This is a genomic window from Streptomyces sp. RB17 (assembly GCF_009604455.1).
In the GTDB taxonomy this organism is placed as follows: domain Bacteria; phylum Actinomycetota; class Actinomycetes; order Streptomycetales; family Streptomycetaceae; genus Streptomyces.
This window is the reverse complement of record NZ_WEGL01000007.1, coordinates 512,273-621,533: the sequence shown is the minus strand read 5'-3', so window position 1 is coordinate 621,533 and position 109,261 is coordinate 512,273. Positions and strand designations below refer to the sequence as shown.

121 protein-coding genes and 2 pseudogenes (1 of these 123 only partly in view) are annotated in these 109,261 nt (G+C 70.5%); 59 read left to right on the top strand and 64 right to left on the bottom strand.

The window, feature by feature from the left end; genetic code table 11:
• From SRB17_RS31435 to SRB17_RS31400, 8 genes are all read right to left on the bottom strand, one after another.
• Positions 1-266: the 5' end (the start) of a type IV secretory system conjugative DNA transfer family protein gene (locus SRB17_RS31435; RefSeq protein WP_194294192.1), read on the bottom strand. The gene continues 1,249 nt to the left of window position 1, outside the view; only the first 266 of its 1,515 coding nucleotides appear in the window; its start codon is at positions 264-266; its stop codon lies off the left edge, out of view.
• Between the two features lie 37 nt (positions 267-303).
• On the bottom strand, positions 304-1,716 hold the full coding sequence (locus SRB17_RS31430; RefSeq protein ID WP_153543477.1) for an ATP-binding protein: 1,413 nt from the start codon (positions 1,714-1,716) through the stop codon (positions 304-306).
• A gap of 14 nt (positions 1,717-1,730) precedes the next feature.
• Positions 1,731-3,287, bottom strand: a complete 1,557-nt coding sequence (locus SRB17_RS31425) for an SCO6880 family protein (protein WP_153543476.1) — start codon at positions 3,285-3,287, stop codon at positions 1,731-1,733.
• On the bottom strand, positions 3,284-4,630 hold the full coding sequence (locus tag SRB17_RS31420) for a hypothetical protein (protein WP_153543475.1): 1,347 nt from the start codon (positions 4,628-4,630) through the stop codon (positions 3,284-3,286). The genes SRB17_RS31425 and SRB17_RS31420 overlap by 4 nt, the downstream gene beginning before the upstream one ends.
• On the bottom strand, positions 4,620-5,438 hold the full coding sequence (locus SRB17_RS31415; protein ID WP_153543474.1) for a hypothetical protein: 819 nt from the start codon (positions 5,436-5,438) through the stop codon (positions 4,620-4,622). The genes SRB17_RS31420 and SRB17_RS31415 overlap by 11 nt, the downstream gene beginning before the upstream one ends.
• A gap of 108 nt (positions 5,439-5,546) precedes the next feature.
• A complete protein-coding gene (locus SRB17_RS31410) occupies positions 5,547-5,855 on the bottom strand; it encodes a hypothetical protein (RefSeq protein WP_014673544.1) in 309 nt (102 codons plus the stop codon).
• 456 nt (positions 5,856-6,311) lie between these two features.
• Positions 6,312-7,673 (bottom strand): S53 family peptidase, encoded by a 1,362-nt coding sequence (locus SRB17_RS31405; protein WP_153543473.1) that lies wholly within the window; start codon positions 7,671-7,673, stop codon positions 6,312-6,314.
• A 318-nt stretch (positions 7,674-7,991) separates the two neighbouring features.
• Positions 7,992-8,630 carry a TetR/AcrR family transcriptional regulator gene (locus SRB17_RS31400; protein WP_153543472.1) on the bottom strand — a complete coding sequence of 213 codons (639 nt, stop codon included), beginning with the start codon at positions 8,628-8,630 and terminating at the stop codon, positions 7,992-7,994.
• A gap of 62 nt (positions 8,631-8,692) precedes the next feature.
• On the opposite strand from SRB17_RS31400, the gene SRB17_RS31395 reads away from it, so the two are divergent.
• The 3 genes from SRB17_RS31395 to SRB17_RS31385 all read left to right on the top strand — a co-directional run bounded on the left by SRB17_RS31395 (position 8,693) and on the right by SRB17_RS31385 (position 11,449).
• Positions 8,693-9,619, top strand: coding sequence for an oxidoreductase (locus tag SRB17_RS31395; protein ID WP_153543471.1), 927 nt, complete (start codon positions 8,693-8,695; stop codon positions 9,617-9,619).
• A gap of 130 nt (positions 9,620-9,749) precedes the next feature.
• The gene (locus SRB17_RS31390) at positions 9,750-10,502 is read left to right on the top strand and encodes an SDR family oxidoreductase (RefSeq protein ID WP_323376501.1); all 753 of its coding nucleotides are present in this window, start codon (positions 9,750-9,752) and stop codon (positions 10,500-10,502) included.
• Between the two features lie 173 nt (positions 10,503-10,675).
• Positions 10,676-11,449 carry a trypsin-like serine peptidase gene (locus SRB17_RS31385; RefSeq protein WP_153543469.1) on the top strand — a complete coding sequence of 258 codons (774 nt, stop codon included), beginning with the start codon at positions 10,676-10,678 and terminating at the stop codon, positions 11,447-11,449.
• 77 nt (positions 11,450-11,526) lie between these two features.
• Here the strand turns inward: SRB17_RS31385 and SRB17_RS31380 are convergent, their stop codons facing one another.
• The 3 genes from SRB17_RS31380 to SRB17_RS31365 all read right to left on the bottom strand — a co-directional run bounded on the left by SRB17_RS31380 (position 11,527) and on the right by SRB17_RS31365 (position 13,368).
• The gene (locus SRB17_RS31380) at positions 11,527-12,045 is read right to left on the bottom strand and encodes a hypothetical protein (RefSeq protein WP_228396362.1); all 519 of its coding nucleotides are present in this window, start codon (positions 12,043-12,045) and stop codon (positions 11,527-11,529) included.
• A gap of 96 nt (positions 12,046-12,141) precedes the next feature.
• Entirely contained in the window at positions 12,142-12,513 is a 372-nt protein-coding gene (locus SRB17_RS47690) for a DUF397 domain-containing protein (RefSeq protein ID WP_153543468.1), read from the bottom strand.
• Between the two features lie 9 nt (positions 12,514-12,522).
• Positions 12,523-13,368 carry a helix-turn-helix transcriptional regulator gene (locus tag SRB17_RS31365; RefSeq protein ID WP_323376500.1) on the bottom strand — a complete coding sequence of 282 codons (846 nt, stop codon included), beginning with the start codon at positions 13,366-13,368 and terminating at the stop codon, positions 12,523-12,525.
• Between the two features lie 196 nt (positions 13,369-13,564).
• Between SRB17_RS31365 and SRB17_RS31360 the strand changes: the two genes are divergently transcribed.
• The 5 genes from SRB17_RS31360 to SRB17_RS31340 all read left to right on the top strand — a co-directional run bounded on the left by SRB17_RS31360 (position 13,565) and on the right by SRB17_RS31340 (position 18,365).
• Complete coding sequence (locus tag SRB17_RS31360; protein WP_194294191.1) at positions 13,565-14,005, top strand: ATP-binding protein; 441 nt, start codon at positions 13,565-13,567, stop codon at positions 14,003-14,005.
• Positions 14,006-14,091: 86 nt separating this feature from the next.
• On the top strand, positions 14,092-14,616 hold the full coding sequence (locus SRB17_RS31355; RefSeq protein ID WP_323376498.1) for a Uma2 family endonuclease: 525 nt from the start codon (positions 14,092-14,094) through the stop codon (positions 14,614-14,616).
• A gap of 42 nt (positions 14,617-14,658) precedes the next feature.
• Entirely contained in the window at positions 14,659-16,356 is a 1,698-nt protein-coding gene (locus SRB17_RS31350; protein WP_323376497.1) for a serine/threonine-protein kinase, read from the top strand.
• Between the two features lie 101 nt (positions 16,357-16,457).
• Positions 16,458-17,414 carry an NlpC/P60 family protein gene (locus SRB17_RS31345; protein ID WP_153543593.1) on the top strand — a complete coding sequence of 319 codons (957 nt, stop codon included), beginning with the start codon at positions 16,458-16,460 and terminating at the stop codon, positions 17,412-17,414.
• Between the two features lie 246 nt (positions 17,415-17,660).
• Complete coding sequence (locus SRB17_RS31340; RefSeq protein WP_153543466.1) at positions 17,661-18,365, top strand: phosphatase PAP2 family protein; 705 nt, start codon at positions 17,661-17,663, stop codon at positions 18,363-18,365.
• Between the two features lie 36 nt (positions 18,366-18,401).
• On the opposite strand, the gene SRB17_RS31335 is transcribed toward SRB17_RS31340, so the two are convergent.
• A complete protein-coding gene (locus tag SRB17_RS31335; RefSeq protein WP_153543465.1) occupies positions 18,402-19,958 on the bottom strand; it encodes an FAD-binding oxidoreductase in 1,557 nt (518 codons plus the stop codon).
• Positions 19,959-20,333: 375 nt separating this feature from the next.
• Between SRB17_RS31335 and pstS the strand changes: the two genes are divergently transcribed.
• From pstS to pstB, 4 genes are all read left to right on the top strand, one after another.
• Positions 20,334-21,467: a phosphate ABC transporter substrate-binding protein PstS gene (gene pstS, locus SRB17_RS31330; RefSeq protein ID WP_323376496.1), complete on the top strand. Its 1,134-nt coding sequence runs from the start codon at positions 20,334-20,336 to the stop codon at positions 21,465-21,467.
• A 115-nt stretch (positions 21,468-21,582) separates the two neighbouring features.
• Positions 21,583-22,584, top strand: a complete 1,002-nt coding sequence (gene pstC, locus SRB17_RS31325; protein ID WP_153543463.1) for a phosphate ABC transporter permease subunit PstC — start codon at positions 21,583-21,585, stop codon at positions 22,582-22,584.
• On the top strand, positions 22,581-23,642 hold the full coding sequence (gene pstA / locus SRB17_RS31320) for a phosphate ABC transporter permease PstA (protein ID WP_153543462.1): 1,062 nt from the start codon (positions 22,581-22,583) through the stop codon (positions 23,640-23,642). Before pstC ends, pstA begins: the two co-directional genes overlap by 4 nt.
• Before the next feature lie 51 nt (positions 23,643-23,693).
• On the top strand, positions 23,694-24,470 hold the full coding sequence (pstB, locus tag SRB17_RS31315) for a phosphate ABC transporter ATP-binding protein PstB (protein WP_153543461.1): 777 nt from the start codon (positions 23,694-23,696) through the stop codon (positions 24,468-24,470).
• A gap of 541 nt (positions 24,471-25,011) precedes the next feature.
• On the opposite strand, the gene SRB17_RS31310 is transcribed toward pstB, so the two are convergent.
• Positions 25,012-26,010, bottom strand: coding sequence for an inorganic phosphate transporter (locus tag SRB17_RS31310; RefSeq protein WP_153543460.1), 999 nt, complete (start codon positions 26,008-26,010; stop codon positions 25,012-25,014).
• Between the two features lie 7 nt (positions 26,011-26,017).
• Complete coding sequence (locus SRB17_RS31305; protein WP_323376495.1) at positions 26,018-26,638, bottom strand: DUF47 domain-containing protein; 621 nt, start codon at positions 26,636-26,638, stop codon at positions 26,018-26,020.
• A 230-nt stretch (positions 26,639-26,868) separates the two neighbouring features.
• Between SRB17_RS31305 and SRB17_RS31300 the strand changes: the two genes are divergently transcribed.
• Complete coding sequence (locus tag SRB17_RS31300) at positions 26,869-27,234, top strand: metal-sensitive transcriptional regulator (RefSeq protein WP_153543459.1); 366 nt, start codon at positions 26,869-26,871, stop codon at positions 27,232-27,234.
• On the opposite strand, the gene SRB17_RS31295 is transcribed toward SRB17_RS31300, so the two are convergent.
• Together SRB17_RS31295 and SRB17_RS31290 are read right to left on the bottom strand one after the other, a co-directional pair.
• A complete protein-coding gene (locus tag SRB17_RS31295) occupies positions 27,231-27,443 on the bottom strand; it encodes a hypothetical protein (protein ID WP_323376494.1) in 213 nt (70 codons plus the stop codon). The genes SRB17_RS31300 and SRB17_RS31295 overlap by 4 nt on opposite strands.
• 92 nt (positions 27,444-27,535) lie before the next feature.
• A complete protein-coding gene (locus SRB17_RS31290; protein WP_153543458.1) occupies positions 27,536-28,384 on the bottom strand; it encodes a hypothetical protein in 849 nt (282 codons plus the stop codon).
• 143 nt (positions 28,385-28,527) lie between these two features.
• Here SRB17_RS31290 and SRB17_RS31285 point away from each other — a divergent pair, with 143 nt between their 5' ends.
• On the top strand, positions 28,528-28,701 hold the full coding sequence (locus SRB17_RS31285) for a hypothetical protein (RefSeq protein ID WP_153543457.1): 174 nt from the start codon (positions 28,528-28,530) through the stop codon (positions 28,699-28,701).
• Here SRB17_RS31285 and SRB17_RS31280 read toward each other — a convergent pair.
• The 4 genes from SRB17_RS31280 to mshD form a co-directional block, all read right to left on the bottom strand.
• Positions 28,683-29,090, bottom strand: coding sequence for an NUDIX hydrolase (locus tag SRB17_RS31280; RefSeq protein WP_323376493.1), 408 nt, complete (start codon positions 29,088-29,090; stop codon positions 28,683-28,685). The two genes, SRB17_RS31285 and SRB17_RS31280, sit on opposite strands and share 19 nt — an antisense overlap.
• Before the next feature lie 19 nt (positions 29,091-29,109).
• Positions 29,110-30,258: a CHAD domain-containing protein gene (locus SRB17_RS31275; RefSeq protein WP_323376492.1), complete on the bottom strand. Its 1,149-nt coding sequence runs from the start codon at positions 30,256-30,258 to the stop codon at positions 29,110-29,112.
• Complete coding sequence (locus SRB17_RS31270; RefSeq protein ID WP_194294190.1) at positions 30,239-32,593, bottom strand: RNA degradosome polyphosphate kinase; 2,355 nt, start codon at positions 32,591-32,593, stop codon at positions 30,239-30,241. Before SRB17_RS31270 ends, SRB17_RS31275 begins: the two co-directional genes overlap by 20 nt.
• A gap of 514 nt (positions 32,594-33,107) precedes the next feature.
• A complete protein-coding gene (mshD, locus tag SRB17_RS31265; protein ID WP_153543455.1) occupies positions 33,108-34,034 on the bottom strand; it encodes a mycothiol synthase in 927 nt (308 codons plus the stop codon).
• Between the two features lie 192 nt (positions 34,035-34,226).
• On the opposite strand from mshD, the gene SRB17_RS47685 reads away from it, so the two are divergent.
• Complete coding sequence (locus SRB17_RS47685) at positions 34,227-34,361, top strand: hypothetical protein (RefSeq protein WP_267133463.1); 135 nt, start codon at positions 34,227-34,229, stop codon at positions 34,359-34,361.
• Between the two features lie 37 nt (positions 34,362-34,398).
• Positions 34,399-36,122, top strand: a pseudogene (locus SRB17_RS31260) (ABC transporter ATP-binding protein).
• Positions 36,123-36,126: 4 nt separating this feature from the next.
• Here the strand turns inward: SRB17_RS31260 and SRB17_RS31255 are convergent.
• From SRB17_RS31255 to SRB17_RS31245, 3 genes are all read right to left on the bottom strand, one after another.
• Positions 36,127-36,678: a PH domain-containing protein gene (locus SRB17_RS31255; RefSeq protein WP_153543454.1), complete on the bottom strand. Its 552-nt coding sequence runs from the start codon at positions 36,676-36,678 to the stop codon at positions 36,127-36,129.
• A gap of 27 nt (positions 36,679-36,705) precedes the next feature.
• A complete protein-coding gene (locus tag SRB17_RS31250) occupies positions 36,706-36,843 on the bottom strand; it encodes a hypothetical protein (protein WP_153543453.1) in 138 nt (45 codons plus the stop codon).
• A 73-nt stretch (positions 36,844-36,916) separates the two neighbouring features.
• Positions 36,917-37,783: an NmrA/HSCARG family protein gene (locus tag SRB17_RS31245; RefSeq protein WP_153543452.1), complete on the bottom strand. Its 867-nt coding sequence runs from the start codon at positions 37,781-37,783 to the stop codon at positions 36,917-36,919.
• 121 nt (positions 37,784-37,904) lie between these two features.
• Between SRB17_RS31245 and SRB17_RS31240 the strand changes: the two genes are divergently transcribed.
• Positions 37,905-38,399: a MarR family winged helix-turn-helix transcriptional regulator gene (locus tag SRB17_RS31240; protein ID WP_153543451.1), complete on the top strand. Its 495-nt coding sequence runs from the start codon at positions 37,905-37,907 to the stop codon at positions 38,397-38,399.
• A 30-nt stretch (positions 38,400-38,429) separates the two neighbouring features.
• Here SRB17_RS31240 and SRB17_RS31235 read toward each other — a convergent pair whose 3' ends face one another.
• The 6 genes from SRB17_RS31235 to SRB17_RS31210 form a co-directional block, all read right to left on the bottom strand.
• A complete protein-coding gene (locus SRB17_RS31235) occupies positions 38,430-39,917 on the bottom strand; it encodes a HAMP domain-containing sensor histidine kinase (RefSeq protein ID WP_323376491.1) in 1,488 nt (495 codons plus the stop codon).
• Positions 39,914-40,648 carry a response regulator transcription factor gene (locus SRB17_RS31230; RefSeq protein WP_153543450.1) on the bottom strand — a complete coding sequence of 245 codons (735 nt, stop codon included), beginning with the start codon at positions 40,646-40,648 and terminating at the stop codon, positions 39,914-39,916. Before SRB17_RS31230 ends, SRB17_RS31235 begins: the two co-directional genes overlap by 4 nt.
• 1,024 nt (positions 40,649-41,672) lie before the next feature.
• Positions 41,673-41,912, bottom strand: coding sequence for a hypothetical protein (locus SRB17_RS31225; protein ID WP_153543449.1), 240 nt, complete (start codon positions 41,910-41,912; stop codon positions 41,673-41,675).
• Between the two features lie 36 nt (positions 41,913-41,948).
• Entirely contained in the window at positions 41,949-42,956 is a 1,008-nt protein-coding gene (locus SRB17_RS31220; protein ID WP_153543448.1) for a S1C family serine protease, read from the bottom strand.
• 135 nt (positions 42,957-43,091) lie between these two features.
• Positions 43,092-44,117, bottom strand: coding sequence for a LacI family DNA-binding transcriptional regulator (locus tag SRB17_RS31215; protein ID WP_323376490.1), 1,026 nt, complete (start codon positions 44,115-44,117; stop codon positions 43,092-43,094).
• Positions 44,118-44,213: 96 nt separating this feature from the next.
• On the bottom strand, positions 44,214-45,002 hold the full coding sequence (locus SRB17_RS31210; protein ID WP_153543447.1) for a response regulator transcription factor: 789 nt from the start codon (positions 45,000-45,002) through the stop codon (positions 44,214-44,216).
• Positions 45,003-45,181: 179 nt separating this feature from the next.
• Here SRB17_RS31210 and SRB17_RS31205 point away from each other — a divergent pair, with 179 nt between their 5' ends.
• From SRB17_RS31205 to SRB17_RS31195, 3 genes are read left to right on the top strand one after another with little or no spacing between them, the layout of a single operon-like run.
• Entirely contained in the window at positions 45,182-46,042 is an 861-nt protein-coding gene (locus SRB17_RS31205; protein ID WP_153543446.1) for an alpha/beta hydrolase, read from the top strand.
• A 46-nt stretch (positions 46,043-46,088) separates the two neighbouring features.
• Entirely contained in the window at positions 46,089-46,343 is a 255-nt protein-coding gene (locus tag SRB17_RS31200) for a MoaD/ThiS family protein (protein WP_153543445.1), read from the top strand.
• A gap of 4 nt (positions 46,344-46,347) precedes the next feature.
• On the top strand, positions 46,348-47,499 hold the full coding sequence (locus tag SRB17_RS31195) for a hypothetical protein (protein WP_153543444.1): 1,152 nt from the start codon (positions 46,348-46,350) through the stop codon (positions 47,497-47,499).
• A 133-nt stretch (positions 47,500-47,632) separates the two neighbouring features.
• On the opposite strand, the gene SRB17_RS31190 is transcribed toward SRB17_RS31195, so the two are convergent.
• From SRB17_RS31190 to SRB17_RS31175, 5 genes are all read right to left on the bottom strand, one after another.
• Complete coding sequence (locus SRB17_RS31190) at positions 47,633-48,319, bottom strand: hypothetical protein (protein WP_228396360.1); 687 nt, start codon at positions 48,317-48,319, stop codon at positions 47,633-47,635.
• Between the two features lie 378 nt (positions 48,320-48,697).
• Positions 48,698-48,988 (bottom strand): DUF1416 domain-containing protein, encoded by a 291-nt coding sequence (locus SRB17_RS31185; protein WP_043502058.1) that lies wholly within the window; start codon positions 48,986-48,988, stop codon positions 48,698-48,700.
• Between the two features lie 58 nt (positions 48,989-49,046).
• A complete protein-coding gene (locus tag SRB17_RS31180; protein WP_153543443.1) occupies positions 49,047-49,892 on the bottom strand; it encodes a sulfurtransferase in 846 nt (281 codons plus the stop codon).
• 129 nt (positions 49,893-50,021) lie between these two features.
• Positions 50,022-50,102, bottom strand: coding sequence for an Ms5788A family Cys-rich leader peptide (locus tag SRB17_RS48600; RefSeq protein ID WP_350751515.1), 81 nt, complete (start codon positions 50,100-50,102; stop codon positions 50,022-50,024).
• A gap of 210 nt (positions 50,103-50,312) precedes the next feature.
• Positions 50,313-51,056, bottom strand: a complete 744-nt coding sequence (locus SRB17_RS31175; protein WP_153543442.1) for a DUF2993 domain-containing protein — start codon at positions 51,054-51,056, stop codon at positions 50,313-50,315.
• A gap of 118 nt (positions 51,057-51,174) precedes the next feature.
• Between SRB17_RS31175 and SRB17_RS31170 the strand changes: the two genes are divergently transcribed.
• Entirely contained in the window at positions 51,175-51,438 is a 264-nt protein-coding gene (locus tag SRB17_RS31170) for a DUF3099 domain-containing protein (protein ID WP_153543441.1), read from the top strand.
• A gap of 4 nt (positions 51,439-51,442) precedes the next feature.
• Here the strand turns inward: SRB17_RS31170 and SRB17_RS31165 are convergent, their stop codons facing one another.
• Positions 51,443-51,805 (bottom strand): DsrE family protein, encoded by a 363-nt coding sequence (locus SRB17_RS31165; protein WP_153543440.1) that lies wholly within the window; start codon positions 51,803-51,805, stop codon positions 51,443-51,445.
• A 166-nt stretch (positions 51,806-51,971) separates the two neighbouring features.
• Here SRB17_RS31165 and SRB17_RS31160 point away from each other — a divergent pair, with 166 nt between their 5' ends.
• The 7 genes from SRB17_RS31160 (at position 51,972) to SRB17_RS31125 (ending at position 57,806) form a co-directional block, all read left to right on the top strand.
• Positions 51,972-52,688, top strand: a complete 717-nt coding sequence (locus SRB17_RS31160; RefSeq protein ID WP_228396359.1) for a hypothetical protein — start codon at positions 51,972-51,974, stop codon at positions 52,686-52,688.
• Entirely contained in the window at positions 52,685-53,542 is an 858-nt protein-coding gene (locus SRB17_RS31155) for a hypothetical protein (protein WP_194294189.1), read from the top strand. Before SRB17_RS31160 ends, SRB17_RS31155 begins: the two co-directional genes overlap by 4 nt.
• A complete protein-coding gene (locus SRB17_RS31150) occupies positions 53,539-54,381 on the top strand; it encodes a hypothetical protein (RefSeq protein ID WP_153543439.1) in 843 nt (280 codons plus the stop codon). Before SRB17_RS31155 ends, SRB17_RS31150 begins: the two co-directional genes overlap by 4 nt.
• Before the next feature lie 235 nt (positions 54,382-54,616).
• A complete protein-coding gene (locus SRB17_RS31140) occupies positions 54,617-55,192 on the top strand; it encodes an FABP family protein (protein ID WP_153543438.1) in 576 nt (191 codons plus the stop codon).
• A 55-nt stretch (positions 55,193-55,247) separates the two neighbouring features.
• Positions 55,248-55,904: an HAD family hydrolase gene (locus SRB17_RS31135; protein ID WP_153543437.1), complete on the top strand. Its 657-nt coding sequence runs from the start codon at positions 55,248-55,250 to the stop codon at positions 55,902-55,904.
• Positions 55,905-56,393: 489 nt separating this feature from the next.
• Positions 56,394-56,831, top strand: a complete 438-nt coding sequence (locus tag SRB17_RS31130) for a Fur family transcriptional regulator (RefSeq protein WP_323376489.1) — start codon at positions 56,394-56,396, stop codon at positions 56,829-56,831.
• A gap of 9 nt (positions 56,832-56,840) precedes the next feature.
• Positions 56,841-57,806, top strand: coding sequence for a YgfZ/GcvT domain-containing protein (locus SRB17_RS31125; RefSeq protein ID WP_153543435.1), 966 nt, complete (start codon positions 56,841-56,843; stop codon positions 57,804-57,806).
• An 89-nt stretch (positions 57,807-57,895) separates the two neighbouring features.
• Here the strand turns inward: SRB17_RS31125 and SRB17_RS31120 are convergent, their stop codons facing one another.
• Positions 57,896-58,666 (bottom strand): maleylpyruvate isomerase N-terminal domain-containing protein, encoded by a 771-nt coding sequence (locus SRB17_RS31120; RefSeq protein WP_323376488.1) that lies wholly within the window; start codon positions 58,664-58,666, stop codon positions 57,896-57,898.
• A gap of 55 nt (positions 58,667-58,721) precedes the next feature.
• A complete protein-coding gene (dtd, locus tag SRB17_RS31115) occupies positions 58,722-59,147 on the bottom strand; it encodes a D-aminoacyl-tRNA deacylase (protein ID WP_153543433.1) in 426 nt (141 codons plus the stop codon).
• 160 nt (positions 59,148-59,307) lie between these two features.
• On the opposite strand from dtd, the gene SRB17_RS31110 reads away from it, so the two are divergent.
• From SRB17_RS31110 to SRB17_RS31100, 3 genes are all read left to right on the top strand, one after another.
• Positions 59,308-59,967, top strand: a complete 660-nt coding sequence (locus SRB17_RS31110; protein WP_153543432.1) for an aerial mycelium formation protein — start codon at positions 59,308-59,310, stop codon at positions 59,965-59,967.
• A 115-nt stretch (positions 59,968-60,082) separates the two neighbouring features.
• Entirely contained in the window at positions 60,083-61,321 is a 1,239-nt protein-coding gene (locus SRB17_RS31105) for a GNAT family N-acetyltransferase (protein WP_153543431.1), read from the top strand.
• Between the two features lie 304 nt (positions 61,322-61,625).
• On the top strand, positions 61,626-62,540 hold the full coding sequence (locus SRB17_RS31100; RefSeq protein ID WP_153543430.1) for a winged helix-turn-helix domain-containing protein: 915 nt from the start codon (positions 61,626-61,628) through the stop codon (positions 62,538-62,540).
• Positions 62,541-62,552: 12 nt separating this feature from the next.
• On the opposite strand, the gene SRB17_RS31095 is transcribed toward SRB17_RS31100, so the two are convergent.
• Entirely contained in the window at positions 62,553-62,720 is a 168-nt protein-coding gene (locus tag SRB17_RS31095; protein WP_323376487.1) for a hypothetical protein, read from the bottom strand.
• Between the two features lie 143 nt (positions 62,721-62,863).
• Here SRB17_RS31095 and SRB17_RS31090 point away from each other — a divergent pair, with 143 nt between their 5' ends.
• The 6 genes from SRB17_RS31090 to SRB17_RS31065 all read left to right on the top strand — a co-directional run bounded on the left by SRB17_RS31090 (position 62,864) and on the right by SRB17_RS31065 (position 71,128).
• A complete protein-coding gene (locus tag SRB17_RS31090; RefSeq protein WP_153543428.1) occupies positions 62,864-63,745 on the top strand; it encodes a winged helix-turn-helix domain-containing protein in 882 nt (293 codons plus the stop codon).
• Positions 63,745-64,494, top strand: a complete 750-nt coding sequence (locus SRB17_RS31085) for an HAD family hydrolase (protein ID WP_323376486.1) — start codon at positions 63,745-63,747, stop codon at positions 64,492-64,494. The genes SRB17_RS31090 and SRB17_RS31085 overlap by 1 nt, the downstream gene beginning before the upstream one ends.
• 339 nt (positions 64,495-64,833) lie before the next feature.
• Positions 64,834-65,721 carry a winged helix-turn-helix domain-containing protein gene (locus SRB17_RS31080; protein ID WP_323376485.1) on the top strand — a complete coding sequence of 296 codons (888 nt, stop codon included), beginning with the start codon at positions 64,834-64,836 and terminating at the stop codon, positions 65,719-65,721.
• A gap of 324 nt (positions 65,722-66,045) precedes the next feature.
• Positions 66,046-68,178: a phosphotransferase gene (locus SRB17_RS31075; RefSeq protein WP_416237101.1), complete on the top strand. Its 2,133-nt coding sequence runs from the start codon at positions 66,046-66,048 to the stop codon at positions 68,176-68,178.
• A 251-nt stretch (positions 68,179-68,429) separates the two neighbouring features.
• Positions 68,430-69,047 (top strand): TetR family transcriptional regulator, encoded by a 618-nt coding sequence (locus tag SRB17_RS31070; RefSeq protein WP_153543427.1) that lies wholly within the window; start codon positions 68,430-68,432, stop codon positions 69,045-69,047.
• A 50-nt stretch (positions 69,048-69,097) separates the two neighbouring features.
• A complete protein-coding gene (locus SRB17_RS31065; protein WP_153543426.1) occupies positions 69,098-71,128 on the top strand; it encodes a HelD family protein in 2,031 nt (676 codons plus the stop codon).
• Between the two features lie 40 nt (positions 71,129-71,168).
• On the opposite strand, the gene SRB17_RS31060 is transcribed toward SRB17_RS31065, so the two are convergent.
• Positions 71,169-73,538 (bottom strand): ATP-binding cassette domain-containing protein, encoded by a 2,370-nt coding sequence (locus SRB17_RS31060; RefSeq protein ID WP_153543425.1) that lies wholly within the window; start codon positions 73,536-73,538, stop codon positions 71,169-71,171.
• A 152-nt stretch (positions 73,539-73,690) separates the two neighbouring features.
• Between SRB17_RS31060 and SRB17_RS31055 the strand changes: the two genes are divergently transcribed.
• Together SRB17_RS31055 and SRB17_RS31050 are read left to right on the top strand one after the other, a co-directional pair.
• Entirely contained in the window at positions 73,691-74,257 is a 567-nt protein-coding gene (locus SRB17_RS31055) for a carboxymuconolactone decarboxylase family protein (RefSeq protein WP_153543424.1), read from the top strand.
• Entirely contained in the window at positions 74,254-75,120 is an 867-nt protein-coding gene (locus SRB17_RS31050) for an RNA polymerase sigma-70 factor (protein ID WP_153543423.1), read from the top strand. The genes SRB17_RS31055 and SRB17_RS31050 overlap by 4 nt, the downstream gene beginning before the upstream one ends.
• Before the next feature lie 36 nt (positions 75,121-75,156).
• On the opposite strand, the gene SRB17_RS31045 is transcribed toward SRB17_RS31050, so the two are convergent.
• The 4 genes from SRB17_RS31045 to SRB17_RS31030 form a co-directional block, all read right to left on the bottom strand.
• Entirely contained in the window at positions 75,157-76,038 is an 882-nt protein-coding gene (locus SRB17_RS31045; protein ID WP_153543422.1) for a GNAT family N-acetyltransferase, read from the bottom strand.
• A 116-nt stretch (positions 76,039-76,154) separates the two neighbouring features.
• Positions 76,155-76,589, bottom strand: a complete 435-nt coding sequence (locus tag SRB17_RS31040; protein WP_153543421.1) for a DUF2267 domain-containing protein — start codon at positions 76,587-76,589, stop codon at positions 76,155-76,157.
• A 63-nt stretch (positions 76,590-76,652) separates the two neighbouring features.
• Positions 76,653-77,048: a DUF2267 domain-containing protein gene (locus SRB17_RS31035; protein ID WP_323376483.1), complete on the bottom strand. Its 396-nt coding sequence runs from the start codon at positions 77,046-77,048 to the stop codon at positions 76,653-76,655.
• A gap of 100 nt (positions 77,049-77,148) precedes the next feature.
• Complete coding sequence (locus SRB17_RS31030) at positions 77,149-77,580, bottom strand: Hsp20/alpha crystallin family protein (RefSeq protein ID WP_153543420.1); 432 nt, start codon at positions 77,578-77,580, stop codon at positions 77,149-77,151.
• 126 nt (positions 77,581-77,706) lie between these two features.
• On the opposite strand from SRB17_RS31030, the gene SRB17_RS31025 reads away from it, so the two are divergent.
• The 5 genes and pseudogenes from SRB17_RS31025 (at position 77,707) to SRB17_RS31005 (ending at position 80,769) form a co-directional block, all read left to right on the top strand.
• On the top strand, positions 77,707-78,381 hold the full coding sequence (locus tag SRB17_RS31025; protein ID WP_153543419.1) for a type III effector protein: 675 nt from the start codon (positions 77,707-77,709) through the stop codon (positions 78,379-78,381).
• A 195-nt stretch (positions 78,382-78,576) separates the two neighbouring features.
• Positions 78,577-78,840, top strand: a pseudogene (locus tag SRB17_RS31020) (FAD-dependent monooxygenase); the annotation flags it as partial.
• A gap of 317 nt (positions 78,841-79,157) precedes the next feature.
• Positions 79,158-79,628, top strand: coding sequence for a helix-turn-helix domain-containing protein (locus SRB17_RS31015; RefSeq protein WP_153543418.1), 471 nt, complete (start codon positions 79,158-79,160; stop codon positions 79,626-79,628).
• A 76-nt stretch (positions 79,629-79,704) separates the two neighbouring features.
• Positions 79,705-80,304 carry a hypothetical protein gene (locus SRB17_RS31010; protein WP_153543417.1) on the top strand — a complete coding sequence of 200 codons (600 nt, stop codon included), beginning with the start codon at positions 79,705-79,707 and terminating at the stop codon, positions 80,302-80,304.
• A gap of 120 nt (positions 80,305-80,424) precedes the next feature.
• A complete protein-coding gene (locus SRB17_RS31005) occupies positions 80,425-80,769 on the top strand; it encodes a DUF2516 family protein (protein ID WP_153543581.1) in 345 nt (114 codons plus the stop codon).
• Between the two features lie 114 nt (positions 80,770-80,883).
• On the opposite strand, the gene SRB17_RS31000 is transcribed toward SRB17_RS31005, so the two are convergent.
• The 4 genes from SRB17_RS31000 to SRB17_RS30985 form a co-directional block, all read right to left on the bottom strand.
• Positions 80,884-82,185, bottom strand: a complete 1,302-nt coding sequence (locus SRB17_RS31000; protein ID WP_153543416.1) for a PP2C family protein-serine/threonine phosphatase — start codon at positions 82,183-82,185, stop codon at positions 80,884-80,886.
• Positions 82,186-82,494: 309 nt separating this feature from the next.
• The gene (locus tag SRB17_RS30995; protein WP_153543580.1) at positions 82,495-83,586 is read right to left on the bottom strand and encodes a C40 family peptidase; all 1,092 of its coding nucleotides are present in this window, start codon (positions 83,584-83,586) and stop codon (positions 82,495-82,497) included.
• Between the two features lie 188 nt (positions 83,587-83,774).
• The gene (locus tag SRB17_RS30990) at positions 83,775-84,560 is read right to left on the bottom strand and encodes a class I SAM-dependent methyltransferase (RefSeq protein WP_323376482.1); all 786 of its coding nucleotides are present in this window, start codon (positions 84,558-84,560) and stop codon (positions 83,775-83,777) included.
• A 135-nt stretch (positions 84,561-84,695) separates the two neighbouring features.
• Complete coding sequence (locus SRB17_RS30985) at positions 84,696-85,406, bottom strand: LAETG motif-containing sortase-dependent surface protein (protein WP_194294188.1); 711 nt, start codon at positions 85,404-85,406, stop codon at positions 84,696-84,698.
• Between the two features lie 348 nt (positions 85,407-85,754).
• On the opposite strand from SRB17_RS30985, the gene mshA reads away from it, so the two are divergent.
• From mshA to SRB17_RS30965, 4 genes are all read left to right on the top strand, one after another.
• A complete protein-coding gene (gene mshA / locus SRB17_RS30980; RefSeq protein WP_323376481.1) occupies positions 85,755-87,092 on the top strand; it encodes a D-inositol-3-phosphate glycosyltransferase in 1,338 nt (445 codons plus the stop codon).
• A complete protein-coding gene (locus SRB17_RS30975; RefSeq protein ID WP_153543415.1) occupies positions 87,085-87,585 on the top strand; it encodes a YbjN domain-containing protein in 501 nt (166 codons plus the stop codon). The genes mshA and SRB17_RS30975 overlap by 8 nt, the downstream gene beginning before the upstream one ends.
• A gap of 104 nt (positions 87,586-87,689) precedes the next feature.
• Positions 87,690-89,351 (top strand): glycosyl hydrolase family 28-related protein, encoded by a 1,662-nt coding sequence (locus tag SRB17_RS30970; protein ID WP_194294187.1) that lies wholly within the window; start codon positions 87,690-87,692, stop codon positions 89,349-89,351.
• A gap of 113 nt (positions 89,352-89,464) precedes the next feature.
• A complete protein-coding gene (locus SRB17_RS30965) occupies positions 89,465-90,268 on the top strand; it encodes a hypothetical protein (protein ID WP_153543413.1) in 804 nt (267 codons plus the stop codon).
• Here the strand turns inward: SRB17_RS30965 and SRB17_RS30960 are convergent, their stop codons facing one another.
• The gene (locus SRB17_RS30960) at positions 90,269-91,069 is read right to left on the bottom strand and encodes a helix-turn-helix transcriptional regulator (RefSeq protein WP_153543412.1); all 801 of its coding nucleotides are present in this window, start codon (positions 91,067-91,069) and stop codon (positions 90,269-90,271) included.
• A 49-nt stretch (positions 91,070-91,118) separates the two neighbouring features.
• Here SRB17_RS30960 and SRB17_RS30955 point away from each other — a divergent pair, with 49 nt between their 5' ends.
• Entirely contained in the window at positions 91,119-91,556 is a 438-nt protein-coding gene (locus SRB17_RS30955) for a DUF2000 domain-containing protein (protein ID WP_228396358.1), read from the top strand.
• Positions 91,557-91,572: 16 nt separating this feature from the next.
• Here SRB17_RS30955 and SRB17_RS30950 read toward each other — a convergent pair whose 3' ends face one another.
• Positions 91,573-92,043 carry a carboxymuconolactone decarboxylase family protein gene (locus tag SRB17_RS30950; RefSeq protein WP_153543410.1) on the bottom strand — a complete coding sequence of 157 codons (471 nt, stop codon included), beginning with the start codon at positions 92,041-92,043 and terminating at the stop codon, positions 91,573-91,575.
• A gap of 479 nt (positions 92,044-92,522) precedes the next feature.
• Here SRB17_RS30950 and SRB17_RS30945 point away from each other — a divergent pair, with 479 nt between their 5' ends.
• Both SRB17_RS30945 and SRB17_RS30940 read left to right on the top strand, forming a co-directional pair.
• Entirely contained in the window at positions 92,523-92,765 is a 243-nt protein-coding gene (locus tag SRB17_RS30945; protein ID WP_153543409.1) for a hypothetical protein, read from the top strand.
• Positions 92,766-92,947: 182 nt separating this feature from the next.
• Complete coding sequence (locus tag SRB17_RS30940) at positions 92,948-93,199, top strand: hypothetical protein (protein WP_153543408.1); 252 nt, start codon at positions 92,948-92,950, stop codon at positions 93,197-93,199.
• Positions 93,200-93,435: 236 nt separating this feature from the next.
• On the opposite strand, the gene SRB17_RS30935 is transcribed toward SRB17_RS30940, so the two are convergent.
• Positions 93,436-94,689: an MDR family MFS transporter gene (locus SRB17_RS30935; RefSeq protein WP_153543407.1), complete on the bottom strand. Its 1,254-nt coding sequence runs from the start codon at positions 94,687-94,689 to the stop codon at positions 93,436-93,438.
• 177 nt (positions 94,690-94,866) lie between these two features.
• Between SRB17_RS30935 and SRB17_RS30930 the strand changes: the two genes are divergently transcribed.
• Positions 94,867-95,628: a phosphoglyceromutase gene (locus tag SRB17_RS30930; protein WP_153543406.1), complete on the top strand. Its 762-nt coding sequence runs from the start codon at positions 94,867-94,869 to the stop codon at positions 95,626-95,628.
• Between the two features lie 100 nt (positions 95,629-95,728).
• On the opposite strand, the gene SRB17_RS30925 is transcribed toward SRB17_RS30930, so the two are convergent.
• The 10 genes from SRB17_RS30925 to SRB17_RS30880 form a co-directional block, all read right to left on the bottom strand.
• Positions 95,729-96,010, bottom strand: coding sequence for a ribosomal protein L7/L12 (locus SRB17_RS30925; protein WP_153543405.1), 282 nt, complete (start codon positions 96,008-96,010; stop codon positions 95,729-95,731).
• 49 nt (positions 96,011-96,059) lie between these two features.
• Positions 96,060-97,295 (bottom strand): tyrosine-type recombinase/integrase, encoded by a 1,236-nt coding sequence (locus tag SRB17_RS30920; RefSeq protein ID WP_153543404.1) that lies wholly within the window; start codon positions 97,293-97,295, stop codon positions 96,060-96,062.
• Positions 97,295-97,534 (bottom strand): helix-turn-helix transcriptional regulator, encoded by a 240-nt coding sequence (locus SRB17_RS30915; RefSeq protein ID WP_153543403.1) that lies wholly within the window; start codon positions 97,532-97,534, stop codon positions 97,295-97,297. Before SRB17_RS30915 ends, SRB17_RS30920 begins: the two co-directional genes overlap by 1 nt.
• Positions 97,527-98,846: a replication initiator gene (locus tag SRB17_RS30910; RefSeq protein WP_323376513.1), complete on the bottom strand. Its 1,320-nt coding sequence runs from the start codon at positions 98,844-98,846 to the stop codon at positions 97,527-97,529. Before SRB17_RS30910 ends, SRB17_RS30915 begins: the two co-directional genes overlap by 8 nt.
• Positions 98,847-98,974: 128 nt before the next feature.
• Positions 98,975-99,220 carry a SpdD protein gene (locus tag SRB17_RS30905; RefSeq protein WP_323376480.1) on the bottom strand — a complete coding sequence of 82 codons (246 nt, stop codon included), beginning with the start codon at positions 99,218-99,220 and terminating at the stop codon, positions 98,975-98,977.
• Between the two features lie 24 nt (positions 99,221-99,244).
• On the bottom strand, positions 99,245-99,439 hold the full coding sequence (locus SRB17_RS30900) for a hypothetical protein (RefSeq protein WP_323376479.1): 195 nt from the start codon (positions 99,437-99,439) through the stop codon (positions 99,245-99,247).
• Between the two features lie 16 nt (positions 99,440-99,455).
• Complete coding sequence (locus SRB17_RS30895) at positions 99,456-99,647, bottom strand: mobile element transfer protein (protein WP_323376478.1); 192 nt, start codon at positions 99,645-99,647, stop codon at positions 99,456-99,458.
• Positions 99,648-99,913: 266 nt separating this feature from the next.
• Entirely contained in the window at positions 99,914-100,540 is a 627-nt protein-coding gene (locus SRB17_RS30890) for a DUF2637 domain-containing protein (RefSeq protein WP_153543400.1), read from the bottom strand.
• 83 nt (positions 100,541-100,623) lie between these two features.
• Positions 100,624-102,000 (bottom strand): FtsK/SpoIIIE domain-containing protein, encoded by a 1,377-nt coding sequence (locus SRB17_RS30885; protein ID WP_153543399.1) that lies wholly within the window; start codon positions 101,998-102,000, stop codon positions 100,624-100,626.
• Positions 102,000-102,356 (bottom strand): hypothetical protein, encoded by a 357-nt coding sequence (locus tag SRB17_RS30880; RefSeq protein WP_153543398.1) that lies wholly within the window; start codon positions 102,354-102,356, stop codon positions 102,000-102,002. The genes SRB17_RS30885 and SRB17_RS30880 overlap by 1 nt, the downstream gene beginning before the upstream one ends.
• 179 nt (positions 102,357-102,535) lie before the next feature.
• Between SRB17_RS30880 and SRB17_RS30875 the strand changes: the two genes are divergently transcribed.
• The gene (locus SRB17_RS30875) at positions 102,536-102,901 is read left to right on the top strand and encodes a hypothetical protein (protein ID WP_228396357.1); all 366 of its coding nucleotides are present in this window, start codon (positions 102,536-102,538) and stop codon (positions 102,899-102,901) included.
• 17 nt (positions 102,902-102,918) lie between these two features.
• On the opposite strand, the gene SRB17_RS30870 is transcribed toward SRB17_RS30875, so the two are convergent.
• A complete protein-coding gene (locus SRB17_RS30870) occupies positions 102,919-103,638 on the bottom strand; it encodes a GntR family transcriptional regulator (RefSeq protein ID WP_323376512.1) in 720 nt (239 codons plus the stop codon).
• Between SRB17_RS30870 and SRB17_RS45575 the strand changes: the two genes are divergently transcribed.
• The 6 genes from SRB17_RS45575 (at position 103,552) to SRB17_RS30845 (ending at position 107,513) form a co-directional block, all read left to right on the top strand.
• Positions 103,552-103,797 carry a hypothetical protein gene (locus SRB17_RS45575; protein WP_194294204.1) on the top strand — a complete coding sequence of 82 codons (246 nt, stop codon included), beginning with the start codon at positions 103,552-103,554 and terminating at the stop codon, positions 103,795-103,797. The two genes, SRB17_RS30870 and SRB17_RS45575, sit on opposite strands and share 87 nt — an antisense overlap.
• Positions 103,798-103,817: 20 nt before the next feature.
• Entirely contained in the window at positions 103,818-104,225 is a 408-nt protein-coding gene (locus SRB17_RS30865; RefSeq protein ID WP_323376511.1) for an NUDIX hydrolase, read from the top strand.
• 46 nt (positions 104,226-104,271) lie between these two features.
• Complete coding sequence (locus tag SRB17_RS30860) at positions 104,272-104,700, top strand: ATP-binding protein (protein ID WP_153543397.1); 429 nt, start codon at positions 104,272-104,274, stop codon at positions 104,698-104,700.
• Positions 104,694-105,074 carry a hypothetical protein gene (locus SRB17_RS30855; protein ID WP_153543396.1) on the top strand — a complete coding sequence of 127 codons (381 nt, stop codon included), beginning with the start codon at positions 104,694-104,696 and terminating at the stop codon, positions 105,072-105,074. The genes SRB17_RS30860 and SRB17_RS30855 overlap by 7 nt, the downstream gene beginning before the upstream one ends.
• Before the next feature lie 1,160 nt (positions 105,075-106,234).
• The gene (locus SRB17_RS30850) at positions 106,235-106,867 is read left to right on the top strand and encodes a hypothetical protein (protein WP_153543395.1); all 633 of its coding nucleotides are present in this window, start codon (positions 106,235-106,237) and stop codon (positions 106,865-106,867) included.
• Positions 106,868-107,210: 343 nt separating this feature from the next.
• Entirely contained in the window at positions 107,211-107,513 is a 303-nt protein-coding gene (locus SRB17_RS30845; RefSeq protein ID WP_153543394.1) for an immunity 53 family protein, read from the top strand.
• A gap of 342 nt (positions 107,514-107,855) precedes the next feature.
• On the opposite strand, the gene SRB17_RS30840 is transcribed toward SRB17_RS30845, so the two are convergent.
• The 3 genes from SRB17_RS30840 to SRB17_RS30830 form a co-directional block, all read right to left on the bottom strand.
• A complete protein-coding gene (locus SRB17_RS30840; protein ID WP_153543393.1) occupies positions 107,856-108,083 on the bottom strand; it encodes a hypothetical protein in 228 nt (75 codons plus the stop codon).
• Positions 108,084-108,261: 178 nt separating this feature from the next.
• Positions 108,262-108,504, bottom strand: a complete 243-nt coding sequence (locus tag SRB17_RS30835; protein WP_153543392.1) for a hypothetical protein — start codon at positions 108,502-108,504, stop codon at positions 108,262-108,264.
• A gap of 430 nt (positions 108,505-108,934) precedes the next feature.
• Entirely contained in the window at positions 108,935-109,213 is a 279-nt protein-coding gene (locus SRB17_RS30830; RefSeq protein WP_153543391.1) for a hypothetical protein, read from the bottom strand.
• Positions 109,214-109,261 lie beyond the last annotated feature (48 nt).

Genomic DNA, 109,261 nt, shown 5'->3' with positions numbered 1-109,261 from the left:
GAGAGCTGGGAGGCGGGGGTGTCGGGCCAGGCGCCGGTGATGTCGTGGGGTTCGCCGATGAGGTGGCGCATGGCGAGGGGGGTGCGGGTGAAGGTGACGCCGTGCGGCCAGGCGCCCTTGGCGAAGAGGGCCGCCAGGCCGGTGGCCGTCCACACCAGCACGGTCATGCCGAGGAGGAACGCGAGCATGCCGATCAGCAGACCGTCGGGGATGCCGCCCTGGCCCTCCCGGCGGTCCTCGCGGCGGTCGCGAGCGTCCGGTCTCACCCGTTCCTCCCCTGCCGTGCCTCTGTCCCTGCCTGCCCTAGGCCACCGTCGACTCGGAGTCGCCCAGGTGCTGTTCCACGAAGGCCGCCGCCCGCTGCTCGGCCTCCAGCTCGGCGGCGCGCAGGGCGTCGTCGGCCGCGAGGTCGCTGGAGGACTCGGTCATCGCGCGGTCGGTGAAGACCAGCGGGCGTTCCGTCTCCGTGACCAGGTGTTTGACCACCTGGACATTGCCGTTGACGTCCCATACGGCGATGCCGGGCGTCAGTGTCGGGATGATTTCCACCGCCCACCTCGGCAAACCCAGCACCCGGCCGGTGGCCCGGGCCTCGTCGGCCTTCTGGGCGTAGATCGTCCGGGTGGACGCCATCTTGAGGATCGCGGCAGCCTCCTTCGCCGCCGCGCCGTCGACCACGTCGGACAGATGGTGGACGACCGCGACGAACGAGAGACCCAGCCGGCGGCCGAACTTCAGCAGGCGCTGGAACAGCTGGGCCACGAACGGGCTGTTGATGATGTGCCAGGCCTCCTCGACCAGGAAGATGCGCTTCTTCCGGTCGGGGCGGATCCAGGTGTGCTCCAGCCAGACGCCGACGATCGCCATGAGGATGGGCATGGCGATGGAGTTGCGGTCGATGTGGGACAGGTCGAAGACGATGAGCGGGGCGTCCAGGTCGATGCCGACCGTGGTCGGGCCGTCGAACATGCCCCGCAGGTCACCGTCGACCAGCCGGTCCAGGACGAGCGCGACGTCGAGTCCCCAGGCGCGTACGTCGTCTATGGCGACGTTCATCGCCTCGGCCGACTCCGGTTCCGGGTGCCGTAGCTGCTCGACGATGTCGGAGAGGACCGGCTGGCGGTCGAGGATCGACTCGTTGACGTAGGAGTGGGCGACCTTGAGGGCGAAGCCGGCGCGTTCGTCGAGGCCGTGGCCCATCGCGACTTCGATGATCGTCCGGAGCAGCGCGAGCTGACCGGTGGTGGTGATCGCCGGGTCGAGGGGGTTGAGCCGGATGCCGTGGTCCAGGGCGGCCGTCGGGTCGAGCCGGATGGGAGTTATCCCCAGCTCCTCCGCGATCAGGTTCCATTCGCCGACGCCGTCCTCGCCCTGCGCGTCCAGGACGACGACCTGGCGGTCCTTGAAGCGCAGCTGGCGCAGGACGTACGTCTTCTCCAGGGCCGACTTGCCGTTGCCGGACTCGCCGAGGACCAGCCAGTGCGGCGCCGGGAGCTGCTGGCCGTAGAGCTGGAAGGGGTCGTAGATGTAGCCCTTTCCGGAGTAGACCTCGCGGCCGATGATGACGCCGGAGTCGCCGAGGCCGGGCGCGGCCGTGGGCAGATAGACCGCCTGGGCCTGGCCCGTGGAGGTGCGCACCGGCAGCCGGGTCGTCTCGACCTTCCCGAAGAGGAAGGAGGTGAAGGCGTCGGTGAGGACGGACAGCGGATCCCGCATCGGCGAATCAGCCCCTACCTGCGGATGCCGGTGGCGAAGGGAAGTGTGTTCACGAAGGCGCGGTGGTGCTCTCGGTCGCACCATTCCAGCTTGAGGTACGACTTGCCTGCGGAGGCCCTTATCGTGCGCTTGTCGCGGTTGAGGGCCTCCGGGGTGCGGGCCGAGACGGTGATGTAGCCGACGAGGTTGACGCCGGCCGCGCCGCTCGCGAGGTCTTCGCCTCTCTGGTCGAGGCGGTTGTGGGCGGCGACGTCGCGCGGGTCGACGGTGCGGTTCATCTTGGCGGCGCGGGAGGCCTCGGCCTCGTCGTTGGTCTTCTCGGTCAGCATGCGTTCGATGGCTACCTCGGTGGGTTCGAGATCCATCGTCACCGCGACCGTTCGGATGACGTCCGGGGTGTGGACGAGGAGGGGCGCGAGGAAGTTGACCCCGACCGGGGTCATCGGCCACTCCTTCACCCAGGCGGTGGCGTGGCACCAGGGGGCGCGGGTGTTGGACTCGCGGGTCTTGGCCTGGAGGAAGGTGGGCTCGGTGGCGTCGAGCTCGGCCGGCCAGGCGTTGCGCTGGGTCATCGCCTGGATGTGGTCGATGGGGTGGTCCGGGTCGTACATGGAGTGGATGAGGGAGGCGAGCCGGCCCTGGCCCAGCGGTTGGCGGACCCGGATGTCGGCCTCCTGGAGCCGGGAGCAGATGTCGGTCAGCTCGCGGGCCATGACGACCGCGAGTCCCGCGTCCCGGTCGACCTTGCCGCCGCGGGCGCGGACGGCGCGGGCCATGGCACTGGCCTCGGCGGCGAGTTCGCGCGTGTAGTGCATACAGGCGACGAGGTAGGCGCGGTGCTGCTCGCTGCTGGTGGACACCATGGACTGCAGCTGGTCGTACGACTGCTGGAGCCAGCCGGGGGAGCGGGAGTCACCGCGTTGGGTGACGTCCTTGGCGTGCGCGTCGGGGTCGGCGGGGAGCGTACGGGCGAGCATCTGCAGGCGGGTGACGAAACCGTCCCCGTTGGCGACGTGCTTGAGCAGCGTGCCGAAGCGGTCGACCAGGGCCTCCTGGTCCTCGGAGTCGCGCAGGCCGACGCCGGGGCCCTCGATCTCGATGGCGGCGGTGACGGTCTTCCGGTCGGCGTGCAGCAGTACGGCGATCTCGTCCGGCCCGAAGGGTGCGGCGAGCCAGTTGATGCGGCCGATGCCCGGGGGCGGGCCGACCTCGATCTCCCGTCCGTCGAGGCGCGTGCCGGCTTCCATGGCGGCGGAGCGGTAGTGGGCGCCGTTCTTGACGGTCCGCTTGTAGCTGCGGTTGATCTCGAACCACTTGTAGAAGGTGCGGCGCTTGTACGGCACGTACACCGCGGCGAGCGCGAGCAGCGGGAAGCCCATCAATAGCACGATCCGCAGGGACAGTACCGGGACGACGAGGCCGCACATCATGCCGAGGAACGCGCCCGCGACGATCAGCGCGATCTCGCCGGACTCGCGGTTCCGGCCGACGATCGCGTTCGGCCGGGCGCGGCCGATGAGATATGTACGGCGGGGCGTGATCGGATGGGACAGGTGGGACTCGGTCGTCAACGCCCTTCACCTCCCGTGCGGTTGACGTTGCGCGTGTTGCTGGCATGCGGGGTGTTGGCGGGGCTGGCCGGGCTGGGTGCGCGGGGCGCGGGGGTGGCGGAGGGGACGGCTCCGCCACCGCCCCCGGCGGGGGTACGGCTGCTGTGGGCCGCGACGCCGCCGGTGGCGGGGTTGGCGGGGCGGGGGGCGCTGCTCGACTGTCCCCCTGCTCCGTTGTTGTCGGCCCGGGAGCTGTGGGTCTTGATGCCCTGGGCGACGAGTGTGGCGGGGGAGCTGATGACGGCGGCGGCCTTGGACTCGGCGCCCTGCATGATGCGGTTGTTGCGGCTGCCTGCGATCTCGTCGCCGAAGCCGGGGACGAAGCGGTAGATCATCGCGCTGGCGAAGATGGCGAGCAGGATGATGGCGAGGCCGGAGACGACGGCGGAGAAGGAGTCGGGGCCGTTGCCGGAGGAGAGCGCGCCGGCGAGCCCGAGCACGATCACGATCACTGGCTTGACGAGGATGACGGCGATCATGATCCCCGCCCAGCGCCGGACATGTCCCCACAGGTTCTTGTCGACGAGCCCCGCGTAGACGACGGTGCCGAGGAGGGCGCCGACGTAGAGGAGGGCGGCCCTGATGACCAGCTCCAGCCAGAGGACGCCGGCGGCGAGGATGCTGACCAGGGAGACCACGATCAGCATGATCGGGCCGCCGCCGATGTCGGTGCCCTTGCCGAGGGCGCCGGAGAAGGTGCCGAAGAACGTGTCGGCCTGGTCGCCGGTGGCCTTGGCGAGGACGTCCGTGACGCCGTCGGTGGCCGATACGACCGTGTACAGGATCAGCGGGGTGAAGGCAGAGGCGAGCACGGTCAGCCACAGAAACCCGACGGCTTCCGAGATCGCGGTCGTCAGCGGCACCCCGCGCACGGCTCGCTTGGCGACGGCCAGGAGCCACAGCAGGAGCGTCAGGATCGTGGACGCCGCGAACACGATCGCGTACTGCTGCAGAAACTTGGGATTCGTGAAGTCGACGTTGGCGGTCTCCTTCACGGCCTTGCTGAGCTTCTCGATCGTCCAGGAGGCGGCTTCGGCACAGCCTTTGGCGAGGGAGGAGAGGGGGTCGAGGGTGGAGGTGTCCGGGACGCTGGAACCTCCGGAGCCACTGGAGGTGTTGCCGCGTTCGCAGTACTTCCTGGCCTCACCGGAGATGACGTCGCAGTTGTACTTGCTCTTCGACGGTGAGGGCGAAGGGGTGGGTGACGGCGCGGCGAAGGCACGTGTGGCCAGCAGTACCGCCGTGGTCTGTACGGCTGTCACGACTCCGGCGAGCTTGAGCGCAGGTCGCGGGCTACCGGGCATACGTGAACCCTCCGTACTCTTCGATGGCCTTGCTGATCTCGTCGGAGGTGGCAGCCTTGTCGTCTCCGGGTACTGGTGCGGGGCCGTCCTTCTGGGTGTCGGAGGTGATCTTCCAGTCGTCCCCGGACCACTGCAGGTCGAACGTCCACGTCTTCCAGGAGGAGGTGACAGGGTCGTTCGAGGAGCTGTCGGCCATGCCGATGAGCCCTACGTACCAGACCGCCACCTTGGCGTCGTTCTCCGTGTAGTGCTGCACCGTCGTGCCGACCGGGACCACCCGGGAGACGAACGTACTGCCCTTCGGCGGGTCGCCCGCCGCGTCGAGGCCCATCTTGGCGAGGAAGTCGGTCGAGTAGGCCTGGTCCATCGGGCCCTGGAGTCTGGCCGCAGCGTCGGAGGTGTAGAGGAGGTTCAGCAGGGTGTCGCGGCTGTCCTTCTTGAACATCTCCGTCGAGCCCAGCGCCACGGCGTAGTTCGAGGCGGCCGACTGCGCTCCCTGCTCCGTGTGGGCGAATCCCGTCGGTACGCCCAGGGACTTGGTGTCCACGGGGCGCGTTCCGCTGGCCGCCGTGGAAGCGGCCGCCGGCTTGTGGTTCTTCGCGGACGCGTCGTTGCCCGATGAGTTGTCCCCCCTGTTGGCGAAAGCGATCGCGGCGATGAGGAGGACCACTACGCCGACCACTGTGATCAGGGAGCGGGAGGAGGAGCGGCGGGGGGCGCCGCCGTAGGGGTCGGTTTCGGGGAGGCGGGTGCGCGTGTGGCCCGTGTCGCCGTAGTCGGTGTAGGCCTGGTCGTCGCCGGAGGTCATGGTGTGCGCGCTCCCTCACCCTCGTAGGCGTACGACGGAAGCCGTGCTGGTTGCCGCTCGGGCGCGGTGTGGTGACTCGACATCAGGGAGACGCAACCTTCAGGGGACTCAGACCGCCATGCCGTACACGATCGTGAACAGGGTGCCGAGGGAGCCGATGATGAAGACCCCGGTCAGGCCGGCGATGATGAGGCCCTTGCCCTGTTCGGCGCTGAAGGTGTCGCGGAGGGCGGTCGCGCCGATGCGCTGTTTGGCCGCGCCCCACACCGCGATGCCGAGGCACAGCAGGATGGCCACGGCCATCACCACCTCGATCATCACCTTCGCCTCGTTGCCCAGGCTGCCGAAGGGGCCCCAGTCCGGAGCGATCCCGCCGATGATGGTGTTGATGTCTCCCTTGTCGGCCGCAAAGAGCATGTAAGTCACCGCCCCTGGTGGGTAGTTCCGCAAGGCCCCCGCAGTGTGCGGAGGGCAGGTCTCATTGTCGCCGACAACGTCGCGGTCGTATGTCGACTTGACGTCATTGACTGGCGGGTTTCGTACGAATAGCGCGTACGGTCACTCTGTGTATCACGGCAGGTCACGCCGGGCAACGAGGTCCGACCGGAACCCGTCGTGTGGTTGGGTCGTTGTCCTCCTTTACGACCTGGCACGTTTTCTGACGGCTGGTCGGGTGAGGCGTCGAGATGATGTTCTCATGGGCGAGGGCGGGAAACGGGACATGGCCCCGGCGGCGGCTTGATCGGAGCAGGGAAAACGGGCCGCGGCCGGATGCCGTGGCCCGTCCTCCTCTCCGTGCCGCCGAGGGGACCCCACGTCCCCCTCACCTGGCGGCTCCCCGTGACCCGACGGGGTGGATCGGGCGGGTGGTGCTCAGCTCGCGCCGAAGGCGCTCGTGCCCTGCGGGGTGCCCCAGCCGGTCGGACCGTCGTAGCCCGACGTGGCGGTGCAGAAGTACGACGTCGAGCAGGTGCCGTTGCTGCCGCTGGTCACGTCGTTGAGGGCGGAGGTGCCGGCCGCGTTGTACGGGTACTGGGCCGGGTAGTCACTGCTGCCCGGGGTGCCGGCGAGGGCGTAGACCGAGGCGATGATGGGCGAGGAGGCGCTGGTGCCGCCGTAGGTGTTCCAGCCGGTGCCGTCGGAGCCGTAGGTGTCGTAGACGGAGACGCCGGTGGCGGGGTCGGCCACGGCGGACACGTCGGCGATCATGCGCCTGGCGCACCCGGAGTCGGTCTGCCAGCTGGGCTTGGCGTCGTAGGCGGAGCAGCCGGAGCCGGTGCCCTCGGTGCTGGAGGTGTTCCAGACGGACTCGGTCCAGCCGCGGCTGTCGGAGGAGGCCGACAGGCTGGTGCCGCCGACGGCGGTCACGTACCGGGAGGCGGCCGGGTACTCGGCGCCGTAGCCCTCGTCGCCCGCGCTGGCGGTGATGGCGACTCCCGGGTGCTTGTAGTACGAGGAGTCGTACGTCGTGTCGGAGGAGGACTCCGAGCCGCCGTAGCTGTTGGAGACGAACCTGGCGCCCAGCTTGACGGCCTCGTTCACCGCGGTGCCCAGGTCGGCGTCGGACGCGGACTTCGCCTCGACCAGCAGGATGTTGCAGTTCGGGCAGGTCGCGCTGACCATGTCGAGGTCGAGGGAGATCTCACCGGCCCAGCCGCTGTCGGCGGAGGGGAGGGAGGTCGTGGAGCCGGTCTGGCCGACCTTGCTGAAGCAGCCGTTGTCGGTGGTGCAGTCCGGCAGGCCGTAGTACGACCGGTACGCCGCGAGGTCGGACTCCGCGTTCGGGTCGTCGTAGGCGTCGACGATGGCGACGGTCTCGCCGGAGCCGTTCGAGGAGGCGGCGTCGGTCAGGCCGTACGCCGACTGGATGTCGCTCGGTCCGTAGCCGGTCGGGGAGTCGGAGGCGGCTTCGGGCCGCACCGTCTTCGGCGTGATGCCCTTCAGGGCCGCCTGCTTCTCCATGAAGGCGGTGGTGCCGCCGGTGACGCGGAGGGCGTCGCAGGCGGCGTAGCCCTTCTTCGGGGTGGCGCCGCACGCCTTCTCGTAGCGCACGTGGGCCTTGGCGACCTGGGCGGCGATGGTCCTGGCGCTCACCTTGTGGGGCGTGGCGGCGGCTTCGGCGTGGGCCGCGGTGGTCATACCGGCGGCGAGGAGTGCGGCGGTGGCCGCGGCGGCGGATCCGATCCGGCGCCATCTGCCGCGTATGTGGGGGGAGTTGGGGGTGGTCGTACGCAAGGTACAGCCTCCTGTGAGTGGTGGACAGGGGCCTGCGGGTGTGGGGGACCACCGGTGGGTGACCGGTGGGGGCGGCGGCCCGCGACGACCATCACCTTGTTGAGTACGCGACAACAAGCGGCTTTCGGAATCCTGACTCCCGCGTTACTCAAGGTGGTTGGGGGATTGCTGATCAATGGCAGTGTGCTGGAGCTGTGCTGGGCGTGGCTTGACCCGGGGCACGGATTCCGCACGATCCCGTGCGGAGGGGGCCCGTCGGGCTCATCGGGCTCATCGGGCCCGTCGGGTTCATCGGGCCCGTCGGGTTCATCGGGCCCGTCAGGCTCGTCGGGGCTTGAGGCCGTGCAGCAGCAGATGGACGTGTTCGTCCAGGCCGTCCATGGCCTCCTCGGCGTCGAGCGCGCAGGCGGCGATGAGAGCGGCGAGGCCGTGCAGGCTCGCGGCGGCGATCATGGTGATCCGTTCGGGGTCGCCGGCGACGATGTCGCCCTGCTCCTGCGCCTCCGCGATCATCCGGGCGAAGGAGCCGAGGGACTCGTCGACGGCCGCGGCGAGCTGGGCGGAGCTGTCGGGCGCGTGCTTGCGCGCGAACATCAGCTCCAGCAGCTCCGGGTTCTCGACGGCGAAGCCGAGGTAGGCGCGGGCGAGTGCCGCCATGCGCCCCTCGAAGGTGAGCCCCGGCTGTCCGGCGGCGGTGTCCAGGGCTCGGTTCAGCCGCTCGTAGCCGTCCAGCGCGAGGGCGTCTATCAGCGCCTGCTTGTCCTTGAAATGCCGGCCGGGTGCCGCGTGGCTCACGCCGATGTCCCGGGCCAGCTCGCGCAGCGACAGCGCGCCGACCCCCTTCTCGCGCAGGGTGTGCTCGGCGCTCTTGAGCAGGGCGGCGCGCAGGTCTCCGTGGTGGTAGGGGCGGCTCGACGGCGACGGCGACGGCGACGGCGACGGGGACAGGCGCGGCATGCCGACCATCGTAACCTGATGTTGTCATTGACAGCATTGTTGTCGGTGCCTACTTTGGGGGCATGGCTGAGACGACCGAAGCGCGCACCCCGCGCTCATGGAACGCGACCCACCTTCCCGACCTGACCGGCCGTACGGCCGTGATCACCGGCGCCAACAGCGGACTCGGCCTGGTCACGGCCGAGGCGCTGGCCCGGGCCGGAGCGCATGTGGTGTTCGCCGTACGGGACCTCGCGCGGGGCGGCGCCGCCGCGGCGAAGGCGAGCGGCAGCACCGAGGTGCGCCGCCTGGACCTGGCCGACCTGGACTCGGTGCGGGAGTTCGCGGCCGGCTGGGACCGCCCGCTGGACCTGCTGATCAACAACGCCGGCGTGATGATGCTGCCGGAGCAGCGCACCAAGCAGGGCTTCGAGATGCAGTTCGGCACGAACCACCTGGGTCACTTCGCGCTGACCAACCTGCTTCTGCCGTATGTGACGGACCGGGTGGTGACGGTGTCCTCGGGCCTCCACCGCGGGGGCGACGGAGTGATCCACTTCGAGGACGTCAACCTGCGCGGCCGCTACACCCCCACCCGCGCCTACGCCCAGTCCAAGCTGGCCAACCTCCTGTTCACCCTGGAACTCCAGCGCCGTCTCACCGAGGCCGGCTCCGCCGTCCGCGCCTTCGCCGCGCACCCCGGCTACGCGGCCACCAACCTCCAGAGCCACCACGCGAACTCCCTGGTCAGGGGCTTCATGGCCGTCGGCAACAAGGTCTTCGCACAGAGCGACAGGGCAGGCGCCCAGCCGACCCTCTACGCCGCGAGCCAGGACCTCCCCGGCGCGTCCTACGTCGGCCCCTCCGGCCTCGGCGAGATGCGCGGCGCGCCCACCCTGGTCGGCCGCAGCACGGCGGCCAGCGACCCTGCGGCGGCCCGGCGGCTGTGGACCCTGTCCGAGGAGCTGACCGGGGTGGAGTGGCCGCTGAAGCCGGTCAGCCGAGCGTGACGCGTCTGTCCGTGCCGAGCTGTCGGTGACCGCCGGCCGGGCAGCACAGGTCGTGCGGGCCCATGAAGCCCATGAAGCCCATGAAGCGAGCCCACAGGGAACACGTCCGGGTATGTATGAAAGTTCATCGGTGAACTTCCGGCTCGACGGCCGTACCGCTCTGGTGACCGGTTCGGTGCGCGGGCTGGGGCTGGAGATGGCACGGGGCCTGGCCGGGGCAGGGGCGCGGGTCGTCCTGAACGGGCGGAATCCGGCCGCCCTGGAACCCGTGGCGGCGCGACTGCGGGCGGAGGAGGGCTACGACGTCACCGCCGCCGCGTTCGACGTCACCGAACGGGAGGCCGCCGAGGAGGCGGTGCGCGCCCTGGGCGACCTCGACATCCTGGTCAACAACGTCGGCCACCGCGACCGGCGGGGCGTGGCGGAGATGACCCCGCAGGAGCTGTCCTCACTGCTCGACGTCCACCTGACCTCGGCGTACGCCCTGAGCCGGACGGTGGCGAGGGGCCTGACCGCACGCGGAGCGGCCGGCCGGATCATCAACGTCTCCTCGGTGGTCGGCCAGCTGGGCCGCACCGGGGACGTCGCGTACGCCACGGCGAAAGCGGGCCTCGACGGCCTGACCCGCGCCCTCGCCGCCGACCTCGGCCCGAGCGGTACGACGGTCAACTCGGTGGCACCGGGCACCTTCGCGACGGACGTCAACGCCGAGCTGGCGGCCGACCCGGGGTGGGAGCGGTGGCTGCGGACGCGTACGGCGCTGGGGCGGTGGGGGCGGCCGGAGGAGATCGCGGGGGTCGTGGTGTTCCTGGCGAGCGATGCGGCGTCGTTCATCACGGGGCAGACGATCGCGGTGGACGGGGGGATGACGACGACGTTCTGAGCGAAGCCGCGGACGGTCGCGTCCGGGCCGGGACCCAGTCCATGACGTAACGTAATCACGGCTGGTCGTGGCGGTGTTGCGGGGCAACCCCCGCGCCCATCGGGACGTTTCACAGGAAAATCTCAGCTAAGTCGCAGATGGATTCTCACGTTCGTGGGGGACAGTGAGCACTGATGAAGCGCATCTCACGCATCACGGTCACCTCGCGTCCCGCGCTGCTCGGGGCCGTGGTGATGCTTGCCCTGACCTCGGCGTCCGTCGCGGCAGCCGATGACGGGCCGGGGCCCCTCGGGGTCACCGCCGCCGATGCCGTCGCGACCCGGCAGTCGGTGCGCGTCGGCGCGCTGTTCGGTGCCGACCGGGCCGAGGACCTGGCCGGCGGCCACTTCTGCACGGCCTCGGTCGTGCACAGCCCGCGGGGCAACCTCCTCGTCACCGCCGCGCACTGCGTGAACGACGCCGACAACGACCTGGTGTTCGTGCCCGGCTACCGGGACGGACAGGCGCCGTACGGGGTGTGGAGGGTCGGGAAGCGCTACCTGCCCGACGACTGGGCCAAGGACCAGGACGAGAACAGCGACCTGGCCCTCGTCACCGTCGACGACCTGGACGGCAAGCGGATCGAGGACGTGGTGGGGGCCAACCGGTTCACTCCGGGTACGGCCACGGGCGCCACCGCCGTCACCGTCACCGGCTACCCCGACTCCCGTGAGGTGCCCATCAGCTGCACCAACAAGCCGGTCGCGCACAGCAGCACCCAGCAGCGCATCGACTGCCCCGCCTTCGCCAGCGGCACCAGCGGCAGCCCCTGGATCAACGGGAACAACCAGGTCGTCGGCATCCTCGGCGGTCACGAGGAGGGCGGCTCGACCGACGACGTGTCGTACAGCGTCGTACTGGCCGGCAAGGCGGCCGAGCTGTACCAGGACGCGATCGGCGACCCCTGAAGGGCAGGGAACAGGAAAGCGGCTGCCGCGGGGGGTGCACCCCACGGCAGCCCTGGTCCGGATGGCCCGACGTTGGCTCAGCGGCTCGCCGCCACCGGGGCCGTCTTCCCGTCCGTCGCCTTCACCGCGGGCTTCTCGGCCGCGGCCTTCGCCGCCGCTGCCGCCGCCGTGCGCTGGGCGACCCGGCGCAGGTACAGGTTGTTGAAGATCAGCGCCGGCGCGGTCAGCGAGGCGCCGGCCACCTGCATGCCGGCCGGGACCACACCGGTCAGCGCGGAGATGACGAACGCGGTGATGGGAACGACGTCCATGAAGAGGACACCGTTGAGCGGGCCGAGGTAGCGGTTGCCGAAGTTCCAGCCGAGGACGCCCACGAAACCGGCGATGACGCTCATGTAGGCGAGCTCGGGGAGGATCGTCGTCACGGTGTGCGCGCTCGGGACCGGGACGCCGCCCGTGGCCAGCATGACCGCCGTGATGACGGTGGCGCCGGCCGGGCCCAGGACCGTGGTGATCGCGGTGTACTTGATCGGCGACCAGCCCGCCCGCGCTCGGCGGCCCGCGTCCTCGTCTCCGCGTTCTTCGGCATGCAGCACATCTCCGACGCCCTCAGCCGCCGCGCGGATCTCGCCGAGCGGTACGGGGAGTTGTGGGCGGTGGTGCTGGAGGGGTTGCGGGCCTGAGGAAGCGGCTCACACGTCGTACGGGACCGTTGCCGGGGACATGTCCCGCCCGGCTGCGGGCTGGAGAGACACGAAGTGGTCGAACTCGCCTGCCTGTACGCCGAGTACGAAGGCGTTCCACTTGTGGCGGGTGGTCGTGACGACGGTGTCCGCGGAGCGGAGACGGAGGGGGGTGTCGTCGCCTGCGCTCCGGCCGGTGGGGGACGGCTCCCTTTTGAGGCCGGTGAGCAGGGCATCAAAGGCGGCGGGGGCGGTGGTGAGGACGGCTCCCGTGGGGTCGGTGGATTCGGTGAGGTGTATGGCGCCGGGGGTGGCGGCGACGTGTATGCAGGAATCGCCCTCGGAGCAGTAAGAGGACTTCTGCCAGTTCTGTGGGTTCATGACGTTCCTTCACAGCTCTCGCATCACGTTGCGGACAAGGTCTCGGGTCTTCTCGGGGGCGAGCGCCACGGCATCGATCCGCTCGAAGAGGCTGCGGTACTTGTGAAGTTGGGCCTCGGCATCGAGGAACGCGAGACCGTGGGCCTGGTCCAGGTGGACGGTGTCCAGCTGCGGCACTGGTCCGTACGCGTAAAAGATCGACTGCCCGGATCCCGGGTAGGCGCCGGCCTCGAAGGTGATGGCGCGCAGCGTGATGTGGTCACGGTCGCTCATGTCAAGCAGGTGTTGCAGCTGTTGCCGGGTTGCCGCCGGGCCGCCGACCTGCATCCGGAGGGCGGCCTCGTGGACGATCGCCTCGTACGGGGTGGGGGTGTTCTCGTCGTAGAGGATCGCCTGTCGTTTGATGCGGAATGAGAGGCGGTGCTCGATGTCGGGCGGCGAGAGTTCGGTGACCGCCTGGCGGAAGATTTCGAGGGCGTACTCGCGAGTCTGGAGCAGCCCGGGGATACGGGCTGTGGTGCTGGCGCGCAGCGACCGGGCATGGTGCTCCAGTTCCGCCAGGTCGAGGAGCGAGTTCGGAAGCAACTCGCGGTACTGCTCCCACCAGCCGCGCTTGCGTTCCGAGGTCATGGCCGCGAGCGCGTGGATGAGGGGCTTGTCGGAGCAGTCGTAGTGGCAGGCGATGGTGTGCACCCGCTCGGGGCTCACGCCTACGCGACCGGCCTCCATGTTGCTGACCTGCGCCTGCTTGATACCCAGGAGTTGACCGGCCTCGGTGGAACTCAAGCCTGCGCGCTCACGCAGTTTCCGCAGCTCCGCGCCGAAGCGCAGCTGGCGACCCGTTGGGTTCCTCACGGGCGTGCCGCCTCCTCGCTGTCACTCACATGGGTGGTAGGTGAAGGAGATGCCTAGTTTTCAGTGAATACCTTCACTGTCTGTCGCTACCTTACAACTGGGCCCCTCGCTCAGAAGCGCACCGCCCGACCGGGCGACAGGCCACTGGGCTATCGAACAACCGCACCTCAACGCCCCTTCCCGAACGGAGACTTCGATGCCCACCGTATCCAAGCCCTGGACCTACACCCTGCACCTCCCACACGATCCACGTGCGCCTGGGATCGCCCGCGCAACCCTGCGTACCGTCCTCGCCGCGCACGACCTCTCCTCGCTCACCCCCACCGCCGAACTGGTGGCCGCCGAGCTGCTCGCCAACGCGCATCTGCACACCTCCGGCCCCTACGCCCTGCGTCTCCTCGGGAGGGAGTCGGGCCGGCTGACGGTGGGCGTCTGGGACGGCGACCCGCACGTGCCGCCCGGCTTCACCGGTGACGCCGCGCCCGTGGTCGTGCAGGAGGACGCGGAAAGCGGGCGCGGGCTGCAGCTCGTGCGGGCCTGTGCCGACTCCTGGGGGGTCTCCGTGCTGCGGGAGCTGGGGGCATCCCGGGGCGGGAAGCTGCTGTGGGCCGATTGTCAGAGCCGTGACTTAGTGTAGTCGAGATCGATCGGAGCGTATTGGAGGGTGTACGTGACCACGATGAGCGCGCGTGACGCGGAGGCACGACAGGAGGCGGTCTGCGGGTGCAGATCACGGGAGGGGAAATGGTGACGTCCCGGCCTCCGTGTGGCAGGCACGCGGGCGTGGTGAAGCGGTTGCGACGGCAGCTCGAGGGTATGGCCCTTCCCGACGGGTTGGATGTGTACGAGGTGTCCTCGATCGCCCTCCCCGAGGACCCGGACGACTACGTGACGCCGGACCTGATCGTTCTGCCCATGGAGCGGGAGGACGACGACGACTGGCTCGCCTCCCCGGAGGACACGGCGTTCGCCGTCGAGGTCGTCTCCCCTTCCGAGAAGTCCCGGGGCATCCGCGACAAGGCCGACTGGTACGCCGTGGCGCGTGTCCCCCTGCTGCTCGTCATCGACCCGCGTAACGGCACGTGGGCCCTGCACAGCCGCCCGGACAACGGCGCCTATCAGGACGTACTGCTGGGGAAGTTCGGGGAGGCGGTGCCGTTGCCCGAGCCGTTCGGTGCCGATGTCGGCACCGGCGACTTCCCGGTGTACGGCCAGGCCGCGTGCCCGGACCCGACCGGCGATCAGTAAACACCCCGGACGGCCAACTGATCTTCATGGCAGGGTGGGTCCGTGGACGCACTCAAGCCCCAGGACCCATCGCACATAGGCACGCACACGGTGCTCGCCCGGCTCGGGGCGGGTGGGATGGGGCGGGTCTATCTCGGGCGGTCGCCCGGCGGGCGGCTCGTCGCCATCAAGGTGATCCGGGACGAGATCACCGACCATCCCGAGGCGCTGACCCGGTTCCGGCGCGAGGTGGAGACGGCGCGGGCGGTCCGGAGTGCGTATACGGCCAACCTGATTGACGCCTCGTTGGACGCCGCCCCTTATTGGCTGGCCACCGAGTACGTCGCCGGACCCACCCTCGCCAAGGCCGTGGCGGAACACGGCCCGCTGCCGCCGGAGACCTGCCTCGGGCTGTTCGCCGCGCTCGCCGAGGGGCTCGCCGCCGTCCACGCTCACGGGGTCACGCACCGGGACCTCAAGCCGCAGAACGTCATCCTCGCCGCCCAGGGCCCGCAGCTCATCGACTTCGGCATCGCCCGCGGCGCGGGGCAGACCGCCCTCACCGACGCCGGGTTCGTGCCCGGCACGCCCGGCTTCACCGCCCCCGAGGTGCTGCTGCGCAACGAGGTCGGACCGTCGGCCGACGTGTTCGCCCTCGGTGCCACGCTCGCGTACGCGGCGACAGGCCGGGCCCCGTTCGGCAGCGGCGACCCGAACGGGGTCAGCTACCGCGCCGTCCACGAAGCCGTCGACCTGGCCGGTGTCGCACCGGAGTTGGGGGCCTTGATAGAGGCGTGCGCGGCCAAGGACGCCGCCACCCGGCCGGGACTCGCCGAGGTGATCGCCCGCTGCGGGGTGCGCACCGCGCTCGTGGAGGACCCGGTCTACGCCGGCTTCGCCGCACAGGGCGAGGCCACACCGCAGATGCCGCCGACGCCCGCACGACGGCCAGTGGCGCCGCCGGTGGGGCCGCACGATCTGCCGACGGTGGGACCCGCGCCGTACGGCCCGTCCGGCTACACGCCCACCGAGCTGGCCGCCCGGCCGAGCCGCGGTCCGAGCAGACGGAGGACGATGGCCGTGGCCGTGGGGCTCGTGGTGGGCGTCTCTGCGGCCGCCGCGCTCGTGCTCACCCAGCGGGGCGACGGCAAGGACCCCGCGCGGGGCCGGGCTTCCGCGAGCGCGCAGGCCACGGCGACCAGGTCGGCCACCGGCAAGGGCGGCCCACCCGCATACGCGGGCGACGACATCGACCGCACCTTCTGGCAGTCGTCGACGGCGCAATGCCAGCTGCCGACCGAGGAACACGCGCCCGCGGACTTCATGACCTCGGTGTCCGACCCCGACGACCCCGCCAAGAGCGGTGAGCGCCTGATCCTCGACCGCCGGGTGAAGATCGGGATACGGAGCAACGGCTATGCCTCGAGCGCCGGAGCCCACGCCCCGTACTACGTGACCGTCAGCGTGAAACCGCCGCACAGCATCGACCCGAGCACCGGAAAACCCGCCGCCGGGGTGTTCACGCCCAACGTGACGCTGGGGTACACCAGCAAGCCCGTCGACCTGTACGGCGGCGACGCCACCTCCTGGAAGTACCTCACCTACCCGGACGACTTCCGTTCCTGGCATCCGAACGGGAAGCAGTCCTGGCCCGCCATCCCGCTCACCAACGATCCCGGTGACTGGACCGTCGAGTGGCACCACATCCGCACGCCGCACGACTACAGCAGCATCATGTGCGGCGGCTTCACTGTGAAATGACGCCACTTCATGCCGAAAGCGCCTTGAACCGTCGGCACATGGGGGAAAGTTGAACCGTGCGGAAGGTGTGGGTGATCGGTGGGGCGGCCGTCGGGCTCGGCATGGGCTTCGTCATGCTGCTCGTCATCGGGGTGTACGTCGTCGCCGGGAACCTCCTCAACGGAGTCGGCGCGGGAAGCCGGGCGCTCGCGCAGGGTGCCGTACCGGCCGCCTACAAGTCGCTCGTGCAGAAGTGGGGCAACCTGTGCCCGGCGCTCAGCCCCGCGCTGCTCGCCGCCCAGCTGTACCAGGAGAGCGGCTGGAACCCAACCGTCGTCAGCCCGGCCGACGCGCGGGGCATCGCTCAGTTCATCCCCAGTACATGGGCTACGCACGGCATCGACGGCAACGGCGACGGCAAGCGGGACATCTGGGACCCCAACGACGCGATTCCGTCGGCCGCTTCGTACGACTGCGAACTGGCGAAGTATGTGAAGGACGTGCCGGGCAACGCCTCGGACAACATGCTCGCCGCCTACAACGCCGGTGCCTACCGCGTGATAAAGGCCGGCGGGGTTCCTGCCATCAGCGAGACGCAGAACTACGTCAAGCGGATCCGCAGCCTGGAGCAGAGCTTTGCCGCGCCCGTCAGCCGCATCGACCCCACCCAGCAAGCCGCCGGTGCCATTGCCTTCGCGCAGAGCAAGTTGGGGACGCCCTATCTGTGGGGCGGGGAGGGGGCGGCCGAGCAGGGTGGGCGGTTCGACTGTTCGGGGCTGACGCAGGCCGCGTACGCGAAGGTCGGGATCACGCTGCCGCGGGTGGCCAATGATCAGTACAACGCCGGGCCGCATCCGTCGCGGGATCAGCTTCTGCCGGGTGATCTCGTGTTCTTCTCCACCGACCTCAGCGATTCGCGGGCCATCCATCACGTGGGGATCTATGTGGGGGGCGGGTACATGATCGACGCGCCGCGGACGGGGGCCGTCATCCGGTTCGACCCGATCGACACCCCGGACTACTTCGGCGCCACCCGCGCGACCGAAGATGGCGCGAAAGCGCTCCCCACGACGATCTGACAGACTGTGACCGAGCGTGAACCCACCCCCTGAGCTGCGATGATGAGTCTCTCTTCGATAACGTCTGCGTGATCATTCGGTGGAGAGTGGAACGTATTCATGGGGACCGTGCGTTCCTGTTGACGTAGCCGAGCGGACGTCAGTACGGGCAGTGCGACAGTGCAGCGGAAGCGGATCTACGAACCACGGGGGTAGGAGCGACGCACACGAGGTGCGTCCGGTAGACGACGAAGGGGCCGCAGCACCATGGCTGTACTCGCCGAATCCGGATCGAACCCCGACGTCGAGCTGCTCTACGACATCAATGGCCTGGCCAAGGACGCGCCCCACTGGTTCGACCGGGTCATGGAGTTCGTCGGTGAGTACGGGCTGCTGGTCGCCATGGTGCTGCTCGTGCTGTGGTGCTGGCTGTCCGTGCGGCGCCGGGGCGGCGAGGATGCCGCGTCCTCCGTCGCCGCGCTGGTGTGGGCGCCGCTCGCGGCCGGCATCGCGGTGCTGGTCAACGTTCCGATCCGGGGCTTCGTGGAACGCCCCCGCCCCTTCGTCGATCACCAGGGGCTGGACGTCCTCTTCTCCGGCAAGACCGACTTCTCCTTCGTCAGCGACCACGCGACGATCACCATGGCGCTGGGCGTCGGGCTCTTCGTCGCCAACCGCCGCTTCGGGATCGCGGGCCTCGGGATCGCGCTGCTGGAGGGGTTCTGCCGGGTCTACATGGGCGTGCACTACCCGACGGACGTCGTCGGGGGCTTCGCGCTGGGTACGGCGGTCGTGCTGCTGCTCTCCCCGCCGGCCATGGCGCTGCTCACCCCGCTGATGCGAGCCGTGGAGCGGTCGCCCCGGGCGGGGTGGGTCGTACGCGGGCGTGCGGCGAGCGGGGCGCGCGAGGGGGCGCTGCTGCCGGCCGCCCGTACGGCGGTGGAGTCGGAGGAACGGGACCTCGCGGCGTAGCCGACGGCAGTGGGGCGCCCCGAAGGGAGCCCCGTCTCACAACCCCTGCGCGTAAGAGAAGAACCTCTGCGGGTCGTACTGCTTCTTCACCTTCCCCAGCCGCGTCACCGCGTCTCCGTAGTACGCCTTCTTCCAGTCCCGCAGCGTCGGGTCGGTGTAGTTCTGGTACGCCGCCCCGGAGGCGTAGGGGGCCATCGCCTGGTGGGCCGACGTGAGCCAGGACTGGGCCGTACCGCCGGAGGCCCCCGCGCCCCAGGAGGCTATGTACTGGGCCAGCATCCGGGAGCGGCGGTGGACGAAGGCCGTCGCGGTGGGGGAGACGCGGTTGACCGCGCCGCCGAGGGCGGTGAACGCGATGCTGCCCGCGCCGCCCCGGACCGAGGCGATCTGCCGCAGCACCGTCTGGATGCCCGCCGCCGAGAGCGAGCGGTCGAAGAAGTCGGAGCGGGCCGCGTACGTCTCCCGGCCCAGGCGGCCCTGCGGGGAGCGGCCGGGGGTGGAGCCGGGCAGGTGGCACTGGGCGTCCGTGGAGAAGGAGGAGCAGTTGGCGTAGATCTCCATCGCCTCCTCGTAGCCCCGGCGGCGCAGGCTGACGGAGGAGGCGTTCGCGCCGGCCGCGTGGGCCAGGCGGTCCACGGCGTTCTGGAGTTCGCCGTAGGTGCCGAGGGAGAAGCACGACACGGAGATGGTGGGGGTGCGGCCCGGTGAGCACTCCAGGTGCAGGGCGGACCAGATCTCGTCGGGCTGGCTCGGGCCCCACTCCTGCCAGGCCTTCAGCACGGCCGCGGCCTTGGCCCAGGGCCAAGTCATGTACGCCGTCACCGCCTGCGGGGCGGGGTGGGTCTTGAACTGCAGCTCGGTGACGACGCCGAAGTTGCCGTTGCCGGCGCCGCGCAGCGCCCAGAAGAGGTCGGAGTGATTCCGTGAGTCGGCCGTCACCTGGGTGCCGTCGGCGGTGATCAGCGTCGCCTGGGTGAGGCTGTCGCAGGTCAGGCCGTAGGCGCGGGAGACGACGCCGTGGCCGCCGCCGAGCACCAGGCCGGAGACGCCGACGGTGGGGCAGGAGCCCGCGGGTATGGTCACGCCCTTCGCGGCGAGCGCCCGGTAGACGTCGATCAGCTTGGAGCCGGCGCCGACCACCGCCGTCCCGCCGGAGACCCGTATGCGGTTCAGCCGGGACACGTCGAGGATGAGGCGGTTGTCGCCGGAGGAGTAGCCCGCGTAGGAGTGGCCGCCGTTGCGTATGGACACCCGGACGCCGTGGGCCTGGGCGTAGGTGAGGGTCGTACGGATGTCGCCGGCGTGGGCGACGTACGCGACCGCGGCGGGCTTCAGGCCGTCGAAGCGGGTGTTGTAGAGCTGGTGGGCCGTGTTCCAGGTCGCGTCGCCGGGCCGGACCAGGGTGCCGTCCAGGTCATGGGCGAGGGCCGTCCAGTTGGCGGCGGCGTTCGCGCTGGTGGTCTTGAGGGACGTGAGCGAGGATGAGCCCGTGCTCGCCGAGGCGGTGGACCTGCCCGCGCCCGAGCTGCAGCCGGTCAGTGCGGTCGCGGCCAGCACGGCCGTGCCGCCCGCGATGAACGTACGCCGTTCCATGCCCATCGTCCTGTGTCGCCTTTCCGCGGGCCCCCTTGGCCCTTCGTGGGGTGAGACGACCGCATGGGCACGTTGGTTCGTAACAGTTCGCGCACAGGGATCCGCAACAGTCCTCACACAGGAAAACGAACGTCGAAGACGTGTGCGTGTGACCCGATCGCCGGAACCTCCACGTGCCCTCCCCGTGAGCATTCCGTGACCTAACCGGGCCGACGGCAGGGGTTCACCCCCCGTTCACTTCCGGCCATCGGCGGCTTCACCTGTTCTGCCTAATTTCGGCCGTGCACGGTGCGGAGCGCGGCCATTTGCGCCCGCGCTACCTCCATACCTCGCACGCCGCCGGCAAGCGGCGGCTCCTGGAAGGAACTCCCGAAAGTGATGCTTCAGCGCAAGAACCGGCTGCGCGCCCTGTCGCTCGGTGCGATCGCCGTGACCGGCGCCCTGGCCCTGACGGCGTGCGGCTCCGACGACAACGGTGGCGGTTCGAAGGCGTCGGGCAGCCCGTCCGGCTCCACCAACGCCTCCTCGATCAAGTGTGACAACGCCAAGGGTCAGCTGCTCGCAGACGGCTCCTCCGCGCAGAAGAACGCGATCGACGCGTGGGTCAAGAACTTCTCCCAGGCCTGCGGCGTGCAGATCAACTACAAGGGCGGCGGCTCGGGCGCCGGTGTCACCTCGTTCACCCAGGGCCAGCTCGCCTTCGCCGGTTCCGACTCCGCGCTGAAGCCCGACGAGGTCACCGCCTCCAAGAAGGTCTGCAACGGCGGTCAGGGCATCGACCTGCCGATGGTCGGCGGCCCGATCGCCCTCGGCTACAACGTCCCGGGTGTCGACAACCTGGTCCTGGACGCTCCGACGACCGCCAAGATCTTCGACAGCAAGATCACCAACTGGAACGACCCGGCGATCAAGAAGCTGAACCCGTCGGCGAAGCTTCCCGACCTCAAGATCCAGGCGTTCCACCGCTCGGACGAGTCCGGCACGACGGACAACTTCACCAAGTACCTGATCGCCACCACCCCGGACAACTGGAAGTACTCCGGCGGCAAGGCCTGGCAGGCCAAGGGCGGCCAGTCCGCTCCGCAGTCCGCGGGTGTGGCCCAGCAGGTCAAGCAGACCTCCGGCGCCATCGGCTACTTCGAGCTGTCCTACGTCAAGGACGGCATGAAGGCCGTCTCCATCGACACCGGTGCCAGCAAGCCGGTCGCGCCCAGCACCGACTCCGCCACCGCCGACATCGCGGCCGCCAAGGTCATCGGCACCGGCAAGGACCTGTCGCTGAAGCTGGACTACGCCACCAAGGCCGAGGGTGCCTACCCGATCACCCTGGTGACGTACGAGATCGTCTGCGACAAGGGCAACAAGGCGGACACCCTGCCCGCCACCAAGGCGTTCCTGCGCTACATCGCCAGCGAGGACGGCCAGAAGATCCTCTCCACGATCGACTACGCGCCCGTCCCCGACGAGATCATCAGCAAGGTCCGCACCACCATCGAGGGCCTGAGCTGACCTGATCCGAAAGTGCGGCCCGTGCCCGACAGGGCCCGGGCCGCACCGTCCGGTGCACCGCCGCCACGAGCCACCGCCCCGCACACGCGGCCGGCTCCGCAGACCGGAGAACCCGATGGACATATCGACCAAGACAACCGACGCACCTCCCCCCACGCCCTCGCTGTCCGAGCAGAAGCGCAACGCCCGCGGCGCGACCCGCCCCGGTGACCGCATCTTCCTCGGCCTGACCCGGGGGTCCGGCATCCTGCTCCTGGTGATCATGGCCGCGATCGCGGTCTTCCTCACCTACCGTGCCTCCCTCGCGATCAGCAAGGACCACGGCAACTTCCTGACCACCTCCGAGTGGAACACCAACCTCATCCCGCCGACCTTCGGCATCGCGGTGCTGGCCTTCGGCACGATCGTCTCCTCGGTCATCGCCATGGTCATCGCCGTCCCGGTCGCGGTCTCCATCGCGCTGTTCATCACGCACTACGCACCGCGCCGCCTGTCCAGCCCGGTCGCGTACGTGATCGACCTGCTCGCCGCCGTGCCGTCCATCGTCTACGGCCTGTGGGGCGCCCTGGTCCTCGTGCCGCACATGAACGGCCTCTACGGCTGGCTCAACGACTTCTTCGGCTGGACCGGGATCTTCTCCTGGGACAAGGGCGCCCCGCGCTCGATGCTCACCGTCGGCCTCCTGCTCGCGATCATGATCCTGCCGATCATCACCAACGTGAGCCGCGAGGTCTTCCGCCAGGTCCCGCGCATGCACGAGGAGGCCGCCCTGGCCCTCGGCGCCACGCGCTGGGAGGTCATCCGCATGTCCGTGCTGCCGTTCGGCCGCTCCGGTGTGATCTCCGCGTCGATGCTCGGCCTCGGCCGCGCGCTCGGCGAGACGATGGCCGTGGCCACCGTGCTCTCCCCCGACTTCATCGTCCACGCCAGCCTGCTCAACCCGGGCGGCGGCACCTTCGCCCAGAACATCGCCAGCAAGTTCAGTGAGGCGACGGAGTTCGGCCGGGACGCGCTCATCGCCTCCGGTCTCGTCCTCTTCGTCATCACCCTGCTGGTCAACGGCGCGGCCCGGCTGATCATCGCCCGCCGTGCGGAGTACTCGGGGGCCAACGCATGAGCACCGCAAGCCTGACCGACAAGCGCCCGAGCACCCTGCGCGGTGCCAGCCTGCCGAAGTGGTCGCCGTGGGCGATCGCCGCCGGCTCCCTCGTCCTGGGCATCGGCATCTCCCTGGCCGCCGGCCTGCACAGCAATGTCCAGTGGGGCCTGATCGCCGCGGTCCTGTTCGTCCTCGGTACGTACGTGATCGCCGCGCGCGTCGAGGGCCGCCGCCAGGCCAGGGACCGGGTCGCGACCAGCCTCGTCTGGGTCGCCTTCCTGCTCGCCGTGATCCCGCTGGTCTCCCTGATCTGGGTGACCGTCGCGCGCGGCGTGAAGGTCCTGAACGTCTACTTCCTCACCCACTCCATGGGTGTCGTCGCCGACACCGATCCCGGTGGCGGCATCTACCACGCCATCATCGGCAGCCTGGAGCAGGTCGGCCTCGCCACTCTGATCGGCGCCCCGATCGGCGTGCTCACCGCGATCTACCTGGTGGAGTACGGCCGCGGCAGGCTCGCCAAGGCCGTCACCTTCTTCGTCGACGTGATGACCGGTATCCCGTCGATCGTCGCGGGTCTGTTCATCCTGTCGCTGATGCTCATCTTCAAGATGCAGCCGTTCGGCTTCGCCGGTTCGCTGGCCCTGGCCATCCTGATGATGCCGGTGGTCGTGCGATCCACCGAGGAGATGCTCAAGCTCGTCCCGAACGAGCTGCGTGAGGCGTCCCTGGCGCTCGGCGTGCCGAAGTGGCGCACCATACTGAAGGTGGTCCTGCCGACCTCCATCGGCGGCATCACCACCGGCGTCATGCTGGCGATCGCCCGTATCGCCGGTGAGACCGCGCCGGTGCTGCTGCTGGTCTTCGGCAACCCGTTCATCAACAACAACCCCTTCGAGGGTGCGCAGTCGTCGCTGCCGCTGTACATCTATCAGCAGTTCGCGAACAGCGCGGGTTCCGGAGCGGCGTACGACAGGGCATGGGCGGCCTCGCTCACGCTGATCGCCTTCGTGATGATCCTCAACCTGGTGGCCCGCGGCATCGCCCGCTGGAAGGCCCCGAAGACCGGTCGCTGACGGCGGCCACACAGCGACCGAGCTTGAATTTCTGGAAGTGAAGTAGACGACATGGCCAAGCGAATCGACGTAAGCGGACTCACCGCCTACTACGGCTCCCACAAGGCGATCGAAGACATCTCGATGACCGTCGAGCCGCGTTCGGTGACGGCGTTCATCGGCCCCTCCGGCTGCGGCAAGTCGACGTTCCTGCGCACGCTGAACCGGATGCACGAGGTCACCCCCGGTGGCCGTGTGGAGGGCAAGGTGCTGCTGGACGACGAGGACCTGTACGGCGCCGGGATCGACCCGGTGTCCGTCCGCCGCGAGGTGGGCATGGTCTTCCAGCGCCCGAACCCCTTCCCCACGATGTCGATCTACGACAACGTGGCGGCGGGTCTGCGCCTCAACGGCAAGTACCGGAAGTCGGAACTGAACGACGTCGTCGAGAAGTCCCTGAAGGGCGCGAACCTCTGGAACGAGGTCAAGGACCGCCTGAACAAGCCGGGCTCCGGCCTGTCGGGTGGCCAGCAGCAGCGCCTGTGCATCGCGCGGGCGATCGCGGTGGAGCCCAAGGTCCTGCTGATGGACGAGCCCTGCTCGGCCCTCGACCCCATCTCCACGCTGGCGATCGAGGACCTGATCGGCGAGCTGAAGGAGCGCTTCACGATCGTCATCGTGACGCACAACATGCAGCAGGCGGCGCGTGTCTCGGACCGTACGGCGTTCTTCAACCTCGCGGCGGTGGGCCAGCCCGGCCGTCTGATCGAGATCGACGACACCGAGCGCATCTTCTCCAACCCGTCCGTCCAGGCGACCGAGGACTACATCTCCGGCCGCTTCGGCTGAGCCGAGGCCGGGTGTCATAGAACCCCTCGCGGTGCTGCATGGCGGTGCCACCGCGAGGACGCAAGAGGGCCCGCCCCTGGCTCCCGGGGGCGGGCCCATTGCGTTCGCCTCGGGCCGCGGGACGGCCGTCGGGGCGGTTACGGATTGAGGTCGAGCACGCGGACCGGCTCGCCGATCCACGCGTCCGGGGCGGTGGTGGCGATGAGCTCCGTCGGGACGGTCCGGGGGGGGCTGAGCGGCGTACGGACAGTGCGCCGCGGCCCACGTGTTGTGCGGTGAGATGCTCCGCGGTCTGCGGTCCTGTTCCTCCGCGGGACCGGGCGCGTAGCCGGTCCACTCCTTCAGCGCGGCGCGGGCCTGCTCGGCCTGCTCGGCCGGGGCGAGCAGGGTCTCGGCGAGCCGGTCCCGGGCCTCCTCGGGGATGGGGACGTTGGCGTCGGCCGTCATCGGACTCCTCCGCACGCCACGGGCATGGGTACGTGTCCGTACCCTGCGGGGCAAGACGGAGGAAGGTTGCGGGTCGGGAGACGTGGGAGACGGGCTACAGCACCGTCAGCTTCTCCAGGCCGTAGGCCAGCGCGGCGACCAGCGCTGCGGCCGGCATCGTGATGAACCAGCCCAGGACGATGTTCTTGGCCACGCCCCAGCGGACGGCGTTGAGACGCTTGGTCGCGCCCACGCCCATGATGGCCGAGGTGATGACGTGGGTCGTGGAGATCGGCGCCTTGAAGAGGAACGCCGTACCGAACATGATCGACGCGCCGGTCGCCTCCGCGGCGAAGCCCTGCGGGGGGTCCAGCTCGATGATCTTGCGGCCGAGCGTGCGCATGATGCGCCAGCCGCCCGCGTAGGTGCCCAGGGACAGCATCACCGCCGAGACGATCTTCACCCAGACCGGGATCGGGTCGCCGAAGGTCTCGTGGCCGGAAATCACCAGGGCCATGACCACGACACCCATGGTCTTCTGGGCGTCCTGGAGGCCGTGGCCGAGCGCCATGCCGGCCGCCGAGACCGTCTGCGCGATACGGAAGCCGCGCTTGGCCTTGTGCGGGTTCGCCCGGCGGAACAGCCACATGATCGCGAGCATGACCAGGTAGCCGACGATCAGACCGACGACCGGGGACAGGAACATCGGGATGATGATCTTGTCCAGCACGCCGTTCCAGTGCACCGCCGTACCGCCCGCCAGGGCCGCGCCGACGAGGCCGCCGAACAGGGCGTGGGAGGAGGAGGAGGGGAGGCCGTAGTACCAGGTCGTCAGGTTCCAGACGATCGCGCCCAGGAGGGCCGCGAAGAGGATGCCCATGCCCGTCGAGCCCGAGGGCGTCTCGATCAGGCCCTCACTGACCGTCTTGGCGACCCCCGAGCCCAGGAAGGCACCGGCCAGGTTCATGACCGCCGCCATGGCGAGGGCCGCCCGCGGGGTCAGCGCCCGCGTCGACACCGACGTCGCGATCGCGTTCGCCGAGTCGTGGAAACCGTTGGTGTACGTGAAGAAGAGCGCGACCAGGATGGTCACGATCAGGGCGAAGGTGTCCATCGACGCCTCAGGACTCCTTGACGGCGATGGTCTCCACCGTGTTCGCCACGTGCTCGAACGCGTCCGCCGCCTCTTCCAGGACGTCCACGATCTGCTTGAGCTTGAGCACCTCGATCGCGTCGTACTTGCCGTTGAAGAGGTGGGCGAGCAGCTTGCGGTGGATCTGGTCCGCCTGGTTCTCCAGGCGGTTCACCTCGATCCAGTACTCGGTCAGGTTGTCCATCGTGCGCAGGTGGGGCATCGCCTCGGCCGTCAGCTCGGCCGCCCGGGCCAGGACCTCGATCTGCTGCTCGACGCCCTTCGGCAGTTCCTCGACGTTGTAGAGGACGACCAGGTCGACGGCCTCCTCCATGAAGTCCATGATGTCGTCGAGGGACCCGGCGAGGGAGTAGATGTCCTCGCGGTCGAACGGCGTGATGAACGAGGAGTTCAGCTGGTGGAAGATCGCGTGCGTGGCGTCGTCACCCGCGTGTTCCGCGGCCCGCATACGCTCTGCGATCTCGGCTCGGGCAGGTCCGTCCGCCCCGAGCAGTTCCATCAGGAGTTTCGAGCCGGTGACGATGTTGTCCGCGGAGGCGGCGAACATGTCGTAGAAGCTCGTCTCCCTGGGGGTCAGACGAAAGCGCACGTGGGGTCCTCGGGGTGCTTCGGTTTCGGTCAGGCTGATGCTAGGCGCATCATCCGGCCACGGCTAATGGGCCGCATCCCAGTGTCGCCCATCGGGCAGCGTGATCAGCACGGGGGCGTACCAAGGGCTCTCTACCCCGCGAAATTGGTTACCATATACCCACCAGGGGTATGTATCCCCGATTGTGTCCGCAGCTTGTCCCGCAACTCGTCCCGAGATGGAGGCCCGCGATGACGACGACCGAGGCCGGCGCCACGGCTCCCTCCGAGATCCCGGGTGGGGCCGCGGGTGAGACGGCGCACACTCCGCACGCCACGCACGGCTACCACAAGCAGAAGGACGAGCACCTCAAGCGGCTGCGCCGGATCGAGGGGCAGATCCGCGGCCTGCAGCGGATGGTCGACGAGGACACGTACTGCATCGACATACTGACCCAGGTCTCCGCCTCCACCAAGGCGCTGCAGTCCTTCGCTCTGCAGCTGCTGGAGGAGCACCTGCGGCACTGCGTGGCCGACGCGGCCCTCAAGGGCGGCGACGAGATCGACACCAAGGTGGACGAGGCGACGAAGGCGATCGGCCGCCTCCTGCGCTCCTAGGCGCCCGCGCCCCGGGCGCCCGCCGCCAGACGCCCGCGCTCCTGGCCGTCCCGTTCCTCGGACACCCGCAGCACCTCGTCGATGCTCTCCAGGCTCAGCCGGTCCTCGGCCGCGGAGGCCGCGATGATCAGCTCTCCGCACAGTTCGATCTCGGCGAGGGCCACGTGGTCCTGCACCGCCGTACCGCCGACCGGAGCCACCCGCCTCACCTCTTCTCTGCCGTCACCGACTTCCTAGAGTAGGCAGGGCTCTACACACCGCGCATGGCACGGACGGGCTACTTACGGGGTGGCGCCAGGGACTAGTTGCCGTCCTCGGCGATACGGCCCGCGTAGATGTCCGCCGAGCGCGGCAGCCGTACGGCGGCGGGGGCGCCGAAGTCGTAGAGCAGGGTCGTCGAGGCGACCGCCACGGGGGTCTTCTGCTTGCCGTTGACGAAGCTGAAGCGCTGCCGGAGCTTGCGGATGCGGCCCTGGTCGTCGAGATAGGCGTCGAACGGCACTTCGACCGTGGCGAACCCTTGCGCCGCCGCGGCCAGTGGTTCCCGGTTCTCGGCGGAGGCCCGGCGGGCCGCGCTGCCCAGGTCGGCCGTGCCCCGGAAGTGGCGTACGGCGGTGCCGCCGACCTCGGTCCTGCCGACGTACGTCGCCGTCCGCGTCCCGCGCAGCACCTCGGCCGCCGCGTACGGGTCGGTCGCGCCGCCGGTGACCAGGTTGCCGTCGGACAGCGTCGCGGTGTCCACCCGGACCCACTTGTCGGCGGGCACGCCCGCGCCCCGGTTCTTCATGAACAGGGCGCCGGGCGCGAGGAGTTCGGTGATCGGCTTGTGCTCGGAGGTGCCCGCCGGGTCCTCGGGCAGGACGACGGTGAGCCGGCCGAGCCGGTGCCGGTAGTCGTAGACGCCCTGGCCGCGGATGGTGACCCGGGTGCCGCCGGTGGCCATCTCCATGGAGGTGGTGGCTTTCGAACTGCCCGCGCTGAGCAGGGTGTCGGCGGCCCGCTGCAGGATCGCGACCGGGTCGCCCCCGCCCTTGACGTCCTCGGCGGCGGCCCCGCTGCCGGAACAGCCCGTGGCACCCGCCCCGAGGCCGAGCATGATGCCGACCGCGACGACCGTCCTGCCCGCGTTCCTGTGCTGCCGCCGTTCCATCGCCTGCCTACCCCCAAGCCGGTACGTCCGTCACGGGCCCCCTGTCGTCCGGTTAACGACGGGTAGGGGGCGCCGTCACGCGCCGCCGGGGGCGGGGAAAGCCATACGAACCCTTTAACCGCTATGTCGGTAACGTTGTCAGGGTGGCGCAGCAGCAGGGGCCGGATCGCGTCCGGCAGGGACCGGAGCACCTCACCTCGACGACGGAACAGGGCCGTTTCTGCGTGGCCCGCTGTACCTGCGGCTGGCGCGGTCCGGCCCGCCGGGCCCGCAGCCAGGCCCGTACGGACGCGGAGGCTCACGCCGCGGGTCTGTGAAGGGCGTCGACGAGTTCGCGGTCGCGGGGCTGGGTGAGGCGGCTGCGCGCCGCGGCGGGCGAGAGCCACAGGATGCGGTCCACCTCGGCGTTCGGGACGAAGCGGCCCGAGACCGCCTCGGCCGCCCAGTAACGCACCTGCTTCGGGCGGCCGTTCGCGAGATACCGCAGGGTCGGCAGCTCCTCGCCGGGCACAGCGCGGTACCCGGTCTCCTCCGCGACCTCCCGAAGGGCGCCCGCGAGCGCGTCCTCGCCGCGCTTGAGCTTGCCCTTCGGGTGCGACCAGTCGTCGTACTTCGGCCGGTGGACCAGACAGATCTCCAGGTCCCCGGAGACCGGCGAGCGGCGCCACAGCACGCAGCCGGCCGCCCGCACCAGGGTGTCGCTCACACCGCCTCCTTCGGAGAACTCAGGGTGCGCTGACGGTCCGCCTCTGCCAGGCCTGCTGGAAGGCGAACCTGGCGGCCTCCACCTCATGCCGCTGGTCGGCGTGGAGCACGCCGAGCGCGTACGCCGTCGCCGGGGCGATCCGGGGCGTACGGGCGGCCTGGGCCGCCGCCGCTGCCGCCTCCGACGCGTCCCGGTGCCGGTCCAGGGCCTGACCGGCCGCCAGCAGGCGTACGTCCACCGGTGCTCCCCCGGGCTCTCGGCTTCCCTCGGGCTGGGAGGTGCCCCCACCCTCGTGCAGCGCCTCCTGGGCGTACCGGTGCAGGCGCAGCAGCAGCCGTACCTGGTGCCAGGGGCCGTCCTGGGGGTGCGGGGACGGGTCCGGGGAGAGCCCGTGCACCAGGGCCTCCGCGTTGTACGGGTGGCCCGCGACGACCAGCGGGAGCCCGGCGATGGCGTCTGTCAGCCGTTCCTCCGCAGCGGCTGCCAGGGGGCGCAGGTCGGTGGTGGGCGCGGCGGGCGTCAGGGGGACCTCGCTGGCGAGTACGGCGACCTTGTCGGCCACGGCGTGAAACCGGGACGAGCCGAGGGCCTGCAGCGCCGTCGAGTGAGCCCTCGTCCGGGCCAGGGTCAGCTGGCGTTCGAGCAGCGCGCCCGCTTTTGCCGCGCCCACCGTGAGGTTGCCGCGCTCCGGTGCGGCGGTCGCCGCGCCACTGGTGGGGGCGGGCGCCGTTGCGGCCATCTCGACGGAAACCACCTGGCCCGGGAAAGCCGTCGCGCCCGACAGCCGGTGCAGCGCCAGCAGCAGCCGCTCCAACCGGGCCTCGTACGCGTGCTCCAGGCCCAGCGTGCCGGACAGCCAGGCCAGTTCGGGGCGCATCTCCTCGGACCAGTCGGCGTCGAGCAGCGGGCGGAAGGTGTGCAGGCTGCCGCTGATGCGGCGGGCCGAGCGGCGCAGCGCGCGCGCCGCGTCGACGGACTTCTCCGCGCCGTTGTCCGTCACGCTGGCCTGTGCTCGCGCGGGGCCCGCCCCGTTCGCACCGCCGGTCTCACGGTGCAGGCGCAGGGCGCGGAGGAACTCCGTGGCCTGGGCGCGCAGATACGCCGCGAGGGCGTCCCCGGTCACCACCTCGGCCGTGGGGTCCGTCGGGTCAAGGTGTTGCTGTGCCACGCCGGCGCCTCCGGGCGTCTATGAGCATCTCCTGGACGTTGCGCAGGGGTTGGCCGTCCGCGTCGGTCGCGTGTCGCGTCCACTCGCCGTCCGGACCGAGGTGCCAGGAGGAGGTCGAATCGGACATGCCGGTGTCGAGCAGCCGGTTGAGGGCTGCCCGGTGGGCGGGGTCGACGACCCGCACCAGCGCCTCTATCCGGCGGTCGAGGTTGCGGTGCATCATGTCGGCGCTGCCGATCCACACCTCGGGCTCGCCACCGTTGCCGAAGGCGAACACGCGGGAGTGCTCCAGGAAGCGGCCGAGTATCGAGCGGACCCGGATGTTCTCGGACAGGCCGGTGACGCCGGGCCGGATCGCGCAGATGCCGCGCACCCAGATGTCCACCGGGACGCCGGCCTCGGACGCGCGGTAGAGGGCGTCGATGACCGCCTCGTCGACCATCGAGTTGACCTTGAACCGGATGAAGGCCTGACGGCCCGCGCGGTGGTGCTGGACCTCCTTGTCTATCCGCGAGATCAGCCCGTCGCGCAGCGACTTGGGGGCCACCAGCAGGCGGCGGTAGGTCTCCCGGCGGGAGTAGCCCGACAGGCGGTTGAAGAGGTCGGAGAGGTCCGCGCCGACCTGCTGGTCGGCGGTGAGCAGGCCCAGGTCCTCGTACAGGCGAGCCGTCTTCGGGTGGTAGTTGCCCGTGCCGACGTGGCTGTAGCGGCGCAGGGTCTCGCCCTCCTGGCGGACCACCAGGGACAGCTTGCAGTGCGTCTTCAGGCCGACCAGGCCGTAGACGACATGGCAGCCCGCCTCCTCCAGCTTGCGCGCCCACTTGATGTTGGCGTGCTCGTCGAAGCGGGCCTTGATCTCGACCAGGACGAGGACCTGCTTGCCGGACTCGGCGGCGTCGATGAGCGCGTCGACTATCGGGGAGTCGCCGGAGGTGCGGTACAGGGTCTGCTTGATCGCGAGGACGTCCGGGTCGGCCGCCGCCTGCTCCAGGAAGGCCTGCACGGACGTGGAGAAGCTGTCGTACGGGTGGTGCAGCAGCACGTCCCGGGTGCGCAGGGCCGCGAAGATGTCCGGCGCGGACGCCGACTCGACCTCGGCGAGGTCGCGGTGGGTGCCGGCGACGAACTTCGGGTACTTCAGCTCGGGGCGGTCGAGGCTGTGGATGCGGAAGAGGCCGGTGAGGTCCAGAGGGCCCGGCAGCGGATAGACCTCCGCCTCGCTGATCTTCAGCTCGCGCACCAGCAGGTCCAGCACCTCGCGGTCGATGGACTCCTCGACCTCCAGGCGCACGGGCGGGCCGAAGCGGCGCCGCATGAGTTCCTTCTCCAGCGCCTGGAGAAGGTTCTCGGCGTCGTCCTCCTCCACTTCCAGGTCCTCGTTGCGGGTGAGGCGGAAGGCGTGGGACTCCAGCACCTCCATGCCCGGGAACAGCTCCTCCAGGTGCGCGGCGATGACGTCCTCGACGGGGACGTACCGGCCGGGGCTGCTCTCCAGGAAGCGGGACAGCAGCGGCGGCACCTTCACGCGCGCGAAGTGCTTGTGGCCGCTGACCGGGTTCCGCACGATCACGGCCAGGTTCAGGGACAGGCCGGAGATGTACGGGAAGGGGTGCGCGGGGTCGACCGCCAGCGGGGTGAGCACGGGGAAGATCCGGTGCCGGAAGAGCGTGAACAGGCTGGCCTGCTCCTTGTCGGTCAGCTCGCTCCAGCGGACCAGGTGGATGCCCTCCTCCGCGAGTGCGGGGGCGACGTCCTCCTGGTAGCAGGCGGCGTGCCGGGCCATGAGCTCGCGCGAGCGGGCCCAGATCATCTCCAGGACCTCGCGCGGCTGCAGCCCCGAGGCGGAGCGCGTGGCCACGCCGGTGGCGATACGGCGCTTCAGGCCGGCCACCCGAACCATGAAGAACTCGTCCAGGTTGCTGGCGAAGATCGCGAGGAAGTTCGCACGCTCCAGCAGCGGCGTGTTCGGGTCCTCGGCCAGCTCCAGGACGCGTTCGTTGAAGGCGAGCCAGCTGCGCTCACGGTCGAGGAAACGGCCCTGGGGCAGTGGCGTACCCTCGGCCTTCGACTCGTCGTACGCGTCGAGATCGGCGTCGAGGTCCGGCTCCAGATCGGAGACCGAGCCCGCGACGGTGCGCGAGCGGTGCGCGGCTATGGAGCCCACGTCGGGCTGGATGTGCTGGACCTCTGCCTGGGTGTCTTGCTGACTCATGAACCCATTCTTCCGCGCTACGGGCATGACAGGCGCGTCGGAACGTGCGGGCGGGAGCATCATGGCCCCGTTTCCCGCGGGCCCCTCGGGGGGCGGCGAAGGCTCTGGCACGGCGGGCTTCATTGGCCGAGCGTCGCAAGTCTGGCTGAATCGATGGTTACGGAGACATGACGTGCGGGATATCGGGGGGCGGCTCCCGGGGGTCCGGGTTGCGAAAGCGAGGCGGGCGGTGCGCGTGCGGTGGGGCGGCTGCGGCGCCCCGAAGAGGCGCGGGGCTGTCTTCGATACGTCGATGCGCGGCTCCGGGTGCACGGGCATGACCAACCACGACACGCCCGCAGCCGCCCGTCGGGTCCACGCGGCCGCACGGCGGCGGTTCCGGCCCGATCACCACGCCGCCGACGCTACGACTGCCTCCTGCTGCCGACCGCCCTGCTCACCGCCCCGGGCCCCCCTTCGTCCCGGATGACCGATGACCCCGCCCCGGCACACCGGCGGGCGGTCCGTGTGGTGCTGCGGTGCGGGCCGACACCGCGCCCGCCGCAGCCGTCCTCGCCCCCTGCTGCCGGCCCGCCGGGCGCTGTGCGAGCCGACGGTGCGCCGGCCGATCCGCGGCCCGTGCTCGGTGCTCCGGGGCTCAGGTCTCCGTCCGGTACATCAGGTCCGTCTCGTACGTCGTGAACCCCAGCCGCTCGTACACCGACACCGCCGCCTGATTGTCGGCGTCGACGTAGAGCATCGCGGTCGGCAGCTGCTGGCCGGCCAGGTGGCGCAGGCCGATGGTGGTGAGGGCCTTGCCGAGGCCGCCGCCCTGTTCACCGGGGCGGACCCCGAGGACGTAGACCTCGCCGAGGGCCTCCTCGGCGTGCACCTTGGTCCAGTGGAAGCCGATCACCTCACCGCGCCGCTCGGCGAGGAAGAACCCGGCCGGGTCGAACCACGGCTCGGCCTTGCGGTCGTCGAGGTCCCGCTGGGTCAGCGAGCCCTGCTCGGGGTGGTGGGCGAAGGCGGCCGCGTTGACCGCGAGCCAGGCGGCGTCGTCCTTGCCGGGCACGAAGGTGCGCACGCTCACACCCTCCGGCAGCACCGGGTCGGGCAGTGTCAGATCGGTCAACGACCGCCGCATCTGCCGCAGTTCGCGGAACAGGGTCAGGCCGAGCACCTGGGCGAGATGCCGGGCGGCGGGATGGCCGCCGTGCGCCCACACCCGAAGCCGCTTGCCGGAGGCGGCGAGCAGCGCCGCGCCGAGCGCCCGGCCGTGCCCGTGCCCGCGGTCCACGGGGCGTACGACGAGTTCGGCGGCCGGCGCCTCCACCGGGTCGGTGTCCTCCAGCTGGGCATAGCCGACGAGGTCGCCGTCGACGGCCAGCAGCAGATGCGAGACACCCTCGCGGGCCCCGCCGCGCAGTTGCAGCCGGCCCTGCTCCGACACCGGCTGCTGTCCGTCGACCGCGGCGGCCTCGGCGAGCAGGGCCCTGACGCCCTCGGCCTGGTCCGGGGTGAGCGCGGAGTGGGTCTCGATGGAGCGGGCGGGGAAGGCTCGTACGGTGTCGTCGCTGCTCATGCGTAGAGGGTACGGCAGCCACCCGGTAAAACCTATGTGAATGGCGCCGTGGTTCCCGAAAATACCTGTGAATTACTCAGAGGGCTCTTTAATTGAGGTCTCATCGGAATCGGCTTTTCCCGGTCTTCGAATGCCGTAGTGTTTTCCATGTCGGAATTCACTGACGGAAATCACAGGAAACGGAGTATCGCTATGTCTTTCCACAGGCTCGCCCCCGTCAAGAAGCACCGCAAGCCCGCTCCGGACCCGAAGAAGCCGGCGCCGAGGAAGCACCACCTGCACGCGGTGCACGCGCCCAAGTCCCGCCCGGTCGGCGACAAGGGCTGAGCCGGGCCGTTGTGAGGCGAGGGCCACCGGTTGTCGCGTGGTCGAACCGGCGGCCCCCGCCTCGGGCCTGCAACGAGAGCGTGTGTCCACAGCTGTGGAAAGGAGTCGTCGATGCTCGGGGAAGCCCGGGAGGGCCGGTTCGCTGTCCGCGTTCTGGGGGCCGGCCGGTGCCTGGCTCGGCGCGGCCGTGCTCGCCGCGCTGGTCGGTTATGCGGGTAATTCCCTGGCCGCCCGGACCGCCGAGAGATTTGTGCTGCGCCTGCGCGCTGCCGTATTCCGGCACGTCCAGGACCTGCCGCCGCACTTCTTCCAGAAACACCGCCGGGGCGACCTGGTCGAACGGCTCACCGGAGACGTCGAGTCCATCGAACAGCTGGTGGTCTCCGGTGTCGTGGGAGCCGTGTCGGCGTCCTTCTCCGCCGTCTTCTACGCCACCGCCGCCCTCTGGCTGCGCTGGGACCTGGCGCTGGCCACCTTCGTTCTCGCGCCCCTCTTCCTGCTCGCCGCGCGCCGCTTCTCCGGCCGTATCGAGCAGGCCTCCCGCGACGGGCGGGTCGCCGACGGCGCGCTCACCTCGGTGGTGGAGGAGTCGCTCGGCAATGTCGTCCTCACCCAGGCGCACAACCGGCAGCGGGACGAGGAGAAGCGGCTCGACCGCGAGGCCCGCGCCTGGCTGCGGGCGAGCGTGCGCGGGGCGCGGCTGGGCGAGATGTACGAGCAGTTCGTCGAGGTCGTCGAGACGCTGTGCGTGCCGGCGGTGATCGGGCTGGGCGTCTGGGAGATCTCCGCCGGCCGTATGACCCTCGGCCGGCTCCTCGCGTTCGCCGCCTTCCTCGGCTACCTCTACCCGCCCGTCCGCAGCCTCGGCCGCCTGAGCCTGACGGTCACCGCGGCCACCGTCGGCGCCCGCCGCATCGGTGGGATACTGGACGCCGAGCCCGCCGTCACCGACCCCGCCGAACCCGCCCCGCAGTGGCCCGTACGCGGCTGGGTCGGCTTCCACGACGTCTCCTTCCGCTACCCGGGCGCGCCGGACGCCTCTCTCCGAAACGTCGGATTCACCGTGCAGCCGGGCGAGCTGGTCCTGGTCACGGGCGCGAGCGGCGCCGGCAAGTCCACCCTGGCCAAGCTCCTCAGCCGGTTCTACGACCCCGCGGGCGGCGTGATCACCCTGGACGGCGTACCGCTCACCGACCTCCCCCTGCACTTCCTGCGCGAGCAGGTCGCCCTGCTGCCGCAGCAGGCCCTGATCCTCAACGGGACCGTCCGCGAGAACATCGCCTGCGGCCGCCCCGGCGCCACCGACTCCGAGATCGAGCAGGCGGCACGGGACGCGGCGGCCCACGACTTCGTCACCGCGCTCCCCGACGGCTACGACACCCTGATCGCCCCCGGTACCGCCGCCCTGTCCGGCGGCCGGCTCCAGCGGATCGCCATCGCCCGCGCGATGCCGCGCGCGGCCCCGTCCTCGTCCTGGACGAGCCGACGGCCGGCCTGGACGCGGTCGCCGCCCGTCAGGTCGTACGGCCCCTGCGCCGCCTGATGCCGGGCCGTACGACCATCATGATCACCCACGACCTGTCCCTCGCCGCCGACGCCGACCGCATCCTGGTCATCGACCACGGACGCCTCGTCGAGACGGGCACGCACGAGCAACTCCTCGCGCGCGGCGGCGCGTACGCCAGGCCGGCGTCACCGTTGCCGGAAGCGGCGACGGCACCGGCGCCGAGGGGTGACGACACGCTGGTCCTGCGCTGGTGAGGCCCTAGCGCGGCAGCCGCAGGGCGCGGGCGGCGCAGTACCGGCCGAGCAGCAGCCCGAGCAGGCCGAAGGCGGCCAGCGGTACGACCAGGAGCAGTACGAAGAGGTTGGCCGGCCTCCCGGCGATGTCCTCCGCGAGCGCGACCACGATCATGACGGCGAACACCACCACGGCCGCGACGCTCGCCCACTGCCATCCCCGGCGCCGCCCGGACTGCCGCAGGATCCGCACCTCGGTCTCGGCCCGCTGCCCGTACGGCATCCCGAGCCGCCAGGCGGCCTCGCGCAGGGCCGCGACCTCGGCGTAGGGGTCGTCCAGCTGCCACTCGTTGATCTGCGGGAGCAGGAATCGGCGGCCTTCGGAGTCGTACAGGTAGGCCGGCCACCGGGGCTGGGCGTTCAGACGCCCGCTGCCGGTGTGCTCGACCCGGATGTCGTACACGGCGGACCAGGCCCAGGTGCGCGCCCGCAGGGGTCCCTGCCGGGTGATTCCCCGGGCCGTCACCACGGTGCGCGCCCGCCACTCCGACAGGGCGCCCCACACGCCGATCGCCACGAGCGCGGCGAGCGCGAGGGGGACCCATCAGAACGGTACGTCGTGATGGCCGGTGCGGATGATCTGCAGCACGGCGTTGCCCAGGAAGAGGAACGGCACCAGCGCGGCCTGCCGGGGCCGTCTTCGCCACCTTCGGTACTCCCGTGTCCATCCGCCCTCGTCCATGGAGGTCCCCTCCCCGGCACACCGAAAGGGTGCGCGACCGAGGAGAGGCTAGACCCCCTGTTCATGGGGGCCGCTACCGGCCCAGCAGCGTCTCCCAGTCCTGCCCCGCCGCCCAGTCGGTGAAGGTCTGCCAGCCGACCTCGGGATACGCGCGGCGCAGGGCCGGGGTGTCGACGTCGAGGCCCGTGCTGGTGAAGTAGGCGAACATCGCCGCCAGGTCCGCGGAGTGGGTGCGGACGACGTCGAGGGCGACCTCGTGGTGGGCGATCGGGCGGCCGGTGGCGGTGGTGAGGGCGGCCGCGATCTGCTCCGGGGTGCAGGTGTCGGAGGCGATGTCGATACGGCGCCCCACGAAGGCGGTCCGGCGGGTGAAGGCCAGTGCGGCGAACGCGCCGATGTCGGTGGCGGGGACGAGGGCGAAGGGCCGGTCGGCGGGCATGGGCCAGCCGAAGACGCCCTCGCGCAGTCCGGAGAGGGTCCAGCCGTCGGCGTGGTTGTCCATGAAGGCGGCCGGCGCGATCACCGTCCAGGGCAGGCCGGACGCGCACAGGTACCGCTCGACCTGGTGCTTGCTCTCGTAGTGCGGCACACCCGTGCCGCGGTCGGCGTGCGCGGCGGAGGTGAGGACGACGTGCGCGAGGCGGGCGGCCGCCGCGGCGTCGACGAGGGCTCTGCCCTGTCGTACCTCGGTGTCGGTGTCGGTGCCGAAGGGGGTCGTGACCGCGAAGAGGGCGTCGGCGCCGGTGAGGGCCGCGTCGAGGGAGGCGCGGTCGTCGAAGTCGGCGTGGCGGATCTCGGCGCCGAGGGCGTGCAGGGCCGTGGCGGCGGGTGAACCCGGGGCGCGGGTCAGGGCGCGGACATGGTGGCCGGCGGCCAGGAGGGCGCGGGCGGTGGCTCCGCCCTGGGCGCCGGTGGCGCCGGTGACGGCGACGGTGAGCATGGGTGTCCCCCGGTGGATAGGATGGTCGGCGCAGATAACTGCGTGACGCATTAGCTGCGCCACGCAGGAGACTAGCGCGAATTCCACTGCGCCGCGCAGTGATTTCGAGGAGGCGAGTCAGCTGACGGACGGGACAGATCCGCGCCGGGCCCGGCTGTACGAGGAGCTGTCGGCGGAGTCGCGCCGCTACCACGCGGCGTACGTGCTGTTCAACCAGGCCGTCGCCGACCACCTCGGCCTGCACCCCACCGATGTGCAGGCCCTGAGCCTGCTGACGGCCGAGCCCGAACCGCTCACGGTCCGGCAGATCGCCGACATGACCGGCCTCACCACGGGCTCGGCCACCCGGCTCGTGGACCGGCTCGAACGCGGCGGCTACGTGGCCCGTACGCCGGACGCGCGGGACCGCCGCCAGGTGCTGGTCACCCCGGTACCGAAGCGCGTCGCACGCGTCGAGGCCGTGTGGGACGAGCTCGGCCGTACCTGGCAGACCCTGCTCGACGACCACACCGAGGACGAACTGCGGGCCATCACCCACCACATGCGCCGCGCCAACGAACTGAGCCGCACCCAGATCCAGCGCCTGCGCACCCTGCCGAAGCCGAAGCGGGACTGAGCCCGCCGGCCCCGCTCCCGAGACCCCGGCTCAGCCGGCCAGGGTCTCGGTCGTCTCCCGTGTCTCCGGTGGCGGGGTCGGGGCGCCCGGCAGCCATACCGCCGCCACCGTGCCGCCGCCCTCCGCGCGGGCCAGGGTGACCTTGCCGCCCGCCTGCTGGACCGTGCGGGCCACGATGGACAGGCCGAGGCCCGAGCCGGGCAGGGCGCGGGCGCTGGGGGAGCGCCAGAAGCGGTCGAAGACGTACGGAAGTTCGTCCTCGGGGACGCCGCAGCCATGGTCGCGGACGGTCAGGACGCCGTCGGTGAGCCGCACCTCGACCGTGCCGCCCTCCGGGCTGAACTTCACCGCGTTGTCGAGGACGTTGACGACCGCCCGCTCCAGCGCGGAGGGCTCCGCCCGGACGTACCAGGGCTCCAGGTCCGATGTGATCGTCAGCTCCGGGCCGCGCAGGCGGGCGCGGCGCAGCGCCGCCTCGACCGCGTCCTGGAACGACACCACCTGGACGCGTTCGCCGCGCTGCCCCTCCGAGCGGGACAGCTCCTGCAGGTCGCCGACCAGTGCGGCGAGTTCGGTCATCTGCGCCTTCACCGAGGCGAGCAGTGCCTTGCGGTCCTCCGGCGGGAGCGGACGGCCCGTCTCCTCGCTGCGGGTGAGGAGCTCGATGTTCGTGCGCAGGGAGGTCAGCGGGGTGCGCAGTTCGTGGCCGGCGTCGGCGATCAGCTGCTGCTGGAGGTCGCGGGAGCTGGCCAGGGAGGCGGTCATGGAGTTGAAGGAGCGGGACAGGCGCGCCACCTCGTCCTCGTTGTCGTCCTCCACCGGGATGCGGATGGTCAGGTCGTCGGTCCTGGCCACGTGCTCCACGGCCTCGGTGAGCTTGTCGACGGGACGCAGGCCGGCCCGGGCGACGGCGAGTCCCGCGGCGCCTGCGCCGAGTACTCCTATGCCGGAGACGAGGAGCAGGACGAGAGCGAGGTCGTTGAGGGCGCCCTGGGTGGTTTTGAGCGGTGTGGCCACCAGCAGGGCCGTGTTCGGGTACAGCTGGGGTGGGGACGCCATGCCCTCGTTGACCACCATGGGCAAGGTCAGCACGCGAACGGCGTCTCCGTTGCTGTCCGTCCCGTTGCGAAGCAGGCCCTTGCGGGTGTCCGCCGCCTTCGCCACCTCACGGTCGCTGGAGACGGTTTTCACGGCGCCCGCGGAGTTCGAGAAGATGCAGGCGGTGCCGTCCGCCTTGACCAGCTCGAAGTAGTAGTTGCCGCGCGACCGGAACCCGAAGGCCGACTCCGACGGGGCCTGGGGGCAGGAGGACAGCAGCGTGGTGACGTCGTCCGCCATCTGGGGCCGCTGGATCGCCTTCTGCAGGTCGGTGTCGACCAGGTCGTACAGTTTCTTCTGCACGATGAACCAGCACGTCACCGACACTGCCGCCACCGCGAACGCCACCGCCGCCGCGACCAGCATCGCCAGCCGGGCCCTGATCGGCAGGGACCGGTAGCGCCGTACCAGCCTGCTCACTCGGCGCCCCCCTGGCGCAGGACGTACCCGACGCCCCGCACGGTGTGCACGAGGCGTGGCTCGCCGCCCGCCTCGGTCTTGCGGCGCAGGTACATGACGTAGACGTCGAGGGAGTTGGAGGACGGCTCGAAGTCGAAGCCCCAGACCGCCTTCAGGATCTGCTCGCGGGTGAGGACCTGGCGCGGGTGCGCCATGAACATCTCCAGGAGGGTGAACTCCGTGCGGGTCAGCTCCACCTGGCGGCCGCCGCGCGTGACCTCACGGGTCGCGAGGTCCATGCGCAGGTCGGCGAAGGTCAGCGCCTCGTCCTCCTGGGCCTGGGCGGACACCGCGACCGCGTACGAGCTGCGGCGCAGCAGGGCGCGGATACGGGCGAACAGTTCGTCCAGCTCGAAGGGCTTGACCAGGTAGTCGTCGGCGCCGGCGTCGAGGCCGGTCACCCGGTCGCCGACGGTGTCGCGGGCCGTGAGCATGAGGATCGGGGTGGTGTCGCCCGCCCCGCGGATGCGGCGGGCCGCCGTCAGACCGTCCATGCGGGGCATCTGGATGTCCAGGACGACCAGGTCGGGCTTGTAGGCGGTCGCCTTCTCCAGCGCGTCCGCGCCGTCGACGGCCACCTCCGTGTCGTACCCGTCGAAGGCGAGGCTGCGCTGGAGCGCCTCGCGTACGGCCGGCTCGTCGTCGACGATCAGAATGCGCTGGGGTTCACGGTCGCCTTCGGCGGGACTCATGGCTCGCGGTTCCTCGGGATGCGGTGGTGGGGGTGGACGGGTGTTGTTTCTCTGGGCTGTCTGCCGCCCGCCTCTCAGCCTGCCACGACCGGCGGGCCGGGCGGCACACCTCCCGGGGTCGGCCCGGACGGCGGTCGGCCGGGGAGGAGGTCCGGTGCCGGCCTTCGGGCGGGTCCGGTCCGGGGGCCGGGCTCGATCGTGGCCGGTGCGGCGGGGCGTCTCCGGGGGTCGGGCAGGGTCAGCGGTTGGCCGGGGAGGAGGCCGGTGCCGGGTCCGGTCCGGGGGCCGGGCTCGACGGTGGCCGGTGCGGCGGGGCGTCCCCGGGGATCGGGCCCGGTCGGGGGTTGCCCCCGCGGTGGTCGGAACCCATCCGCGGGCTGCCCCCGACGGCGGTCGCCTCGGACGGCGGCCGGGCCCGAACCACAGGCTCGCCCAGTCCGACGCCGGCCCCGATCCGGGGCCGACCCCGGCGCGGGGCCGATCCCGATCCGGGGCCGATCCCGGCCCGGAGCTGGTCCCGTTCCGGGGCTGGTCCCGGCGCGGGGCTGGGCCGGTCCCGATCCGAGGCTGGTCCCGTTCCGGGGCCGATCCCGTTCCGGGGCCGGTCCCGATCCGAGGCTGGTCCCGGGCCGGGGCCGATCCCGTTCCGGGGCCGGTCCCGATCCGAGGCTCGCCCCGATCCGAGGCCCATCCCGGCCCGAGGCTGGCCCCGGCCCGACGCCAACGCCAACCCGACGCCAGCCCCAACCCGACGCCAGCCCCAAGCCGGCGCCAGTCCCAAGCCGAGGCCGACGCCGATCCGAGGCACCGGCCCCGGCCCGAGGCTGGCCCCGGCCCGACGCCAACGCCAACCCGACGCCAGCCCCAAGCCGGCGCCAGTCCCAAGCCGGGGCCGACCTCGATTCGAGGCCGGCTCCGACCCGGGCCGGTCCGCACCCGACGCCGGCACCAACCCGACGCCGGGCCCGGTCGAAGCCGGGCCCGGCGCGTGTCCGGTTCACTCCGCGGTCTCGCCCAGTGGGCGTCAGGCTCGGACGGCGGTCAGGCGGTTCAGCGGGACCTTGCGGCGGTGGGTGCGGACGGGGGCGGTGCGCAGGCCCATCAGCTCCGGGACCGGCGTGACGACCACCTCGGGCGCACGCGGCGCCTGCTCCGGCTTGCGGGGCGCCGGGATGGGCGCGTGCAGGGTCCGGGAGACCGTGAGGGCCATCGTGATGTCGGCGGGACCCCGGTCGGCGATCTGGTGCGAAACCTTGCTGATCATGACGTACTCCCTGCTGACTGGTGCAGTGCTGACGCGCTAGCTCTTGGTGCCCGCCCGCAGCTTGGCCAGGTCGGACTTGACGGTGTTGACGGGGATCGCGAAGCCGAGGCCGATGCTGCCCGCGTCCGAGGACGAGGAGGACTGCTGGCTCGACGAGTACATCGCGGAGTTGATGCCGATGACGTTGCCGCTCGCGTCGATCAGGGCGCCGCCGGAGTTGCCGGGGTTGAGGGACGCGTCCGTCTGGATCGCCTTGTACGTCGTCGTGGACGAACCCGTGTCGCCGTTGAACTCCCGGCCGCCGAACTGGAACGGCCACTGCCCGTCGCCGCCCTGCCCCTGGCCCTGGTTCTCGTCGGTGGAGACGGTCACGTCCCGGTCGAGGGCGGAGACGATACCGCTGGTGACGGTGCCGGTCAGGCCCTCGGGGGAGCCGATGGCGACGACCGTGTCACCGACCTGGACAGCGGAGGAGTTGCCGAGGGAGGCGGGCTTCATACCCGAGGCGCCGCGCAGCTTGACCAGCGCGAGGTCCTTGGAGCTGTCGGTGCCGACGACGTCGCCGGTGTAGCTCTTGCCGTCGCTGGTACGCACCTTGATCGACTGCGCCCCGGAGACGACGTGGTTGTTGGTGACGATCTCGCCGTTCGACGTGATGATCACGCCGGAGCCGGTGGAGGAGCCGTTGCCGAGGGTCGCGTTTATCTCGACCACGCTCGGGCTGACCGCGGACGCGATCGCGGCGACGTCACCCCTCTTGCTGGAGGGCACCACGTTGGTGGTCGTACCGGTGGAGGCGACCGTGCCCTTGCCGGTCAGCTCCTGGAAGCCGTACGCCGTGGCGCCGCCGACCGCCGCCGCGACGATCGCGACGGCCGCGAGGAGGGCGACCGGACCCCGGTTGCGCTTCCTCTTCGGCTCCGGTGCCGGCAGCGCACCCGTCGCCGTCGGGGGCTCGTACGGCGGCGGGGGCGGCCACTCGGGGTTCACGGGAGCGGAGTAGCTGGGCTGCGGCTGGGTGTATGCACCCTGGCTCTCGGTCATGACAGAAGCCTCCCCTGTGACCATGAGAGCTTCCTGAGTGCTCGCTGAGAAGCCCGGCAGAACCGTGTTTGCCCGATATAAAAGCGCCCCTCGGCTGCCTGAGCCGGACTCTCATCCGGCCTTCAGAAGGCCCGGTCAGCTCCCGCAGCCGCAGGACGTGCGCACCACCAGCCGGGACGGGAACGTCCGCAGCCGCTCCCGCCGCGACCCCGCCACCCGCAGCCCGTCGTCCAGCACCAGGTCGACCGCCGCCCGGGCCATCGCCGAGCGGTCCGAGGCGACCGTGGTCAGCGGCGGGTCGGCCAGCGCCGCCTCCTTGATGTCGTCGAACCCGGCCACCGCCAGCTTGCCGGGCACGTCGATGCGCAGCTCGCGCGCGGCCCGCAGCAGGCCGATCGCCTGGTCGTCGGTGGAACAGAAGAACGCCGGCGGCCGGTCGGGGCCGGAGAGGACGTCCAGGGCGACCTTGTAGGCGTCGTAGCGGTTGTACGGCGCCTCGAACAGCCGGCCCTCGGTGGACAGGCCCGCCTCGGCCATCGCCCGCTTCCAGCCCTCGACGTGGTCGGAGACCGGGTCGCCGACGGCCGGGGTCTCGGCCGTACCTCCCATACAGGCGACGTACTCGTAGCCGTGCTCCAGCAGGTGGCGTACGGCGAGCTGGGCGCCGCCGAGGTCGTCCGTGACCACGGCCACGTCGTCGATGGCCTCGGGGCGCTCGTGCAGCAGCACCACCCGGGCGTCCCAGGCGTCGATCTCGGCGGCGGCGAGGTCGTTCAGCGCGTGCGAGACGAGGATCAGGCCCGAGACGCGCATGCCGAGGAAGGCGCGCAGATAGTGGACCTCGCGTTCGCCGATGTAATCGGTGTTGCCGACCAGGACCATCTTTCCGCGCTCGGAGGCGGCCTGCTCGACCGCGTGCGCCATCTCGCCGAAGAAGGGCTGGCGGGCGTCCGGGATGATCAGGCCTATGAGGTCCGTGCGCCGGGACGCCATCGCCTGGGCGACCCGGTCGGGGCGGTACCCCAGTTCCTTGATCGCAGCGAGGACACGCTCGCGCGTGGCCGGGGCGACCGGCCGGGGTCCGTTGTTGATGACATAACTGACGACGGCGGTGGAGGTTCCAGCCAGCCGTGCCACGTCATCCCGAGTCACCTTGGCCACGCGCGGAGTCTACGCGGATTGACCCGTTCTGGGCAGGGCGTATCAGTGCTTGGATGTGCGGAAGCAATGCCCGGCCCGAACGGCTTTCATGCCGGGCTAGGCGTCGGCGTGGATCTCGGAGCCGTCCTGGACGGCGGATGTGTCCGTGTCCTCCGTCTTTGCCCGCTCCGCCCTGGCCCTGGCCTCCTCACCGGCCCGGTCGGTCTTGTCGGCCTTCTCGGGCGTAACGAATCGATAACCGACGTTCCGGACGGTGCCGATCAGCGACTCGTGCTCCGGGCCGAGCTTGGCGCGCAGCCGTCGTACGTGCACGTCGACCGTCCGGGTGCCGCCGAAGTAGTCGTAGCCCCACACCTCCTGCAGCAGCTGGGCGCGGGTGAAGACCCGGCCCGGGTGCTGGGCGAGGTACTTCAGCAGCTCGAACTCCTTGAAGGTCAGGTCGAGGACCCGGCCCTTGAGCTTGGCGGAGTAGGTGGCCTCGTCCACCGACAGATCGCCGTTGCGGATCTCCATGGGGGAGTCGTCGTTGACGATCTGCTGCCGGCCCATGGCCAGCCGCAGCCGCGCCTCCACCTCCGCAGGACCCGCGGTGTCGAGGAGCACGTCGTCGATGCCCCAGTCGGCGGTGACGGCGGCGAGACCGCCCTCGGTGACGACGAGGATCAGCGGACAGCCGGGGCCGGTGGAGCGCAGCAGCTGGCACAGGCTGCGCACCTGGGGCAGGTCGCGGCGGCCGTCGACGAGGATGACGTCGGCGCCCGGGGTGTCGACCAGGGCGGGACCCTCCGCCGGGGCCACTCGCACGTTGTGCAGGAGTAGACCGAGGGCGGGGAGCACTTCCGTCGACGGCTGGAGGGCATTGGTCAGGAGCAGCAGAGAACTCATACGTCTGGTTCCTCCTCGGTCCCCGCGAGGACTGTGCGGACGGGTACTGCTCTGCGTTCCCGAAGGCCCGTACACCGGCGGTCACCTGAGGTTTCCCGCTTCGTATACAACGCTTCCGAAAGCACAAAAGGACCCGGGGGCTGCGCTGCCCGAGTCCTCTGCCCAGCAGAATAGCCCACATGAGGAACCGTTCGGCAGGTCAAGTGGCGCATTCCACCGTTCGTCCGAATCGCGAGACAGTCAGACAGGGCCCTATCCGGACGTTTCTGCGCACCGCCGACGGAATTCCGATCGATTCCGTATACGATCCGGCCGCCGTTGTATACGAAAGCTCCGGATCCGCTCCCGACACCGGCCGTTCGGCCTCGCGTGACCTGGTGTTCGTCGTCGCCCACGGGTTCACCGGGGACGTGGACCGTCCGCACGTACGACGGGTGGCGGGCGCCTTGCGCGGTTACGGCGCGGTCGTCACCTTCTCCTTCCGCGGCCACGGGCGCTCCGGGGGCCGCTCCACGGTCGGTGACAAGGAGGTCCTGGACCTCGCCGCCGCCGTCGCGTGGGCGCGCGGCCTCGGGCACGCGCGCGTGGTGACCGTCGGCTTCTCCATGGGCGGCTCGGTGGTCCTGCGGCACGCCGCCCTTGAGCCCGGCACGGCCGACGCGGTGGTCTCGGTCAGCGCCCCGGCCCGCTGGTACTACCGGGGCACGGCCCCCATGCGCCGCCTGCACTGGCTGGTCACCCGCCCCGAGGGCCGCCTGGTGGGCCGCTACGGCCTGCGCACCCGCATCCACCACCGCGAGTGGGACCCGGTCCCGCTCTCCCCGACGGAGGCGGTCCCCAGGATCGCCCCCACCCCGCTGCTGATCGTGCACGGCGACCGCGACGGCTACTTCCCCCTCGACCATCCCCGGATGCTCGCCGAGGCGGCCGGTGACCACGCGGAACTCTGGGTGGAGACGGGCATGGGCCACGCGGAGCACGCGGCGGACGACGCCCTGCTCGCCCGGATCGGGGAATGGGCGGCCGCCGGGGCGGGCTAGCCTGGCAGGACTCTTATTCCTTTCCTGCCGTCGATTGAGGAAACAGATGCCCAAGGTCACGGTGCGCTACTGGGCCGCCGCCAAGGCCGCGGCCGGTGTCGCCGAGGAGCCGTACGACGCGGACACGCTCGCCGACGCGCTGGCCGCCGTGCGCGCGCGACATCCCGGTGAACTCACACGCGTGCTGCAGCGATGCTCCTTCCTCGTCGACGGTGACCCCGTCGGGACCCGCGCGCATGAGACGGTACGGCTGGCCGAGGGTGGCACGGTCGAGGTGCTCCCGCCGTTCGCAGGAGGGTGAGGCGATGAGCGACCAGCCGTATCAGGGCGGCCCCTACGAGGGCTACGACCCGTACCAGCAGCAACACCAGCCGCAGGCCGCTCAGCAGTCCTGGCCCGGCCACGACCACCCGTACGGACAGCAGCAGCCGGGCTACGACCCCCAGCACACCCAGCAGTGGCAGGGCCAGACCTGGGACACGCAGGCGCACGCCTCGGTGCAGATGCCGGCGGAGACGTACGAGGGGTACCAGGAGTACCAGGAGTACCAGCAGCAGTACCAGCAGTACGCGGCCGCTCCTCACCCCGAGCCGCAGCCCGCCCCGGCGCACGCACCCGCGCCCGCACCTGCCCCCGTGCCGCAAGCCGGACCGGAGTCCGAGCCGGGCTACGGCCCCGCCACGCTCGCCGGGAACTCCCGGATCACGGATGCCCAGCGGGCGCGTCTCGAAGGCCGGTCGCCGGTCATCGAGCCCGGTATGCAGCCCGCGCTGCTGACCGCGGTGCTCGGCCTGCTGCTGGCCGCGACGGCACCGGTCGCCTCGTACGCGCTCCTCGTGCCGCTCGTGGTGCTCCAGGGCGTGACGGCGGCGGGCTGGTTCCGGCTGAACGGCATGTGGCCGGCCCGGCAGGGCATCGCGCTGGCGTTCCTGGGCGGGCTGACGGCCGACGCGGCGGTGCTCGTCGCCGGCCGCGACCACGCCCCCGCGGCCATCCTCGGCCCGCTCGGCATCTGGGTCCTGCTGGCACTGGTCCTGCAGCTGCGCTCGCACGCCTCGCCGGACGAGCGGATGTACGGCCTGATGGCGACGGTCGTCTCGGCGGCGCTGTCGGTGCTCGCCACCGGGTACCTGGGCGCCGACGCGCACGCGGTGTCCGTGGGCGGCGCGGCGGTGGCGGTGGCGGTCCTGGCCCGGGCCCTGCCGCTGCCGACACCGGCGTCGGTCGTGGTCTCGCTGCTGGCGGCGGCCGGCGCGGGGATCGCCGTGGGCGGGATGACCGGGCTGGGCGCGAAGGGCGCTCTGCTGGGCGCGGCCGCCGGGGTGTGCGCGCTGGTCGGCCACCGCGTGGCCGCCTACGACTACCCGTCCCGGTTCGTGCACTTCACGGCCGGCGTGGCGTTGCCGCTGTCGGCTGCCGCGCCGGTGGTGTGGGTGCTGGGAAGGGCGCTCGGTTAGAGCCGTTCCCCCTCCATCACGTCCCGTCCGCCCCGGGCGGTACGTGGGACGACAAGCCGGAGCCCCGGCCCGATTCCGGCGGGCCGGGGCTCCATGTCATACAACGGGCTTCGGGTTACGAGCGGGCTGTGGGTTAGCGGCCACCACCGTCGCCGCCGCCGTCGCCGCCGCCCCAGCCGCCGTCGCCGCCGTCGCCGCCCCAGCCGCCGTCGCCGCCGCCCCAGCCGCCGTCGCCGCCGCCCCAGCCGCCGCCCCAGCCGCCGCCCCAGCCGTGCCCACCGACCACACGGAAGCTGCCGACCACGCCGTCCTTGACGTGGATGCCTTCCGTGCGCCGGACGCGCACGCCGTCGCTCTGGCTGTGGGGGCCGACCGTGGCGACGGGAGCGCCGTTGTCGCAGACGGCACCGCGGAACACCTCGACGACACGGTGGCTGTCGTTGCGGATGTTCAGCGTCCTGGCGCCCAGGCCGCTGATCACGGTGATGCAGTCACCCGGGTGGGCAGAGTAGGACCGCTCGTTGATCTCGATCCGGCCCTCGAAGTGCCGGCCGCCGCCGCCACCGCCGCGACGGCCCTCGTTGCCCTTGCCCTCGTTGCCCTTGCCGTTGTTGTTGTTGTTGTCGTTGTTGTTGTTGCCGTTGCCGTTGTTGCTGCCACCGGCGCCGCCGAGAGGGGCGGCGGCCGGGGCCGCGGCGGCCGGAGCGGCGGCCGGAGCCTCCGGCGCCGAGGCAGCCGAGGCGTAGGTCACGCCGGTCGCTGCCAGGGCCGCTGCACCGAGGCCAGCGGCGGTGACAACAGTGGAACGCGAGAACTTCATGGTGCAACTCCAGTCTCTGAGACGCCGACTCGTTGGCCGGTCGTCATGAACGTACGGACCGACCACCATGGCTGTCATGTCGAGATTGCCGGGAGACTGGGTTTTTGTGCACCAATCGGGGGAATTACGGCCTATGTCCGTCGCTCCTCGCTCGTCGAGGGGTCGTCAAGTCGCCGCAGAAATAGGCAAATTGACACAGCGCTAGACCTTTTGGATGATCTTATGACAAGTGCCTACCCCAGCGGCAAGCGTGTCGTTACTGGCGCACGGACGTGATGCGCGCTAGCGGCATGCCGAAGGGCCGCACCCCCACTGGCGTCCAACCCCAGGGGTGCGGCCCTTCGACCGTCACTGTGCTGCTGTTTCGCGCAGGCCCGTTCAGACCGCGATCGCGACCTCGGCCAGCGCGCCCTTCTCCGCCACGACGACCGTACGGTCCGCCGTCCCGCCCGGGACGAGCGCCCGGACCGTCCACGTGCCCTCGGCCGCGTAGAAGCGGAACTGACCGGTCGCCGAGGTGGGAACCTCGGCCGTGAACTCGCCGGTCGAGTCCAGCAGACGGACATAGCCCGTCACCGGCTCGCCGTCGCGGGTCACCTGACCCTGGATCGTGGTCTCACCGGGCTTGATCGTCGAGGCGTCCGGGCCGCCGGCCTTCGCTCCGCACATGCTGTTTCTCCAGAGGGGTCTGACCGGAAGGCCGGTCGGGAGTGGGATACCTGTGGGCTTACTTGTTCGCGCCGAGCTCGATCGGCACGCCGACGAGGGAGCCGTACTCGGTCCAGGAGCCGTCGTAGTTCTTGACGTTCTCCACACCGAGCAGCTCGTGCAGCACGAACCAGGTCAGGGCCGAGCGCTCACCGATGCGGCAGTAGGCGATCGTGTCCTTGGCGAGGTCCACGCTCTCCTCGGCGTAGAGCTCCTTGAGCTCCTCGTCCGACTTGAACGTGCCGTCGTCGTTGGCGTTCTTCGACCACGGGATGTTGCGCGCGCTCGGGACGTGACCCGGACGCTGCGACTGCTCCTGCGGCAGGTGCGCCGGGGCGAGCAGCTTGCCGGAGAACTCGTCGGGCGAGCGCACGTCGACCAGGTTCTGCGAGCCGATCGCGGCGACGACGTCGTCACGGAAGGCGCGGATCGAGGTGTCCTGCGGCTTGGCCTTGTAGTCGGTCGCGGCGCGCTCGGGCACCTCGGTGCCGTCGACCAGCTCGCGGGCGTCCAGCTCCCACTTCTTGCGGCCGCCGTCGAGGAGCTTGACGTTCTCGTGGCCGTAGAGCTTGAAGTACCAGTAGGCGTACGACGCGAACCAGTTGTTGTTGCCGCCGTAGAGGATCACCAGCGTGTCGTTGGCGATGCCCTTCTTCGACAGGAGCTTCTCGAAGCCCTCCTGGTCGATGAAGTCGCGGCGGACCGGGTCCTGCAGATCCTTGGTCCAGTCGATGCGGATCGCGTTCTTGATGTGGTTCTTCTCGTAGGCGGACGTGTCCTCGTCCACCTCGACGATGGCGATGGCCGGGTCGTCCAGGTGCTCCTGCAGCCAGTCGGCGTCGACCAGGACGTCTGTGCGGCTCATGCTCTTTCTCCTCCGGGGCAGTTGCGGCGGGGCGTGCGGGTACGGGGGTGCGCGCTCGTAGGGCCCGGGCGGCGCACGGGTGCCCTTCCAGCAGGGCGGGGGTGAAATGCGGAAGTCGGGGACTTTCGCTCAGAAGGGGCGACAGAGCATGGCGGCAACGCGGCACAGGTCCACTGCCCGCCGCTTCGTGAGATCCGCCTGTCGCTTCATGGGAGCGATCGTAGGGACGTCCGGGTGGGCGTGTCACCGGCGTGTCATATGACGAGACACGATCGTCCGCATATCGGGATGAGGGAAGCGCCCGGTGGCCGCCGTACGGCCTCCCGGGCGCTCGCACAGGTCCCCGCATCTGATGTACGGACGACCCCGTCTCGCCAGTCGGACGATCCCCGTCCGTCGGCAGTCTCCCTGCCCCGCCGGTTACCCCGCCAGCCTGACGTCGGAACCCTTCACCGTGATGTCCACGCCGTCCTTCGCGGCCTGCACCTTGTCCAGCTCGATGCCGCCGGGGAGGTGGTCGATGGCCTGCTGGAAGTCGGTGATGTTGCGGACACGGTTCTCGGCGAGGGAGATGGCGGCCAGCTTGGGCAGCGAGTCGGCGTGCACCTCGACCTTGTCGTTCACGATGGTCACCGAGCTGAGCACGGACAGCGTCCGGTCGACCGGGACGGTGAGGACCTTGCCCGTCACATGCACCGCGACCTTGATCTTGCCGTTGCCGCCGTCGGAGAGCCCCACGACCTTGGCCTCGAGCCCCGGGGCCACCTCGGTCGGCTCGGACTTGGCGGTCTTCAGCAGCTCGGCGTAGGAGATCGTCGCGGTGCCGGTGGCGCTGGCCGCGGTGGCGGAGCTGTAGTCACCGGAGAAGGAGACGCCCTTCATGTCGGCCTGCAGATCGTCGATCCGGATCGTCTTCCCGGCGGTCCCGGTCGCGGCCTCGTAGTCCTTGATCCCGACCGCGACGTCGTCGAGCGACCCGCCCGCGACCTGGGTGAGGAACGGGAACCCCTTGATGCTCACATCCGGCGTCGAGGCCAGGTTCTCCGTCGACTTCAGCTTGTCGGCGGCCTCCCCCTCGGCGAAGTGCACGGCCACCCGGTCCGCGATCACGAACAGCCCGCCCAGGATCACGACGAGGATCAGGATTATTCGCAGGGCGCGCATGTGGGGTTCCCCCGGGACGAGAGCGGTCTTCGGCTACGTCACGGTAACCCTCCGGGCGCGGCCCGGGCGGGGATTGTGGATCACTTGTGACAGGTATGACCCGGCCTACCCTTGTCTTATGTACGCGCGGCGGCGGCACATCTACTTCGCCATGATGGGGACCTGCATCGGGCTCTTCGTCCTGGCCTGGGGGGTCGTGCGCATCTGGTCGGTGCCGGCGGCCGTCGGCATGTGCGTCGTGGCCATGCTGATCCCGCCGGTCGCCGCGATGATCGCCAACCGGCGGGGCCCCGAGGACCGCTGGTGGGACGACCCGTCCGGCGACCCGCAGTCCGACGAGTGGTGGGACGAGCTGGACGGCAAGAAACCGCCCAGGCGGTGAGCGGTCAGTAGACGAGCGCCTGGGTGTCGTCCGTCAGGGCCTCCTGTACGAACACCTGTGCGCCCGCGATCCGTACGCCCTCGATGACGTCCTTCTCGGTGATCTCGCGCCGGGCGGCGCACTGGGTGCACAGCGTGATGTGTCCGCCGGCCAGGACCGACTCGATCAGGTCCGGCAGCGGGGCCGCGTGCGGCAGCTCGAACTCGGCGGCCCGTCCCGGCAGCGCGAACCAGGACGACTCCCCGGTCAGCCACAGCGACACCTCGACCCCGCTGGCCACGGCCACCGCCGCCACGGTGAACGCCTGCGAGCAGCGCTCCGGGGCATCGGCCCCCGCCGTCACCTTGATCACGAGCTTCTTCGCCATGCCGGAAGCGTAAGCCCTGGCGGACGGCGTGTGCCGCGGGGCGCCGGCCGGCGAGGTCACGTGCTGAATCGTGATCGAACTGCACTACAACTCCATGTGCACGCCATGAGTCTCCTGTGGCGCGCGGGTGACGGAACCCGCGCTTCCCGTCGTGTAGGGAGACCTCTTGGAATCACCTGAAAGACCGCGCCGTGGCCGGACCGCCACGCTGGTCGCCGGGGCCGCCGCCCTCGGTGTCGTCGCGGGTGTCTGCACCGGTTACGTCGTCCAGGCCGGCCGCGCGCCCACGAAACTGCCCCCTTTGTCGCAGCCCGTCGTCCGCCAGGCCAAGGGCGCTGTCGAACCTGTGCCGGCGGCGTACGACCGCCGGGTGAAGACCGACGGCGACCTGCGCAAGCTGCTGCTGACGCGGCCCAGGGGCGCGAGGGGCACCAGTTTCCAGAGCGCCGACGGCTGGCTGGACCTGGCCGACTACGCGAGCACCTACCGGAAACCTGCCGAGGACTTCCAGTACGAGCTGGAGAGCGAGTTCCGGCGCGCGGCCCAGACCAGCTGGCGGATCGGCGGCACGTACGACGTCGAGATACGGCTCGTCCAGTACCACCAGGTGACGAAGCCGGCCGCCGCCAAGCACGTGGAGGACCAGGCGTACTGGGCCGAGCGGGAGCCGAACACCAGCAGCTCGCCCATACCCGGGACCGGCGACGGCATGGTGTACGTGCACCACACGCCCGAGCGGAAGAGCGGCTATCTGCCGGAGTACCAGGCCGAGGCGGTGGCCTCACGGGGTGACCTCTACATGGACATCTGGGTCAGCGACACCAGGCCGGTCCCCGAGGACAAGATCATGGAACTGGCGAAGCGGCAGGTGGCCCAGCTGTGAACGATGCCGTGAACGAGTCGCTCGAGGAAGACCCCGCTCTCCCGATCCCGGAGAACGTTGAGAGCGAGGCGCCCGCCGCACCGGCCCGCACGCGGCGGCCCGTGGGCCGGATCCTCGCGGTCGCGCTGCTGGCCCTCGCGGTCGTCGGCGGGGCCGGGTTCACCGCCGTGACGGTCGCCGGTGCCGACCGGGATCCCGGCAAGCCCGTCTGGAAGTTCCCCAAGGCCGCCACGGAGAACCAGGGCGCCCAGGACGACCGGCAGGGCAAGGACGCCTCGGGGCTGCGCGACATGCTGATGCCGTACGACGAGGGGTCCGAGGGCTACGCGCAGGGGCCGGACATCGACGAGTTCGGCCCCGAGGCCGCGCTCGGCGGGCGCCAGGCCACCGCCTTGCGCAAGCAGGAGGTCAGCGACCTGCCGCCGGAGACCCGGCGGGCACTGGACAGGGCGATCGACAAGGAGCACATCCAGGGCCTGGCGATGCGCAGCTACGCCCCCTTCGACACGTACGGCGGTGTCGACAAGCCCTTCACGCTCACCTTCGAACTGGTCCGGATGGCCGACCGCGCCTCCGTACGCGACCTCTCGAGCAACCGGAACGAGTTCCTCAAGGCCCTCCGGATCTTCCCGAAGGGGCCGGAGATCCACGGGCACAACAACGCGGCCTGTTTCCGGATGCCCAAGGTGGACGACGAGAAGATCGACCGCATGGTCTGCTCCGCCTCCGTGGGTGACGTGCTCGTCACCGCCAACGCGGCCGGGCCCCGCCCGCTCGACACCCACGCCATCGCCGAGTTCGTCGGCAGACAGCTCGACCGCATCAAGGACAAGGACCCGGGGAAGGCCGTATGAGCGAGCAGCAGATTCCCGTCGCGCCCGCGACGCCCGTGCCCGGGCCGGAGGCGACGCCCGTGCCCGGGCCGCCCAGGGACCGCCGGGTCCTGCGGGCCGTCCTGCGCTGGACCGCGGCGCTCGTGGTCTTCGCGGTGGCCGGCACGTCGACGGCGTACGGCATCACCCGGATGGCGCGCACCGGCCTCCCCGGCCTGGCCACGCGCCCGGACGGCCGCTGGGACTACCCGCGGATCGTCCGGCCGCCGCTGCCGGCCGGCCGCCCGGCCCCGTTCGCCGGCCGCAACGCGGCCAACGTCCACTACGCCGACCTGCGCACCCTGGTGCTGCCCGCGCCGAAGGGTGCCAAGGCCGATCCGGCGCTCGCCGGCGACCACGGATGGACGAAGCCGAAGGTGTACCTCGCGGAGTACGCGGGCAAGGACGTTCGGGACACCCTCCGGGGCGAGCTCACCGACCACGGCCTGCGGCACATCGCCGCGCGCGGCTGGACCATGCCGGACGGCACCCGGACCCGGATCTACCTGCTCCAGTTCGAGACCGCCCTGGTCGCCGGCGAGGTCCAGCGGGACGAGTTCACCGGCTACGACGACCCCCTGCTCGCCCTGCGCGGGGCGGCCTCCAACACGTTGGACGCGTCGTACCCGACGGCCGCCACCGACGGGAACAACCTGGTGGAGGAGTTCGCGGAACAGAAGCCGTACGGCGCCGAGCAGGTGCGGCAGGCGTACATCACCTCCGGTGACGTCATCGCCCTCGTGGTGCAGTCCCGTGCGGGCGGTGCGAAGGAGATCCCGTTCCAGCAGACGGTGGTCCTGCAGCAGCAGCTGCTCGACTGAGCCGGGTACGGGGATCGTCGCTTCGGACCACCTCGGAAAGAGAGCCGGTGCCCGGCCGCGTAAGCTGGGCCCCGGCTCTGCCGTATGCCCGCACCCTCGCTCAAGGAGCACCCGTGGAGATCTTCTTCGAAACCCTGCTGGTCCTGGTCTGCGTCGGCGTGCTCGCCTTCGCCGGTCTGACCGTGAAGAAGCTGTACCAGGGCCAGCGCTGAACCACCTCTAGGAAGCTTCCCTCATGATCGAGATCCCGTCCGACCTGCACAAGGACCTGGTCCCGCTCGCTTTTCTGCTCGGCAACTGGGCCGGCGCGGGCGTGCACGACTTCCCCGGCTCTCAGAAGTGCAACTTCGGGCAGGAGGTCAGCTTCACCCATGACGGCCGGGACTTCCTGGAGTACCGCTCGCACACCTGGGTGCTGGACCAGGACGGCAACAAGGTCCGCCCGCTGGAGTCGGAGTCCGGCTTCTGGCGGATCGACGCCGACCGCAAGGTCGAGGTGACGATGACCCGTGACGACGGCGTCATCGAGATCTGGTACGGCGAGATGGCGGAGAAGAAGCCGCAGATCGACCTGGTCACGGACGCGGTCGCCCGCACGGCGGCCTCGCAGCCGTACAGCGGTGGCAAGCGGCTGTACGGGTATGTGAAGAGCGACCTCATGTGGGTCGGCGAGAAGCAGACCCCCGAGGTCGAGCTGCGCCCCTACATGTCGGCCCACCTGAAGAAGGTCGTCACCCCGGAGGACGTCGAGCGCTGGGCCAAGGCCCTGCCCGACGACATGCCCGACGACGGCATCGCCTTCTTCAAGTGAGCATGTGAACGCCGGGCGGGGCTCGGGTCGGGTAAGGCGCAGATCGATCCACGGAATGTCCTGCCGCACCAGGTTCGTCCTGTTCGACGTCGACGGCACGTTGATCGACGCGGTGGAGAATCAGCGCCGGGTGTGGCGAGCGTGGGCGGAGCGCTACGGGCTGGATCCGGACGAGGTCTACCGGGTGGCCCTGCGGACCAGGCCCATGGAGACCTTCGCCCAGGTCGCCGCGTGTCACGATCCGCACATGTGCCTGGCCGCGCTGCACGAGCTGGAGGACGAGGACGTGCGGTCCGGCGTCTACGCGGCCTTCGACGGTGCAGCAGATGTGCTGCGCGGCCTGCCACCGGGGTGCTGGGCCCTGGTGACCTCGAACTACGAGCACCGGGTACGCGGCCGATTCCTGCGGACGGGCCTGCCGGTGCCGGGCCTGATCGTGGACGCAGCCGCCGTCGAGGAGGGCAAGCCCTCTCCCGTTCCGTATCTGCGGGCCGCTGCGCGACTGGGTGCCGAGCCGGGGGACTGCCTGGTCATCGAGGACGCCCCGTCCGGAGTGCAGTCCGGGCTGCGTGCCGGTATGACGGTGTGGGGCGTGAACGCCGCTGCCTCGGTGGAGGGCGTGCACCGCCATTTCGAGAGCCTGCGAGCAGCAGTCCCGCACATCCTGGCCTTCGCGTCCGGATCCTCCGGCGACCTCCCGCCGGCGAACTGAGGAAATTGCCGGAGCGACCCGCCGGAATGCGCAGCGCCTAAGAATCGGCGGGGCCCACCCGGCCCAGGAGTTCACCTGCGAGGCCTGTGATGAGGCCTTCGTCCGGTTCCATTGCGTCTTCGGCGGCCTTTTGAGCCTGGGCATGCCTGCTGGGCCTGCTGTGCTCACTGTCAGCGGCAGGCGCAGGCAGGTCAGCCGTAGGCGCAGTCCGGTCGGCAGTGGGCCCGGGCCGGGTCGCCGCGGACGCACCACTCATCCCGACTGCGGCGAGCAGGATCGGGGTGCTGATCGCGATGGCCAGGGCTCTGCGTGCGCGCATGGGGTTTCCTCCTCGGCTGGGTCAACGAGTCGCCGCCAAGCTACCCGGGCATTCACCCCGAATAACCGTTCATCGAACCAACCGCTCGTACGGCAGAAAACCTGTCGGATTATCCCTTGAATTCAAGGCGCCCAGGCGATTTCGGACCCGTCGGTCCTAGACTTGACCGCGTGGTGAGCACCGACTGGAAGAGCGACCTCAGGCAGCGCGGCTACCGGCTGACGCCGCAGCGGCAGCTTGTCCTCGAAGCCGTGGACACCCTTGAGCACGCGACCCCCGACGACATCCTCTCGGAAGTGAGGAAGACGGCGTCGGGGGTCAACATTTCCACGGTCTACCGCACGCTGGAGCTGCTGGAGGAGCTGGGCCTGGTCAGCCACGCCCACCTCGGGCACGGTGCGCCGACGTACCACCTCGCCGACCGCCACCGCCATCTGCACCTGGTCTGCCGCGACTGCGAGAACGTGATCGAGGCCGACGTGGACGTGGCCGCCGAGTTCACCGCCAAGCTGCGGCAGCAGTTCGGGTTCGACACCGACATGAAGCACTTCGCGATCTTCGGCCGGTGCAAGGACTGTTCGCTGAAGAGTTCAACTACCACGTCGTAGGCTGACGGTATGAAGAGCCCTCTGCTGTCCCTGCCCGGCGCCGTCCCCGCCGAGGGTGTGGACGAAGGCGTCGCCGCCCACTACGGCGACCTGTTCCGCGAGCAGCGTGCCCTCGCCGACGGCACCGGTTTCGTCGACCTGTCCCACCGCGGTGTCGTCACCGTGAGTGGCGAGGACCGGCTGAGCTGGCTGCATCTGCTGCTCACCCAGCACGTCAGCGAGCTGCCGCCCGGCGAGGCCACCGAGGCACTGATCCTCTCCGCGCACGGGCACATCGAGCACGCGCTGTACCTGGTGGACGACGGTGCGACCGTGTGGGCGCACGTGGAGCCCGGGACCCAGGACGCGCTGATCGCGTACCTGGAGTCGATGAAGTTCTTCTACCGCGTGGAGGTCGCCGACCGGACGGCCGACTTCGCGGTCGTCCACCTGCCCGCCGGGTCCATCGCCGAGGTGCCCGAGGGCGTCGTCGTGCGCGAGACGCCGTACGGCCGTGATCTCTTCCTGCCGCGCGAGGACCTGGAGTCCTTCGCGGCCGCGCACGGGCCCGCCGTCGGCCTCCTCGCCCACGAGGCACTGCGCGTCGAGCAGCACCGGCCCCGGCTCGGCTTCGAGACCGACCACCGGACGATCCCGCACGAGCTGGGCTGGATCGGCACGGCGGTGCACCTGCAGAAGGGCTGCTACCGCGGCCAGGAGACGGTCGCCCGCGTCCAGAACCTGGGCAAGCCGCCGCGCCGCCTGGTCTTCCTCCACCTGGACGGCAGCGAGGTCCATCTGCCGGTGCCGGGCACGGAGATCCGGATCGCGGAGGAGGGCTCCGAGGGCCGCAAGATCGGTTTCGTGACGACCTCCGTACGGCACCACGAACTGGGACCGGTGGCACTGGCGCTGGTGAAGCGGAACGTGCCGGTCGACGCGAGGCTCCTGGCCGGAGAGACGGCGGCGGCGCAGGAGGTCGTGGTCGAGCCGTAGTTCTGCGGCTGCGGGTGCGTGGGAGGCTGGTCGCGCCCACGCGGCGGAGCCGCATGTCGATACAGCCCCGCGCCCCTACGGGGCGCTCATCAGTAGCCGCTCAGGAGAGCTCGCACACCCCGCAGGGCCTCCGGGCCGGCCTCGCTGTGCCAGCGTGTGGGGTCGCCGGGGCGCCGTCCCCACAGCAGCAGGACGCGGGTGGCCGCGTCGCTCTCGATCGTGGCGGGGCCCTCGGGGGCTGCGAACCGGATGCTGCTGCCGTCGGCGTCGGCGCTGACCACGATGTCGTCCGTGCCCGGGGTGCGCAGCCGGCCCTCGACCCGTCCGTCGGGTCCCAGATCCAGTCCGGCGCTGCCGCGTGCGAGCAACGGCCGGCCGACCGAGGCCACGCTGTGCTCGGTCATCCACGGCTCGTCGAGCGCCTGCACCGCCGTCCGGTCGTCGCCGGTCAGGTCCCAGCGGTGCAGGATCAGCTCCTCACGCATGTGCTCCGCGAAGAAGGGGACCGTCACGGTCCGGCCGGTCCACCTCACCTCCGTGTCCGGCGACAGATCCCGGGCGGCGGCCGCGGCGACCTCGGTGAGCCGTTCGCAGCGGTTCATGAACGTCGCCCAGAGCTCGGAGTCGGACATCCGCCGGAAGGGAGCCTCACGGTCGAAGCCCCTGGTCTCCACCGGTGTCCCCGCGAGGAACGCCTGCAGGACCCGGGCCAGTTCCTCCGCGTTGCCCGTCTGGTGGATCAGGACGTCCCGTACCGTCCACGCTTCGCACCACGTGCCGTCGTCGGGCCTTCGTGCCTGCACGGCGTGGACGAAGGGCGTGAGCTCCGGCAGGGTGTCGTCGACCTTGGTTGGAATCACGCGCCATGGGTATCCCGGCCGGGCCGTCGGCCAAACCAGCCGTCCCGGTGCCGGCTCAGACCTCGAGCAGCACCGTGAAGGGTCCGTCGTTCGTCAGCGACACCCGCATCCGGGCGCCGAAGCGGCCCGTGGCGACCGTCGCGCCCAGGGCCCGCAGCCGGGACACCACCTCGTCCACCAGCGGCTCGGCGACATCGCCGGGGGCGGCGGCGTTCCAGGTGGGCCGACGGCCCTTGCGCGCGTCGCCGTACAGCGTGAACTGGCTGATGACCAGCAGCGGGGCGTCGATGTCGCTGCACGATCTCTCGTCCTGCAGCATGCGGATCGACCAGAGCTTGCGGGCCAGCTGCGCCGCCTTCTCCTTGGTGTCCTCATGGGTCACCCCGACCAGGACGCACAGCCCCTCGCCCTCGATCGCGCCGACCGTCTCTCCGTCCACGACGACGCTCGCGCCGTCCACTCTCTGCACCACCGCACGCATGCGGACCATCATGCCGGGTGCCCGCTACGCGGTCACAGGGGGTCCAATATCGATCCCTTACCCCCCATCTGGGGCCGTTCGGGGGCACTCGGTCACATAGCGGCCAGTTGGGGTGGCACGATGCTTCCACACGCCGGTCGAGGGGACGGTCACAGGCACCATGAGCACACCGAGTACCAGTGGGCAGCTGGGGGCGCAGGGGACGTACCGGCCGCCCGCCCAGCGCGCCGACACTCCGCCGGCTACGGCGGCCTCGGCGCCCCCGTCCGCCGCGGCGGGCCCCGCGGAGCCTGGCGAAGGCTCTTCGAGCCGGGGAGAACCCCATCCGCCCGAGCTGGCCCGGCTGAGCCTGCCCGAGCTGCGCACGCTGCGCCGCGACGCCCAGCGCGACGAGGCGGACCTCAGCTATGTGCGGCGGCTGCTGCAGGGGCGGATCGACATCCTGCGCGCGGAGCTGTGCCGGCGTGGCCGCGCGTCCGTGCCGGCGCCCGCGGACGGCTCCATGGTCGACCGGCTCCCGGAGATCCTCAAGGACGCCCCGGCCCGGCACCGCTCCTCGGCCCGGCATGTCACGCTCGGCACCCCGCACAACGAGGAGTACCGGCAGCTGGCCGCCGAGATGCTCGGCGAGGTCGAACTGTCGGACCTGCAGGCGCGGACGGACCTGGAACTGTCCGCCGCGATGGGGCGGCTGGTGCGGTACGAGCAGGAGGTCTCCGGACGCCGTCAGCGCCTGCAGCGCACGGCCGACGACTGCAGCGCGGAGATCGCCCGCCGGTACCGGGTGGGTGAGGCACAGGTGGACGACCTGCTGCTCTGACGGGAACCGCGCGACAAGGGAAGAACGCGACGGGGAAAGGGCCGGGGAAAGGGACGGGGGAAAGGGACGGGGAAAAGGGGAGGACACCCGGCGGCCGCCCGCCTACCGTGGCCCCATGACCGACGTCCGGATCGTCACCGAGGCCGATTTCGAGGACTGGCAGCGTGCGCTGGCCACCGGGTTCACCCGGCCGCCGGCTCTGGCGCGCGAGCAACTCGACGCCCGACGGCGGCAGTTCGTACCGGGACGGTGGCTGGGTGCCGTGGACGGCCACCGGTGGGTGGCCACCTTCCGCTCCTTCGCCCAGGAACTGACCACGGTGGGCGGCGGCCTGGTCCCCGCGGATGCCATCTCCGGCGTCACCGTCAGCCCCACCCACCGCCGCCGCGGCCTGCTCACACAGATGATGAACCGGGACCTCGCGGCGGCGAAGGAGCGCGGTGACGTCGTCGCCACCCTGATCGCCGCCGAGTACCCGATCTACGGGCGCTACGGCTTCGGCCCGGCCACCTGGTCGACCCGGTGGACCGTCGCGGTGCCGCGCGCCGGCCTGGACCCGCGCTGGTCCGGCCCCGGGGACGGAGGCCGGATCGATCTGGTGGACGGCGAGGACGTGCGCAAGCTGGGTCCGGAGCTGTTCGAGCGGTTCCGCCGCGCCCAGCCCGGCGCGGTCAGCCGTGACGAGCTGTGGTGGCTGGTGCAGACGGGCGTGGTCCGCACCCACGCCGACTGGACCGAGCCGTTCTACGCCGTCCACCGCTCGGCCTCCGGCGAGGTCGAGGGTCTGGTGGCGTACACGTGCGACGAGGCGTGGGACGGCAAGCAGCCCGACCAGACCGCCACCGTGCGGGGGCTGATCGCGACCACCCCGGCCGCCGAGCGCGCCCTGTGGCACTACCTGTGTTCCATCGACTGGATCACGAAGGTCGAGAGCGACTTCCGTGGCCCCGACGACCTGCTGCCCCTTCACCTCCCCGATCCGCGCGCGGCCAGGATCGCCGAGCACGGGGACTGGCTGTGGGTGCGGATCCTGGACGTCGTACGGGCCCTGGAGGCGCGGACGTACGACGGGACGGGCACCCTTGTCCTGGAGGTCGTGGACGGTGCCGGCATGACGGGAGGGCGGTTCCGGCTGGAGGCCTCGCCGCAGGGGGCGTCCTGTGTGCCCGCGGGCGCCGGGAGCGCCGATCTGACGCTGGGCGTGGGCGAGTTGGCCTCGGTGTGGCTCGGCGGCGAGTCGTTGCTGCGGCTCGCGGCGCTCGGGCGGGTGCGGGAAGAACGAGAGGGCGCCGCCCGGAAGGCCGACGCCCTGTTCCGTTCGTCCGGGCGTCCTTGGTGCCCGGACATGTTCTGACCGCTCCCTTCTCCCGGCGACGTGCGGCTGTGCATCCGTAGCGAGCTGTTCAGTTGTGGCTGTGCATGCGGTGTTCAGTTGTGGCTGTGCGATGTCGTGTTCAGTTGTGACTGTGCGCTTCGGTGGCCGTCCCCTGCCCGGGCTCCCGGCTCCCCTCCGGAAGGGAGCCCGGTCGGCCAACCACTGGGAAGCTTGACCATGTCGTGCAAGTTGGCAGCCAACTTCACCGTACTTATGTCCACTAGGAAGCGGCTCATAACCAGCTGTCGATGAACTGCCGGAACTTGGCGGGAAGTTGTAGTGTTTGTACGTGGAACCGGAGCACGCCTCCGCCAGTGGACGGACGAGGTCACAGCGGCCCCACGCGTCCCATCGCGACATCGCCGACGCACTGCGCAGCCGGATCAGGGCCGGAGTGCTGCAGCCGGGTCAGCGCATGCCCACGCAGGCGGAGCTGGCCGTCGAGTTCGGCGTCGAGCGCGGGACCGTGCGCCAGGCCTTGCGCACCCTGCAGTCGGAGCGCCTGCTCACCAACGTTTCCCAAGGCAGCCCGGCCACCGTGGCGGCCGTACCCGGGCCGGCCAGGCTGCCGGCCGGGCAGGCTGCGCCGCCGCAGCCCACCATGGTCGGCCTCGCACCCCGGATAGCGAAGGCCTTCGCCGCCCCTCACGTGCGGATCGACGCGCTCTGCCTGACCTCGGTCTCGCTCACGCTGGCCGTCGGCGAGCCGTTGAGGCAGATCCACGCGGGACGGCTGAAACCGGCCAAGATCGACGTCCGGGTGCTGCTGCCCAGCCGTGACATCGACCTCGCCTTCCCGGCGGCGGTGGCCGCCGACGACCACGGTCTGCTGCACCGGCGCTGGCTGGCCCAGCGCAACGCCCAGGGCATGGTGCTGCGGCAGAACCTGCTGGCCCTGCTCACCACGCACGGGATCGACGTCCGGGTCTCCTTCCGCGCCCTGCCCTTCACCCCGCCGGTCAAGCTGTACCTGCTGGGCGACTCCGAGGCGCTCTTCGCGTACTACACGCTGAAGCGCCGCGAGCGGGAGATCGAGCACGAGCATCTGGAGCTGTACGACGCGGACGGCACGCGCTCGATGCTGTTCGCCTTCGAGCGGCGTGCCGGGGAGCGTGACGCCGCGTTCGTGAAGCAGTCGCGGCGGTGGTTCGACGCGCTGTGGGAGACGATCAGTACGGAGCTCCTGCTCAGCTCCTAGGGCGCGTGACGGTCACAGCGCCGGGCCCGCGAGGAGCACGGCGAGCAGGACGGCGCCGGCGGAGAGCGCCTTGTGACTCTTGGTCTCGATGCCGACGGAGATCAGAAGCAGGCCGACGGCGCCGGCGAGACCGTACTTCCACTGGACGAGCTGTTCGACGAGGAGAGCGAGGGCGGGCACGGCGGTTCCCCCTTCAGACGATTGGCCAACTTGGAAAACTTCCGAGAAGTTGGCAACCAACTCCATCTAAGTTGTCCCCACTTGGTCCGAGTTTATAAACAACTTCTCGGCAACTCCCCAAAGATGGATCAGAGTTGTAGCGTTTGGTCGTGACTCAGGAGCATGTGGCAGTGAACGGCAGCAGGCGGCTCACGCCTCAGGAGATCGCCGACACCCTGCGCGAACGGATCCGCACCGGTGCGCTGCAGCCCGGCGAGCGGCTGCCCACCCAGGCCGAGCTGGCCGGGGAGTTCGGCGTCGAGCGAGGTGCCGTACGCCAGGCGCTGCGGGTGCTCCAGGAGGACGGGCTGCTCGCCGACGTCAGCAAGGGCAGCCCGCCGCGGGTCGCCGAGCCGCGGACCGTGCGGGGGGAGCCCCAGCCGACCATGGTGGCGCTCGCGCCCCGGCTGACCGAGGCGTTCTCGGCGCCACACGTGCGCATCGACGCCGTCTGCCTGACCGCGCAGAGCCTGATCCCCGCGCTCGGCGAGCCGCTGCGCCTGGTCCACGAGGGCCGGCTGCACCCCGAGCGGATCGACGCCCGCATCCTGCTGCCGTCCCGGGACATCAACCTCGCCTTCCCGGTCTCCGTCGACGCCGGCAGCGAGGAGGAGGACGCCGTCCACCAGCGCTGGCTGGCCATGCGCAACGCCCAGGGCCAGGTGCTGCAGTACAACCTCCAGGCGCTGCGCGGCACCCACGACATCGACGTGCATGTCACCTTCCGGGCGCTGCCGTTCACCCCGCCGGTGAAGCTGTACCTGCTCAACGGGGTGGAGGCGCTGTTCGCGCACTACATGATCGCCAGGCGGGAGGAGCCCACCGAGAGCGGGACGCTGGAGATGTGGGACACCCTCGGCTCGGAGTCCCTGCTGTTCTCCTTCGAGCAGCGGGCCGGACAGCGGGACGCGGCGTTCGTGGAGCAATCGCAGAAGTGGTTCGACGCCCTCTGGGAAACCATCACCACGGACCTGACACTCTCCTAGTGACTTCTGATGCGACGCAGACTGACACGACGCAGACCGAACAGGCCGCGTACGAGACCGATCGGCTCCGGGATCTGATCGAAGGTGCCCGAGTGGTCCTATGGGACTTCGACGGGCCGATCTGCCGGCTGTTCGCGCTCCACAGGGCGGAACGGGTGGCGGCCGAGCTGGTGGACTGGCTGGCCGGGCGCGGGCTGCACGATCTGCTCAGCGACTCCGAGCGCGACTCGCTGGACCCCCATGTGGTGCTGCGCGCCGTGGACCGCCGGCGCCCCGGCAGCGACCTCGTGGCCGAGCTGGAGGAACGTCTCACCCAGGAGGAGCTGCGAGCCGCCGGCTCCGCGCTGCCCACCCCCTACGCCGACCCCCTGATACGCACCTGGACCGCGGTCGGCTCCCGCCTCGCCATCACCACCAACAACTCGCCCAGAGTGGTCCGCGCCTATCTGCAGGGCCGCGGTCTCACTCCCTGCTTCGCCCCGCACATCTACGGCCGCACGACCGCCCTGCACCTGCTCAAGCCCGACCCGCACTGCCTCAACCGGGCCCTGGCCGCGATGGGCTCCGCCCCCGCGGCGGCCCTGATGATCGGGGACTCGACCTCCGACCTCGCCGCCGCGAACGACGCCGGCGTGCCCTTTCTCGGCTACGCGCGTAACGAACGGAAGGGGAAGCTTTTGCGGGAGGCCGGAGCCGGGTTCGTCGTCGCGTCGCTGGAGCCGCTGCTGCGCCTGTTGCGCGGCCGATGACGGCGGGCCGCGCGGCGTCCGGAACCCCGGCCCGCGGCCGGCGCCGTGCGCGCCCGCGGATCCAGCCGGTCAGCGACACCACCAGGCCCGCGCCCCAGAAGACGAGCTGACTCAGGTCGTCGATCTGCACGTCGAACCCGAGCACATGGACCGTCATGACTTCCACCCCCTCGGGCCCCGGCAACCGGTCAACCCCTCAAGTCCGCACTGTTGACTGGTGAAGTTGACTGCTTGGGGCAGCATGCCCGGCCAACTAGATCCAGTAACCGGACAGTTGACCTGACTGCTTGCCTGACTGCCGCGGGTTTGCCGCTGGTCCGCGGGAGGTACGTACCGCGTGTGACGGTGGAGCGGAAGGACGAGACCGGCGGCCACGAGTTCCTCCGGGTCGCGGAGGAACTGCGGGCCCGGATGGCCGACGGCTTCTACCCGGTGGACACCCTGTTGCCCTCCCAGACCACCCTGGCGAAGGAGTTCGGGGTGTCCCGGGACACCGTGCAGCGGGCCCTGCGGGCGCTGCGCGGCGAGGGCTGGATCCAGTCCCGGCAGGGCAAGGGCTCATGGGTGGTGCGCAACCAGCGCATCCAGTCCTCGACGCCCCGGGCGAGCCGCTCCCGCCGTCAGCTGACCCTCGGCCCCCTGATCGCCGAGGCCTTCGAGCAGTCCGACGTCACCCTGGACATCTACACGTTGACGTCGGAGAGCCTGGACACCCACATCCACCTGCAGGCGGAGCGGATCCGCGCCGGGATCATCGCGCCCCAGCGGATCGCCCTGCGCCTGATCCTCCCGTCCGCGATCGACGCCCTGCCGTATCCGCGGGGCGTGGAGAGGAGGGACGACGAGCGGCTCAGGGAGCGGCTGCGGGGCATCGCCGAGACCCATATCACCTCCCTCGACAAGGTCCTCGGGGAGCTGCACCGGGAGAAGCTCGTCCCGTCGGTGTCGTACGAGTTCCGCCATGCCCCGTTCGCGCCGACGTTCAAGCTGTACGTGATCAACGGCTCCGAGGTGCTGCACGGCCCCTACATACCGCTCGTGAGGCCGGTGATGCTCGACGTCCACGAAGAGGTGCGGGCGGTGGACGTCCTGGGGCTCGGCGCGACCCTCACCCACCACGTCCGCGACGGCCGTACGGACTCGCCGGGCTCGACCTTCGTGGACGGGATGACGGCGTGGTTCGAGGCGGTGTGGGAGCTGCTGACGGACGAGTCCGCCGCGGTGTGAGCGCGGCCCCGCGATTCGGGGGGCCGGTCGAGCGGCGTGCTGTAGCATGCGCGCACCGCGTGAGCAACCGCTCCCGTTCGTACGTACCGGTCGGCAAACGTGCCGACCGGAAAAGGATCCGACGCGGACGAGCGCCGAACACACCCGTTGTGGCTACTCGACCACGGTTCCACTCGTGCGGACAGACGCCCGCGTTTACCGTTTGCCATACTTTCCACCAGCGCGAGTATTTCGGAGCGGCCAGTGGGCGCACCTCCCGTTCCCCACCTCTTTCGTGGGGAACGCGCCGAACCCGGCGCAGCGCATGCGCCGTACGAAAGATTCGTGGGCCTCGCCACGCGTCAGGGCGAGATGAGCAGCGGCCACCACAACGACAACTACCGGATGCCGCTCCCGCCGCCCATGGCCCAGCTCCTGGGCCGCGACGCCGGCACCTCGGTGACCGTGCGGATCCGGCGGGCCGAGGCGTTGCCGGTGGTGATCAGGACCTGGCACAACGAGGCGGAGATCCTCCGGGCGGTCAAGAGCGTCCTGCCGCACGTGCCCGAGTGCCTCGCGGAGGGGGACGGGTTCGCCATCCACGGCTATGTGGAGGGCGTACCGCTCTCCAGCGTGTGCGGCAACGGCAAACCCGTGGACGCGCTGCTGATCAAGGCCCTCGCCGGGCTGCTCGCCCAGATGGCCCAGGTGCGCCGGGGCGCGCTGCCGCCGCTGCCGGCCGGCTGGCCCAGCAACGACCAGGACAGCCAGGGCTTTCTGCAGACGCTGGCGCACCGTGCCGACCAGCAGATCCGCCGGCCCAACTGGAGGGCGTTCGGCGGTCTGTTCGCGGCGCTGGGCATCCCGGAGGACGCGCTCGTCCGGCTGGCCGAGCGGGTGCCGCCGATGGCGCGCCGGCCGTACAGCCTGCTCCACGCCGACCTGCACCGCGACAACCTGATCGTGACCTACGCCGGGGACCCCCCGCTGATCTGCGTCGACTGGGAACTGGCGACGTACGGCGACCCCCTGCACGACCTGGCGACCCATCTGGTGCGCATGCGGTACCCGAGGCATCAGTGGTCCGAGGTGATCGACGCCTGGGCCGAGGCCATGCAGCGGATCCGCCCGGGGGCGGTCAACGGGCTGGCCAAGGACCTGCGCCACTACATCGCCTTCGAGCAGGCCCAGTCGGTGTACCCGGACGTCATGCGCGCCGCGATCTCCCTGGACGAGACGTTCGACCAGAAGGGGCTGGACCACGCCACGGGGCGGGTGCGCCGTGCCCTGGAGGCGGCCCGGGCGCCGCTGAACCTGCGCAGTCTGCCCAGCGAGGCGGAGATCGAGCGGGTCCTGTTCCGCTGGCGCATTTCGCGCGGAAAGGCGCGCAAGGGTCTCTTCTCCACCTTTGTCTCCCCGTCCTGGAACCCGGACCGAAGAGTGCCCGAGCACCGGGATTTCCCCTACTCGGCGGTGCATGCGGCGCTGCATGCGGAAGGTGCCGCTCCGGCCGACCGGGTGTTCAAGGGAACGGCCCATCTGAATTCCGTGGTGCGGGTCCCCGGTATCGCATTCCCGGTCGTGGTGCGGCGGAAAGTGGCGAAGGTCTGCCGGCGCGAACGCAGCTTTCTCAGCGAGCACGCGGTTTTGCGGGCCATCGAGGATTCCGGGGTGCCGGTGGCGGCACCGAGGATTCTCGCGCTGGGCGAGAGCTATCCCGGGAAATTCCGGAAGGACAGTTTCGCCGTCCACACCTACGAGGGGCCCTTCGACACCGAGCGGCCGCCCGAGCATCCGGTGCACGGGCTGCTCCCGTACGAGGCGGACCGGCTCGTCGACCAGCTCTGCGCGCTGAAGGGCGTGGACTACACGAAGCTCGACCCCGCGGCCGGCGAGCGGGACTTCCGTTTCTACGGCTGGCTGGCGGAGCAACTCGTGGCCCTGGTCAGGGGGCTGCCCAAGGAGTCCCAGCACCTGGCCCGGCTCCTCGGCCTGCCCGAGGCCGACCGGCTCCGGCAGATACTGGCCCGGCACGACGTGAGCCACCGCAAGCCGATCCTGTTGCACGGCGACCTGAATCCGTGGAACCTCGTACGCCGCGACGACCACCTGGCGCTGACCCTCATCGACTGGGAGCTGGCGGCCGTGGGCGATCCCCTGTACGACCTGGTCAGGCACATGCACCTGACGCCGACCCGGCCGGAGATCCGGGACCGGATGTTCCGGCGCTGGGAGTCCCTGATGCCCGCGGAGTACACCCGCGACTGGCGGCAGGACTGGCGGGTCTACCGGTGGATCGAGATCGTCCGCTCGGCCTATGTGGACCTCGACCGGCTGGTCACCGGCGCCAGTCTGGACGCGCCCAACGTCCGCCGCGCCGTGGACTCGTACGCCATGACCCTGGCAGCCGCCAAGGGTTCCCTGGGGCTGCCCGCCCGGCCGACGGCGAACCCGTATCTTGCTCGTGCCCTGGCCTAGGCCCTGTCGTCAAACTCCCGCCTGCCCCGCGACGCCATGCACGCACTCTCGCCGCACCGGACCCAGGCCCAAGTACATCCAGTACGAGGGCCAGGGTCCGGCACGCCGAGAGCACGCACCTGACGCCGCAGGGCCCGCCCTTCGGGCGGACGGCTGGAGTTTGACGACAGGGCCTAGGGGTCCCCTGACGGGACCGACCTCAAGGGCTCCGACGTGCGCCGGGCACCGCCGCGGTGCGTAGGCTCGGCGGCATGGGTGAGGAGATCGGCCTGCGTGAGCGCAAGAAGCGGCGGATGTACCAGGACGTGTCGGACATCGCCGTGCGGCTGTTCCTGGAGCGGGGCTTCGACGCGGTGTCCGTGGCCGAGGTCGCGGCGGCGGCCGGGATCTCCAAGCCGACGCTCTTCCGGTACTTCCCGGCGAAGGAGGACCTGGTCCTGCACCGGATCGCCGACCACGAGGCGGAGGCCGCGCGGGTGGTCGCCGGGGCGGCGGACCCGGTGGACGCGCTGCGCCGGCACTTCCTGGCCGGTCTCGAGCGGCGGGACCCGGTCACCGGGCTGAACGACCATCCCCAGGTGCTCGCCTTCCACACCCTGCTCTACGGCACCCCGGCCCTGGTGGCGCGGGCGCACACCCATCTGGAGCGGTCGGAGGCGGCCCTCGCCGAGGCGCTCGGGGGCGGGCTGGACGCGCGGCTGGCCGCCGGGCAGATCATCGCCGTACAGCGGATCCTCGCCCAGGAGAACTGGCGGCGGGTCGCGGCGGGGGAGCGGGTGGAGGAGGTGGCGCCGGACGCCGTACGGGCGGCCGAGCTGGCGTTCCGGCGGCTGGGGGAGGGGTTGCCGGAGCTGAGACGTGATCAATGAGACTCGGTTAAAAATGTAACCGGGTAACGCCGTGGCGGTACGCTGGCGTCATGACGTCACTCGACCCCGCCCTCACCGACACCCTGCACAGCGAGCGCGCCTACCACGACACGTGCCGTGCCGCCCTCGCCGCGATGGTCGAGGGCGCCGCCGAACAGGTCGTCATCGGCGAGGACGTCTCCGCCTCCGGAGCCGACGCCGAGGTCCTCGGCCACCGGTTGCGCAGCCAGGCCAAGGCGCTGCGCGAACTCCCGCCGGGCCCGCTGTTCTTCGGCCGCCTGGACTTCGCCGGCACCGACCCCGAACACGGCGGGCAGAACTACCACGTCGGCCGGCTCCGGATCACCGAGGACCCGGCCGCCCCGCCCCTCGTGGCCGACTGGCGGGCCCCCGTCTCCCGCGCCTTCTACCAGGCGAGCGCCCGCGACCCGAGGGGCGTCGAGGTACGGCGCCGGTTCGGCTGGGCGCCGGGCAGCCGGGGCGAGTCCGCCGACCTCACCGGTCTCGAGGACGAGCACCTCGGCCGGGGCGCGTCCCGGACCAGCGACATCCTCGCCCGTGAGATCGAGCGGCCCCGCGTCGGACCCATGCGGGACATCGCCGCCACCATCCAGCCCGAACAGGACGACCTGGTCCGCGCCGCCCTCGCCGACTCGGTGTGCGTCCAGGGCGCGCCCGGCACCGGCAAGACGGCGGTGGGCCTGCACCGCGCCGCGTACCTGCTGTACACCCACCCCAAGCGGCTCCAGCGCGCCGGACTGCTGATCCTCGGCCCCAACCGCACGTTCCTGCACTACATCGCCGAGGTGCTGCCCTCGCTCGGCGAGACCGGCGTGCGACAGTCGACCCTCCTGGAGGAGATCGCCCGGCACCCGGTCACCGGCACCGACCCGGCGGACACGGCGGCGCTCAAACACGACGCCCGGATGGCCGAGGTGCTGCGCCGGGCGCTGTACGGCAGGGTCACCACCGCCGGCGTGACCGACCTCGCCGTGCAGGACGGCTCCGGTCGGTGGCGGGTGCCCGCCGCTGAACTGACCGCCGTCGTCGAGGCGGTCCGCAGCGAGGAGCCGCCGTACGCGATCGGCCGCGAGCGGGTTCGTACCCGGGTGGTACGGCGGCTGCGCGAGCGGGCCGAACGGCGCTCCGGGGTCCTGCCCGCCTCCTGGGTGCGCCGCGTCGAACGGGCCCGGCCGGTCACCGAACACCTCGACCTGGTCTGGCCCAAGGTCCGCCCCGAGGAGGTGCTGGCGCAACTCCTCGCCGATCCAAGGGAGTTGTCAAGGTGGGCCGGCGGTCTGCTGGACCCGGACGAGCAGGCGGCGCTCCTGTGGCCCCGCCCGCCGCGCTCGTACAAGTCGGCCCGCTGGTCGGCCGCCGACCTGGTACTGCTGGACGAGCTCTCCGGACTGATCGAACACCCCGAGGGCTGCGGTCACATCGTCGTCGACGAGGCACAGGACCTCTCGCCCATGGAGTGCCGGGCCATCGCCCGCCGCGCCGCCTTCGGTTCGCTGACCGTCCTCGGCGACCTCGCCCAGGGCACCACCCCGTGGGCCGCCCGCGACTGGTCCGTCCAGCTGCGCCACCTCGGCCGGCCGGACGCGGCCGTGGTCCCGCTGACCATCGGTTTCCGGGTGCCGGCGGCCGTCGTGGCGCTGGCCAACCGCCTGCTGCCCCGGCTGGACGTGTCGGTACCCGCGGCACATTCCCTCCGCACGGACGGCGAGTTGAGGATGCGCCCGACCGACGACGTGCCGGCCACGACCGTGACCGCGGTGCGCGAGGCGCTCGCCCACGAGGGCTCGGTGGGCGTCGTCGCCGCCGACGCGGACGTGGACGCCGTGCGGGCGGCGCTCACGGCAGCCGGCCTGGACCCGGCGGGTCCGGACGCACTGGGCGCCCGCGTGACACTCGTCCCCGCGACCCTGGCCAAGGGCCTGGAGTACGACCATGTCGTGGCCGTGGAACCGGCGGCCGTGGCGGAAGCGGAGGAGCGGGGCGCGCACCGGCTGTACTCCGTACTGACCAGGGCGGTATCCCGCCTGGACGTGGTCCACGCCCGCCCGCTGCCGTTCTGACGGGCCTCAGCTCAACGGCGCTTGGCTCCTCGCCGTCTCCTCACGCGCCGACATACGCCGCCAGGTGCTCCCCCGTAAGCGTCGAGCGCGCGGCGACCAGGTCGGACGGGGTGCCCTCGAAGACGACGCGGCCGCCGTCGTGGCCGGCGCCGGGGCCGAGGTCGATGATCCAGTCGGCGTGGGCCATGACCGCCTGGTGGTGTTCCACGACGATCACCGACTTGCCGGAGTCGACCAGGCGGTCCAGGAGGGCGAGGAGCTGTTCCACGTCGGCCAGGTGGAGACCGGTGGTCGGCTCGTCGAGGATGTAGATCCCGCCCTTGTCGGCCATGTGCGTCGCCAGCTTCAGACGCTGGCGTTCGCCGCCGGAGAGGGTGGTGAGCGGCTGGCCGAGGGTGAGGTAGCCGAGGCCCACGTCGGACATGCGCTCCAGGATCTTGTGCGCGGCCGGCGTGCGCGCCTCGCCCGAGGCGAAGAACTCCTCCGCCTCGGTCACCGACATCGCCAGCACCTCCGCGATGTCCCGCCCGCCGAAGGTGTACTCCAGCACCGAGGCCTGGAAGCGTTTGCCCTCGCACTCCTCGCACGTCGTGGCGACACCGGCCATCATCGCCAGGTCCGTGTAGATGACACCGGCGCCGTTGCAGGTGGGGCAGGCGCCCTCGGAGTTCGCGCTGAACAGCGCCGGCTTCACCCCGTTGGCCTTGGCGAACGCCTTCCGGATCGGCTCCAGCAGCCCGGTGTACGTCGCCGGGTTGCTGCGGCGCGAGCCGCGGATCGGGGTCTGGTCGACGGACACGACCTCCGCGCCCCGCGGCATCGAGCCGTGCACCAGCGAGCTCTTGCCGGAGCCGGCCACCCCCGTGACGACGCAGAGCACGCCCAGCGGGACGTCGACGTCGACGTTCTGGAGGTTGTGCGTGGCCGCACCCCTGATCTCCAGGGCGCCCGTCGGCTTGCGCACCGTGTCCTTGACCGCCGCCCGGTCGTCCAGGTGCCGGCCGGTCAGGGTGCCGCTGGCCCGCAGGCCCGCCACCGTGCCCTCGAAACAGACCGTGCCGCCCCCCGTACCGGCGCCGGGGCCGAGGTCGACGACATGGTCGGCGACCGCGATCGCCTCCGGCTTGTGCTCGACGACCAGCACGGTGTTGCCCTTGTCGCGCAGGCGCAGCAGCAGCTCGTTCATCCGCTGGATGTCGTGCGGGTGCAGTCCGATGGTCGGCTCGTCGAAGACGTACGTCACGTCGGTGAGGGACGAGCCCAGGTGGCGGATCATCTTCACGCGCTGGGCCTCGCCGCCCGACAGCGTGCCCGCCGGCCGGTCGAGCGAGAGATAGCCGAGGCCGATCTCCACGAACGAGTCCAGGGTGTGCCGCAGGGAGGCCAGGAGCGGGGCCACCGTCGGCTCGGCGAGCCCCCCTACCCAGTCGGCCAGGTCGCTGATCTGCATCGCGCACGCGTCGGCGATGCTGACGCCGTCGATCTTCGAGGACCGGGCCGCCTCGGTGAGCCGGGTACCCGCGCACTCGGGGCAGACCGTGAAGGTGACCGCACGGTCCACGAACGCCCGGATGTGCGGCTGCATGCCCTCCTTGTCCTTGGCGAGCATCGACTTCTGGATGCGCGGGATCAGACCCTCGTAGGTCATGTTGATGCCCGCGATCTTCATCCGGGTCGGTTCCTTGTACAGGAAGTCCTGCAGCTCCCGCTTGGTGAACTTGCGGATCGGCTTGTCCGGGTCGTACAGGCCGGACTCGGTGTAGAGGCGGTAGTTCCAGCCGCCCGTCTTGTAGCCGGGAATGGTGAGCGCACCCTCGTTGAGGGAGAGGGAGTCGTCGTAGAGCTGGGTGAGGTCGAGGTCGGTGACCGCGCCCCGGCCCTCGCAGCGCGGGCACATGCCGCCGGTGATGCTGAAGCTTCGCCGCTCCTTCACCTGCTGTCCGCCGCGCTCCACGGTGACCGCACCGGCACCGCTGATGGAGGCGACGTTGAAGGAGTACGCCTTGGGCGAGCCGATGTGCGGCTTGCCGAGCCGGCTGAACAGGATGCGCAGCATGGCGTTGGCGTCGGTGGCGGTGCCGACGGTGGAGCGGGGGTCGGCGCCCATCCGCTGCTGGTCGACGATGATCGCGGTGGTGATTCCGTCGAGGACGTCGACCTCGGGGCGCGCCAGCGTCGGCATGAAGCCCTGCACGAACGCGCTGTACGTCTCGTTGATCAGGCGCTGCGACTCCGCGGCGATCGTGTCGAACACGAGTGAGCTCTTGCCGGAGCCGGACACGCCGGTGAACACGGTCAGCCGGCGCTTGGGCAGCTCCACGCTGACGTCCTTGAGGTTGTTCTCCCGGGCGCCGTGCACACGGATCAGGTCGTGGCTGTCGGCTGCGTGCGGTGCGGTGGCGTCGTCCATGGCGGTCACGGTAGCGGGGACGGCGCGGCCGGCGCTTCTCGAATCCTGACGAACCCGACGAGCCGGGTGTCACATCCCGGAGCCCGGCGGTGTCTTCATGGCGAACCGGCACGCACATGAGCCGTATGGATGAGTCGCATGAGGAGGACACCATGACGCTCCGCGTCCCGAGGGCCGAGCTCGGCCCCGAGATGACCGAGGTCCTGACCGAGCAGTTCGGCAAGGTGCCCGAACCCCTCCAGGCCACGTGGCACAACCCCCGGGTCGTCGAGGCGGGCCAGGAGATGGGGGCCCGGGTGAACGCGTGGGACGTGGCCGACGAGAACCTGAAGTCGTTCGCGCACATGGCCGTCGCCGCACTGGTCGGCTGCGGCTGGTGCCTCGACATCAACTACTTCCAGGCGCAGAACAAGAACCTGGACCTGGCCAAGGCCAGCCAGGTGCCGCGCTGGCGGGAGTCGGACGTCTTCACCCCGCTGGAGCGGGACGTGATGGAGTACGCCGAGGCGATGTCGGTCACGCCGCCGACCGTCACCGACGAGCTGTCCGCGCGCCTGCTCGACCGGCTGGGCGCGGCGGCGCTGGTCGAGATCACCGCGTCGATCGCCTTCGCCAACTTCGCGACCAGGAACAACACGGCGCTCGGGGTCAGGTCCCAGGGCTTCTCGGACGCCTGCGAGATCCCCCTGGCCGCACGTCCACAGACGTCGGTTTCATGACCGAGGACCCCTTCCTCACCCACCGCAGCCTGCTCTTCACGGTCGCCTACGAGATGCTCGGCTCGGCGGCCGACGCCGAGGACGTGCTGCAGGAGTCCTGGCTGCGGTGGGCCGAGGCCGACCGGGCGCAGGTCCGCGACCCGCGGGCGTACCTGGTCCGGATCGTCACCCGGCAGGCGCTCAACCGGTTGCGCACCCTGTCGCGCAGCCGCGAGGAGTACGTCGGCGAGTGGCTGCCGGAACCGCTGCTGACCAGCCCGGACGTCGCCGAGGACGTCGAACTCGCGGAGAGCGTGTCGATCGCGATGCTGACGGTCCTCGAAACCCTCGGGCCGACCGAGCGGGCGGTGTTCGTGCTGCGCGAGGTCTTCGAGCTGCCGTACGGGGAGATCGGCGAGGCGGTCGGGAAGACGGCGGCCACGGTGCGGCAGATCGCGCGGCGCGCCCGCGAGCACGTGGCGGCCCGACGGCCGCGCATGCGGGTGAGCCGCTCCGAGCAGCGGGCCGTGGTGGACCGTTTCCTGGCCGCACTGCGCACCGGGCAGCTGGCCGAGCTGCTGGAGATCATGGCCCCGGACGTGGTCATGGTCACCGACGGGGGCGGGGTGGTGCCGGCCGCCGCGACGCCGTTCCACGGAGCCGCCGTGGTCGCGAAGGTGCTGGCGCGTGCACACCGGCTGGTGGACACGCTGGAGACGACGGCGGTGTGGCTCAACGGCGCCCCGGCCGGCCGCGTCGACTTCGACGGCGCGCCGAGCGCGGTGAGCCTCACGGTGGAGGACGGCCGGATCACCCGTATCCACGTGGTGCGCAACCCCCACAAGCTGACCCGCCTGAACGAGACGGCCGAGCTGGCCCGGTAGCCGTCCGTCGTCCGGGTCGATCCCCCTCGTCCGTTCTCAACCGACGTCCGGTGCGGCGCGCGAGAAGTCGTACGCCGCCCAGTCGGTGAGCGTGCGATAGCCGAGGCGCTGGTAGAGGGCGTTGCTGGTGGGGTTGGACAGGTCGGCGAACAGGACGACGTCCCTCGCGCCCGCGGCCAGCGCGGCCCGGCTCACCTCCGCCGTCACGGCGCCCGCGTAGCCGCGACCGCGCAGGTGGGCCGGGGTGTAGACGACGTCCACCTGGATCTGGCCGCCGATCAACGGGTTCATGCCCGCGATGGAGACGGGGGTGCCGTCCGGGGTCTCCCAGAGCGTGTAGCGCTTGTCGGCGAAGCGGGTGCCGGCCCACGTGTCGGCGTCGATGGAGACGTCTTCCCCGACGGCCTTGGCGAACTCGCCGCACCAGAACATGGCTTGCTCGAGGTCCCGCTCGCCCAGGAGGCGGCCCCGGCCCGCCGGCAGCGGCTCCGGTGCGGTGAGCGTGCCGAGGCGGTACAGACGGAGCCGCGTGTCGCGGAGTTCCGGCGTCGCGCCGGTGCGCCGCTGCCAGGCCTCGGCGAAGGCGGTGGCCGTGCCGTGGTCCGCGCTGACGGAGGGGACGGAGTGCCCGAGGGCGGCCAGGCGGACGGCGAGGGAGTCGGCCTGCTCGGACGTGAGCGGGGAGAGGCCGAAACCACGCGGCGGGAGGCGGAAGAAGGTGCCGTGAACCTCGCCCGCTCGCTCCAGCACGCCGAAGACGGGGACTCCGGTGCCGAACGCCCCCGCCCCACGCGCTCGCACTCTCTCGGCCCAGGTCAGCTGCATGACGTGCGGTCCGGGCCGAGACCGCAGAAAGGCCCCGGCTCGGCCGAGGAAGTCGTCGACGTCTTCCGTGAGGTACCAGTCATCCGGTCGCATGCTTCATGGTTCCCCGTGCCGGCGAAGCGCCCGACGGTTTTCCGCCAGGGCGGGGAGGCGGACGTCGGGGACTTGCCCGGTGTCCGTTCCCAGGAGACCTGAAAGGCCCGGCCTGCCTATGCGGCTTGGGTGAGTTCGGCACGGCCGAACAAGAGCGCGTAGCCGGAGGGAAGCCGGCGCAGGATGCGGGTGAGGAGATCGGGGCCGGCGTGGGCCGCGACGGCGGAGAAGACCGATCCGGTGTCCCAGCGGGTCGTGGCCTGGGAGGCGCCGGTGCGGGCGGCGAGGTCATTGACGAAGGCCCAGCCGGTCAGCGGCTGGATGTCGGGGATCTGGGCGGTGACGATGCGTGCGGCTTCGAGGGGCAGGCGGGCGGCGAGTTCGACGCGTTCGTCGCCGGTCAGCTGGCGTCCCAGTCCGGCGAGGACGAGGCGGACGGCTTCCTCGGCCTTTTCGCGGGTGGGGTAGGCGCCGTCGTAGCGGACCTTCTCCAGCATCTGCTCGTACGCCCTCCCGTAGGACTGCTGGAGTGGTGCGCTCTGGTCGGACATCACTGCGGTGGTTGCCTTTCTCTCACCAGGGTCGTAGTGGCCGGTGTGCGGTCACCCGGGGGGTCAGGTGGGCTGGGGGCGGCCGAAGAGGAGGTCGTAGCCCGCGGGGAGCTGGAGCAGGATCTCTTTGAGGAGGTCGTCGCCGGCGGCGTCGGCCGCCGTGGACAGGACCGCGCTGACGTCCCAGGCCGCGGTCTGTTCGGTGGCCCCTTCGATCCACGCCGCGGTCGCGCGCACGAACCGCTCGGGGGGCAGCGGCTCGGCGCTTTGCAGCGGGTTGAGCAGGATCGGGGAGAGGTCTTCCGGCAGGCGCGCCGCCAGTTGGGCGCGTATCTCGCCGACCAGGTGTGCGCCCAGCAGGGCGAGCACCACGCGGGCCGCGCGTTCGGCCTCCTGCGGGGTGTCATATTCGCCGCGTTCCTTCACACGGTCGAGGAACGCTTCCCGTCGCACAGTCACGTCGGTCGCCACCCTTCCTCGGTCCACGGGGCGCGGAGGACAGGCGAGGGGGAGATCGGGTACCCGTCCTCCGCGGCTGTTCAGCCCTCGTTGGTCCGGCTCAGCCGGAGATCTCCTTGTGGCCGGAGCCGACGCCGATGGCGATCTTGCGGGGTTTGGCGCGCTCGGCAATCGGGATGCGCAGGGTGAGCACGCCTGCGTCGTAGTCGGCCTGGATGTGCTCGGTGTCGAGGGTGTCGGCGAGCACGATCTGGCGGGAGAAGACGCCGAGCGGCCGTTCCGACAGTTCCATCTGCACGTCGTCGGCCTTCGTCACGGGCCGGCGCTCGGCCTTGACGGTCAGCATGTTCCGTTCGACGTCGATGTCGATCGCGTCCGCGCTGACGCCGGGGATGTCGAAGGCCACCACGTACTGGTCGCCCTCACGGTAGGCGTCCATCGGCATCGGGGACGGCCTGGACCAGGTGCCCGGGCCCATCAGCTGCTGGGCCAGCCGGTCCAGCTCACGGAAGGGGTCAGTGCGCATCAACATCGTGAAACACCTCCAGCAGGTTCGGGCAGTTGCTGCCAATGCGCCTCACTGACACCGTTGTAACATGTCATCCAATGGATGACAAACAGGATGTCGTCCAAAGGATGACTATCGAGGGAGGTGCCCATGACCCCGGCCGACCAGCCGGCCTCGACCAGCGCCGACACCCGAAGCCCGGCGTCGTTCCTCGCCGCAGCAGCGGCCCTTCAAGCCATAGACGACGCCCTGCATGCCGCCCGGCACGAGGGCCCCGGCACTGCCCAGACTCACGACGTCAGCCCGGAGCAGGCCCTGGCCTCGCTTCTGCTGCTGCGGCAGGTCCGCGAGCAGCTCGCCGGATGGGAAACCGGCCTGATCGAAACCGCCCGGAAGGCGGGTGCCAGCTGGGCGGACCTCGCGCACCCCCTCGGCGTCGCCAGCCGCCAGGCCGCCGAACGCCGCTACCTGCGGGGCCGCCCCGGCCCCGCGGGAACCACCGGCGAACAACGTGTCCAGGCCACCCGCGAGCGCCGCGCGGCCGAACGCACCACCGCCACCTGGGCCCGCCGCAACGCGGCCGACCTGCGCCGCATCGCCGGCCAGGTCGCCGCCCTCACCGACCTGCCCACCGCGGCCGGCCTCCCGCTCAGCCAACTCCACGCGGCTCTCGCCCACGACGACCCCGCCGCTCTCGTCCGCCCCCTCAACGCCACTCGTGCTCACCTGACCCCCACCCACCCCGACCTCGCCGCCCAGCTCGATGCCCTGACGGACTCCGCCACGAACCCGGCAGCCCCCGACCGGCTGGATTTCGACTCGTAGGGCGATGCGCGGAAAGGCAGGTCGTGCGGCGGGTGAGCCGCCTGGTCATCGGCGTGATCGAGGCCCACGTGATCGAGGAGGAGTTGTGTGCGGGCAAGGTGACGCGGGCGGTGTGGACGCATCCAGGCGGACTCAGCCAGCCGGATCCGGAACGGCAGACAGGGCTGACGTCGTCGCAGGATGACGCCGGGATTCGGGGTGACGCTACTGGGCGACGCCGCCCATCTGATGCCCCCGTTGGGGGCGGGCGCGAACCTCGCGACGCCGGAAGGCGCCGAACTCGCCGAGTCCATCGCCACCGGCCCTGGAGATCTGGACAAGGCCGTCCGCGCCTTCGAGGAACAGATGTGGGCACGAGCCGGCAGGTGGGCGAAGATCGCGATGGCCGGTCTGGAACGCCTCGTGAGCCCGGACCCCGCCGAAGCCCTCGCCCACTTCGACCAGGTCCAGCCATCCTGACTGCCACGCGCGAGAGCACCAGCACCAACAACTGCAAAACCATCGTGAGACGAACGCACGGACGCCTGCACCGAACGCAGCCCTCACCCCGCTACCGCGAATAATCCGGTCCGCTCTTGCTCGCTGGCCGGTAGGGCGGCGCGCTGTGCAGGTCGTGCGGGACCCGTTCACTGCACACTGCAGATTCGGCGGGAAATCGCAGATATGCCGGGAACGGACACACTCGCCCGGTAGCTCCCCGTTGCCTCCCACGCCCGCGGCAGACTTTTGCAAGCGGGTGCTTGCAATTGTTAGCGAAGGTGCGGCATGGTAGGGGCATGGCATCGCTGAACGTCGGCAATCTCGGGGAATACCTGCGCGAGCAGCGGCGGAACGCGCAGCTGTCGCTGCGGCAACTCGCCGACGCCGCCGGGGTGTCCAATCCCTACCTGAGCCAGATCGAGCGCGGGCTGCGCAAGCCCAGCGCGGAGGTGCTCCAGCAGGTCGCCAAGGCCCTGCGCATCTCCGCCGAGACGCTGTACGTCCGCGCCGGGATCCTCGACGCCGAGCGGGACCGGGATGACGTGGAGACCAGGGCGGTCATCCTCGCCGATCCCTCGCTCAACGAGCGGCAGAAGCAGGTGCTGCTCCAGATCTACGAGTCCTTCCGGAAAGAGAACGGATTCGGGGTCGGCGAGTCCGTCGACGACGAGGACAGCGTTCAGGAAGCGGACACCGACGGCGCCACCGTGCCCGGCACCGCCGGCGGACACGATGCCGATGCAGGCCCGCGGCGGACGGCCGGATAACCGGACCAGGGCGCCGGCTCCCACCGCGGACCACACCAACCTCAGCCGAACGCGAATCCGGGAGGACCAGATCACCATGGCCATCACCGACGACCTGCGCAAGACCCTCAGCGACCCCACTCCGCTCTACTTCGCCGCCGGCACCGCCGACCTCGCCTTCCAGCAGGCCAAGAAGGTGCCCGCCCTGGTCGAGCAGCTGCGCTCCGAGGCGCCGGCCCGCATCGAGGCCGTGCGCAACACCGACCCGAAGGCCGTGCAGGAGAAGGCCGCCGCCCGGGCCAAGGAGGCGCAGGAGACCCTCCAGACCAAGGTCAACGAGTTCCTCGGCACCCTCGACGTCGACCTGAAGAAGCTCGGCGAGCAGGCCCAGGACCTCGCCCTGCGCGGCGTCGGCGTCGCCGCCGAGTACGCCGTCAAGGCCCGCGAGACCTACGAGAAGGTCGCCGAACACGGCGAGCAGGCCGTGAAGAGCTGGCGGGGCGAGGCCGCCGAGGAGATCGAGGACTTCGCGATCACCGTCGAGGGCAGGCCCGAGCCGGTCCAGGCCCAGGACGCGCCGAAGCCGGCCGAGCCCGTGGCCGAGGCCGACTCCGCCGACAAGAAGCCGGCGGCGAAGAAGGCGCCCGCCCCGCGCAAGAGCACCACCGCGAAGAAGACGACGCCGCCGGCCAAGTGACCGGCAGCGGCGGGATCACGCCGAGATGACAGCGGGCCGGGCACCTTTGGGGTGTCCGGCCCGTTGTACGGGTACGGTGGCTGTACGGACGACTCGACTCGGGTGGTGGGCATTGTGCTGATGACGGCGGTCGGCGGAGTGATGTGGCTGATCTTCACCGCCATGCTGGCGCTCGCCATCGTGGCGTTCGTGATGGCCGCGATCTTCCGCGAGGACGCGTACCGCGCCGCGGACAAGCAGAACAAGGGCTTCTGGCTGATCATCCTCGGCATCGCGGTCGCCGTGAACCTGTTCGTGCCCATGCTGTTCCTGCAGCTCGCGGGCCTGGTCGCCACGATCGTCTTCTTCGTGGACGTACGCCCCGCACTGCAGCACGTCTCCGGCGGCAGAGGCTTCCGCCGCCGGGGCGGGGGCCGGGGCAGCAGCAGCGACGGTCCCTACGGGCCGTACAACGGGGGCCGCTAGCGGCATCCCGCCGTAGGGCAACTGGTCGATCGCCGGGTGCGGGTGGTTCGTGGCTTGCCGCCACGACGGACCCGCACTCGGCAACGGTGAAGAACCCCTGACGCGAGATCCCGACTACGGCGCCCGATCCAAGAGCACCACGGCAACATCGTCCGTCAGCTCCCCCCCATTGAGCTCCCGCACCTCACTCACCGCGGCCCGCAGCAACTCCTCCCCCCGCAACCCCTCGGAGAGCTGGCGGCGGATCATCGACACCATTCCGTCCTGACCCAGCCGCTCGCCGCCCTCGCCGACCCTGCCCTCGATCAGGCCGTCGGTGTAGAGCATCAGGCTCCACTCGGAACCCAGCTCCACCTGCATCCGCGGCCAGCGGGCGCCGGGCAGCAGGCCGAGGGCGGGGCCGTTGTTGTCGTACGGCAGCAGCCGGGCCTGCCGGCCGGGGCGGGCGAGCAGCGGGGCCGGATGGCCGGCCAGGCACAGGCCCGCGCGGCGGCCGTCGGGCGCGATGTCCACCGTGCACAGGGTCGCGAAGATCTCCTCGTCGGCCCGCTCGTGCTCCAGCACCTGCTGGAGCGTGCCGAGCAGCTGGTCGCCGCACAGGCCCGCCAGCGTCAGCGCCCGCCAGGCGATGCGCAGCTCCACGCCGAGCGCGGCCTCGTCCGGGCCGTGGCCGCAGACATCGCCGATCATGGCGTGCACGGTGCCGTCGGGGGTGCGGACCGCGTCGTAGAAGTCACCGCCGAGCAGCGCGCGGGAGCGGCCGGGGCGGTAGCGGGCGGCGAAGCGCAGCGAGGAGCCCTCCAGCAGGGGCGTGGGCAGCAGCCCGCGCTCCAGGCGCCGGTTCTCCTGCGCGCGCAGCCGGCCCTCCGCCAGCCGCCGCTCGGCCGTGTCGGAACGTTTCCGCTCCACCGCGTAACGAATGGCGCGGCTGAGCAGCCGGCCGTCCAGCTCATCCCGGAAGAGGTAGTCCTGCGCGCCCACGCGTACGGCCTCGGCGCCGCGCTCGGCGTCGCCGGAGGCGGTCAGCGCGAGCACGGCATGCCGGGGCGCGAGCCGGAGCACGTGCTTGAGCACGGCCAGCTCGTCCTCGGCGTCGCTGCCGCCCGGCGCCGACAGGGCCAGGTCCAGCAGGATGCAGTGGACGTCGTCGGTGAGCAGCCGCTCGGCCTCGGTGAGATTCCGGGCGGTACGGACACGGATCGGCTTGCCGGCCGAGTCCAGCAGGTCGGGGACGATCGGCGAGCCGGCCGGATCGTCCTCGATCAGCAGCAGGGTGAGAGTGGCGCCGGTGCCGTTCGTCGGCTTGGCGTCGCGGTGGGCCTCTTCCTTGAGGGGGCCGCCGCCTGCGGTGGCGGCCTGCGCCTGACCACTCTCCACGGCCGGGATCGCTCTCTGCCGCGGTACGGGTACGGGCATCTGTTGGTTCCTTCCCTCCCCCCGAGGGCATGGTGGCGCCGAGGGTCTCGATGCCACCGACGGGGACCATAGCGGGTGCTCCCGTCCCGATGGAATGGTGTGAGCCGCGTCGCTCGCGCGCAGGCCGCTGTCATATGCCGCGTTCCGTACGACAGTTGGACAGGGCGCCCCGGCACGGAGGATGACGAAGCTCACGTCCGGCCCGGGTTTGGGCGGGGGTTGGCGGTGTGATGGGTCACGTGGCGCGGGTCACCCGGAAGGCGGCCCCACCTCAACGGGGCTGTACCGCCCCGCGCCCCGGCCGGAGGGCTACGCGTCCGGTCGTACGACCCCGAGGATCGGCATCGAGCCGGCGCCCGCGACCGTCACCGTCCGCCCGGGGCGCGGGGCCTGGATGATCGCGCCGTCGCCGATGTAGAGGGCGACATGGCTGGCGTCGTCGAAGTAGATGATGAGGTCGCCGGGGCGCATGTCCTTGACCGCCACGTGCTTGAGCTGCTGCCACTGCTCCTGCGAGGTGCGCGGGATGGGATGGCCGGCCGCCGCCCAGGCCTGGGAGGTCAGGCCGGAGCAGTCGTAGGACTTCGGGCCCTCGGCGCCCCACACGTACGGCTTGCCGAGCTGGGCGGCGGCGAACGCGACCGCCTTCTCGCCCTGCGCGGACGCCTTGCCGTGGATCTTCTTGAGGATGCCGGTGTCCAGCCACTTCGTCTGCGCCTTCAGCGCGGCCTGGTCCTCCAGCCTGGCGAGCCGCTCCCTGTCCTTCTTCTCCAGCTCGGACTGGAGCTTCTCGGCGGCGGAGATCTGCTGCTGGATCTTCTTCTTGGCGGCGGCCTTGGCCTTGCGCTCGGCGTCCAGCTTCGTCCACTGCGCAGCGGCGTCGTCGGCGTACGCCTGCAACTGCTTCTGGGTGCTGGTCAGTTCGCTCATCAGTGACGTCGTCGCCCGCTGGCCCTGGAGGACCAGTCCGGCCCCGTCCAGGACCTGTCCGGGGTCGTCGCTGAGCAGGAACTGCGCGGTGGGCGGGATGCCGCCGGTGCGGTACTGGGCGCGGGCGGCCGCGCCCGCCTGGTCCTTGAGCCTGTCGAGCCGCTGCCGGCCCTCGTCGATCTTCCTGGCCAGCGCGACGATCTGGGCGGACTGCTGCTTCGCCTTCTCCTCGGCCGCGTTGTAGGCGTCGGTGGCGACGGCGGCGTCGTGATAAAGCCCGTCGAGCTTCTCGCGGACCTTCTCGAGATCCTTGCCCGGCGCGGGAGTCGGCGACGTGCTCGGAGTGGGTGCCGGAGTGGGTGCCGGAGTGGGTGCCGGGGTGGCGAAGGCCGTGCCGGGCGCCGCCAGCACGGTCACCGCACAGACCACGGTCACCGCGGCCGAGAGGATGCTGCGCTTGCCCCAGCCCATCACTGATGCCCCCAAAGCTGATTTACCGTCAGTAACTTACGGTGCCCCGGGGATGGTGTCACGTCCCGGCACAAAACGACAGAGGCAGGTGTTCCCCCCGGCCTGTGCGCCGACATGACGATCTCCCCGCCGGTGTGACGAACGGCGCACTGAGATCGTTCCGTTCCGGCCGCCCCGAAAGGGTGATCTCAGCTCCGGGGCGCCAACGCCTCCCACGTCACCGTCACTTCACCCTGCCGCCAGCGCGCCGGGCCGTCCGTCACCGGCCAGTCGGCCGTCAGGTCCCGTACCGCTCGCAGCCAGCGCTGACGCGCGCCGTAGGAGGCGTAGGGCGCGGCGGCGGCCCAGGCGCGGTCGAAGTCGCGCAGGAAGGCGTGCACCGGCTCGCCGGGGACGTTCCGGTGGATCAGCGCCTTCGGCAGCCGCTCGGCGAGGTCGGAGGGCCGCTCCAGCGAGCCCAGCCGGGTGGCGAAGGTGACGGTCCGCGGGCCCTCCGGACCGAGCGCCACCCATACGTGCCGTCGGCCGATCTCGTCGCACGTGCCCTCGACCAGCAGCCCGCCGCGCGAACCGCCGTCGGCCGGGGCGAGCCGCGCGCACAGCCGCTGCCAGACGGCGGCGACCTCGGTCTCGTCGTACTGGCGCAGCACGTTGGCGGCCCGGATGAGCATCGGCCGCCCGGGCACGGGCACCTCGAACCCACCGTGCCGGAAGACAAGCCCCTCCCGCTCGTACGCCTTCGCCGCCGCGACCCGCGCGGGTTCGATCTCGATGCCGACCACGTGAGCGCGGGGGACGGTCGTCCGCAGCCTGCCGAGCAGTTCGACGGCGGTCCAGGGGGCGGCGCCGTAGCCGAGGTCGATGGCCAGGGGATCGTGGGCGCGGCGCAGTTCGGCGCCGTGGGCCGCCGCTATCCAGCGGTCCATGCGGCGCAGCCGGTTGGGGTTGGTGGTCCCGCGCGTCACCGTTCCCACGATGGGGGTCCCCCCGCTCGAGCGAAGCCGAGCGTGGGGGAGGGAGGCTGCGCGGGCTGTCATGTGTACGAGGGTAAGCGGGCGCCGAGTGGTACCGGCCCGGCCGAGTGAGTCGACCGGGCCGGGCGGCGCCGGTCAGCGCGAGCGGTGTGCCGCCCTGCGGCGCAGGGCGACGACGATGCCGCCGCCTGCCACGACCAGCGCCGCCGCCGCACCGGCGAGCACCGGGGTGTCGCCGGAGGCGCCGGTCTCCGCGAGGTGGGTGCCGCCGCCCGCGGGCGACGGGGCGTCGCTCGCCACGGGCGAGGCGGCCGGGCTGCTGCTCCCGACCGGGCTCGCGGCGGCGGACGGCGTCGCGGAGGGGTGACCGGTCGGGGTCGCCGAGGGCCGGCCGGTCGGCGTCGGGGAGGCCGAGGCGGAGGAGCCGCCGGAGGACTTGCAGGTGAAGTCGTCCGGTACGACCACCGGCGGCTTGAGGTCCTCGTCGACGCGGTCGCCGGCCTTGACGTGGACCACGAAGGTCTCCCCGGCGTACCAGTCGAACGGGTGCAGGTCGACGCTGACACCCTGTGCGGTCGGGTGGTCGATCGTCCCGGTGGCGTCGTCCCGTTCCCCGCCCGGCATGCTCAGCTCGATCTTGAGGGTCAGGGTGGCCGGGGTGCCGGAGGCGTCCTTGTCGGTGACGCGGATGACGGGCTTGCCCGAGCTGTCGCAGGCGACGGCGGCGGAGAAGTCGCCGATGCTGCAGGCGAGCGCGGTCTGGGCGGCGGCGAGGGAGAGCACGGCCGCGGCGGCCGATGTGCCGATGACGCGGGCCACCCGGGTGGAGCGGTGGGAGAGGGACACGCTTGTCCTTAGGTCTCTTGGGTCAGGTCTCTCGGGTCAGGTTTCTCGGGTCAGGTTTCTCGGGCCGGTCTCTGGGACCGGTCTCTGGGACCGGTGAGAACGGTCGACGAGCAAGCGTGTACCGCCCCTGTACGTGTCCTGTCAAAGGTTGTATCGCCGCAGGTCAAGGCTGGATGAAGCCCTGGTCATGACCCCCTCGGCCGATGGAGCGGAGGTCATGATTGAGTAAAGCGGCTTGATCCGGAAGTCGATCCGGAAATGGTCCGGCCCCCCGCCGCTGTTGCACCTGCGTGGAGGGCGAGGTCGGTCCTCCGTCCGGCATGCCCGCAGCAAGGAGAGGACCGCCAGGTGAGCCAGTACGTCAACAGGCTCGGGCGACGCTCCCCGTCGGCCGCGGCACGGCTACGACTGCACCGCAGGCCCCGTCGCGTCGCCATGCTCTCCGTGCACACCTCCCCGCTCCACCAGCCCGGCACGGGTGACGCCGGCGGCATGAACGTCTACATCGTGGAGCTGGCCCAGCGGCTCGCCGCCATCAACATCGAGGTCGAGATCTTCACCCGGGCCACGGCCGGCGGACTGCCGCCCACGGTCGAGCTGGCCCCCGGCGTCCTCGTCCGGCACGTCGACGCCGGCCCCTACGAGGGCCTCGCCAAGGAGGACCTGCCGGCCCAGCTGTGCGCCTTCACGCACGGCGTGATGCAGGCCTGGGCCGGTCACCGCCCCGGCTACTACGACCTGGTCCACTCCCACTACTGGCTCTCCGGCCACGTCGGCTGGCTCGCGGCCCAGCGCTGGGGCGTGCCCCTGGTGCACGCCATGCACACCATGGCCAAGGTCAAGAACGCCAACCTGGCCGACGGCGACACCCCCGAACCCGCCGCCCGCGTCATCGGCGAGACCCAGATCGTCGCGGCCGCCGACCGGCTGATCGCCAACACGGCCGAGGAGGCCGACGAGCTGGTACGGCACTACGCCGCCGACCCCGCCAAGGTCGCCGTCGTCCACCCGGGCGTCAACCTCGACCGCTTCCGCCCCGCCGACGGCCGCGCCGCCGCCCGCGCCCGCCTCGGCCTCCCGCAGGACGCCCTGATCCCGCTCTTCGCGGGCCGCATACAGCCCCTGAAGGCCCCGGACATCCTGCTGCGCGCGGTGGCGGTGCTGCTGGACGAGCGCCCGGAGCTCCGCTCCCGCATGGTCGTGCCGGTCGTCGGCGGCCCGAGCGGCAGCGGGCTCGCCAAGCCGGAGGGGCTGCAGAAGCTCGCCGCCCGGCTCGGCATCGCGGACGTCGTACGGTTCCGTCCGCCGGTCGGGCAGGAGCAGCTCGCGGACTGGTTCCGGGCCGCGTCCGTGCTGGTCATGCCGTCCTACAGCGAGTCCTTCGGGCTGGTCGCCGTAGAGGCGCAGGCGGCCGGCACGCCGGTGCTCGCGGCCTCGGTCGGCGGGCTGCCGGTGGCCGTGCGCGACGGCGAGACCGGCTTCCTGGTCCACGGTCACCATCCCGCCGACTACGCGCGCGTGCTGCACCGTTTCGTCGACGAGCCGTCCCTCCCGGCGAGCATGGGGCGGGCGGCCGCCCGGCACGCGCAGTCCTTCGGCTGGGACAGGGCGGCCGGCGAGACGGCGGACGTCTACACGGCCGCGACCCAGTCCCACCGCCGTCGCGTACGCTCCCACCATGGGTGATGTCGAGAAGGCCGGGCAGGTCCTGGAAGGTGTCCTGAAGGACGCCGAACTGGAGTGGGAGAGCCCCGAGCCCGGGAACTACGTGGTCAAGCTCCCCGGCACCCGCAAGCTCTCCACGACGGTCTCCCTCCTCGTGGGCCGCCACTCCCTCTCCCTGAACGCCTTCGTCATCCGGCACCCCGACGAGAACGAGGCGGGCGTCCACCGCTGGCTCCTGGAGCGCAACCTCAAGCTCTACGGCGTGAGTTACGCCGTCGACCGCCTGGGCGACATCTACGTCACCGCCCGCCTGCCCCTCGCCTCCGTCACCCCCGACGAGATCGACCGCCTCCTCGGCCAGGTCCTGGAAGCGGCCGACGGCGCCTTCAACACCCTCCTGGAGCTGGGCTTCGCCTCGTCCATCCGCAAGGAGTACGCCTGGCGGGTGTCCCGGGGCGAGTCCACGCGCAACCTGGACGCGTTCAGGCATCTGATCGAGCGCCCCGCCGACTGACTTAGGTACGACCCCTTCCCCCTGCCGCCGGGGCAGTGGCATGCTCACCGCCGACGCGATTCTGAACGTCGTTCATATGTATGAATATGAAGGGGCGGGTGGACATGAACAACGCGCACATCGCCAGACGGACCCTGCTCGCGGGCGCGACGGCCGTGGCCCTCGGCGTCACGGCCGCTACGGCACGGGCGGCCGAGGTCTCCTCACCCGGAGAAGTCCCGGACATCTGGAGGGAGTTCACGCGCACCCCCTTCACCCATCCTCAGGTCCCCTATGTCGGCCGCGCCGGCCGCCGCGCCGGCGCCCCCCGCTTCCCCCGCCCCCGCCACTTCGCCGACGTCACCGAGTACGGCGCCGTACCCGACGGCACCACCGACTGCGCCCCCGCGATCAACCGTGCCATCGCCGCCGCCGGACAGGCCGGCGGTGGCACGGTCACCATCCCGCCCGGCACCTTCCGCATCGACGACCTGATCCGCATCGGCGACTCGGGCGTCGTCCTGCGCGGCGCCGGCAGCGGCCGTACGACGCTGTACGCGACGAAGTCCCTCACCGAACTGATCGGCGTCTACGGCTCCCGCTACGGCGGCGACAAGTCGGCGTGGTCGTGGGCGGGCGGCCTCATCTGGCTGGCGTCGAAAGCTCGTTGGGACTCCCTCGTCGCCGCCGTCCGGTCCCGCGCCTGGCCCTTCGAGGGCTGGACCGGCAACAAGCGGGACGAGTGGACGCCGCTGACGGCGGTGGAACCGGCCACGCAGGGCTCGTGGACGATCACCGTCGCCGATCCGGAAGGGCTGCACCCCGGCCGCCTCGTCCTCCTCCGCCTGGCCGACGACCGCGCGCACACCCTGCTCCAGCACATGGCGGGCGGCGGCCCGGGCCCGGCGTCGTACTACTGGGACGACAAGACGAAACTGCTGTCGTACGTCCCCTACGAGTGGCCGGTGCGCATCACCCGCGTCCAGGGCCGCCGGGTCACCCTCGAACGCCCCCTCCCGCTCGACATACGCCCCGAGTGGAACCCCCAACTGACGACCCATGTGCCCGAGTTGACCGGATCGGGGGTCGAGGGCCTCACCCTGCGGGCGGTCGAGACCCCGCAGTCCCCGCACCTGCTCGACAAGGGCTACAACGGCGTGGTCCTGCAGTGTGCGTACGACTGCTGGGTGGACGACGTCACGGTGACCGACGTGGACAACGGTTTCGGTCTCGTCGCCGCCTCCGCCTGCACCCTGCGCCGCACCCGGGTGGCCGGCCGTGGCTCGCACCACCCGTACTTCTGCCGCGAGGGCTCCCACGACAACCTGATCGAGGACTTCACCATCGAACAGCGCACCGTCCCGGCCCCGCCGAACACCCAGCTCCACGGCATCAACGTCGAGGGACTGTCCTCCCACAACGTCTGGTCACGCGGCGAGATGCAGATGGGTACCTTCGACAGCCACCGCGGCCTGCCCTTCGCCAACGTCCGCACGGACATCACCGTGGACAACAACGGCCGCCACGGTGGGGACGCGAACGCAGGACCGTTGTTCGGCGCGCGCTTCACCCACTGGAACATCAGGGTCACCAACGGCCGCGCGGGCCTGATGAAGATCGACGGCCTGGCGCCGTACTCCGCGACCGTCGGCGTCAACACGGTGACCGAGTTCGACCAGATCGACGTCGCCGACTTCACCGGAGACCTGCACTCCCGCCTGGAGCTCTACGGCACCACGGACGCCGTACGCCCGCGCAACCTGTACGAGGCGCAGCGGGACCTCTAGGGGACGGGCCGCGGTGGGGGTCCGAACCGGCGTTCGGGTGAGTGCTGTTAGCCTGCGGCGACCCGAGTCCTTACCGGACCCTTACCGGTCCCTCACCGACGAAGAGGTTGTGCATGCGCGCAGGCAGATCCGGCTCCGCGGTCGTGCTCGCGGGAGCGCTCGCCCTGGGGGCGTTCGCCGCGCCGCCCGCGGAGGCGGCGGACACCGGCATCACGGTGTCGAACCTGGTCGTGAACAAGGGCAAGCCCATCATCGTGGGCACCAGCGCCGAGGTGAGGCCCGACTTCACGTACCACATGTCCTGGCCGTCCGGCCCCCAGCTGCAGGACGTGAACGCCTTTCCGTTCCTCTACCACGACACCACGGTCGCCATGGGCGCGGACTCCGGCGGCATCTACATGGGCTACACCAACTGCAACGAGGACGGCACGCACGCCGCCGACTGCGACGGCGAGCTGTACATCGAGCCGCGCTACACCCTGGACTCGAACAACGACGCCACCACGTGGAAGATCGCGGTCTCCGCACGCATCTGGGGCTCGGACGGCCGGCTCAAGCGCCAGGAGTACCTGACCGGCTTCGGCTCCGTGCAGGTCAAGCGCAGGGCCCAGGTCACCGTCAACGCCTCGCCCGAGCCCGTCACGAAGGGCAGGACGCTCACCGTGACCGGCCGGATCACCCGCGCGGACTGGGTGAAGCACGCCTACACCGGCTTCGGCGGCAAGGCGGCCAAGCTGCAGTTCCGCAAGGCGGGCACCAGCGCCTACTCGACGGTCAAGATCGTGCCGGCGGACTCCGCGGGCTACCTGAGGACCACGGTCACCGCCTCCGCGGACGGCTACTGGCGCTGGACGTTCGGCGACACGACCACGACGAGCGGCGCATCCGCCGCGGGCGACTACGTCGACGTCACGTAGCTATGACCGGGCGCCGGCCCGGTAGCGCCCCGGTGTCACGCCCACCAGCTTCTTGAAGTGCCGGGTGAGATGGGCCTGGTCGTAGAACCCGGTCGCCGACGCCACCTCGCCCGGCGCCCGCCCGTCGAGCAGCAGACGGCGGGCGCGGTCGACGCGGCGGGACATCAGATACTGGTGCGGGGCGATGCCATAGGCGGTGCTGAACGCCCTTACCAGGTGGGCGGGATGGGCGTAGAGCAGCCCTGCGGCCTCCTCCAGCGCGAGCCCCCGTGTGACGCGCTCGTCGAGGAGCTCGCGCAGCGAGCGGGCCAGGGCGGGATCGCGCCGGGGCTCCTGTGCGCCGGATCGGGGCTTGAGCCGGGCCCGCAGCCGCTCGGCGATGAGCGTCAGCCTGCTCTCGGCCTCCAGCTCGTCGCCGGGGTGCGCGAGGGAGCCGTGCAACTGCCCGACGCGCCGCCGCAGTACGGGATCGCGCAGATCGGGGCCGTCGACCGCGGGACCGATGAGGTCGTCGCCCAGGCGGCCGGAGTCGAGGTACAGCACCCGCTTGCGGAAGCCGTGCGGTGTGGCGGGCGAGCCGTTGTGCGGGACGTGCGGCGGCAGCAGGGAGACCGTGTCGTGCGGGGTGCCGTGCTCGTGCCGGTCCAGGTCGTACCGTACGGCCCCGTCGTCGACGATCAGCAGTGTCCAGGCCTCGTGCACGTGCATCGGGTACGCGTACTCGGTGAAGTGTGCGTGGAAGACCTCCACGACACCCGGGATGCGCGGGCGCCAGGCGGAGACTTCCGGCTGAACGGCCATGCAAAGAACGTACAAGACGGCGGCGAAGCCCGGTCGGCAGTCTCGAGGCATGAACACCGAACCGACCGCCGGACCGATCCGCTTCGACACCAAGATCGCCGTACTGCTCCGCGAGGACCTGGAGCCCTGGCAGCGCCTCAACGTCACCGCGTTCCTGGTCAGCGGCCTGGGCACACAGCTCCCCGAGGTGATCGGGGAGCCGTACGAGGACGCGGACGGGGTGTCGTACCTGCCGATGTTCCGCCAGCCGGTGCTGGTCTTCCAGGGCTCGAAGGAGACCCTGAAGGCGGCCCACGGCAGGGCGCTGAGCCGCGCCCTGCCCCGGGCCGTCTTCACCTCGGACCTGTTCACCACGGGCAACGACCGCGACAACCGCGCGGCGGTGCGGGCCGTGCCGCCGGGGGAGCTGGACCTGGTGGGGCTGGCGGTGTACGGCCCGCGCAACGGGGTGGACAAGGTCCTCAAGGGCGCGCGGATGCACCCGTGAGGATCCGTGTCGCGGGTCAGTCGAACATGCCGGGCTGGTAGTCGCCGGCGGGCTGCCGGACGATGACGTTGACGCGGTTGTAGGCGTTGATCAGGGCGATCAGCGCGACGAGCGCGGCGAGCTGGTCCTCGTCGTAGTGCTTGGCGGCGTTCGCCCAGACCTCGTCCGGGACGCCGGCCGCGTCGGCGATGCGGGTGCCCTGCTCCGTCAGCTCCAGCGCGGCCCGCTCGGCCTCGCTGAACACCGTGGCCTCCCGCCAGGCCGCGACCAGGTTCAGCCGCTGTGCGGTCTCCCCGGCGGCGGCCGCGTCCTTGGTGTGCATGTCGAGGCACATCCCGCAGCCGTTGATCTGGCTGGCCCGGATCTTCACCAGCTCCTGTGTTGCGGCCGGCAGGGTCGAGTCCGTCACCACCTTCCCCGCCGAGTTGATGTACTTGAAGAACTTGCCGGTGACCGGGCTGGCGAAGAGGTTCAGACGAGCGTCCATGGTGTGCTCCCGTGTGGTTTCCGATGGCTACACCTCCCTGACGGATCCCTCCGCGGAGATGTGACGGGGGTGAGTGTGACCTGCGTCACTGGACCGCCCGGGGCGGGCTCGTCCGGCCGTCCGCCGCCGCCCGGATCCGTCCGTGAACGGAATCTGCACAGTGCGTCCGCAACCCCGGGTCGAGCGGGTTCCGTTGGTGGGGAGTTGTCCCGGTCGGCGCGGCGGTGGCAAGAGCCGTGGCCTGCCGGTGTGGCGCGGCATGTGGAGGTACTGGCCCCAAGGCGTGACCGTACGTGCACGGATGCGTCGTACGGGTCGCTCAACTCACGGGGTGCGGGCGGCGGTTGACTGGATGCCCCGCACGCTCCGTGGTTTGATCGCTGGCACCGCCGGGATCGCGCCAGGTGTCCTGAAAGGGACGGCGCACGCCTGCGGTCGCGGCCCCCGTCTGTCCCCAGCGGGCCGCTTCCCCTTGGACCATGTGGACCATCCATGCGAAGGGCAGTTTCCTCATGAACGCCGCTCACCAGATCCAGACCGTCGAGATCGCCGACACCGAGCTCGACACCGTCTCCGGCGGCCTGGCCCCCGAGGCCAGCCTCACCGCCGACTCCACGACCCTGAGCAGCGCCGACGCGCTGTCCCAGCTCGGCGCCGTCCAGGGCGAGCTGATGGGCGCCCTCGCCCAGCCCCACCAGATCGGCGTGAACCTCGCCTTCTGATCGCTCCGATCGGCGTACCCAGCCCCCTGCCGGTGGAGAACTCCCAGGTGGGGGGCTCGGTCATGTCGGCGGATGGGGCCATGTGCGCCGCCTGTTCGGGTGCTTGTGCGCACGTCGACGCTTCTGTCGCGCGGGTCGACGGCATACCTGGGGCAAGCACACACCGACCGAAGGAGACGCTTATGCGTGCACCTGCCGTGCTGGCTGCCCTCGCTCTTGCCGGAACCGTTCTGCTGGGTGGTGCGGCCCAGGCCCTCGCCGACGACAACGACGACGTGGGGATGGGCAGTGTCATGGGTGGCGCCGGGGGTGATTTCGGGAGCACCTCTGTGGCCAAACCCGATTCCGGCCAGGACGCGTCCGGCTTCGGCCAGGGCCAGGGTGCGTCCGGTTTCGGCAAAGTCGGCTCGATTTTCGATCGGACCGCCGGCTGACGGCTGGGCCGTGCCTCACATTCCCCGCCCCCGCGCCGGAACGCTTTCGGTGCGGGGGCGGGGAGTTCCCGTGGATACGACGTTCCCGCTGCTCGACACGTACGTCGGCCGCCGGCGGGACGGTGATCCTGGACGGCCGATCGCCTCGGCGGGCGGCGCGATCTCTTCGGACTCCTCGTCTCATCGGCCTCTTCGGCCTCCTCGACGGACCTCCGGGGGCTGGCTGCCCGAGCCGCTCAGGCGGCCTGTTCGGACGCGCGCGGCTGCGGGTCCGGCGCGGGGGCGGCCGGGCTCTCCTTCCGCAGCCCCCGCATGAGAACCCCGTACCCGAGCCCGGCGACCGTGCCCACCGCGGCGCACATGCCCCACAGCCACTCCGCGCCCAGCCGGTCGATGACCGTGCCGGACATCAGCGGGGCGACCAGTGCGGCGACGGACCAGGACAGTGTGTAGACGCCCTGGTAGCGGCCGCGACCGTGGACCGGGGACAGCCGGACCACGAGTCCGGTCTGGGTCGGGGCGTTGACGATCTCGGCGAGGGTCCAGACGCACACGGTGACCATGAAGACGCCGACCGAGCCGGCGAACGCGGTGAGCCCGAAGCCGTAACCGGCGAGCAGCGAGGAGACGACCAGCAGGGTGCGCGGGTCGCGGTGCTCGATGAACCGGGTGACCGGGATCTGCAGGACGACGATCAGGATGCCGTTGACGGCGATGGCGAGGCCGTAGTCGGCGGGCGAGAACCCGGCCCGCCCCATGGCCACCGGCAGCCCCACGGACCCCTGCTGGAACACCAGCGCGACCAGGAAGGACAGCCCGACGACGGCCATGTACCGCCCGTCGCGCAGCACGGTCCCGAGGCTGACGGCGCTGTCCCGCTCCTTCACGTGGGCGGTCGGCCGGGACTCGGGCACCTTCAGGAAGACGACGAGCGCGCAGGCCAGGGTCATCCCGGCCTCGATGAGGAAGCCGGCGAGATAGCTGAACTCGGCGATGAACCCGGCGGCCATGGAGGAGACGGCGAAGCCGAGGTTGATGGCCCAGTAGTTGAGGGAGAAGGCCCGCACCCGGTCCTCGGGCCGGACGATGTCGGCCATCATCGCCTGTACGGCGGGCCGGGAGGCGTTGGAGGCCATACCGACGAGGAAGGCGACGGCGGCGATGGCGACGGGGTCCGTCATGAAGCCGAGCAGGGCGACGGAGGCGGCGGTGGCCGACTGGGCGATGAGGAGGGTCGGACGCCTGCCCAGCCGGTCGGCCATCACTCCGCCCCCCAGCGAGGAGACGACCCCGCCCAGCCCGTGCAGCGAGGCGACGAGGCCGGCGTACGAGGCGGAGTAGCCGCGGTCGAGGGTGAGGTAGAGGGCCATGAAGGTGGCCACGAAGGCGCCGAGCCGGTTGACGAGGGTGCTGGTCCACAGCCACCAGAACTCACGGGGGAGCCCGGAGACGCTCTCCCGGGCGGCACGTCGGAGACGGGCGGCGGACATGACAAGACCCCCCACGGATCAAAGCGCGCCCGGTGTGGGCGCAGTAAGCGGCTCAAGCGGTAAGCACAACTTACATGCGAGGTCTGCCGGCGACCACTCGATTAACAGATGCCGTCAACCGTCCACCCACCGACCGGCCCGGGCGGGGCCGCGAACCCGTGGATTACGCTCTTTCCCATGGCCGACGCACCGTACAAGCTGATCCTCCTCCGCCACGGCGAGAGCGAGTGGAACGCGAAGAACCTGTTCACCGGCTGGGTGGACGTCAACCTCAACGAGAAGGGCGAGAAGGAGGCAGTCCGCGGTGGCGAGCTCCTGAAGGACGCCGACCTTCTCCCCGACGTGGTCCACACGTCCCTCCAGAAGCGCGCGATCCGCACGGCCCAGCTGGCCCTCGAGGCCGCGGACCGCCACTGGATCCCGGTCCACCGCAGCTGGCGCCTGAACGAGCGCCACTACGGCGCCCTCCAGGGCAAGGACAAGGCGGCCACGCTGGCCGAGTTCGGCGAGGAGCAGTTCATGCTCTGGCGCCGCTCCTACGACACCCCGCCGCCGCCGCTCGCGGACGACTCCGAGTTCTCCCAGTTCGACGACCCGCGCTACGCGACGCTCCCGCCGGAGCTGCGCCCGAAGACGGAGTGCCTGAAGGACGTCGTCCAGCGGATGCTTCCGTACTGGTTCGACGCCATCGTCCCCGACCTCCTGACCGGCCGCACGGTCCTGGTCGCGGCCCACGGCAACTCCCTGCGCGCGCTGGTCAAGCACCTGGACGGCATCTCCGACGCCGACATCGCGGGCCTGAACATCCCGACGGGCATCCCCCTCGTCTACGAGCTCGACGCCGACTTCAAGCCGGTCACCCCCGGCGGCAGCTACCTCGACCCCGAGGCGGCCGCGGCGGCGATCGAGGCGGTCAAGAACCAGGGCAAGAAGAAGTAAGCGCCCACGAATAAGCCCCCTACCTGCGTTTTCTTCGCTAGTAGGGGGCTTGTTGCTGCGCTGGGGCCGTCTCTGGGCCGTGAGCTGCTCGACCGGGCTGTCAGGAGACAGGGCCGGGGGAGTGCGGTTTCGGCTGCTGCCTCAGCTCTGCCTGCCCTCCTGCATCGCGCAGGGCCGCGACCGCTCTCTCGGCGGTCTCTTCCGGAATGCGGTCGAGAATCACGACAGGGGCTTGATCCACCAGCACCTTGCTACGCCAGAGGCTCAGTCCAGTCATCCGGCGTACAACCTGGGCTACATCGAGCGGACAGGCACCCGGGTGGACGAGCACCACCTCGTGGGGCACGTCGTCGCAGACCAACGTGAAGTACTTGACCGCCATCCCTCTTCCCCTCCCGTTTCTGATCAGGAGCGTAAGTGTCTGAGCCGTCTCAGACACCGGCTATTTCGCCGCTGAAGACGGCGGCCACGGCCTTGCGGGTGCGCTCCTGGCTGGACGGCATGAGGTGCGCGTACACGCGCAGGGTCAGGCCGGGGTCAGAGTGGCCGAGGTACTCGGCGAGGGCCTTGATGTTCTCTCCCGCGTCCAGGAGCACCGAGGCGTAGAAGTGGCGGAGGGCGTGCATGCCGTTCTCGCGGGACTCGGCGTACGACCCGCCCGGCTTCCGCTCAGGGATCACGCCGGCCGAGGCGAGGGCCCGCTTCCACACCTCCTCGTTGAGCGACGTACGCCAGACGTGCCCGCCGCGCGGTCCGGTGAAGATCAGCCGCTTGGTCACCGGAGGCCCGTCCGCCACCTTCCACGGCAAGGTGATCTCGACCGGCGGGAATCGCTTCATGTGGGCGCGGAGGACGTCAGCGACCGGACCGGGGAGCGGTACGTCCCGGAGCTTGCCACCCTTCGGCGGGGCGAAGACCGGCTTGCTGCGGCTCAGCTTGAGCTGCTGGACCACGTGGAGGGTGTCCGACTCGAAGTCGAGCGTGTCGACGGCCACGCCCAGGATCTCGCCCTGTCGAAGGCCGCAGCCGCCGCCCAGGTCGACCATGGCTTGGTACCTCTCGGGCATGCCGGCCCGGACGGCGAAGACCCGTTCCGGCGTCCAAGGCACGACGCGCTTGTTGTCCACAGACGGTGGACGGACTGAGCGGGCGGCGCACGGGTTCCGGGGAAGGTGCCCGTCATCCACGGCCGCGCTGAGGGCGGCGCGCACGTTGGAGTAGATCGTCCGGGCATACGAGCCACGGACGCCGTTCTCTTGGAGCTGCCGCACCCAATCACGGATGTGAGCGGGCTGGAACGAGCCGAGAGGGCGCGAACCCAGGTCCGGGTAGGCGTGCAACCGAAGCTGCGACTCCATCGAGGCCTGCGTGTTCGGGTCCGGCGCGTGGGTCACCCACTTCTCGGCGTACTGCTGGAAAGTGATCCGGGCCGCGCGGGGGTCGATGTACTGTCCCCGCGCCATGTCCGCTTCGGTCTGCGCCAGCCACTGTTCGGCGAGCCGCTTCTGACGGTCGGGGAAACTCTTGGACTTCTCGGTGCCGTCCGGGCCGACGTAGCGGGCGCGGTAGCGCATGCCCGTGCCATAGCGCTCGGTCTTGGCCTTGCGAGTCTTACCGTCCGGGCCCTTCTCTTCCTTGTACCAGCGATCTTGGATGTGTCCGGCCATCAGGCAGCGACCCTCTTGATCTGGGACTCCACCCAAGCGCGTACGTCTTCCGGATCGAATCGAAGGTGCCGGCCGACCCGGAAGCCACGAGGGCCGGTGCGCTTACGACGCCACTGGTAAACCGTCTCGACACTAGGCAGCTCGAACATCTCCACCAGGTCGTCAGGAGTTAGGAACCGCGTCGGCAGGGCGCGCGGTGCGGGGGCTACTTCGACAGAGGCGCGGCGTCGATCAGCCATGCGTGGGCTCTCCTTCCGTTCCGGGAGCGGGTTCGAGGGAGGCGGCAAGCCAGGCTTCGGCGTCGGACAGGCCGGTGCCGGCGAACACCCAGTGGGCGAGGACGTACGTCGTCTCGATCTCCGGGCCGTTGGGTGCCGCCGCCTGTGCTCGGCGCCACTCGGCACGGGCGTCGCGGAGGGCGCCGAGGGTCGTGGAGTAGCGGCGGGACTTGGTGGAGAAGTGGCCGCGGAAGCCGAGCATGTGGGCCCAGGCGCGCAGGCGGAGGTGTTCCAGGTCCTTGCGCGCGCCGAGGGTCCAGGCCGTTCGGATGAGGCGGCGCGCGTGGTCGCTGATGTCGAGCTGGGCGAGTTCGGCGGCGAACTTCAGCGGGCGGTCGAGGGCACCCGTCGCGGTCTCGGCTCCCTTGGTGGCGTACTTGGCGATGTACGCCGCTACGGCCCGCTCGGTCAGCTCCTGGCCGTCGTTGAAGTCGGCGGAGCGGATGGTGCGGACGTCGAGCTGGCGGCCGAAGGTGAAGGTGTGGGCGCGGCCGTCGATGACCGGGCCGTCGATGCGGACCCTGGCAACGGATGCCCGAATGGCGTCGGTGAGGAGTTCGGCCGTTGCCCAGGGCGGGGGCGGGGTGTCTCCGCCGCCGGGACCGTCGAGGCGGATGACCGCGTGGAAGTGGACGGCTCCGCGCTTTTGGTACTCGGCGACTTTGGCGAAGGACACGCGCGCGTGCTCGCGGAAACGCCGCTGTGACAGGCCCGCTCGCTTTGCCACCTCCCGGCACAGGTAGACGGAAAAGCGCCGCCAGAGCTGCCCGGCATGGGCGTTCCAGAGGACGGCCGCTTCGTAGTCGTAGGTGTCCGGGGCGAGCGGGGTGCCAAGGGCGTCGTCGTCCTGGTCGTGGAGGGTGCCGCAGCGGCAGGGGCGGCCGTCGGTGCGGCGGTTGTGGACCGGTCCGAAGCCGGGGGCGGTGAAGGTGGCGAAGACGCGGGGGTGTGCGGCGACCTGTTCCGGGGTGCCCTTGCCTCCGCGCAGTCCGGCGGTGATGAGGTGGAAGGTGTCGCGGCGGTAGACCTCCGCGCAGGCCGGGCAGCGGGTGGTGCGGCGGTTGTTGCAGCGGACCAGGAGTTGGCTGGCGGGGAGGGCGGTCGAGTCGAGGTGATGGAGGACGCGGCCGATCTCACCGGTGGTGGTGTCGATGTCGTACTCGGTGCGGTGGCCGTCGAGGCGGATCGGGTGGGTGCAGCCGCCGAGGCCGGAGAGCTGCCGGAGGATACCGGGCAGGGTGCCGTGTTCGGCCAGCCTTGCGAGTTCTGGGATCGGGGGCGGGGTGGCGCGGGTGAAGATGGCGGTCTCCTTCTGACTGACTGGTTCGGTCGGGAGGGAGGGAGCCCGGGGCGGCGGATGCTTGGCGGTATCGGGCCGCCCCGGGCGTCGGGCGCTGTTCTTCAGCGGCGGTGCTGCTCGCGGAGCAGGGAGCGCAGGACCACGGCGGCGACGGCCACCGATATGGCCGTGACGGCGACGGCTGCCAGGAGCGCGGTGAGGACGACGCCGCCGACGATCACGGTCGCGATCGTCTTGTTGTCGATGGACAGGGACGGCAGCGAACGCCGGTCGGGGGCCGGTTCGGCCGGGGTGTGAGTGTGCGTGGCCGGCGGAGTCGGGCTGTCGGGGTACTTGGGCAAGAACACAGCTAGCCCTCCTTATCTACTCGTCTAGTCATGTGTGCCGTTTATGACGCTCACGCCGGAACGCGTGCCGGACTCAATGGCCGGGGCCAGGAAGGTGTGCGAGAGCCAGAAGCCGAAGAGGGCGATCAGGACGACGATCCACGGACGAACGCCGAGGAACTTGACCGCTCCCCAGGCGAAGAAGCCGAGGACGAAGACCAGCGGCAGGCTGACGGTCACGGTGTGCGAAGTCCTTTCAGCGGACGGGGCAGCGGTGCGTGCGGGCCGCGAGTTCGGCGGCGGCGCGGCTGTCGTAGTCGGCGGCGAAGCCGCAGCGCGGGGCGGTGCAGGCGGCGGTGTGCTTCTCGCGGCCCCGGTTGTCGTAGGCGGTGCCGACCTGGACGGGGCCGATGCGGGTGACGTCGCGGAAGCGGCGGTTGGCGGTCACGGATGATCTCCTTTTCATTGATTGCTCACCCAAGGGGTGCGAGGGCGTGTAGACAGGCGGCATGTCACAAGGGGCGCGGCGGCTGGCCGCCTTCGGTTCGGCCGCTTTGGTACTTGGGCTCGCGTGTGTTGGGGGAAGGTGGTGGTTGGGCGAGTCCTGGGGCACCGTCATCACCATGTGCTGCCTTGAGGTGCTGATCGTTTCGGCCGTTGTCGGAACGCGGCGAGTGTTGCGGAAGCGGTAAAGCCTCCGGACAGGGCCCGCCTTCAGAGCTGGGCGGCGATGGCTTCGGCCATGGGGGCCGGAACGCCGAGGCGGGTGCGGAGGGTCGGGGTGTCGATCGGGGCGCCGGTACGGGCGTGATGTACGGCGGCGACCTTGCGGGCGTGTTCGACGAGGGCGGCAGGGACGGGCACGGCAGGGCGTTCCGGTGGTGCCTCGACGGCCGGTTGGGCGGGTGCCTCAGGGACGGGTTCGGTGTCGTCCTCCTGGTTCTCGATGACACGTTCGTCGGTGTCGGCTTGTGGCTTGGGTGCGGTGTGGGCGAGGAGAGTGCCCCCGAGAAAGGCGACCGCGGGCCAGCCCGCGACGAGAATGCGGAGCCATGCCGGCACCTGGTGCATGTCGAGGAGTCCGGCGGTGGCGACGTTGGCGCCGAGGGAAGCGGTGAGCGCGACGACGAACCAGCACCATCCGGCGGCTTTCGTGTCGCCGGTCCGGAGTCGACGCCAGGCGGCGACGAGCAGCAGGTCGACGCTGATCGGGTAGGCCCATGCTTTCCACCCGGCCTGCCCGGCGGCCGAGGCGATGTCGTGCAGGTGGGCGAAGGACAGCGCGGCGGCGATGACCGCTTGGACGAGTACCGCGTCGACGCGGGCCAGGTGGGCGCGCATGCTGCGGCTCCTTTTCGGGTTCGGGCATGGGAGGGGTAGGGACGTGGCGTGAGGCGGTCACGCCGACCGGGTTGGAACGAAGGTCAGTCGGTCACCGGGCGCGGCTTGACCAGCGAGACCGGGGGTTCGACCGGCCGTAGGGGCACGTCGGGCCGGAAGGGCTTGAGTGCGGGCAGGTCGGGCACCAGGTGCGCCGACTCGCGGCAGGTCTCGGCAGCGGCGCCGAGGGAGAGGTACGGCGTGCGGATGCGGGACCAGCCGCCGGAGGTGTCACCGGCCACGGCGAGGCCGGGCCGCTCAGGGGCGATGGCGCAGGCGGCATGGACCGCTTCGGGGGCGATGTCGCCGAGCGCCATCTTGGCGGAGGCTTCGTCGTTCACGCGGTGGCAGACACGCCCGGTGAGCTGGGCCCGGAGCATGGTGGCGCCCTTGCCGAGCTCGGCACCGAAGCGCTGCCCGCACACCTCCAGGTAGATGCCGGCGGCACGGCCGAGCTGGGCAAGGCGGATGAGCTGGGTGACCATCTCGTCCCGGCGTTCCTCATCCTTCTTCGTGGCGACCAGGAACAGCTCGGCCACCTCGTCCACGAACAGCACGATGGGCATCGGGCGTTGCTTCTCGGGCAGGCCCCATACGTCGGACGTGATCTCCTCGTCCGGCGTGTCCGGCGCGATCCCCTGCCGGGCCTTGATCAGGTCGTATCGGTCCTCCATTTCCTTGACCAGCACGGGCAGCAGTTCGGCCGCCTGCTCCGGGTCGGTGGCCAGCGCCGAGAGCCGAGCGGCGAAGGGTGCCAGCTCCACTCCCCGCTTGCAGTCGATGCCGACCAGGGCGACGGGCTGCCGGGCGAGTCCGGCGATCAGGTGGCGCAGGTACATGGACTTGCCGGACAGGGTGGCACCGAGGGTGAGTTGGTGCGGGATGGTGCGGTAGTCCCGGACGAACGGCATGGCGTCTTCCCGCAGCGCGACCGGCACCTTGAGAGGGCCGTCCGCGACCTTGCGGGGCATCCGTACCCGCCGTAGTACGTCGTAGCCGACCAGCCGCAGTTCAACCACGCCCGGCTTGACGGTCGTGACGTACACGGCGTGCACACCCCACGCGTGCCGCAGCCGTTCCGCCGAGGCGGCGACGTCGGCCGGCTCCTGCCCCGGCGCGAGCCTCAGCCGGATCCGGAGACCGGTCGAGGTGGGCCGGATGAGTCCCCGGCGGGGCGGTACGGGCCGGACCTCACGGTTGGTCGTGGCCTTGACGGCGAGGACCCGGAGCCGGGAGGGCGCCACGGTCAGGCCGCACGCTTCCATGACCGAGCTGTACGAGCCGAGCAGCCGAGCCGTGGATATCGGCAGGCCGACCGCGGACCAGTACACCGCCGGATGCTTGGCCCGGGTGTAGGCGGCCCCGCCGCCGAGCGCGGCGAGGGGGCCACCCACCTCCAGGAGCGTCGTCAGGTCGGCCATCAGGCAGCGGCCCCGCTGGCGACCGGGAAGGCGGCCGGCGTGACGGCGGCAGCCCGGTAGGCGATGCCGTGGCGCTGCTGCCCGTTGAACACGGACTCCCACGGACGGGCGACCAACCCCGGGAGCGAGACCGGCGCCCCGAGGGTCAGCCCCTCGGAGATGCCGCCCTCCGGAACGGTGACCTTGATCAGCGACGACTCGCCGTCCTCGATGTAGACGACGCCGATCGTCATCAGGGCCTCACCGCTGTTCGCGTCCTTGGCGATCTCGCCCGTCTGCCGGTCGCGGACCTTCGGCTCCGGGGCCTCGGTGAGGAGGATCGTCGCGGCGGAGGTCTCAACACGGATGGTGTGCAAGGGAGTTCCCCTATCTACTCGTCTATACAAGAGTCTGCCTGCGAACCCGGTCTCCCGGGCTCGTACGGGCCACTTGCCACACAACTTGCCCACTCGTCTATACGAGTAAGCGTGTTGCGGTGTACGAGTTCAGAGAAGCGGCCTGCGCCCGTGTCAGACCCACCCGCCACAATCCACCCATGCTCATAGCGACCAACGGCCGTGGCCACCAGCTGAAGCGCCCCACGAAGCCGGCAGTGGGGACCATGCTCGCCAACCTGCGACGCGGCAACGAGTACCTGATTCTTGAGCGCCAGGACGAGGAACGCGAGGGTGACTGGTACATCCAGGTCTGGTTCCGCGACAACAACACCTACCAGCTGGAATACCGCGACGGCGTCCCCTCGGAGCACTACCAGACACTGACGGTGTCGCAGGAGAAGGTCCTGCAAGCGCTCCTCGGCTGGATGCTCGACAAGCCCAACTGGCGGGAGGGCTTCATGTGGAACAGCATCGGTCACATGTTCCCGCCGGTCCCCGATGGCGAGGACGAGCCGACTACCTAGAGCTGTGCCGCCGTCCATCACGTTGCCGGGAGCTGGTACGACAGGACGTATGCGTCCGCCGCCATGACGGTGTCGCACACCTCGACGGCGCGCCCCTCGGTGTCGAAAGCGGTCCGGATCAGATGAATCACCGGTACGCCGGCCGCCAGGTGCAGCGTCTTGACCTCGGCGGGCGAAGGCATCCGGGCACGGATCTCTTCCTCGAAGTGGTCGAGACGATGTCCGAGCTCTTCGAGGCGGGCGTAGATGCCGCCGGGGCCGGGGTTGGGTTCGGCAATGGGGGTGCCGCGTGCGATGTCGAGGGGGAGGTAGGAGGTGGCGAACTCGACGGGCCGTCCGTCGAGGAGGTACCGGCGCCGACGGGCGAGCACGCGCCGGACGGATCCGAGTCGGGTGGAGATGTCCTGGCTGGCCTTCTCCTCCTTGACCTCAAGGCTGTCGACCTGGGGGTGACTGCCGGCCGCGTCGGCTTCGACGATGAACGCGGATTTCCCCTGCTCCCTGTGCCGTCGGGCGAAGCGGTCGGAGGCGAGTCGCCGCACGGGCGGTCGTGGTCGTACGAAGACGCCCTTGCCATGCTCGGCGTGCACCAGGCCCTCCCCCGTGAGGATGGAGAAGGAGTTCCGGACGGTCATTCGGGAAACTCCGTAGTGCTCGACAAGCTCAGCCTCGGAGGGCAGCTTCTCACCCTCGCGGAATCGCCCACGGTCAATGGCCTCACGCAGCTGATCAGCGATCTGCCGGAAGACCGCACGATCGCTCGTGGGGTCGAGATCGCCGAGGAGGCCGGAAGGGAGAGGGCTCACGTTGAGTACTCCTTTAGGTATCTAGACGAGTGGGCGAGTGTTGTTGCTACGGTGGAGAGCCTAGCCAGCCGAGAGGGCCGAGGAACGTGAGCACAGAACGCCCGCACTCCGTGAGCGTCGCCGGGGTCGTCGTCGACGGCCACGGCCGGGCCCTCCTGATCCAGCGCCGGGACAACGGCAAGTGGGAGCCGCCGGGCGGCGTCCTTGAACGCGAGGAGACCATCCCGGAAGCCCTCCAGCGCGAAGTCCTCGAAGAAACCGGCATCAAGATCGCTCTTCCGGCGACCCTGACCGGCGTCTACAAGAACATGAAGGGGTTGATCGTCTCGCTGGTCTTCCGCTGCGAAGCCGCCGACGGCACGCCCACCACCGGTGACGAGACCCGTGCACTGCGCTGGGCCACCCGCGCAGAGGTCACCGAGCTTGCCGACGAGGCGTACGCGATCCGCGTCCTGGACGCACTCGACGCGACGACCCCGCCGGCCATCCGCGCCCACGACGGCGTGAAACTCGTCTAGCCCGAACCCGCTGCACATGGCGGCCTACCAGCACGAAGGAACTTGTATGCACGAGTATACGAGTACAGCCCGGGTCTGGGGACTGAGTTGCCCAGGATTTCCCGAAGAAGTGGGCCGGGCCCGCCGATGGACCCGCGACATTCTGCGCGGCTCCCCCTTAGCCGAAGACGCCGAACTGATCGTGGGCGAGCTGAGCGCGAACGCGATCCTGCACACGGCCAGCGGCCGGGAGTACGGCAGCTTCCACCTGGCCGTCGCCGTCTCGGCTCAGGTGGTGGCGGTGTCGGTCACGGACGACGGCGGCACGGCCACGGCCCCGAAGGTCGAGCACCAGGACCAGGACGCCGAGCACGGCCGCGGGCTGGGCATGGTCAGCGCCATCGCCCACCGGGTCGTCGTGCACGACAGCGACCAGGGCCACACGGTCACCGCGGAGTTGTATGCGGACGCCCGGCTGGGAGGCCACCCATGCTGAAGCCGCCGAAGTGGGGCTACTGGTGCGAGTGCTGGACCGAGGACCTGACCGAGCAGTGGGGGCCGGCGCTACTGGCATCGTTCGACGCGTACTCGGCACCCCAGGCCGACCGTTGGGTAGCGGTCGCCCTCCGCACCATCTCGCCGGCCCTGGACGCGGACGCCTCCGACGAGGCGTGGGAGTGGCTGTACGAGGGCCGCATCGAAACCCGCCGAGCCTTGCTGCGCGCCGAGCCATGCACGGTGTCAGTGACCCACGCCAAGACCCGCATCACCTGGACGATCCGACCAGTGCTCTTCCTGCCACTCGCGTACCGCCAGGCGGCCGAACTCCCAGCGTGCGCGTACGACTTCAAGCCCCGTCCGACGGACTGAGTTACAACTTTCTCTACTGGTTCAAGCCCCGGCTGCGCTCCGCTCCGCCGGGCGCGCTTCCCGGCTCCGCTGCGGGCGACGCTCCTGCCTTCGGCCCGCTCCGCCCGCGCTGCGCCGACGCGCGCCCACTGGTGGATAGGGCCGGTGGCCATGAGTCGATCACGGCGTACGCGGCGGTCAGAACAGTGCCTCCGGCGGGGGATCGGCCGGCACCGGGATGGAGGGGGCGCCGTCGCCGACTGCGGGCCCGTTGTGGCGGATGCTGGGGCTCCCATCCCGCACACCATCGACCCAGGCAGAGCCGAGCAGACGCGGCCCCTGGCGTCCAGGTCGTTCGTACAGTGGCGCGCTCCACCTGGACGCCAGGAACCACGCCTGCTCCACGGTGTGTGGGTCGACGGCGTACGGGATGGGAGCTGAGGTGAGTGGTGGGTTAACGCAGTGGATCATTCCGCGATCCTGAAGCTACTGAGTGCGCACCGTCACGATCACCTCGAATTGGCGGTCCGCCCGGTCACTGGAGCGGACCGCCGTTGGCGCTCAGAACTGGCTTGCCCAGGTGATGACCCGCTCGGCAAAGTCCTGACCGAAGACCTTGCAGGCCCCGCTGGTCAGGCCAAATGCAGCGGCACCGAGAAGTCCGCTCAGGACGCGGTGCTTCGAAGAGAAGGCACGGACAGCCGTCCACGATGACTTCCAAAGGGGGTCCCGGCTCGACGCAGGGACAGGCTGACCCGTAATCTCGTTGCTGGAACTGATGGTTCTACCCTCTCACTGAAGTGCGGATGTGCTTCTGCTTGGGTGCGAGACCCATCGGATTGCTATGCGGCCCCCCGTTGGAGCGGGGGGCCGCAGTCGTGTCACCTCCAGGTGGTCGACCGGCACCGGATTGCTGCGCGGCGAAAGCCCGTTGGAGCGGTTGCCGCTCGGACAGACCCGTCAACTCAGGCCTCCCTCGCGGCTGCTCTCGTCGCCGTGGAAAAGCATATGGGGCGGCACTGACAGAACGATCTTGTGAAAAGATGTCGCGAGACATCAACGACAGGACCGAAGGGGGGGATTGGCATATGCCAGCTCGTCCGCGAATCCCGGACCCTCAAGCAGGGCCGCTCCAGGAGTTCGCATACGACCTTCGGCAACTCGGGGAGGGGAAGGTCTCAGTGGCATGGATCGCCGGGCATGAGGCCACCACGGCCTCCAGGGCGTCCTTGTATGCGGCTCTTTCTGGCACGCGGCTCCCCAAGAAGGAAACCGTCGGCACGCTGCTTCGGTGGTGGGCTGGTAACCCAGCGGACGAGCAGTGGTCTTCGGACGATCTGCTCTATGCGGAGCCAGCTTGGGCGTGGATCGGCTGGCTTCCCGCTGATCACGAAGGGCGCACGCTCGCGGTCCAGTGGAAGGACAGGTACACACGTCTGGTTCAGAAAGTCGAGTCTGGGCGGCAGTTCACGCCAAGGGCACCCCGCGTATCCATCGCCCCCCCGCCTGAACAGCAGCGGGTCATTGACGAACTGAAGCGGCTGCTTGGTATGACCCGGCTGGATGACCAGCTGTGGCTGATCTTCGGAAGCCTGACCTTCAGAGTTGAGAGCTACCTGAAGGGGAAGACGATCCCCTCGGACGACATGTGCTGGACGATCGTGGAGCGGTGCAAGAGCTTTGCTCCGTCGCTGGACTATGTGCGCGCCGGCCAGCGCTTGCTCGCGGCCGTCGAGGTTGCCCGATCGGCGCGTGCCCGAGATCGACGTATTGCCCGCAGCCACACGAGTCGAACGCCGATGACCGAGGCGTAGCGGAGGCCTCGGCTGTATGAATGGGAGGGGGGCGGTCCTCTGGCATCGACTACAGTCCCGAGGCGAACCCGGGGACCTTTCAGATCCCGCCCCCCTTAGGCCGCGGACCATAACGGTTCTCTGACCGGCCTCAGTGCAGGACAGCCTAGCGACGACCGCCGACGTTCAGGCTGACACCAACGCCTGACACCAACAGGCGCGGACAGCAACGGTCGGTGGCGACCTTCAGCGAACGACCCTCCTGGGTCCACGGTCGGTTAGCCGACATCGACGAGCGGCGTGATCGACCTGATAAGGATGAGGCCGCAAAGTCAGGCCGCAGCCGTCTATAGGATCAGCGGACATGAGCGACTCGGACAGCGTTCTCAGCTGGCTACAGGGGTGGTACACCGAGCAGTGCGACGGCGATTGGGAGCACGAATGGGGTGTCAAGATCGCGACGCTCGACAACCCTGGGTGGACCATCAGGATTGATCTTGAGGGCACTTCGGTTGAAGAGTGCGAGTACCCCAAGCAAACCATCACGCGCGGCCCCAATGACTGGATCTTCGCGCGAGTGGTAGACCATCAATTCGACGGCGCCTGCGGTCCCGGCAACTTGACCGAACTCCTGACGATGTTCCGGTCATGGGCCGACGAGCACTAGCTGTACAGCAGCGAAGTACAGCAACCACAGCAACCGGCCGCGCACAGCAGAACCCCGACGAGACCGGAAGTTGGCCGGTCCGACCGCCGATAACCGATCCACATAGAGCTACGGATCAGAAGGTAACCGTGCCCCAGCCGTGCCCGATCGAGCGGGGAAACCACGGGGACCACCGGGCAGTCATGGCACCGGGACACAGGAGCGACCCCCGACCGAAAACCCAGGTCAGAGGCCGTTCTCACTGCTCATCGCGCGGAGGGGTGGGATTTGAACCCACGTTGACATCGCTGCCGCGACGGTTTTCAAGATCGAGTGCCAGCGGCGGCCAGGCAGAGATGCCGATCACGCAAACGGCGACAAGCCCTTGCTCTCCAGGTGAGCGAGCAGCGAGTCAAGGCATGCATCCACCGTGGCCACGTCTGCACGGAAGAACGAGTCCTCACCGAGTGGCCCACCGCTGACGATGACCATCCATGCCTTCCGGTGCTCAACCATGCGGTCACCGTCGACCTTGAACACGGTCGTGACCCCGCGCTCGGCCAGCCACCCCATCAGCTCAAGCATGTCCATCTGCACCCCTCCCTAGAGATCATTGCATCCGGGAGTGCGCTCCCTCGGGCCGTCTCTGGGCCGTCCGGCAGTGACCAACGTCGACAGGCGACGACAGATAGCGCGCACATCAGCGCAGGTCAGGCCAATGCTCAACGCCATCAGTCGACTTGGGCGCCCATTGAAACCAGTTCTTCGGCTACTGACCGTCTTGCAGTCCCTCAAACACGATCAAAGAGCCATCCCGCTCGAACCGCAGCACGCGGGGCCGGGGAGCTTCCTGGGCGGAGTCCGGCTCAGGATGAAGTTCTCCGTAGCGCTGATGGTAAAGATCAACCGCTTCGCGGAGCGGGCATCCTTGTGCCTCACGAATCGCCTTCACTGCGAGGATGGTGCGCCCCTCCAGAATGTCGCGATCTACACTCTCCGGCAGTTCTGCCACACGTCCTCCCCGGTCCGGCATCGCAGTAGAGCAACCGCGGCTCCTCCGGTCAACTGAGTTGAGCAGCCGACCACGGAGTAGTTCGCATCAAGGGGACCGGCGCTGCCCGCGGGCCGTGCCACTCCCGTGCCAGAACGGACGGGGACTCACGGGGAACCGGGGTCGACAGGGGTGAGTTCCACCAGACTGTGCCCAAGGTAGGAAATCCGCAGGTCAGGCCCGTGACCGCCCAACCTCGCTCCTAAAGCGGTGCTCACGCACGAGCGCCCTCCCGGGCCGTCCTGGGGCCGTGGAAGGGCGCTCAATGATGACCAACGCCGACAACTGCCGACAGCTCAGCAGCAGGTCAGGACGTTGATCGTTTAGGCGGCCGCAGGTCACGGCCGCCGGTGATCAGTTGTGGCTGAACTGAGGTCGCAGCCAGCTCACCTCAGTCCTCCTGGTCCTCGACCATGCCGATCGCGAAGGGGAACGACTCCAGGAACTCGCGCCGTGCAGGGTCTTGCTCCCTCACGACCAGGTCCGCGAGCACCTGCAAGAGCCGTTGGCGTTGGTCCGAGGGCAGTTGCAGGAGCACCCAGCGCACGCTCTCCATCATCTTCACCGCGGAGTCGGGATCCACTTCCTCGTCCCCGCAGCTGTCCAACCACCACATGACGTCGACGAGCAGGCCGGTGAGTGCCGGCACAAGCGGATCCCTGTCAATCATGCAGGCAACTTAACCGAGCCCTACGACACCGCCGTGGGGGAAGGTGAG

What these genes read in the sequence shown, in the direction of transcription:
- SRB17_RS31430 (WP_153543477.1), bottom strand. Translation starts at nt 1,716, where the DNA reads ATGCGGGATCCGCTGTCCGTCCTCACCGACGCCTTCACCTCCTTCCTC.
- SRB17_RS31420 (WP_153543475.1), bottom strand. Translation starts at nt 4,630, where the DNA reads ATGCCCGGTAGCCCGCGACCTGCGCTCAAGCTCGCCGGAGTCGTGACA.
- SRB17_RS31415 (WP_153543474.1), bottom strand. Translation starts at nt 5,438, where the DNA reads ATGACCTCCGGCGACGACCAGGCCTACACCGACTACGGCGACACGGGC.
- SRB17_RS31410 (WP_014673544.1), bottom strand. Translation starts at nt 5,855, where the DNA reads ATGCTCTTTGCGGCCGACAAGGGAGACATCAACACCATCATCGGCGGG.
- SRB17_RS31400 (WP_153543472.1), bottom strand. Translation starts at nt 8,630, where the DNA reads ATGCCGCGCCTGTCCCCGTCGCCGTCGCCGTCGCCGTCGCCGTCGAGC.
- SRB17_RS31395 (WP_153543471.1), top strand. Translation starts at nt 8,693, where the DNA reads ATGGCTGAGACGACCGAAGCGCGCACCCCGCGCTCATGGAACGCGACC.
- SRB17_RS31385 (WP_153543469.1), top strand. Translation starts at nt 10,676, where the DNA reads ATGAAGCGCATCTCACGCATCACGGTCACCTCGCGTCCCGCGCTGCTC.
- SRB17_RS47690 (WP_153543468.1), bottom strand. Translation starts at nt 12,513, where the DNA reads ATGAACCCACAGAACTGGCAGAAGTCCTCTTACTGCTCCGAGGGCGAT.
- SRB17_RS31360 (WP_194294191.1), top strand. Translation starts at nt 13,565, where the DNA reads ATGCCCACCGTATCCAAGCCCTGGACCTACACCCTGCACCTCCCACAC.
- SRB17_RS31345 (WP_153543593.1), top strand. Translation starts at nt 16,458, where the DNA reads ATGGGCTTCGTCATGCTGCTCGTCATCGGGGTGTACGTCGTCGCCGGG.
- SRB17_RS31340 (WP_153543466.1), top strand. Translation starts at nt 17,661, where the DNA reads ATGGCTGTACTCGCCGAATCCGGATCGAACCCCGACGTCGAGCTGCTC.
- SRB17_RS31335 (WP_153543465.1), bottom strand. Translation starts at nt 19,958, where the DNA reads ATGGAACGGCGTACGTTCATCGCGGGCGGCACGGCCGTGCTGGCCGCG.
- pstC (WP_153543463.1), top strand. Translation starts at nt 21,583, where the DNA reads ATGGACATATCGACCAAGACAACCGACGCACCTCCCCCCACGCCCTCG.
- pstA (WP_153543462.1), top strand. Translation starts at nt 22,581, where the DNA reads ATGAGCACCGCAAGCCTGACCGACAAGCGCCCGAGCACCCTGCGCGGT.
- pstB (WP_153543461.1), top strand. Translation starts at nt 23,694, where the DNA reads ATGGCCAAGCGAATCGACGTAAGCGGACTCACCGCCTACTACGGCTCC.
- SRB17_RS31310 (WP_153543460.1), bottom strand. Translation starts at nt 26,010, where the DNA reads ATGGACACCTTCGCCCTGATCGTGACCATCCTGGTCGCGCTCTTCTTC.
- SRB17_RS31300 (WP_153543459.1), top strand. Translation starts at nt 26,869, where the DNA reads ATGACGACGACCGAGGCCGGCGCCACGGCTCCCTCCGAGATCCCGGGT.
- SRB17_RS31290 (WP_153543458.1), bottom strand. Translation starts at nt 28,384, where the DNA reads ATGGAACGGCGGCAGCACAGGAACGCGGGCAGGACGGTCGTCGCGGTC.
- SRB17_RS31270 (WP_194294190.1), bottom strand. Translation starts at nt 32,593, where the DNA reads ATGAAGCCCGCCGTGCCAGAGCCTTCGCCGCCCCCCGAGGGGCCCGCG.
- mshD (WP_153543455.1), bottom strand. Translation starts at nt 34,034, where the DNA reads ATGAGCAGCGACGACACCGTACGAGCCTTCCCCGCCCGCTCCATCGAG.
- SRB17_RS47685 (WP_267133463.1), top strand. Translation starts at nt 34,227, where the DNA reads ATGTCTTTCCACAGGCTCGCCCCCGTCAAGAAGCACCGCAAGCCCGCT.
- SRB17_RS31250 (WP_153543453.1), bottom strand. Translation starts at nt 36,843, where the DNA reads ATGGACGAGGGCGGATGGACACGGGAGTACCGAAGGTGGCGAAGACGG.
- SRB17_RS31245 (WP_153543452.1), bottom strand. Translation starts at nt 37,783, where the DNA reads ATGCTCACCGTCGCCGTCACCGGCGCCACCGGCGCCCAGGGCGGAGCC.
- SRB17_RS31230 (WP_153543450.1), bottom strand. Translation starts at nt 40,648, where the DNA reads ATGAGTCCCGCCGAAGGCGACCGTGAACCCCAGCGCATTCTGATCGTC.
- SRB17_RS31225 (WP_153543449.1), bottom strand. Translation starts at nt 41,912, where the DNA reads ATGATCAGCAAGGTTTCGCACCAGATCGCCGACCGGGGTCCCGCCGAC.
- SRB17_RS31220 (WP_153543448.1), bottom strand. Translation starts at nt 42,956, where the DNA reads ATGACCGAGAGCCAGGGTGCATACACCCAGCCGCAGCCCAGCTACTCC.
- SRB17_RS31210 (WP_153543447.1), bottom strand. Translation starts at nt 45,002, where the DNA reads ATGAGTTCTCTGCTGCTCCTGACCAATGCCCTCCAGCCGTCGACGGAA.
- SRB17_RS31205 (WP_153543446.1), top strand. Translation starts at nt 45,182, where the DNA reads ATGAGGAACCGTTCGGCAGGTCAAGTGGCGCATTCCACCGTTCGTCCG.
- SRB17_RS31200 (WP_153543445.1), top strand. Translation starts at nt 46,089, where the DNA reads ATGCCCAAGGTCACGGTGCGCTACTGGGCCGCCGCCAAGGCCGCGGCC.
- SRB17_RS31195 (WP_153543444.1), top strand. Translation starts at nt 46,348, where the DNA reads ATGAGCGACCAGCCGTATCAGGGCGGCCCCTACGAGGGCTACGACCCG.
- SRB17_RS31190 (WP_228396360.1), bottom strand. Translation starts at nt 48,319, where the DNA reads ATGAAGTTCTCGCGTTCCACTGTTGTCACCGCCGCTGGCCTCGGTGCA.
- SRB17_RS31185 (WP_043502058.1), bottom strand. Translation starts at nt 48,988, where the DNA reads ATGTGCGGAGCGAAGGCCGGCGGCCCGGACGCCTCGACGATCAAGCCC.
- SRB17_RS31180 (WP_153543443.1), bottom strand. Translation starts at nt 49,892, where the DNA reads ATGAGCCGCACAGACGTCCTGGTCGACGCCGACTGGCTGCAGGAGCAC.
- SRB17_RS48600 (WP_350751515.1), bottom strand. Translation starts at nt 50,102, where the DNA reads ATGAAGCGACAGGCGGATCTCACGAAGCGGCGGGCAGTGGACCTGTGC.
- SRB17_RS31175 (WP_153543442.1), bottom strand. Translation starts at nt 51,056, where the DNA reads ATGCGCGCCCTGCGAATAATCCTGATCCTCGTCGTGATCCTGGGCGGG.
- SRB17_RS31170 (WP_153543441.1), top strand. Translation starts at nt 51,175, where the DNA reads ATGTACGCGCGGCGGCGGCACATCTACTTCGCCATGATGGGGACCTGC.
- SRB17_RS31165 (WP_153543440.1), bottom strand. Translation starts at nt 51,805, where the DNA reads ATGGCGAAGAAGCTCGTGATCAAGGTGACGGCGGGGGCCGATGCCCCG.
- SRB17_RS31150 (WP_153543439.1), top strand. Translation starts at nt 53,539, where the DNA reads ATGAGCGAGCAGCAGATTCCCGTCGCGCCCGCGACGCCCGTGCCCGGG.
- SRB17_RS31140 (WP_153543438.1), top strand. Translation starts at nt 54,617, where the DNA reads ATGATCGAGATCCCGTCCGACCTGCACAAGGACCTGGTCCCGCTCGCT.
- SRB17_RS31135 (WP_153543437.1), top strand. Translation starts at nt 55,248, where the DNA reads ATGTCCTGCCGCACCAGGTTCGTCCTGTTCGACGTCGACGGCACGTTG.
- SRB17_RS31125 (WP_153543435.1), top strand. Translation starts at nt 56,841, where the DNA reads ATGAAGAGCCCTCTGCTGTCCCTGCCCGGCGCCGTCCCCGCCGAGGGT.
- dtd (WP_153543433.1), bottom strand. Translation starts at nt 59,147, where the DNA reads ATGCGTGCGGTGGTGCAGAGAGTGGACGGCGCGAGCGTCGTCGTGGAC.
- SRB17_RS31110 (WP_153543432.1), top strand. Translation starts at nt 59,308, where the DNA reads ATGAGCACACCGAGTACCAGTGGGCAGCTGGGGGCGCAGGGGACGTAC.
- SRB17_RS31105 (WP_153543431.1), top strand. Translation starts at nt 60,083, where the DNA reads ATGACCGACGTCCGGATCGTCACCGAGGCCGATTTCGAGGACTGGCAG.
- SRB17_RS31070 (WP_153543427.1), top strand. Translation starts at nt 68,430, where the DNA reads ATGGGTGAGGAGATCGGCCTGCGTGAGCGCAAGAAGCGGCGGATGTAC.
- SRB17_RS31065 (WP_153543426.1), top strand. Translation starts at nt 69,098, where the DNA reads ATGACGTCACTCGACCCCGCCCTCACCGACACCCTGCACAGCGAGCGC.
- SRB17_RS31060 (WP_153543425.1), bottom strand. Translation starts at nt 73,538, where the DNA reads ATGGACGACGCCACCGCACCGCACGCAGCCGACAGCCACGACCTGATC.
- SRB17_RS31055 (WP_153543424.1), top strand. Translation starts at nt 73,691, where the DNA reads ATGACGCTCCGCGTCCCGAGGGCCGAGCTCGGCCCCGAGATGACCGAG.
- SRB17_RS31050 (WP_153543423.1), top strand. Translation starts at nt 74,254, where the DNA reads ATGACCGAGGACCCCTTCCTCACCCACCGCAGCCTGCTCTTCACGGTC.
- SRB17_RS31045 (WP_153543422.1), bottom strand. Translation starts at nt 76,038, where the DNA reads ATGCGACCGGATGACTGGTACCTCACGGAAGACGTCGACGACTTCCTC.
- SRB17_RS31040 (WP_153543421.1), bottom strand. Translation starts at nt 76,589, where the DNA reads ATGTCCGACCAGAGCGCACCACTCCAGCAGTCCTACGGGAGGGCGTAC.
- SRB17_RS31030 (WP_153543420.1), bottom strand. Translation starts at nt 77,580, where the DNA reads ATGTTGATGCGCACTGACCCCTTCCGTGAGCTGGACCGGCTGGCCCAG.
- SRB17_RS31025 (WP_153543419.1), top strand. Translation starts at nt 77,707, where the DNA reads ATGACCCCGGCCGACCAGCCGGCCTCGACCAGCGCCGACACCCGAAGC.
- SRB17_RS31015 (WP_153543418.1), top strand. Translation starts at nt 79,158, where the DNA reads ATGGCATCGCTGAACGTCGGCAATCTCGGGGAATACCTGCGCGAGCAG.
- SRB17_RS31010 (WP_153543417.1), top strand. Translation starts at nt 79,705, where the DNA reads ATGGCCATCACCGACGACCTGCGCAAGACCCTCAGCGACCCCACTCCG.
- SRB17_RS31005 (WP_153543581.1), top strand. Translation starts at nt 80,425, where the DNA reads ATGACGGCGGTCGGCGGAGTGATGTGGCTGATCTTCACCGCCATGCTG.
- SRB17_RS31000 (WP_153543416.1), bottom strand. Translation starts at nt 82,185, where the DNA reads ATGCCCGTACCCGTACCGCGGCAGAGAGCGATCCCGGCCGTGGAGAGT.
- SRB17_RS30995 (WP_153543580.1), bottom strand. Translation starts at nt 83,586, where the DNA reads ATGGGCTGGGGCAAGCGCAGCATCCTCTCGGCCGCGGTGACCGTGGTC.
- SRB17_RS30975 (WP_153543415.1), top strand. Translation starts at nt 87,085, where the DNA reads ATGGGTGATGTCGAGAAGGCCGGGCAGGTCCTGGAAGGTGTCCTGAAG.
- SRB17_RS30970 (WP_194294187.1), top strand. Translation starts at nt 87,690, where the DNA reads ATGAACAACGCGCACATCGCCAGACGGACCCTGCTCGCGGGCGCGACG.
- SRB17_RS30965 (WP_153543413.1), top strand. Translation starts at nt 89,465, where the DNA reads ATGCGCGCAGGCAGATCCGGCTCCGCGGTCGTGCTCGCGGGAGCGCTC.
- SRB17_RS30960 (WP_153543412.1), bottom strand. Translation starts at nt 91,069, where the DNA reads ATGGCCGTTCAGCCGGAAGTCTCCGCCTGGCGCCCGCGCATCCCGGGT.
- SRB17_RS30955 (WP_228396358.1), top strand. Translation starts at nt 91,119, where the DNA reads ATGAACACCGAACCGACCGCCGGACCGATCCGCTTCGACACCAAGATC.
- SRB17_RS30950 (WP_153543410.1), bottom strand. Translation starts at nt 92,043, where the DNA reads ATGGACGCTCGTCTGAACCTCTTCGCCAGCCCGGTCACCGGCAAGTTC.
- SRB17_RS30945 (WP_153543409.1), top strand. Translation starts at nt 92,523, where the DNA reads ATGTGGACCATCCATGCGAAGGGCAGTTTCCTCATGAACGCCGCTCAC.
- SRB17_RS30940 (WP_153543408.1), top strand. Translation starts at nt 92,948, where the DNA reads ATGCGTGCACCTGCCGTGCTGGCTGCCCTCGCTCTTGCCGGAACCGTT.
- SRB17_RS30935 (WP_153543407.1), bottom strand. Translation starts at nt 94,689, where the DNA reads ATGTCCGCCGCCCGTCTCCGACGTGCCGCCCGGGAGAGCGTCTCCGGG.
- SRB17_RS30930 (WP_153543406.1), top strand. Translation starts at nt 94,867, where the DNA reads ATGGCCGACGCACCGTACAAGCTGATCCTCCTCCGCCACGGCGAGAGC.
- SRB17_RS30925 (WP_153543405.1), bottom strand. Translation starts at nt 96,010, where the DNA reads ATGGCGGTCAAGTACTTCACGTTGGTCTGCGACGACGTGCCCCACGAG.
- SRB17_RS30920 (WP_153543404.1), bottom strand. Translation starts at nt 97,295, where the DNA reads ATGGCCGGACACATCCAAGATCGCTGGTACAAGGAAGAGAAGGGCCCG.
- SRB17_RS30915 (WP_153543403.1), bottom strand. Translation starts at nt 97,534, where the DNA reads ATGGCTGATCGACGCCGCGCCTCTGTCGAAGTAGCCCCCGCACCGCGC.
- SRB17_RS30890 (WP_153543400.1), bottom strand. Translation starts at nt 100,540, where the DNA reads ATGCGCGCCCACCTGGCCCGCGTCGACGCGGTACTCGTCCAAGCGGTC.
- SRB17_RS30885 (WP_153543399.1), bottom strand. Translation starts at nt 102,000, where the DNA reads ATGGCCGACCTGACGACGCTCCTGGAGGTGGGTGGCCCCCTCGCCGCG.
- SRB17_RS30875 (WP_228396357.1), top strand. Translation starts at nt 102,536, where the DNA reads ATGCTCATAGCGACCAACGGCCGTGGCCACCAGCTGAAGCGCCCCACG.
- SRB17_RS30860 (WP_153543397.1), top strand. Translation starts at nt 104,272, where the DNA reads ATGCACGAGTATACGAGTACAGCCCGGGTCTGGGGACTGAGTTGCCCA.
- SRB17_RS30855 (WP_153543396.1), top strand. Translation starts at nt 104,694, where the DNA reads ATGCTGAAGCCGCCGAAGTGGGGCTACTGGTGCGAGTGCTGGACCGAG.
- SRB17_RS30845 (WP_153543394.1), top strand. Translation starts at nt 107,211, where the DNA reads ATGAGCGACTCGGACAGCGTTCTCAGCTGGCTACAGGGGTGGTACACC.
- SRB17_RS30840 (WP_153543393.1), bottom strand. Translation starts at nt 108,083, where the DNA reads ATGGACATGCTTGAGCTGATGGGGTGGCTGGCCGAGCGCGGGGTCACG.
- SRB17_RS30830 (WP_153543391.1), bottom strand. Translation starts at nt 109,213, where the DNA reads ATGATTGACAGGGATCCGCTTGTGCCGGCACTCACCGGCCTGCTCGTC.